Origin of the sequence: Streptomyces auratus (assembly GCF_050433025.1) — a bacterium.
Classification (GTDB): Bacteria; Actinomycetota; Actinomycetes; order Streptomycetales; family Streptomycetaceae; genus Streptomyces; species Streptomyces sioyaensis.
This window is the reverse complement of sequence record NZ_JBNGCB010000001.1, coordinates 2,761,154-2,876,496: the sequence shown is the minus strand read 5'-3', so window position 1 is coordinate 2,876,496 and position 115,343 is coordinate 2,761,154. Positions and strand designations below refer to the sequence as shown.

General features: G+C 71.4%; 97 protein-coding genes, 4 tRNA genes and 1 pseudogene (2 of these 102 running past the window's edge). 75 read left to right on the top strand and 27 right to left on the bottom strand.

Going from position 1 to position 115,343, the window contains the following annotated elements; genetic code table 11:
- A protein-coding gene (locus BKA18_RS12435; RefSeq protein ID WP_366043199.1) for a biotin transporter BioY crosses the window boundary here: on the top strand, nt 1-279 show its 3' portion. The gene continues 321 nt to the left of window position 1, outside the view; only the last 279 of its 600 coding nucleotides appear in the window; the start codon falls outside the window, past its left edge; it ends in the stop codon at nt 277-279.
- A 167-nt stretch (nt 280-446) separates the two neighbouring features.
- On the opposite strand, the gene BKA18_RS12430 is transcribed toward BKA18_RS12435, so the two are convergent.
- The gene (locus BKA18_RS12430; protein ID WP_366043197.1) at nt 447-1,931 is read right to left on the bottom strand and encodes an amino acid permease; all 1,485 of its coding nucleotides are present in this window, start codon (nt 1,929-1,931) and stop codon (nt 447-449) included.
- A gap of 210 nt (nt 1,932-2,141) precedes the next feature.
- On the opposite strand from BKA18_RS12430, the gene BKA18_RS12425 reads away from it, so the two are divergent.
- Nucleotides 2,142-2,627 carry a ribose-5-phosphate isomerase gene (locus BKA18_RS12425; protein ID WP_006605617.1) on the top strand — a complete coding sequence of 162 codons (486 nt, stop codon included), beginning with the start codon at nt 2,142-2,144 and terminating at the stop codon, nt 2,625-2,627.
- Between the two features lie 71 nt (nt 2,628-2,698).
- On the top strand, nt 2,699-3,520 hold the full coding sequence (locus BKA18_RS12420; protein WP_366043196.1) for an Fpg/Nei family DNA glycosylase: 822 nt from the start codon (nt 2,699-2,701) through the stop codon (nt 3,518-3,520).
- A gap of 70 nt (nt 3,521-3,590) precedes the next feature.
- Here BKA18_RS12420 and BKA18_RS12415 read toward each other — a convergent pair whose 3' ends face one another.
- The gene (locus tag BKA18_RS12415; protein WP_366043194.1) at nt 3,591-4,820 is read right to left on the bottom strand and encodes a GNAT family N-acetyltransferase; all 1,230 of its coding nucleotides are present in this window, start codon (nt 4,818-4,820) and stop codon (nt 3,591-3,593) included.
- 127 nt (nt 4,821-4,947) lie between these two features.
- Between BKA18_RS12415 and BKA18_RS12410 the strand changes: the two genes are divergently transcribed.
- On the top strand, nt 4,948-6,093 hold the full coding sequence (locus tag BKA18_RS12410) for a PP2C family protein-serine/threonine phosphatase (protein ID WP_006605620.1): 1,146 nt from the start codon (nt 4,948-4,950) through the stop codon (nt 6,091-6,093).
- 45 nt (nt 6,094-6,138) lie between these two features.
- Here the strand turns inward: BKA18_RS12410 and BKA18_RS12405 are convergent, their stop codons facing one another.
- On the bottom strand, nt 6,139-7,302 hold the full coding sequence (locus BKA18_RS12405) for an acyltransferase family protein (RefSeq protein WP_366043193.1): 1,164 nt from the start codon (nt 7,300-7,302) through the stop codon (nt 6,139-6,141).
- Nucleotides 7,303-7,895: 593 nt separating this feature from the next.
- Here BKA18_RS12405 and BKA18_RS12400 point away from each other — a divergent pair.
- Complete coding sequence (locus tag BKA18_RS12400; protein ID WP_030415520.1) at nt 7,896-8,090, top strand: hypothetical protein; 195 nt, start codon at nt 7,896-7,898, stop codon at nt 8,088-8,090.
- A gap of 37 nt (nt 8,091-8,127) precedes the next feature.
- Here the strand turns inward: BKA18_RS12400 and BKA18_RS12395 are convergent, their stop codons facing one another.
- On the bottom strand, nt 8,128-8,514 hold the full coding sequence (locus BKA18_RS12395; RefSeq protein WP_366043192.1) for an arsenate reductase family protein: 387 nt from the start codon (nt 8,512-8,514) through the stop codon (nt 8,128-8,130).
- Between the two features lie 112 nt (nt 8,515-8,626).
- Nucleotides 8,627-8,697: transfer RNA gene (locus BKA18_RS12390), tRNA-Gly, on the bottom strand.
- A gap of 182 nt (nt 8,698-8,879) precedes the next feature.
- On the opposite strand from BKA18_RS12390, the gene BKA18_RS12385 reads away from it, so the two are divergent.
- From BKA18_RS12385 to clpX, 5 genes are all read left to right on the top strand, one after another.
- A tRNA-Pro gene (locus BKA18_RS12385) sits at nt 8,880-8,956 on the top strand.
- 232 nt (nt 8,957-9,188) lie between these two features.
- The gene (gene tig, locus BKA18_RS12380; RefSeq protein WP_006605624.1) at nt 9,189-10,583 is read left to right on the top strand and encodes a trigger factor; all 1,395 of its coding nucleotides are present in this window, start codon (nt 9,189-9,191) and stop codon (nt 10,581-10,583) included.
- Nucleotides 10,584-10,871: 288 nt separating this feature from the next.
- Nucleotides 10,872-11,474 carry an ATP-dependent Clp protease proteolytic subunit gene (locus tag BKA18_RS12375; RefSeq protein ID WP_030283915.1) on the top strand — a complete coding sequence of 201 codons (603 nt, stop codon included), beginning with the start codon at nt 10,872-10,874 and terminating at the stop codon, nt 11,472-11,474.
- Nucleotides 11,475-11,539: 65 nt separating this feature from the next.
- On the top strand, nt 11,540-12,238 hold the full coding sequence (locus tag BKA18_RS12370) for an ATP-dependent Clp protease proteolytic subunit (RefSeq protein ID WP_429638318.1): 699 nt from the start codon (nt 11,540-11,542) through the stop codon (nt 12,236-12,238).
- Nucleotides 12,239-12,407: 169 nt separating this feature from the next.
- Nucleotides 12,408-13,691 (top strand): ATP-dependent Clp protease ATP-binding subunit ClpX, encoded by a 1,284-nt coding sequence (gene clpX, locus BKA18_RS12365; RefSeq protein WP_006605628.1) that lies wholly within the window; start codon nt 12,408-12,410, stop codon nt 13,689-13,691.
- Between the two features lie 74 nt (nt 13,692-13,765).
- On the opposite strand, the gene BKA18_RS12360 is transcribed toward clpX, so the two are convergent.
- Both BKA18_RS12360 and BKA18_RS12355 read right to left on the bottom strand, forming a co-directional pair.
- Nucleotides 13,766-14,050 carry a hypothetical protein gene (locus BKA18_RS12360; protein ID WP_366043190.1) on the bottom strand — a complete coding sequence of 95 codons (285 nt, stop codon included), beginning with the start codon at nt 14,048-14,050 and terminating at the stop codon, nt 13,766-13,768.
- 204 nt (nt 14,051-14,254) lie between these two features.
- Nucleotides 14,255-15,208 carry a hypothetical protein gene (locus BKA18_RS12355; RefSeq protein ID WP_366043189.1) on the bottom strand — a complete coding sequence of 318 codons (954 nt, stop codon included), beginning with the start codon at nt 15,206-15,208 and terminating at the stop codon, nt 14,255-14,257.
- A gap of 160 nt (nt 15,209-15,368) precedes the next feature.
- Here BKA18_RS12355 and BKA18_RS12350 point away from each other — a divergent pair, with 160 nt between their 5' ends.
- Nucleotides 15,369-17,990 carry a valine--tRNA ligase gene (locus tag BKA18_RS12350; protein WP_366043188.1) on the top strand — a complete coding sequence of 874 codons (2,622 nt, stop codon included), beginning with the start codon at nt 15,369-15,371 and terminating at the stop codon, nt 17,988-17,990.
- Here BKA18_RS12350 and BKA18_RS12345 read toward each other — a convergent pair.
- Nucleotides 17,956-19,173, bottom strand: a complete 1,218-nt coding sequence (locus BKA18_RS12345) for a hypothetical protein (RefSeq protein ID WP_366043473.1) — start codon at nt 19,171-19,173, stop codon at nt 17,956-17,958. The two genes, BKA18_RS12350 and BKA18_RS12345, sit on opposite strands and share 35 nt — an antisense overlap.
- A 243-nt stretch (nt 19,174-19,416) precedes the next feature.
- On the opposite strand from BKA18_RS12345, the gene BKA18_RS12340 reads away from it, so the two are divergent.
- The 9 genes from BKA18_RS12340 (at nt 19,417) to rodA (ending at nt 30,032) form a co-directional block, all read left to right on the top strand.
- Nucleotides 19,417-20,865 carry a peptidoglycan D,D-transpeptidase FtsI family protein gene (locus BKA18_RS12340; RefSeq protein ID WP_366043187.1) on the top strand — a complete coding sequence of 483 codons (1,449 nt, stop codon included), beginning with the start codon at nt 19,417-19,419 and terminating at the stop codon, nt 20,863-20,865.
- A 134-nt stretch (nt 20,866-20,999) separates the two neighbouring features.
- The gene (gene folC, locus BKA18_RS12335; protein ID WP_366043186.1) at nt 21,000-22,514 is read left to right on the top strand and encodes a bifunctional tetrahydrofolate synthase/dihydrofolate synthase; all 1,515 of its coding nucleotides are present in this window, start codon (nt 21,000-21,002) and stop codon (nt 22,512-22,514) included.
- 2 nt (nt 22,515-22,516) lie between these two features.
- Nucleotides 22,517-22,861, top strand: a complete 345-nt coding sequence (locus tag BKA18_RS12330; protein WP_006605634.1) for a DUF4233 domain-containing protein — start codon at nt 22,517-22,519, stop codon at nt 22,859-22,861.
- Nucleotides 22,862-23,004: 143 nt separating this feature from the next.
- Entirely contained in the window at nt 23,005-23,418 is a 414-nt protein-coding gene (ndk, locus tag BKA18_RS12325) for a nucleoside-diphosphate kinase (RefSeq protein ID WP_006605635.1), read from the top strand.
- A 294-nt stretch (nt 23,419-23,712) separates the two neighbouring features.
- The gene (locus BKA18_RS12320; protein WP_003985182.1) at nt 23,713-24,732 is read left to right on the top strand and encodes a rod shape-determining protein; all 1,020 of its coding nucleotides are present in this window, start codon (nt 23,713-23,715) and stop codon (nt 24,730-24,732) included.
- Nucleotides 24,733-24,969: 237 nt separating this feature from the next.
- The gene (mreC, locus tag BKA18_RS12315) at nt 24,970-25,902 is read left to right on the top strand and encodes a rod shape-determining protein MreC (RefSeq protein ID WP_006605636.1); all 933 of its coding nucleotides are present in this window, start codon (nt 24,970-24,972) and stop codon (nt 25,900-25,902) included.
- A gap of 3 nt (nt 25,903-25,905) precedes the next feature.
- A complete protein-coding gene (gene mreD, locus BKA18_RS12310; RefSeq protein WP_366043184.1) occupies nt 25,906-26,619 on the top strand; it encodes a rod shape-determining protein MreD in 714 nt (237 codons plus the stop codon).
- A gap of 51 nt (nt 26,620-26,670) precedes the next feature.
- Nucleotides 26,671-28,821 carry a penicillin-binding protein 2 gene (gene mrdA, locus BKA18_RS12305; RefSeq protein ID WP_366043183.1) on the top strand — a complete coding sequence of 717 codons (2,151 nt, stop codon included), beginning with the start codon at nt 26,671-26,673 and terminating at the stop codon, nt 28,819-28,821.
- Complete coding sequence (gene rodA / locus BKA18_RS12300) at nt 28,818-30,032, top strand: rod shape-determining protein RodA (protein ID WP_093483207.1); 1,215 nt, start codon at nt 28,818-28,820, stop codon at nt 30,030-30,032. Before mrdA ends, rodA begins: the two co-directional genes overlap by 4 nt.
- A 6-nt stretch (nt 30,033-30,038) precedes the next feature.
- Here the strand turns inward: rodA and BKA18_RS12295 are convergent, their stop codons facing one another.
- Nucleotides 30,039-30,461, bottom strand: coding sequence for an ATP-binding protein (locus BKA18_RS12295; RefSeq protein WP_399784651.1), 423 nt, complete (start codon nt 30,459-30,461; stop codon nt 30,039-30,041).
- A gap of 206 nt (nt 30,462-30,667) precedes the next feature.
- Here BKA18_RS12295 and BKA18_RS12290 point away from each other — a divergent pair, with 206 nt between their 5' ends.
- From BKA18_RS12290 to obgE, 9 genes are all read left to right on the top strand, one after another.
- The gene (locus tag BKA18_RS12290) at nt 30,668-32,299 is read left to right on the top strand and encodes a CYTH and CHAD domain-containing protein (RefSeq protein ID WP_366043179.1); all 1,632 of its coding nucleotides are present in this window, start codon (nt 30,668-30,670) and stop codon (nt 32,297-32,299) included.
- Between the two features lie 194 nt (nt 32,300-32,493).
- On the top strand, nt 32,494-34,419 hold the full coding sequence (locus BKA18_RS12285; protein WP_147245254.1) for a TIGR03960 family B12-binding radical SAM protein: 1,926 nt from the start codon (nt 32,494-32,496) through the stop codon (nt 34,417-34,419).
- A gap of 78 nt (nt 34,420-34,497) precedes the next feature.
- A complete protein-coding gene (locus tag BKA18_RS12280) occupies nt 34,498-35,079 on the top strand; it encodes a GNAT family N-acetyltransferase (RefSeq protein ID WP_366043178.1) in 582 nt (193 codons plus the stop codon).
- A 28-nt stretch (nt 35,080-35,107) separates the two neighbouring features.
- The gene (locus tag BKA18_RS12275) at nt 35,108-36,265 is read left to right on the top strand and encodes a hypothetical protein (protein ID WP_366043177.1); all 1,158 of its coding nucleotides are present in this window, start codon (nt 35,108-35,110) and stop codon (nt 36,263-36,265) included.
- A 136-nt stretch (nt 36,266-36,401) separates the two neighbouring features.
- Nucleotides 36,402-37,202, top strand: coding sequence for a TIGR03936 family radical SAM-associated protein (locus BKA18_RS12270; protein WP_366043176.1), 801 nt, complete (start codon nt 36,402-36,404; stop codon nt 37,200-37,202).
- A gap of 220 nt (nt 37,203-37,422) precedes the next feature.
- Nucleotides 37,423-41,133, top strand: coding sequence for an Rne/Rng family ribonuclease (locus BKA18_RS12265; RefSeq protein ID WP_366043175.1), 3,711 nt, complete (start codon nt 37,423-37,425; stop codon nt 41,131-41,133).
- 292 nt (nt 41,134-41,425) lie between these two features.
- Complete coding sequence (rplU, locus tag BKA18_RS12260) at nt 41,426-41,746, top strand: 50S ribosomal protein L21 (RefSeq protein ID WP_006605648.1); 321 nt, start codon at nt 41,426-41,428, stop codon at nt 41,744-41,746.
- 14 nt (nt 41,747-41,760) lie between these two features.
- Complete coding sequence (rpmA, locus tag BKA18_RS12255; RefSeq protein ID WP_006605649.1) at nt 41,761-42,018, top strand: 50S ribosomal protein L27; 258 nt, start codon at nt 41,761-41,763, stop codon at nt 42,016-42,018.
- 173 nt (nt 42,019-42,191) lie between these two features.
- Nucleotides 42,192-43,628, top strand: coding sequence for a GTPase ObgE (gene obgE, locus BKA18_RS12250; protein ID WP_366043174.1), 1,437 nt, complete (start codon nt 42,192-42,194; stop codon nt 43,626-43,628).
- Nucleotides 43,629-43,765: 137 nt separating this feature from the next.
- Here the strand turns inward: obgE and BKA18_RS12245 are convergent, their stop codons facing one another.
- Nucleotides 43,766-45,853, bottom strand: coding sequence for a hypothetical protein (locus BKA18_RS12245; RefSeq protein WP_366043172.1), 2,088 nt, complete (start codon nt 45,851-45,853; stop codon nt 43,766-43,768).
- A 465-nt stretch (nt 45,854-46,318) separates the two neighbouring features.
- On the opposite strand from BKA18_RS12245, the gene proB reads away from it, so the two are divergent.
- The 5 genes from proB to BKA18_RS12220 all read left to right on the top strand — a co-directional run bounded on the left by proB (nt 46,319) and on the right by BKA18_RS12220 (nt 51,451).
- A complete protein-coding gene (gene proB, locus BKA18_RS12240; RefSeq protein WP_086013506.1) occupies nt 46,319-47,437 on the top strand; it encodes a glutamate 5-kinase in 1,119 nt (372 codons plus the stop codon).
- A gap of 237 nt (nt 47,438-47,674) precedes the next feature.
- On the top strand, nt 47,675-48,169 hold the full coding sequence (locus BKA18_RS12235) for a hypothetical protein (protein WP_366043171.1): 495 nt from the start codon (nt 47,675-47,677) through the stop codon (nt 48,167-48,169).
- A 72-nt stretch (nt 48,170-48,241) separates the two neighbouring features.
- The gene (locus BKA18_RS12230) at nt 48,242-49,510 is read left to right on the top strand and encodes a glutamate-5-semialdehyde dehydrogenase (protein WP_366043170.1); all 1,269 of its coding nucleotides are present in this window, start codon (nt 48,242-48,244) and stop codon (nt 49,508-49,510) included.
- Between the two features lie 62 nt (nt 49,511-49,572).
- The gene (locus BKA18_RS12225; protein WP_366043169.1) at nt 49,573-50,217 is read left to right on the top strand and encodes an SCO2584 family spore wall biosynthesis protein; all 645 of its coding nucleotides are present in this window, start codon (nt 49,573-49,575) and stop codon (nt 50,215-50,217) included.
- 109 nt (nt 50,218-50,326) lie between these two features.
- Nucleotides 50,327-51,451, top strand: coding sequence for an SCO2583 family membrane protein (locus BKA18_RS12220; RefSeq protein WP_235449467.1), 1,125 nt, complete (start codon nt 50,327-50,329; stop codon nt 51,449-51,451).
- Here the strand turns inward: BKA18_RS12220 and BKA18_RS12215 are convergent.
- Nucleotides 51,448-52,539: a M48 family metallopeptidase gene (locus BKA18_RS12215; RefSeq protein WP_366043168.1), complete on the bottom strand. Its 1,092-nt coding sequence runs from the start codon at nt 52,537-52,539 to the stop codon at nt 51,448-51,450. The genes BKA18_RS12220 and BKA18_RS12215 overlap by 4 nt on opposite strands.
- Nucleotides 52,540-52,692: 153 nt before the next feature.
- Between BKA18_RS12215 and BKA18_RS12210 the strand changes: the two genes are divergently transcribed.
- The 9 genes from BKA18_RS12210 to BKA18_RS12170 all read left to right on the top strand — a co-directional run bounded on the left by BKA18_RS12210 (nt 52,693) and on the right by BKA18_RS12170 (nt 57,849).
- Nucleotides 52,693-52,842 (top strand): hypothetical protein, encoded by a 150-nt coding sequence (locus tag BKA18_RS12210; protein ID WP_006605658.1) that lies wholly within the window; start codon nt 52,693-52,695, stop codon nt 52,840-52,842.
- Between the two features lie 119 nt (nt 52,843-52,961).
- Complete coding sequence (locus BKA18_RS12205) at nt 52,962-53,123, top strand: hypothetical protein (protein WP_006605659.1); 162 nt, start codon at nt 52,962-52,964, stop codon at nt 53,121-53,123.
- Nucleotides 53,124-53,175: 52 nt separating this feature from the next.
- On the top strand, nt 53,176-53,787 hold the full coding sequence (gene nadD, locus BKA18_RS12200) for a nicotinate-nucleotide adenylyltransferase (protein ID WP_051006918.1): 612 nt from the start codon (nt 53,176-53,178) through the stop codon (nt 53,785-53,787).
- 24 nt (nt 53,788-53,811) lie between these two features.
- Nucleotides 53,812-55,632, top strand: coding sequence for an LCP family protein (locus BKA18_RS12195; RefSeq protein WP_366043166.1), 1,821 nt, complete (start codon nt 53,812-53,814; stop codon nt 55,630-55,632).
- 259 nt (nt 55,633-55,891) lie between these two features.
- Nucleotides 55,892-56,326, top strand: coding sequence for a ribosome silencing factor (gene rsfS, locus BKA18_RS12190; RefSeq protein ID WP_366043165.1), 435 nt, complete (start codon nt 55,892-55,894; stop codon nt 56,324-56,326).
- Nucleotides 56,327-56,331: 5 nt separating this feature from the next.
- Nucleotides 56,332-56,976, top strand: coding sequence for a histidine phosphatase family protein (locus BKA18_RS12185; RefSeq protein WP_006605663.1), 645 nt, complete (start codon nt 56,332-56,334; stop codon nt 56,974-56,976).
- Between the two features lie 110 nt (nt 56,977-57,086).
- Nucleotides 57,087-57,159, top strand: a tRNA-Ala gene (locus BKA18_RS12180).
- 204 nt (nt 57,160-57,363) lie between these two features.
- Nucleotides 57,364-57,612 (top strand): hypothetical protein, encoded by a 249-nt coding sequence (locus BKA18_RS12175; RefSeq protein WP_006605664.1) that lies wholly within the window; start codon nt 57,364-57,366, stop codon nt 57,610-57,612.
- 3 nt (nt 57,613-57,615) lie between these two features.
- Nucleotides 57,616-57,849: a hypothetical protein gene (locus BKA18_RS12170; protein ID WP_006605665.1), complete on the top strand. Its 234-nt coding sequence runs from the start codon at nt 57,616-57,618 to the stop codon at nt 57,847-57,849.
- A 99-nt stretch (nt 57,850-57,948) separates the two neighbouring features.
- Here the strand turns inward: BKA18_RS12170 and BKA18_RS12165 are convergent, their stop codons facing one another.
- On the bottom strand, nt 57,949-59,262 hold the full coding sequence (locus BKA18_RS12165; protein ID WP_366043164.1) for a glycosyltransferase 87 family protein: 1,314 nt from the start codon (nt 59,260-59,262) through the stop codon (nt 57,949-57,951).
- Between the two features lie 152 nt (nt 59,263-59,414).
- On the opposite strand from BKA18_RS12165, the gene BKA18_RS12160 reads away from it, so the two are divergent.
- The 8 genes from BKA18_RS12160 to BKA18_RS12125 all read left to right on the top strand — a co-directional run bounded on the left by BKA18_RS12160 (nt 59,415) and on the right by BKA18_RS12125 (nt 71,922).
- A tRNA-Ala gene (locus BKA18_RS12160) sits at nt 59,415-59,487 on the top strand.
- 361 nt (nt 59,488-59,848) lie between these two features.
- Nucleotides 59,849-61,807 carry a S53 family peptidase gene (locus BKA18_RS12155; RefSeq protein ID WP_366043163.1) on the top strand — a complete coding sequence of 653 codons (1,959 nt, stop codon included), beginning with the start codon at nt 59,849-59,851 and terminating at the stop codon, nt 61,805-61,807.
- Between the two features lie 313 nt (nt 61,808-62,120).
- Nucleotides 62,121-65,018, top strand: coding sequence for a leucine--tRNA ligase (locus BKA18_RS12150; RefSeq protein ID WP_366043162.1), 2,898 nt, complete (start codon nt 62,121-62,123; stop codon nt 65,016-65,018).
- 172 nt (nt 65,019-65,190) lie between these two features.
- Complete coding sequence (locus BKA18_RS12145) at nt 65,191-65,982, top strand: hypothetical protein (RefSeq protein WP_366043160.1); 792 nt, start codon at nt 65,191-65,193, stop codon at nt 65,980-65,982.
- Between the two features lie 137 nt (nt 65,983-66,119).
- A complete protein-coding gene (locus BKA18_RS12140) occupies nt 66,120-66,965 on the top strand; it encodes a DegV family protein (protein WP_096213988.1) in 846 nt (281 codons plus the stop codon).
- Between the two features lie 412 nt (nt 66,966-67,377).
- Nucleotides 67,378-68,130 (top strand): ComEA family DNA-binding protein, encoded by a 753-nt coding sequence (locus tag BKA18_RS12135; RefSeq protein ID WP_366043158.1) that lies wholly within the window; start codon nt 67,378-67,380, stop codon nt 68,128-68,130.
- The gene (locus BKA18_RS12130) at nt 68,127-70,982 is read left to right on the top strand and encodes a ComEC/Rec2 family competence protein (RefSeq protein ID WP_366043156.1); all 2,856 of its coding nucleotides are present in this window, start codon (nt 68,127-68,129) and stop codon (nt 70,980-70,982) included. Before BKA18_RS12135 ends, BKA18_RS12130 begins: the two co-directional genes overlap by 4 nt.
- A 139-nt stretch (nt 70,983-71,121) precedes the next feature.
- The gene (locus BKA18_RS12125) at nt 71,122-71,922 is read left to right on the top strand and encodes an arylamine N-acetyltransferase family protein (RefSeq protein ID WP_366043155.1); all 801 of its coding nucleotides are present in this window, start codon (nt 71,122-71,124) and stop codon (nt 71,920-71,922) included.
- Between the two features lie 69 nt (nt 71,923-71,991).
- Here the strand turns inward: BKA18_RS12125 and BKA18_RS12120 are convergent, their stop codons facing one another.
- Complete coding sequence (locus tag BKA18_RS12120) at nt 71,992-72,258, bottom strand: hypothetical protein (RefSeq protein ID WP_366043154.1); 267 nt, start codon at nt 72,256-72,258, stop codon at nt 71,992-71,994.
- 94 nt (nt 72,259-72,352) lie between these two features.
- On the opposite strand from BKA18_RS12120, the gene holA reads away from it, so the two are divergent.
- Entirely contained in the window at nt 72,353-73,336 is a 984-nt protein-coding gene (holA, locus tag BKA18_RS12115; RefSeq protein ID WP_006605676.1) for a DNA polymerase III subunit delta, read from the top strand.
- A gap of 273 nt (nt 73,337-73,609) precedes the next feature.
- Here holA and BKA18_RS12110 read toward each other — a convergent pair whose 3' ends face one another.
- Complete coding sequence (locus BKA18_RS12110) at nt 73,610-74,308, bottom strand: hypothetical protein (protein ID WP_366043153.1); 699 nt, start codon at nt 74,306-74,308, stop codon at nt 73,610-73,612.
- A gap of 841 nt (nt 74,309-75,149) precedes the next feature.
- Nucleotides 75,150-75,416: a 30S ribosomal protein S20 gene (gene rpsT, locus BKA18_RS12105; protein WP_006605677.1), complete on the bottom strand. Its 267-nt coding sequence runs from the start codon at nt 75,414-75,416 to the stop codon at nt 75,150-75,152.
- 349 nt (nt 75,417-75,765) lie between these two features.
- Here rpsT and lepA point away from each other — a divergent pair, with 349 nt between their 5' ends.
- The 5 genes from lepA to BKA18_RS12080 all read left to right on the top strand — a co-directional run bounded on the left by lepA (nt 75,766) and on the right by BKA18_RS12080 (nt 84,313).
- Nucleotides 75,766-77,640 (top strand): translation elongation factor 4, encoded by a 1,875-nt coding sequence (gene lepA / locus BKA18_RS12100; RefSeq protein WP_366043151.1) that lies wholly within the window; start codon nt 75,766-75,768, stop codon nt 77,638-77,640.
- Nucleotides 77,641-78,029: 389 nt separating this feature from the next.
- Nucleotides 78,030-79,919 (top strand): AMP-dependent synthetase/ligase, encoded by a 1,890-nt coding sequence (locus tag BKA18_RS12095; protein WP_366043149.1) that lies wholly within the window; start codon nt 78,030-78,032, stop codon nt 79,917-79,919.
- Nucleotides 79,920-80,255: 336 nt separating this feature from the next.
- The gene (locus tag BKA18_RS12090; protein ID WP_429638317.1) at nt 80,256-82,358 is read left to right on the top strand and encodes a SpoIIE family protein phosphatase; all 2,103 of its coding nucleotides are present in this window, start codon (nt 80,256-80,258) and stop codon (nt 82,356-82,358) included.
- A gap of 44 nt (nt 82,359-82,402) precedes the next feature.
- Nucleotides 82,403-83,635, top strand: a complete 1,233-nt coding sequence (gene hemW / locus BKA18_RS12085; RefSeq protein ID WP_366043147.1) for a radical SAM family heme chaperone HemW — start codon at nt 82,403-82,405, stop codon at nt 83,633-83,635.
- 99 nt (nt 83,636-83,734) lie between these two features.
- Nucleotides 83,735-84,313, top strand: coding sequence for a Uma2 family endonuclease (locus BKA18_RS12080; protein WP_366043145.1), 579 nt, complete (start codon nt 83,735-83,737; stop codon nt 84,311-84,313).
- On the opposite strand, the gene BKA18_RS12075 is transcribed toward BKA18_RS12080, so the two are convergent.
- A complete protein-coding gene (locus BKA18_RS12075; protein ID WP_366043144.1) occupies nt 84,291-85,124 on the bottom strand; it encodes a DUF3097 domain-containing protein in 834 nt (277 codons plus the stop codon). The two genes, BKA18_RS12080 and BKA18_RS12075, sit on opposite strands and share 23 nt — an antisense overlap.
- A 69-nt stretch (nt 85,125-85,193) precedes the next feature.
- Nucleotides 85,194-85,931, bottom strand: a complete 738-nt coding sequence (locus tag BKA18_RS12070; protein WP_040899284.1) for an MBL fold metallo-hydrolase — start codon at nt 85,929-85,931, stop codon at nt 85,194-85,196.
- 195 nt (nt 85,932-86,126) lie between these two features.
- Here BKA18_RS12070 and hrcA point away from each other — a divergent pair, with 195 nt between their 5' ends.
- The 4 genes from hrcA (at nt 86,127) to BKA18_RS12050 (ending at nt 90,208) form a co-directional block, all read left to right on the top strand.
- Complete coding sequence (gene hrcA / locus BKA18_RS12065; RefSeq protein ID WP_006605685.1) at nt 86,127-87,143, top strand: heat-inducible transcriptional repressor HrcA; 1,017 nt, start codon at nt 86,127-86,129, stop codon at nt 87,141-87,143.
- A complete protein-coding gene (gene dnaJ / locus BKA18_RS12060; RefSeq protein ID WP_006605686.1) occupies nt 87,144-88,280 on the top strand; it encodes a molecular chaperone DnaJ in 1,137 nt (378 codons plus the stop codon). It begins immediately after the preceding gene.
- A gap of 96 nt (nt 88,281-88,376) precedes the next feature.
- A complete protein-coding gene (locus BKA18_RS12055; protein WP_366043143.1) occupies nt 88,377-89,468 on the top strand; it encodes a nitronate monooxygenase in 1,092 nt (363 codons plus the stop codon).
- On the top strand, nt 89,465-90,208 hold the full coding sequence (locus BKA18_RS12050) for a 16S rRNA (uracil(1498)-N(3))-methyltransferase (RefSeq protein WP_366043142.1): 744 nt from the start codon (nt 89,465-89,467) through the stop codon (nt 90,206-90,208). The genes BKA18_RS12055 and BKA18_RS12050 overlap by 4 nt, the downstream gene beginning before the upstream one ends.
- A 186-nt stretch (nt 90,209-90,394) precedes the next feature.
- On the opposite strand, the gene BKA18_RS12045 is transcribed toward BKA18_RS12050, so the two are convergent.
- A complete protein-coding gene (locus tag BKA18_RS12045) occupies nt 90,395-90,823 on the bottom strand; it encodes an OsmC family protein (protein WP_366043141.1) in 429 nt (142 codons plus the stop codon).
- A 232-nt stretch (nt 90,824-91,055) separates the two neighbouring features.
- Here BKA18_RS12045 and BKA18_RS12040 point away from each other — a divergent pair, with 232 nt between their 5' ends.
- Both BKA18_RS12040 and BKA18_RS12035 read left to right on the top strand, forming a co-directional pair.
- Entirely contained in the window at nt 91,056-91,412 is a 357-nt protein-coding gene (locus BKA18_RS12040) for a histidine triad nucleotide-binding protein (RefSeq protein WP_366043140.1), read from the top strand.
- 10 nt (nt 91,413-91,422) lie between these two features.
- Complete coding sequence (locus tag BKA18_RS12035; RefSeq protein WP_366043139.1) at nt 91,423-92,328, top strand: ribonuclease Z; 906 nt, start codon at nt 91,423-91,425, stop codon at nt 92,326-92,328.
- A 153-nt stretch (nt 92,329-92,481) separates the two neighbouring features.
- Here BKA18_RS12035 and BKA18_RS12030 read toward each other — a convergent pair whose 3' ends face one another.
- Nucleotides 92,482-93,297, bottom strand: coding sequence for an HAD family acid phosphatase (locus BKA18_RS12030; RefSeq protein WP_366043138.1), 816 nt, complete (start codon nt 93,295-93,297; stop codon nt 92,482-92,484).
- A 409-nt stretch (nt 93,298-93,706) separates the two neighbouring features.
- Here BKA18_RS12030 and BKA18_RS12025 point away from each other — a divergent pair, with 409 nt between their 5' ends.
- A complete protein-coding gene (locus tag BKA18_RS12025) occupies nt 93,707-94,792 on the top strand; it encodes an S-(hydroxymethyl)mycothiol dehydrogenase (protein WP_366043137.1) in 1,086 nt (361 codons plus the stop codon).
- A complete protein-coding gene (locus BKA18_RS12020) occupies nt 94,792-95,421 on the top strand; it encodes an MBL fold metallo-hydrolase (protein ID WP_006605694.1) in 630 nt (209 codons plus the stop codon). The genes BKA18_RS12025 and BKA18_RS12020 overlap by 1 nt, the downstream gene beginning before the upstream one ends.
- Nucleotides 95,422-95,819: 398 nt before the next feature.
- On the opposite strand, the gene BKA18_RS12015 is transcribed toward BKA18_RS12020, so the two are convergent.
- Entirely contained in the window at nt 95,820-97,160 is a 1,341-nt protein-coding gene (locus BKA18_RS12015) for a family 4 glycosyl hydrolase (protein ID WP_366043136.1), read from the bottom strand.
- Between the two features lie 111 nt (nt 97,161-97,271).
- On the opposite strand from BKA18_RS12015, the gene BKA18_RS12010 reads away from it, so the two are divergent.
- From BKA18_RS12010 to BKA18_RS11995, 4 genes are all read left to right on the top strand, one after another.
- Nucleotides 97,272-98,381: a carbohydrate kinase family protein gene (locus tag BKA18_RS12010; protein ID WP_366043470.1), complete on the top strand. Its 1,110-nt coding sequence runs from the start codon at nt 97,272-97,274 to the stop codon at nt 98,379-98,381.
- A 186-nt stretch (nt 98,382-98,567) separates the two neighbouring features.
- Nucleotides 98,568-99,572 carry a PhoH family protein gene (locus BKA18_RS12005; protein WP_366043135.1) on the top strand — a complete coding sequence of 335 codons (1,005 nt, stop codon included), beginning with the start codon at nt 98,568-98,570 and terminating at the stop codon, nt 99,570-99,572.
- 85 nt (nt 99,573-99,657) lie between these two features.
- Nucleotides 99,658-100,155 carry an rRNA maturation RNase YbeY gene (ybeY, locus tag BKA18_RS12000; RefSeq protein ID WP_006605698.1) on the top strand — a complete coding sequence of 166 codons (498 nt, stop codon included), beginning with the start codon at nt 99,658-99,660 and terminating at the stop codon, nt 100,153-100,155.
- An 11-nt stretch (nt 100,156-100,166) separates the two neighbouring features.
- Nucleotides 100,167-101,510: a hemolysin family protein gene (locus BKA18_RS11995; protein WP_366043134.1), complete on the top strand. Its 1,344-nt coding sequence runs from the start codon at nt 100,167-100,169 to the stop codon at nt 101,508-101,510.
- 256 nt (nt 101,511-101,766) lie between these two features.
- On the opposite strand, the gene BKA18_RS11990 is transcribed toward BKA18_RS11995, so the two are convergent.
- Nucleotides 101,767-103,290 carry an MFS transporter gene (locus BKA18_RS11990; protein WP_429638316.1) on the bottom strand — a complete coding sequence of 508 codons (1,524 nt, stop codon included), beginning with the start codon at nt 103,288-103,290 and terminating at the stop codon, nt 101,767-101,769.
- A gap of 90 nt (nt 103,291-103,380) precedes the next feature.
- Here BKA18_RS11990 and BKA18_RS11985 point away from each other — a divergent pair, with 90 nt between their 5' ends.
- The 3 genes from BKA18_RS11985 to era all read left to right on the top strand — a co-directional run bounded on the left by BKA18_RS11985 (nt 103,381) and on the right by era (nt 105,792).
- Nucleotides 103,381-104,271, top strand: a complete 891-nt coding sequence (locus BKA18_RS11985) for a helix-turn-helix transcriptional regulator (protein WP_366043132.1) — start codon at nt 103,381-103,383, stop codon at nt 104,269-104,271.
- Between the two features lie 59 nt (nt 104,272-104,330).
- Nucleotides 104,331-104,708, top strand: coding sequence for a hypothetical protein (locus tag BKA18_RS11980; protein WP_006605702.1), 378 nt, complete (start codon nt 104,331-104,333; stop codon nt 104,706-104,708).
- Nucleotides 104,709-104,844: 136 nt separating this feature from the next.
- Complete coding sequence (era, locus tag BKA18_RS11975) at nt 104,845-105,792, top strand: GTPase Era (RefSeq protein WP_382974155.1); 948 nt, start codon at nt 104,845-104,847, stop codon at nt 105,790-105,792.
- Between the two features lie 18 nt (nt 105,793-105,810).
- Here the strand turns inward: era and BKA18_RS11970 are convergent.
- From BKA18_RS11970 to BKA18_RS11955, 4 genes and pseudogenes are all read right to left on the bottom strand, one after another.
- Nucleotides 105,811-106,618, bottom strand: a pseudogene (locus BKA18_RS11970) (MFS transporter).
- Nucleotides 106,615-107,991 carry a GH1 family beta-glucosidase gene (locus BKA18_RS11965; RefSeq protein ID WP_366043129.1) on the bottom strand — a complete coding sequence of 459 codons (1,377 nt, stop codon included), beginning with the start codon at nt 107,989-107,991 and terminating at the stop codon, nt 106,615-106,617. The pseudogene BKA18_RS11970 and the gene BKA18_RS11965 overlap by 4 nt, the downstream one beginning before the upstream one ends.
- Before the next feature lie 111 nt (nt 107,992-108,102).
- Nucleotides 108,103-108,369 carry a protealysin inhibitor emfourin gene (locus BKA18_RS11960; protein ID WP_147245215.1) on the bottom strand — a complete coding sequence of 89 codons (267 nt, stop codon included), beginning with the start codon at nt 108,367-108,369 and terminating at the stop codon, nt 108,103-108,105.
- A gap of 158 nt (nt 108,370-108,527) precedes the next feature.
- Entirely contained in the window at nt 108,528-109,613 is a 1,086-nt protein-coding gene (locus BKA18_RS11955; RefSeq protein ID WP_366043128.1) for a M4 family metallopeptidase, read from the bottom strand.
- A gap of 325 nt (nt 109,614-109,938) precedes the next feature.
- Here BKA18_RS11955 and leuA point away from each other — a divergent pair, with 325 nt between their 5' ends.
- The 3 genes from leuA (at nt 109,939) to BKA18_RS11940 (ending at nt 113,966) form a co-directional block, all read left to right on the top strand.
- Nucleotides 109,939-111,717, top strand: a complete 1,779-nt coding sequence (leuA, locus tag BKA18_RS11950; RefSeq protein ID WP_366043127.1) for a 2-isopropylmalate synthase — start codon at nt 109,939-109,941, stop codon at nt 111,715-111,717.
- A gap of 215 nt (nt 111,718-111,932) precedes the next feature.
- Nucleotides 111,933-113,000 carry an SGNH/GDSL hydrolase family protein gene (locus BKA18_RS11945; protein ID WP_366043126.1) on the top strand — a complete coding sequence of 356 codons (1,068 nt, stop codon included), beginning with the start codon at nt 111,933-111,935 and terminating at the stop codon, nt 112,998-113,000.
- 258 nt (nt 113,001-113,258) lie between these two features.
- The gene (locus BKA18_RS11940) at nt 113,259-113,966 is read left to right on the top strand and encodes a TerB family tellurite resistance protein (RefSeq protein WP_366043468.1); all 708 of its coding nucleotides are present in this window, start codon (nt 113,259-113,261) and stop codon (nt 113,964-113,966) included.
- 92 nt (nt 113,967-114,058) lie between these two features.
- Here BKA18_RS11940 and BKA18_RS11935 read toward each other — a convergent pair whose 3' ends face one another.
- Complete coding sequence (locus tag BKA18_RS11935) at nt 114,059-115,294, bottom strand: cytochrome P450 family protein (protein WP_366043125.1); 1,236 nt, start codon at nt 115,292-115,294, stop codon at nt 114,059-114,061.
- Nucleotides 115,210-115,343: the 3' portion of a cytochrome P450 family protein gene (locus BKA18_RS11930; protein ID WP_366043124.1), read on the bottom strand. 1,249 nt of this gene lie beyond the right edge of the window; only the last 134 of its 1,383 coding nucleotides appear in the window; its start codon lies off the right edge, out of view — the gene reads right to left on this strand; its stop codon occupies nt 115,210-115,212. Before BKA18_RS11930 ends, BKA18_RS11935 begins: the two co-directional genes overlap by 85 nt.

The window sequence follows — 115,343 nt, the reverse complement described above, 5'->3', positions numbered from 1 at the left end:
TACGTCATGGGCATGCTGCTCGCCGCCGGCCTCGTGGGCGCGCTGGCCCGCCGCGGCGGCGACCGCGGGGTGCTGCGCACCGCCGCCACCATGGCCGCCGGCACCGCCGTGATCTACGCCGTCGGCGTGCCCTACCTGGCGCTGAGCACCGGCATGCCCTTCGGCCAGGCGGTCGCCGTCGGTCTGGTCCCGTTCCTGATCGGTGACGCGCTCAAGGCCGCCCTGGCGATGGGCGCGCTGCCCACCGCCTGGAAGCTGGCGGGCCCCCATTGCGGCTAAACCGCCGCCCCCCTTGCGGCTAAGCCGCCGCCGCTTTCGCGGAGGGGGTTGCTCGCCATCGGGGTTCCTCAATTGATGGCTGAGGTGCCCGATGGCGAAGAGGGCGGGGACCGCACCATTTCGGTATCTCGGTGCGGGCCCCGCCCTCTTCGTGTCGCCGTAGGGCGTTACGCGCCCTTGGTCCCGGCCGCGTCCCGCTCCCGCGGGCGCCGCCGGTCCAGCAGTAGCCCGACCGCCAGCACGACCACGGCCGCGATCACCGACAGCACCATCTGCTTGCGCCCGTCCGGGTCGTAGAACATGTAGCCCACGACGAACACGATCATCGCGATCGTCGCGTAGGTCAGCCACGGGTACAGCCACATCCGCACCGTCAGCCGCTCCGGGGTCTCCCGCTCGATGGTCCGGCGCATCCGCAGCTGCGAGAAGCAGATGACCAGCCACACGAACAGCGCCACCGCGCCGGACGAGTTGAGTAGGAACTGGAAGACGGTGTCCTTCGAGGTGTAGCTGAAGATCGTCGCGACGAAGCCGAAGGCGACCGACGCATAGATGGCGACCGCCGGCACCCCGCCCTTGTTGACGGTGGCGAAGGACTTCGGCGCATCGCCGCGCTCGCCGAGCGAGAACGCCATCCGGGAGGCGGTGTAGAGCCCGGAGTTCAGACAGGACAGCACCGCGGTCAGCACCACGATGTCCATCACGGTGCCCGCGTACGGGATGTCCAGCGACTCCAGCACGGCCACATATGGGCTCTTGGCCACGGCCTTGTCGTTCCACGGCAGCAGCGTCACGATCACGCCGATCGAGCCGAGGTAGAACAGCGCGATCCGCCAGATGACGCTGTTGACGGCCTTGCGGACGGCCTGCACCGGGTTCGGCGCCTCGCTCGCCGCCAGCGTGACGATCTCGCTGCCCATGAAGGAGAAGACCACCAGCAGCATGCCGGAGAGGATCGCTCCGGGGCCGTGCGGCAGGAATCCGCCGTGCCCGGTCAGGTTCGCGACGCCGACCGGGTCATCGCCCGGCGGCAGCCCGAATATCGCCAGCGCGCCGACCACGATGAAGATCACGATCGCGACGACCTTGATGCCGGCGAACCAGAACTCGAACTCGCCGAACGAGCCCACCGATATCAGGTTCGTACCGGTCAGCACGACCATCACCAGCAGCGCCCAGGCCCACTGCGGGACGGCGGGGACCCAGCCGGTGAGGATCGAGGCGGCCGCGGTCGCCTCGACGGCCAGCACGACCGACCAGAAGAACCAGTACAGCCAGCCGATGGTGAAGCCGGCCCAGCGCCCCAACGCCCGGTCGGCGTAGGCGGAGAACGAACCGGACGTGGGGGAGGCGGCGGCCATCTCGCCCAGCATCCGCATCACCAGCACGACCAGCAGCCCGGTCAGTGCGTAGGAGAGCAGAATGCCCGGACCTGCGGCCGCGATACCGGCCCCGGAACCGACGAACAGGCCGGCGCCGATCACCCCGCCGATGGCGATCATCGACAGATGGCGGTTCTTGAGTCCTGCCTGCAGCCCGTCCGGCGACTGCCCCCCGGTGGCTCCGCCGCCGGGATCGCCGACAGGCGGGACCGCTGTGGTGGTGGGGGTGCCCCCTGCTCCTGCGGAGCGTGGGGGAGGGTGCGCGCCCATGAGCACCGTCCTTTGTGGTTCGCGGAAGGGATCTATCGCATTAGATCTTCGTTCTCCGTTGATTGGAAGGCCTAAGGCTGGATTGTTGTGTGAAACCCTGGGTGGTTACGCGATGCGCTTGCGTACGGAAGGCGGGAGCGGTATTCCGTACGCCCGGGCCCGGGACGACCCCGCGCCGCCTGCCCGGCCCCCTCGTGTCACACTCGTCGCATGCGCGTGTACCTCGGCTCCGACCATGCAGGTTTCGACCTCAAGAACCACCTCGTCGAATGGCTCAAGGCCCATGGCCACGAGCCCGTCGACTGCGGTCCCCACATTTACGACGCCCAGGACGACTACCCCCCGTTCTGCCTGCGCGCCGCGGAGAAGACCGCCGCCGACCCGGACAGCCTCGGCATCGTGATCGGCGGCTCCGGCAACGGCGAGCAGATCGCCGCGAACAAGGTCAAGGGTGTACGGGCCGCGCTGGCCTGGAGCGAGGAGACCGCCAAGCTCGGCCGCGAGCACAACAACGCCAACGTGATCTCCGTCGGCGGCCGGATGCACACCGAGGAAGAGGCGACCGCGTTCATCGAGGTCTTCCTCAACACGCCCTACTCGGGCGAGGAGCGGCACACCCGCCGCATCGAGATGCTCTCGGCCTACGAGACCACCGGCGAACTCCCCGCCATCCCCGCCCACCACCCGCAGGGCTGACCACCGCTCGTCCCGCCGCCCGCCCACCCCGGCCTCCGGGGCGGGCGGGCGCGCCCACTGGAGGAACACCCGTGCCCGAGGGGCATACGATCCACCGCCTCGCCCTGGACCACCGCTCCCGTTTCGAGGGCGAAGCGGTCCGGACGAGCAGCCCGCAGGGCAAGTTCGCCGCCGGCGCCGCCCTCGTCGACGGCCAGGTCATGACGACCGCCGAGGCGCACGGCAAACACCTCTTCCTCGGCTTCGGCCGGGACCGCTGGATCCATGTCCACCTCGGCCTCTTCGGCAAGCTCGGCTTCGGCACCGCGCCCGCCCCGCCGCCCACCGACACCGTCCGGCTGCGCCTGGCCACCGCCCACCACCACGCGGACCTGCGCGGACCCACCACCTGCGCGCTGATCACCGACGCCGAGAAGCAGGCGATACACGACCGGCTCGGCCCCGACCCGCTGCGCCCCGGCGACGACGGCACCCGCGCCTGGCAGCGGATCTCCCGCAGCCGGACGACCATCGCGGCGCTGCTGCTCGACCAGAAGATCATCGCAGGCGTCGGCAACGTCTACCGCGCCGAGGTCCTCTTCCGCCATCACATCGACCCCTACCGCCCCGGCCGGGACCTCACCCGCACCGAATGGGACGCCCTCTGGGATGACTTGGTGTTCCTGATGGCCGAGGGCGTCCGGGACAACCGGATCGACACCGTCCGCCCGGAGCATCTCCCCGAGGCCATGGGCCGCCCGCCGCGGGTCGACGACCACGGCGGCGAGGTCTACGTCTACCGCCGCGCCCTGCAGGGCTGCCACATCTGCGGCAGCGAGATCCGCACCGCCGGCCTCGCCGCCCGCAACCTCTTCTGGTGCCCGGGCTGCCAGCCCTCCACCGGCGGCGGCTGACGGTACCCGGCGGCGGCCGCCCAGGCCGCGGCGCCGCACCCGTACGCCGGGGGCCGGCCCCCGGACACGCTCAGAACCCGTGCGGCAGCCAGGGCGCCAGATCCGACCCGAACGCCCTCGACGCGGGCGCCAGCGCACCGGGCCGCAGCTCTTGCACCCGGCCGGCCGCCGCCAGCGCCGTCAGCGCGAAGCCGCCCAGATACGCCGAGCCCAGCTCGCGTACGGACAGCGCCAGTTCGGCCTCGTCGCGGGTCCGTACGCAGGACGCGCCGCTCGCATCACCGGTCAGCCGCCAGCGCCCCTCGTTCCACGGGCAGAACGGATCTGCGACCTCCAGCACCACATCCACCGGCGTCCGGTACGTCCGGGCCGCCAGCGCCGCGCCCACCTCCACCGGCCGGACGAACAGCGACTCCCGCAGCTCCATCCCGCAGCGCCGCATGTCCGCGACGAGCAGCGGCAGCGCATCGTCCACCGGCCGGGTGCGCAGCGACACCGACGACGTCAGATCGATCCCGAACAGAAAGCGCCACAGCGCCGCGTACACCACCGGGTCCAGCGCATCGAGATGCCGGACGACCACCACACCCGACGGCCCGCCCCGCTCCCAGACCGGTTTGACCGCAAAGCGCGCATAGCCCCGCACCTCGCCGTCCACCTCGGCCACCACGCACTGGAGCACCCCGGCCCCGTCCCGGTCATCGGGCGCGTCCTGCACGGCTATCCGCTCCCAGCCGGGCAGCCGGGCGAGCATCCCGGGGCGGGACGGCACCAGCCGGGCGTAGACCCGCTCGCAGTCGGCGAGCGCGGCCGCCGGATCCACCAGCCGCAGCCGCACGTCGTCCATGCCGGGCAGCTCGGGGGCGGCCAGCCGTGCCGTGTCCACGGTCAGCTGCATGTCCAGGGCCGCCGCCCCGTAGCCGAACCGCCCGTAGATCGCCGGCTCCGACGCCGTCAGCACCGCCAGCGGTTCACCGCGCTCGCGGAAATCCGCGAGCTGGTGCCGCATCATCGACCGCAGCAGCCCGCGGCGGCGATGCGTCGGCTGCACACTGACCATGGTGACCCCGGCCGCCGGCACCCCGGCCGCGCCCGGCACGGTGAGCCGGAACGAGAGCGCCCCCGCCGTGGCGACACAGTCGTCGCCGTCCCAGACCCCGATCGAGCGCTCGATCTCGGTGGCCGCCCGCCGGACGGCCCGCTTCTCCGGGGGCAGCGGCAGCTCGCCGAACGCCAGATCCAGCTTGTCGGACCAGTCGTCCCACTCGGCGTCCCGCACGGCCCGCAATTCCGTCGTCATACCCCATCCCTAGCAGGCCGATCTCCGGCCGCGCGACCGGATTTCGAACGGAGTTTCCCGGCAATTGGCCGGGCCGTCGTGCGGCGAATCGACGCGCCGCCGAACGGGTGGATAGGGTCCCAGAGCAATGACAAGCGGCCGGGGCACGGACACCCTGACGGCCCGGATGCACAAAGGTCTGCACCGGGCCCGCATCGGCGTGCGCAAGGCCGGGGTCGACTACTTCCGTGGTGAGGGCTCCGACCGGTTCGCACTGGCGGTCCTGCTCCTGGCCATACCTGCCATCGCCGCGGGCACGCTCCGGTTCCCCGAGTGGATCGCCCCGACCGCCCTGGTCCTCCCGGTCATCGCCGGCGGACTGGTGCTGCGGCCGGCCAACCTCCTCGTGCTGTACGGCGCCTCCGCGACCGCGCTGGTCGTCGAGTCCGCGCTGTTCGGCGCGTATGACGAAGGACCGGACCGGATCACTCCGGGCACCGTGCTGGTGGTCGCCGCGGTCGGGTTCTTCGGGCTGCTGATCGCGCAGTTCCGCAGCCGGGTCGGGGTGCCCTGGCGGCGCGGCGGCACCATGCTCTTCGACCTGCGCGAGCGGATCCGCGTCCAGAGCGAACTGCCCAAGCTGCCCCAGGGCTGGCACCGCGAGATGGCGCTGCGCCCGGCCGGCGGACAGTCCTTCTCCGGCGACTTCGTGGTGGCCTCCCGCACCCACGGCGGCACCATCCTCGAAGTGGTGCTGACCGACGTCTCCGGCAAGGGCATGGACGCCGCCTCCCGCGCGCTGCTGCTGTCCGGCGCCTTCGGCGGCCTGCTCGGCTCGCTGCCGCCGCACGGCTTCCTGCCCGCCGCCAACGGCTATCTGCTGCGCCAGGACTGGGACGAGGGCTTCGCCACCTCCATCCATCTCGTCCTCGACCTGGAATCCGGCGACTACGAGCTGCTCTCCGCCGGGCATCTGCCGGCCCTGCAGCTCAGCGCGGGCACCGGCCGCTGGGAGGAGAAGTCGGGGGAGGGGCCGCTGCTCGGTGTCTACGACGGCGCCCAGTTCGACCCGGTCAAGGGCACGCTGCGGACCGGCGATGTGCTGATGCTGTTCACCGACGGCCTGGTCGAGGCCGCCGACCGCGACATCGCCGAGGGCATCGACCGGCTGACCGGCGAGGCCGACCGCTATGTCGCCAGCGGCTTCGCCGGCGCGGCCTGGCATCTGATCGAGGCCGTCGCCAAGGACGTCAACGACGACCGGGCGCTGCTGCTGATCTGCCGGGACGCCTGACCGACGGCTGACCGGGCCGGGCAGACGCCTGACCGGGCCGCGCGCTCAGGAGCTGACGCGGGCCCGCGCCGTATCGGCCGGGTCCTTACGGAACGCCCAGGCCATCGTCGGCTCCATCGCGAAGCGGAACACCTTGCGGACCGGCGGGGTGCACAAGGCCGTCACGACGGCCCCTGCGATCAGCGTGACCGCGATCTCACCGAGCGGGGTGTGCAGCCAGGCGTAGTCGTCGAACCAGCCCCAGAACCGCGACCCCTTGGCCAGGAAGCCGTGCAGCAGATAGCCGTACAGCGTCCCCGCGCCCAGCACCGTGAACCACGTCCGCCGCGTCGGCACCCAGGAGAAGAAGCAGGCGGTGAGCACGACCGAGCAGCCGAAGAGCGCCAGCGTCATCACGGCGCCGATCCACCAGGTGGTGCCCAACTCCTGGGCGCTGTCCCGGTGGTAGAACCACGCCGAGGTCATCCGGGGCGCCGCCCAGTAGGCCATCACCAGCGCGGCCGCGAAGAGGGGCACCGAGGCGATCCGCACCGCCCGCCGCTGCACCATCGCGAAGTGCTCCGCGCGCAGCGACAGCCCCAGGACGAAGAACGGCAGGAACTGCAGCACCCGCTGGAGGTCCAGATCGTCACCGATGTCGGGTGAGACGGACGCGAGGACGGCGATGGCCACCGCGAGCGGGATCGGCCAGCGCACGATCTGCCACAGCGGGGTGGTCAGCCGCCAGATGAACAGGGCGATCAGGAACCACGTCAGGAACCACGGGTCGAGCAGGCTGATCGGCTGCCCCGGGTCGTTGTCCGCCCAGCGCTTGAAGAAGGCGTAGGCGGTCTCGAAGAGGACATAGGGGACCGCGACCCCGGTGACCAGCCGCTGCAGCCGGTCCTTGCGCATGTCGAAGCTGCGCGAGAAGTAGCCCGAAATGATGATGAAGGCCGGCATGTGGAACGTGTAGACGGTCATGTACAGGGCCTCGGCGGCCCGGCTGCCGTCGGTCAGCGGTTCCCAGGAGTGCCCCATCGCCACCAGCACGATGGCCAGGTACTTCGCGTTGTCGAAGAACGGATTGCGGCTACCGGCTTTGGGGGAGGGCGGCTCGGCCCCCTCCGGCCCGCCGGACGTCCCGGCCGTCGCCTCCGTCCGGTCCGTCTCCGCCGCCGCCCGGGCAGGGGGGAGTACGCGTCGGGGTGTCGGGGCAGCGGAAAACATTGCAGGCACGATAGCGGCGGTCGGCGAATGCGTAAAACCGCGTCCGGCCCCTTTCCTTATTTCTCCCTGGCGCCGCCGCGGATGCCGAACGGATAAACCCGCAATCACCGGGTAGGAGCAGGCCGGCAGCCGCCCGACTCGTCCCCTATCATCCCTTCAAATCCCCCCGTTTCCCCCGCAAACGACTCCGCGGGAATGTCCGCCTCCTTGCTCTTATGTCCGAATGCTAATAAGCCCTTGCGGCACCCGGTAAAGCAGTGACGGACGCCACGAATTTCCCGCCCCGAGAATCCGGGGGAAGGGGGTGAGCGGCACCGGAGAAAGATCAGAGTGAGGTGCCGGTGCGGCGCCGGGCGGAGAAGAATTCCCGGCCCGGCCGGCCCCTCTCACGAGCGCGCCGCCACCTCATCGCCACCCGCGCACCGTCCGGCCGCAGCCCTGTGGCCACCGACGTCGGGAATCGGGCAAAGCGTTGGCCGATGATTCGTCACCGGTATCCAGTGGGCATGGAGTTGGTGGCACGATGGTGCAGGGGGGTGTGCGAGGCATGCTCCCGGGCCGGTGAGGCGTTCCGACCGAGGGTGTGATCAGTTGTGGCTCTTTCGCTGTCTGTGGTGCTGTTGTTGGGGATCATCCTGATCGTGTTGATCAGAGGGAAATCCATCAAGGCGGGTCCGGCGCTCGTCGCCATACTGTTCGGCTTCTTCCTCGCCTCCACGGGCATGGCGCCGTCGATCAACCGGTTCCTCAACTCCCTGGCGGACACCATCAACCACATCACCTTCTAGGCGGTCCGCCGGCTCCTCCTGGGCGCCGCACGAGGGATCAGCCGTACGAGGTCTCTTCGCCTCCGGTCCGCGCCGCAGCTTCGCGTACGGCTTCCGCACTGCGTCCCACCAGCGCCGACCCGTCGTCCGCGGTGATGATCGGCCGCTGAATCAGCCGGGGGTGCGCCGCCAGCGCCGCGATCCACCGCTCGCGTGTGGCGTCGGTGCGCTCCCATTCCCCGAGCCCCAGCTCCTTCGCCTCGGGCTCCTGGGTCCGGGTGATGTCCCAGGGCTCCAGCCCCAGCCGTTGCAGCACGCCGCGCAGTTCCTCCGCGCCCGGCGGATCCTCCAGGTACCGGCGCACGGTGTACTCGGCGCCCTCCTCGTCGAGGATCTCCACGGCGGAACGGCACTTGGAACACGCGGGATTGAGCCAGATCTCCATGGGGCCACCCTAAGGACCTCCCGCCCCCGGAGCTAAGGGGCGTGCGCCCGCCCGCCACCTCGCCCGTAACAGCGGAAAACCCCAGGCCATCAGGCCTGGGGTCCGTACTCTGAGCGGGCGACGGGAATCGAACCCGCGTAGCTAGTTTGGAAGACTAGGGCTCTACCATTGAGCTACGCCCGCGAGCGCCGACCGGTCGCAGGACCGCGGCACGCAGTGCATCCTAGCGGGTCGCGGCGGTGCGTCGCACATCCCTTCCGCGCACGGTGCGCCCGGCCGCCCGCACCCGCACGCCGACCCCGCCGGGCGACCCGATAACTGGCAGCCGTACGGCCTGCAGCCATGTACCCTACGTGTCGCACCGACGGGGTGTGGCGCAGCTTGGTAGCGCGTCCGCTTTGGGAGCGGAAGGTCGTCGGTTCGAATCCGGCCACCCCGACCAGCAGCAGGTCGGCCCGACGGTTCGCGTCGGGCACTGCTGCGGCCCACCTGGCGATGTCGCAAGATCACCAGTCGTTCAAGATCGCATTGTGGGCGCCATCCTCCTTGCGGTTACTATGCAAACTGCGTGCCCGTGTGTCTGTGTACCGGGCGCGATCGGCCGGACCCGGATCAGCCGGGCGCAGGCAGATCTCACGCAGGACCCCAGAAGTCAGCCCCAAGGAGACCGAACCGTGAAGAGCGCCGTGGAGACCCTGAACCCGACTCGGGTTCGGCTCACTGTCGAGGTGCCCTTCGAGGAGCTCAAGCCCAGCCTCGACGCGGCGTACAAGAAGATCAACCAGCAGGTCACGGTGAAGGGCTTCCGCCAGGGCAAGATCCCGGCCCGCGTCATCGACCAGCGGTTCGGTCGCGGCGCCGTGCTGGAGGAGGCCGTCAACGACGCGCTCCCGAAGTTCTACACCGAGGCGGTCAACGAGGGTGAGCTGAACGTCCTCGGCCAGCCCGAGGTCGACATCACCGAGCTGAAGGACGGCGAGCTGCTGGCCTTCACCGCCGAGGTCGACATCCGTCCCGCCCTCGAGATCCCGGACTACTCCGGCATCGAGGTCGAGGTCGACGCCGTCGAGGTGTCGGACGAGGACATCGACAAGTCCGTCGAGCAGCTGCGGGAGCGCTTCGCGACGACCAGCCCGGTCGAGCGCGGCGCCCAGGACGGCGACGTCCTGACCCTCAACCTCGAAGCCAAGGTGGACGGCGAGGTCCTGGAGGACGGCGTCGCCCAGGGCGTCACCTACACCGTCGGCTCCGGTGAGCTCCTCGACGGCATCGACGAGGCCGTCACCGGCGTCGAGGCCGGCGGCAGCGCCACCTTCACCTCCGAGCTCAAGGGCGGCTCCGCCGAGGGCAAGGAGTCCGAGGTCACCGTCGAGGTGACCGAGGTCAAGTCCCGCGAACTGCCCGCGCTGGACGACGACTTCGCGCAGCTGGCCAGTGAGTTCGACACCCTCGAGGAGCTCCGCGCGGACAGCCGCAAGCGCCTCGAGCAGATGAAGAAGTACGACCAGGCCACCCAGGCTCAGGAGAAGGTCCTGGACGAGCTGCTCAAGCTCGTCGAGGTGCCGATGCCCGAGAAGCTGCTCGAGGACGAGATCCAGACCCGCAAGCACAACCTGGTCAACCACCAGCTCGGCCAGATGGGCCTCGACCTCGCGAAGTACCTGGAGATCCAGGGCAAGAGCGAGGAGGAGTTCGACGCCGAGACCAAGGAGCAGGCCGAGAAGGGCATCAAGACCCAGTTCATCCTCGACGAGCTGGTCAACAAGGAGAAGCTGAACGTCAGCCAGGAGGAGCTCACCGAGCACCTCATGCGCCGCGCGCAGTCCTCCGGCATGTCCCCCGACCAGTTCGCGCAGGCCGTCGTCGAGGGCGGCCAGGTGCCGATGCTCGTCGGTGAGGTCGCCCGCGGCAAGGCCCTCGCGGTCGTCGTCGAGGCCGCCACGGTCAAGGACAGCAACGGCGAGGTCATCGACCTCGACGACGAGGACGAGACCGCCGAGACGGTCGAGGCCGCCGACGCCGACGCCGCCGCCGAGACCGAGGGCAGCGACGAGAAGCCCGAGGCCTGAGCCTTAGGCGCCCAGCGCGCCGACCGGCTGTGACGGGCCCGAACACGCACGTCCGTGTGTTCGGGCCCGTATGTCGTAACCGGCCGGTGAGCCTGCGCTCACAGCGAACAGTTATCGATGCGGGATGGCGTTGTCCGACCTGCGCGTTAGGGTCCGTAGATACGAGGGCAGGGGAGTCCCTGAAACCGCGCCGGACCCACACACGGCGCCGATCCCCGCGCCCCAGAAGACGACGCTGAGACGGCCTGAGCCGTCCGACAACGAGCAGGTGGACACGTGACGATCCCGATGCCTTCCGCCGCCGCTGAGCCGACCTTCGGTGGCCTCGGCGACCAGGTCTACAACCGGCTGCTCGGCGAGCGGATCATCTTCCTCGGCCAGCCGGTCGACGACGACATCGCCAACAAGATCACCGCGCAGCTGCTTCTCCTCGCCGCGGACCCGGACAAGGACATCTTCCTCTACATCAACTCCCCGGGCGGCTCGATCTCGGCCGGCTTGGCGATCTACGACACCATGCAGTACATCAAGAACGACGTGGTGACGATCGCGATGGGCCTCGCCGCCTCCATGGGCCAGTTCCTGCTGAGCGCCGGCACCCCGGGCAAGCGCTTCGCGTTGCCGAACGCCGAGATCCTCATCCACCAGCCCTCCGCGGGCCTGGCGGGTTCCGCGTCGGACATCAAGATCCACGCCGAGCGGCTGCTGCACACCAAGAAGCGGATGGCGGAGCTCACGGCCTTCCACACCGGTCAGACCGTCGAGCGGATCACCCAGGACTCGGACCGCGACCGCTGGTTCTCCGCCGATGAGGCCAAGGAGTACGGCCTGATCGACGACGTGATGACCTCCGCCGCCGGCGTTCCGGGCGGGGGCGGCACCGGGGCCTGAGCCCCGTACCACTCGCCCCACAGCCCCCAGCCCACTTGATCGCCACCAGGACGGTGAACACCACGATGAACAACTTCCCCGGCAGCGGACTCTCCCAGGGCGCGGAGTCCGAGTTTTCCGGCCCGCGCTCGCAGTTCTCCGGCCCACGGGCCGAGGCTCGCTACATCGTCCCGCGCTTCGTCGAGCGCACCTCGCAGGGTGTGCGCGAGTACGACCCGTACGCGAAGCTGTTCGAGGAGCGCGTGATCTTCCTCGGCGTGCAGATCGACGACGCCTCGGCCAACGACGTCATGGCGCAGCTGCTGTGCCTGGAGTCGATGGACCCGGACCGGGACATCTCCATCTACATCAACAGCCCCGGCGGTTCGTTCACGGCGCTCACGGCCATCTACGACACGATGCAGTTTGTGAAGCCGGACATCCAGACGGTCTGCATGGGCCAGGCGGCCTCCGCCGCGGCCGTGCTGCTCGCCGCCGGCACGCCCGGCAAGCGGATGGCGCTGCCGAACGCCCGGGTGCTGATCCACCAGCCCTACAGCGAGACCGGCCGCGGCCAGGTCTCCGACCTGGAGATCGCCGCCAACGAGATCCTGCGGATGCGCTCGCAGCTGGAGGACCTGCTGGCCAAGCACTCCTCCACGCCGGTCGAGAAGATCCGTGATGATATCGAGCGTGACAAGATTCTGACCGCAGAGGAATCCCTGGCGTACGGTCTGGTCGACCAGATCGTCTCGACCCGGAAGTCCTCCGTGTCGATCGGCTGACGATCTTCGCAATGTGAGCCGGAGCGTTGCCCCCTTGGACCGGGTCGGGATCGAGTGAACCGAGTCGGTCCAAGGGGGGCCCGTACGGGGGGCCCGGCAAGGTACCGTCGATAGGCAAGCACCCGGGTCCGTGGAGCAATGCGGATCCCAGGCGAAGGGGAAGCACCTCGTGGCACGCATCGGTGACGGCGGCGACCTGCTCAAGTGCTCATTCTGCGGAAAGAGTCAAAAGCAGGTGAAGAAGCTCATCGCGGGACCTGGTGTGTACATCTGCGACGAGTGCATCGACCTCTGCAACGAAATCATCGAGGAGGAGCTCGCAGAGACCTCCGAGGTGCGGTGGGAGGAGCTCCCCAAGCCGCGGGAGATCTACGAGTTCCTGAACGGCTATGTCGTCGGCCAGGACCCCGCCAAGAAGGCGCTGTCGGTCGCCGTCTACAACCACTACAAGCGGGTGCAGGCGGGCGAGAACGGCCCCGGCCGCGGCGACGAGGGCATCGAGCTCGCCAAGTCCAACATCCTGCTGCTCGGCCCCACCGGCTCCGGCAAGACCCTGCTCGCGCAGACCCTCGCCCGGATGCTCAACGTCCCCTTCGCGTTCGCCGACGCCACGGCGCTGACGGAGGCCGGCTACGTCGGTGAGGACGTCGAGAACATCCTCCTCAAGCTGATCCAGGCCGCGGACTTCGACATCAAGAAGGCCGAGACCGGCATCATCTACATCGACGAGATCGACAAGGTCGCCCGGAAGAGCGAAAACCCGTCGATCACCCGCGATGTCTCCGGCGAGGGCGTCCAGCAGGCCCTGCTGAAGATCCTGGAGGGCACCACCGCCTCGGTCCCGCCCCAGGGCGGCCGCAAGCACCCCCACCAGGAATTCATCCAGATCGACACCACCAACGTCCTCTTCATCGTGGGCGGTGCCTTCGCCGGTCTGGAGAAGATCATCGAGGCCCGGTCCGGCGCCAAGGGCATCGGCTTCGGCGCCACGATCCGCTCCAAGCGCGAGATCGAGTCCAAGGACCAGCTCCAGGACGTCATGCCGGAGGACCTGGTGAAGTTCGGGATGATCCCGGAGTTCATCGGCCGCCTCCCCGTCCTCACCTCGGTCCACAACCTCGACCGCGAGGCCCTGCTGCAGATCCTGGTCGAGCCGCGCAACGCGCTCGTCAAGCAGTACAAGCGCCTCTTCGAACTCGACGGTGTCGAGCTGGACTTCGACCGCCCGGCCCTGGAGGCCATCGCCGACCAGGCCATCCTGCGCGGCACCGGCGCCCGCGGTCTGCGCGCCATCATGGAGGAGGTCCTCCAGGCGGTGATGTACGAGATCCCGTCCCGCAAGGACGTGGCCCGCGTCGTCATCACCGAGGACGTCGTCCACTCGAACGTGAACCCGACCCTGGTCCCGCGCAACCGCGGCGAGTCGGGGGAGCCGCAGGAGAAGAGCGCGTAGCCGCTCCGGCACACCACACGAGAGCCGCCCGGCAGCGGGAACGCTGCCGGGCGGTGGTGTGTCTGCCGCGGCGGTCAGGACTGCGCGCGGTTGCAGGCTTCCTCGGCGTGCGACGCCTTGACGCCGAGACGCTCCAAAGGCTGCATGCACGGAAGGGGCGGGATCGCGCCCCCGATGCTGTGCGCCCAGTCCTCGCAGACGGTGAGCACCTTCTTGCCCACGATGTAGCCCTTGCTGCTCAAGTAGGCCGTGCAGTCCGCGGTGCTGGCCTGGGCCGGAGCGGTGACGACAAGCGGGAGTGCGGCTCCCGCCATCAGCACTCCGGTTGCTGCCGCTAGGCGACGGATGGACTTGCGCATGGCAACTCTCCCCCTGAAGTGAAAAAATCTTGGTCGGTCGGTGATCAAGTTACCAGCGGGGTACGCCCGTTCGCGGCGTCCGTGAGGCTTTGGTCGGTGTTCTGCCGGCTCTTTCGGTGCGATGCCGTGGGGCACGCAGAAGGCGCTCGACGAGCGTTCCTCGTCGAGCGCCTCGGTTCCTCGATGGGCTGCGTAGGCCGGGCGCTACTTCTCCTTGCGGACCTCGTTGCGGACCTTCGCCGTCAGGTCCGACAACTGCTCGGCGCTGGGCGCCTTCGCGCTCTCCCCGCCGGGCGACGGGGTGGGAATCACGGAGACCGTGCCGATCGCGCTGTTGTCGCCCCAGATGCACATGGAGAAGTTCAGCGACACGTTCATACCGCCCTGGGCGGCCGAGAGCTTCTGCTCCTTGCACTTCATGATCGCGCCGTCGAAGTCACTCGGTGAGTAGTCGGTCGGTCCGGAGACCGTCTCGATCTTGAGGCCCTGGTTCCCCGAGTTCTTCTTCTGGTCCTCTTCCAGCTTGGCGAACGCCTGGTCCACGGCCGACTCGGGGTCGGCGACCTTGCCGTAGACACCGCCCACATTCAGCTGCAGCTTGCCGACGTTGGCGTACTTGCCGCTGACGGCCTTGCTCTCGGTGATCCCCATCGCCTTGGCGTCCTTGTCGTTCGAGACGTCCTTGACGACACCGGCGGGGGAACCGGGTGCCTTGCTGTACTCCCCGTTCAGCAGCTTGTTCGGGAGGGAGATCGTGTAGGGGGCCACGTCTCCGCCCGAGCCGAAGACGAAGTACGCGCCGATGCCGATGGCCGCGACCACCGCGACCGCGCCGGCGATCAGGCCGATCTTCTTGCCGTTGCCGCCGGACTCCGGGGCGCCCTGCGGAATCACGCCGTACGGGGTCTGCTGGCCGCCGTACGGGGCCTGCTGGCCGTAGCCGGGCTGGGCGGGCTGCTGGGGGTAGCCGTAACCCTGCTGCGGGGCCTGCGGGGCCTGCGGCGGGTAGCCGTAGCCCTGCTGCCCGGGGACCTGGCCGCCCTGCTGCGGGTAGCCGTAGCCCGGCTGCGGGGCCGGCGGCTGCTGCGGCTGGCCGTACGGGCCCGGCTGCGGGGGCTGCTGGCCGTACGGGCCGGGAGGCGGCTGGTTGAAGCTCATGGAGCGGTTCCCCTCGTGACAACTGAAGACAGTTGAGTGCTGCGTGTGAAGTGGTGATGTTTATGCGCTGCCGACATCCTGTACGACGCCGCCGACAGCCGTGGCGCCGGGGGCGAAACCGATTCGAAGCCGCGACATCCGCGCCCGTACACTGTCCGTCGTGACCGAGAACACTCAGCAGAGCAACCACAGCGCCCCCGAACTGCCGACTCAGTACACGCCGGCCGAGGTAGAGGGGCCGCTGTACGAGCGCTGGGTAGAGCGGGGCTACTTCGAGGCGGACGAGAAGAGCGACAAGCCGCCGTACACGATCGTCATTCCGCCGCCGAACGTCACCGGCTCCCTGCACCTGGGGCACGCCTTCGAGCACACGCTGATCGACGCGCTCACCCGCCGCAAGCGCATGCAGGGCTACGAGACGCTCTGGCAGCCGGGCATGGACCACGCCGGTATCGCCACCCAGAACGTCGTCGAGCGCGAACTCGCCAAGGAAGGCATCTCCCGGCACGACCTGGGCCGCGAGGCGTTCGTCGAGCGGGTCTGGCAGTGGAAGAACGAGTCCGGCGGCCAGATCTCCGGCCAGATGCGCCGGCTCGGCGACGGCGTCGCCTGGTCGCGGGAGCGCTTCACGATGGACGAGGGCCTGACCAAGGCCGTCCAGACGATCTTCAAGCGGCTCTACGACGACGAGCTGATCTACCGCGCCGAGCGCATCATCAACTGGTGCCCGCGCTGTCTGACCGCGATCTCGGACATCGAGGTCGAGTACCAGGACGACGACGGCGAGCTCGTCTCCATCCGGTACGGCGGGGGCGACAACTCCATCGTCGTGGCGACGACCCGCGCCGAGACGATGCTCGGCGACACCGCGGTCGCGGTCCACCCGCAGGACGAGCGCTACGCCCATCTCGTCGGCACCGAGATCGAGTTGCCGCTGACCGGCCGCCGGATCCCGGTCGTCGCCGACGAGCACGTCGACCCGGAGTTCGGCACCGGCGCGGTCAAGGTCACCCCGGCCCACGACCCCAACGACTTCGAGATCGGGCGCCGGCACGACCTGCCCAACCTCGCCGTCCTCGACGAGCGCGGCGTCATCACGGCCCACGGCCCCTTCCAGGGCCTGGACCGCTTCGAGGCCCGTTCCGCGATCGTCGGTGCGCTGCGCGCCGACGGCCGGATCGTCGCCGAGAAGCGCCCGTACACCCACTCCGTCGGGCACTGCTCGCGCTGCAAGACCACCATCGAGCCGCGGCTGTCGATGCAGTGGTGGGTGAAGGTCGGCCCGCTGGCGAAGGCGGCGGGGGACGCGGTCCGTGACGGCAAGGTCGCGATCCACCCCAAGGAGATGGAGTCCCGCTACTTCGGCTGGGTCGACAACCTCCACGACTGGTGCATCTCGCGGCAGTTGTGGTGGGGCCACCGCATCCCCGTCTGGTACGGCCCGAACGGTGAGGTCGTCTGCGTCGGCCCGGACGACGAGGCGCCCACCGGCGAGGGCTGGACCCAGGACACCGACGTCCTGGACACCTGGTTCTCGTCCGGCCTGTGGCCGTTCTCCACCCTCGGCTGGCCCGAGCAGACCCCCAGCGTCGAGAAGTTCTATCCGAACTCCGTCCTGGTCACCGGCTACGACATCCTCTTCTTCTGGGTCGCCCGGATGATGATGTTCGGGCTGTACGCGATGGACGGCACCCCGCCGTTCCACACCATCGCGCTGCACGGCATGGTCCGTGACCAGTTCGGCAAGAAGATGTCCAAGTCCTTCGGGAACGCGGTCAATCCGCTGGACTGGATGGATGCCTACGGCTCGGACGCCGTCCGGTTCACGCTGGCGCGCGGGGCGAACCCGGGCGTCGACGTGCCGATCGGCGAGGACTGGGTCCAGGGCTCGCGCAACTTCGCCAACAAGATCTGGAACGCCACCCGCTTCGCGCTGATGAACGGGGCGACGGTGGAGGGCCAACTCCCGCCCGCCGAGCAGCTGTCGGCGACCGACCGGTGGATCCTCTCCCGGCTGAACTCGGTCGTCGCCGAGGTCGATGCGTACTACGACGACTACCAGTTCGCGAAGCTGTCGGACACCCTCTTCCACTTCGCGTGGGACGAGGTCTTCGACTGGTACGTCGAGCTGTCCAAGACCACGTTCCAGGCGGGCGGACCGGCCGCCGAGGCCTCGCGCCGGGTGCTGGGCGAGGTGCTGGACGTCACGCTGCGGCTGCTGCACCCGATCGTGCCGTTCGTCACCGAGACCCTGTGGACGACGCTGACCGGCCGGGAGTCGGTCGTCATCGCCGACTGGCCCAAGGACTCCGGCTTCCGGGACGCGGCCGCCGAGCGGGAGATCGAGACGGTTCAGCAGGTCGTCACCGAGGTCCGGCGCTTCCGCTCCGACCAGGGGCTGCAGCCCGGCCAGAAGGTCCCGGCGCAGCTGGAGCTCTCCGGTACGGAGCTGGCCGCCCACGAGGCCGCGATGCGCGCGCTGCTGCGGCTGCAGCCGGCGGGTGACGGCTTCAGCGCGACCGCCTCGCTGCCGGTCGCGGGCGCGACGGTGGCCCTGGACCTCTCCGGCGCCATCGACGTCGAGGCGGAGCGCAAGCGGCTGACGAAGGACCTGGCGGCGGCGGAGAAGGAGAAGGCGCAGGCCACCGGCAAGCTCGGCAACGAGGCGTTCCTCGCCAAGGCCCCGGAGAAGGTCGTGGACAAGATCCGCGGCCGGCTGGAGGCCGCGGAGGCGGACATCGTCCGCATCACGGCGCAGCTGGCGGCCCTGCCCACGGAGTAGCCGCCGGACCCGTGGGCGGTCCGGGATCCGGGCGGCCCTCCTGGGGACCGCGGTGCGCAGGCCCCTCGTCCGTACGGGCGGGGGGCCTGCGCCGTCGTCGGCCCCGCCGTCCGCGTTCCCGTACCGGCCAGAGCAGGACGTACGCCGTCGAGACGGCCACGAACGCCAGCCGGATCAGGCCCCGGGCGGCGTCGTCGGGCACGGCGAAGACGCTGCCGTAGAGGAAGAGCAGGCCCAGCCAGCTCCACCAGGGCACCAGCCGGCGCTGGCCGATGACGTCCCAGAGCAGGGTGCCGAGCAGCACGGACGCCGTGTAGTACGTGTAGACGCTCGGGTCGAGCACGATCCGGGCATTGGCCCCCAGCAGCACCACCGCCGCCCAGCGGCCGCGCCAGACGGCGAGGGCGCCCAGCACGAGCCCCAGGGCGGCCTGGGCGGGGCGGTCCCAGCCGGGGGTCGTCGGGTCGTCGACGCCCAGCCAGCGCAGGGCGGACGCCGACTGGTTGGGGATGGCGAACTTCGCCGCGGCGAAGGACTGCGAATCGCCCAGGAAGAACGGCAGCCAGGCGACGGCCACCAGGCCCGCGCACCACAGGCCGGCCCGCAGCCACTTCTCCCGCGGCAGGGCGAGCAGCAGCGGGAGGAAGGCGAGGGCGGTGGGCTTGGAATCCATCGCCAGGGCCAGGCAGACGCCGGTGAGGGCGGCGTCGCCGCGGGTGACGGCGCGGACCGCGAGGGCGGTGAAGAACAGCGCGAGGACGTCGTCGAGATGCCCGAAGCGGACCGCGACCTCGATCCACATGGGGATGAAGGCCAGCCCGGCGATCAGCACGCGCTGCCGCAGCCGCTGGTGGTTGGTGCCGGTGCCCAGGAAGTGGTGGGCGGCGCTGCGGCCGGCCAGCACCACGATGACCAGGCCGAGCAGCGACATCAGGGCCGCGGCGAGAAACTGCCCGAGGACCTCGGGGCACGGGTTGAACAGGCCGGCCGTCAGAAAGCTGAGCGGACCCATCTGGAGTTCGGGGTGGTGCGCGTAGAGATTGAGCCCGCCGGTGCCGTTGCCGGAGGTGCCCTGGTAGATCAGTTGGCCGCCGGTGCGCAGATAGTGCCAGGAGAATCCGCCGTGCGGCTCCACCAGGACGAACCACAGCACGGTCCAGGCGGTGAGCAGGATCAAATGCATCCGCTGACTGATTGCCGGCACTCCTCTTCAGCTCCTGCCTTCCGTCCACTGCCGCGTGGTGATCATCCGGGGCTGCCCACAACCCCCCGTGGAAGAGGGGGAAACGCGGTGGAAAGTTGTCCGGTCGGGCGCTCGACGGCCGTTCTCATGGGGCTCTCATGAAGGCGAGGCACGGTGGACCGGAATGCCGGAATACCGACGTTCCGGCCGCATCGCACGTCCCGTACGGAGGAGCCGCGCCCCATGAACAAACCCCTGCGACGGGCCGCGGTCTTCTGTCTGGCGCTGATCGTCGCGCTGATGGGCTGGGCCACCTGGATTCAGGGCGCAAAGGCCAGTGACTACAAGGAGGACCCGCACAATCCGCGGGTGGCGATCGGCAAGTACTCCGCGCCGCTGGGCAACATCCTCGTCGGCGGGGAGCCGGTCACCGGTTCCGCCGCCACGTCGTCGACGCTCAAATACAAGCGGACCTACAAGGACGGCCCGCTGTATGCGCCGGTGACCGGGTTCAGCTCGCAGATCTACGGCAGCAACCAGCTGGAGAGCCTCTACGGCGACCTCCTCGACGGCTCCGACGGCCGGCTGCAGAGCCCTGCCGACGCGCTGACCCGCAACCGGGCCAAGGGCGGCGATGTGGCCACCACCATCGATCCGAAGGTGCAGCAGGCCGGCTACCAGGCGCTGGGCGGCAAGAAGGGCGCGGCTGTCGCCATGGACCCGGCCACGGGGCGGATCCTCGGCATGGTCAGCACGCCGTCGTACGACCCCGGGAAGTTCGCCGGGTCCTCGGGCGCCGACCAGAAGGCGTGGCAGAAGATGTCCGACGACCCGGACGATCCCCAGGTCAACCGGGCGCTGCGGCAGCCGCTGCCGCCGGGCTCCACCTTCAAGCTGGTGGTCGCCGCGGCCGCGCTGGAGAACGGCCTGTACTCCTCGGTGGACGAGCCCACCGACAGCCCGGACCCGTACACGCTCCCGCACACCCGCACCAAGCTCCCCAACGAGAACGCCTCCGCGCCCTGCAAGAACGCGAACATCCGCACCGCGCTCCAGTACTCCTGCAACACCGTCTTCGCGAAGATGGCCGTCGACCTGGGCAAGGACAAGGTGAAGGCGCAGGCCGAGAAGCTCGGCTTCAACGACGGCAAGGTCGACACCCCGGTCCGGGCCGCCAAGAGCGTCTACCCCAGTGACATGGACGACGCGCAGACCGCGCTGTCCGGGATCGGCCAGTTCGACGACCAGGCGACCCCGCTCCAGATGGCGATGGTCACCGCGGCCATCCAGAACGGTGGCGAGCTGAAGACCCCGCAGCTGGTCGACAAGCTGACCGACGGCGGCGGCAACACCGTCCAGGAGAACGGGCCGAAGACGTACCGCAAGGCCATGTCGGGGCGTACCTCCCAGCAGCTGCGGTCGGCGATGCAGACGGTCGTGGACAAGGGCACGGCGTCCGGCGCGAAGATCGACGGACGGACCGTCGGCGCCAAGACCGGTACCGCCCAGCACGGCGTCGACAACAGCGGTACGCCCTACGCCTGGTTCGTTTCGTACGCCGAGGACGGTAAGGGGCACCAGGTGGCGGTGGCCGTGATGGTCGAGGACGGGCACGCCGCCCGCAACGAGGTCTCCGGCAACGGTCTGGCGGCCCCGATCGCACGGGCCATGATGAAGGCGGCGCTGCCGTAGGCAGGGGGCGGCGCCGGCGTACGCACGCGGGCGCCCGGCCCCGGTCGGGCCGGCCGGCCCCGGGGGTGACGGCTCGGTATCGGCACAGGCAGCGCAGCGCACCGCTGTCAGAGGGGCCTCGTAGACTGGTCGGCGTGAGCGAGCGCCCCGAAAACGACGACCCCGACCCGAACGACGCCTTCGACGAACTGGTCGAGGCGGAGACCGACCGTGACCCCGATCTCGCGGTGATCGAGGCCGGCAGCCGGACCTTGCGTGCCCAGGCCGGGCCGCCGCAGGGGGACGGGATCCCGGTACGGCCGGCCGACCCCGAGGTCGACCGTGCGCTGCGCGCCGTCGAGGAGGAGCTGGCCGGCCGCTGGGGCGAGACCAAGCTCGACCCCTCGGTGCAGCGCATCGCGGCGCTGCTGGACATCCTCGGCTCGCCCCAGCGGGCGTATCCGTCCATCCACATCACCGGGACCAACGGCAAGACCAGCACCGCCCGGATGATCGAGGCCCTGCTGTCCGCCTTCGATCTGCGCACCGGCCGCTACACCAGCCCGCACGTCCAGTCGATCACCGAGCGGATCAGCCTGGACGCCGCGCCGATCTCCGCCGAGCGCTTCATCGATACCTACCGCGACATCGCCCCGTATGTGGAGATGGTCGACAACCAGCAGGAGTACCGCCTGTCGTTCTTCGAGGTGCTGACGGCGATGGCGTACGCCGCCTTCGCGGACACCCCCGTGGACATCGCGGTCGTCGAGGTCGGCATGGGCGGCACCTGGGACGCGACCAACGTCATCGACGGCGATGTCGCCGTCGTCACCCCGATCGCGCTGGACCACACCGACCGCCTGGGGGAGACGCCCGAGCAGATCGCCGGCGAGAAGTCCGGGATCATCAAGAAGGACGCCACGGTCGTGCTGGCCCAGCAGCCGGTGGAGGCGGCGTCGGTGATGCTCAAGCGCGCGGTCGAGGTGGATGCCACGGTCGCCCGGGAGGGCATGGAGTTCGGGGTCACCTCCCGTGAGGTCGCGGTCGGCGGCCAGATGCTGACCCTGCGCGGGCTGGGCGGCGAGTATCCGGAGATCTTCCTTCCGCTGTACGGCGCCCACCAGGCGCACAACGCCGCGGTGGCGCTCGCCGCGGTCGAGGCGTTCTTCGGCGTCGGTTCGGAACACGCCCGCACCCTCGACCTCGACACCATCCGCTCCGCGTTCGCCGCCGTGACCTCGCCGGGCCGGATGGAGGTCGTGCGGCGCAGCCCGACGGTCGTGCTGGACGCGGCGCACAATCCGGCCGGTGCGCGGGCGGCCGCCGAGGCGGTCACCGAGGCCTTCGGGTTCAGCCGGCTGGTGGGCGTCGTCGGTGCCAGTTCGGACAAGGACGTCCGGGGCTTCCTGGAGGCGTTCGAGCCGATCTTCGCCGAGATCGTGGTGACGCGTAATTCCAGCCATCGTGCGATGGATCCGGATGAGCTGGCGGCCGTGGCGGTCGAGGTCTTCGGCGCCGAGCGGGTCCAGGTCGAGCCGCGGCTCGACGACGCCCTGGAGGCGGCGATCACCCTCGCCGAGGAGGAGGGCGAGTTCTCCGGCGCGGGTGTGCTGGTGACCGGCTCGGTGATCACGGTCGGCGAGGCCCGGCTGCTGATGGGGAGGGGCTGACCATGCGCACGCTGTGTGCCAGCACGCTGATCGGTGAATTCTTCGTGATCGGCTTCGCCGGGCTGGTGGCGATGCAGATGTCCGCCCTCCCGACGGCCACGATCTGGACGGTCAGCGGGATCGCGATGCTGCTGAGCCTCCTGCTGTGCGGGATGCTGACCCGTCCGGGTGGTGTCCAGCTCGGCTGGCTGCTGCAGTTCGCCCTGATCGCCAGCGGCTTCGTGGTCCCGACGATGTTCTTCCTCGGGGCGGTCTTCGCGGCCCTGTGGTGGGCGTCGGTCCACTTCGGCCGCAAGATCGATGAGGCGAAGGCCCGTTGGGCGGCCGAGGCGCCGACGGCGGGCTGACCTCCGGACCTGCGGCGAGGTCACGTCCGTACGGGCGTGATCCGCCGCGTGGGCGGGCCCGGTGGGCGGGTGAAGGCCGGTGCCAGCGCCCCTGTAGCCTCAGTGCACCCGCTGACCATTGTTCATATCCAGGGAGTCCCTCCGTGAGCCAGCGCACCCTCGTCCTCCTCAAGCCCGACGCCGTCCAGCGCGGCCTGATCGGCGAGATCCTCGGCCGTATCGAGCGGAAGGCCGGCTGGACGATCAGCGCGCTGGAGATGCGGACCCTCGACCGTGCCCTCCTCGAACAGCACTACGCCGAGCACGTCGGCCGTGAGTTCTACGAGCCGCTGGTCGCGTTCATGTCCTCCGGCCCGGTGGTCTCGCTGGTCGTCGAGGGCGAGCGGGTGATCGAGGGCGTGCGGGCGCTGGCCGGTCCGACTGACCCGATTGCCGCGCCGAGTGGGTCCATTCGTGGGGACTTCGGAACGATCACCCGGGAGAATCTGATCCATGCCTCGGATTCCGAAGAGTCCGCCGAGCGTGAGATCAAGATTTTCTTCCCCGGTATTTCCTGACGTATCGTCAGCTGTATACCCCTCGTGACCAGGGGCGACCGAGGAAAACTTCGGTCGCCCTTTGGTGTATGCGACACGATCGGGGGAACGCATCACCGCGACACGACGTCACCATTGAGGGGGCCGGGAACGTGTACGGCTGACAATGGCGGAACAGCCTCCCGACGTGTTCGAGTGGGCGCACTACGAACTACCATGGAGGCTTCCGCGCCTCGCAGCGCATCACCTCCTGCCGACCTCCAGTAAGCATTCGCTCCAGTTGGGAAGGCCAGACGTATCCTCATGGGGAACAACATGTCGTTCATCGGCCGTGACATGGCTGTCGACCTCGGGACCGCCAACACGCTGGTGTACGTCAGGGGCCGCGGAATCGTTCTCAACGAGCCGTCGGTCGTGGCCATCAACACCAACACCGGCGGCATCCTCGCGGTAGGTGCTGAGGCGAAGAAGATGATCGGGCGCACGCCCGGCAACATCGTCGCCGTACGGCCCCTGAAAGACGGCGTGATCGCCGATTTCGAGATCACCGAGCGGATGCTCCGCTACTTCATCCTCAAGATCCACAAGCGGCGCTATCTGGCCCGCCCGCGGGTCGTGGTGTGTGTGCCCTCCGGCATCACCGGAGTCGAGCGTCGTGCGGTCATCGAGGCCTCGACCCAGGCCGGCGCGCGCCAGGTGCACATCATCGAGGAGCCGATGGCCGCCGCGATCGGATCCGGTCTGCCGGTCCACGAGGCCACCGGCAACATGGTCGTGGACATCGGCGGCGGTACGACCGAGGTCGCGGTCATCTCGCTCGGCGGCATCGTCACCGCGCAGTCCATCCGGGTGGCCGGCGATGAGCTCGACAACGCGATCATCCAGCACATCAAGAAGGAGTACAGCCTTCTGCTGGGCGAGCGCACCGCCGAGAGCATCAAGATCACCATCGGTTCGGCGTACGACCTCGAACAGGACGAGCACACCGAGATCCGCGGCCGTGACCTGGTCTCCGGCCTGCCGAAGACCGTCGTGATCTCGGCCGCCGAGGTCCGCAAGGCCATCGAGGAGCCGGTCAACTCCATCGTCGACGCGGTCAAGACGACGCTCGACAAGTGCCCGCCGGAGCTGTCCGGTGACGTCATGGACCGCGGCATCGTGCTCACCGGAGGCGGCGCCCTGCTCCGCGGCCTCGACGAGCGGCTGCGCCGCGAGACCGGTATGCCCATCCACATCGCCGAGGACCCGCTCGACTCCGTCGCGCTGGGCTCCGGCAAGTGCGTCGAGGAGTTCGAGGCGCTCCAGCAGGTCCTCGACTCCCAGCCGCGCAGGTAACAACCGCCGGACCCGATCCGACCCGCGGCCGTCCCGGCGACCGCGGCGGCCGGGCCGTACGGCGACAGCGGCCGATCCGTCCGCCGATCGCTGATATACAGGCACACATCCCGACAGACACGGCGCCTGACGCTTCACCATCCGGCACCGTCACACAGGCACAACGCTCAACTCCCGAACGAGACCGGCGGGGCCCGCAGCCGGCCGGTCCTACGAGGAAGGACACGGCCGCCGCACGTGAGGGACACACGAGAGAGCCGGCTGCTGCTGGTGCTGCTGGTCGCGATCGCGTTCGCGCTGATCACGGTCGATATCCGCGGCGGCGAACAGTCCCCGCTCGATGGTGCCCGGCACGCCGCCGCCTCCGCCTTCGGGCCGGTCGAGAACGGTGTCGCCCGCGCCGTCGACCCGGTCGGCAACGCCGTCGGCGCCGTACGGGACTCGGGGCGGCGGCACGACCGGATCAGCAGGCTGGAGCACGAGAACGAGGCGCTGAAGGCCAAGCTCGGCTCCTCCGACCGCAATCGCAGCCGCGCCGCCGAGCTCGACAAGATCCTCAAGACCGCCGGCACCGGCCAGTACGCCATCAAGGGCGCCCAGGTCATCGCCATCGGCTCGGCCCAGGGCTTCTCCTGGACCATCACCATCGACGCCGGCAGCCGCGACGGCATCGCCCGCGACATGACCGTGCTCAACGGCGACGGTCTGGTCGGGCGGGTCACCACCGTCGGCCCCAGCACCTCCACCGTCCTGCTGGCCGCCGACCCCGACTTCACCGTCGGCACCCGCATGGAGAAGACCAACGAGATCGGCTTCGCCAACGGGCAGGGCGTCCGCTCACTGCGCGTGCAGCTCCTCAACGGCCGGGCCAACATCAAGAAGGGCGACCGGCTGGTCACCTTCGGGTCCAGCAAGGACAAGCCGTTCGTGCCCGGCGTACCGGTCGGCAAGGTCGTGCGGGTCGAGCCGTTCAACGGCGATCTGACCCGCACCCTCCAGGTCCGGCCCTACGTCGCCTTCTCCCAGCTCGACATCGTCGGCGTCGTGGTCCAGCCGCCCCGCGAGGACCCGCGCGACACCGTGCTGCCGCCCCGGCCCGCCAAGCCCAAGCCGACGCCGACGGTCACCGTCACGGCCTCCCCCTCCGCGAGCGCCTCTCCCAGGAGCTGACCGATGCGCATCAACCGGATCCTGCTCTCGGCCCCGCTGGTGGTCGTCGCCCTCGTCATCCAGGTCACCATCCTGGCCCGGCTCCAACTGCCCGGCGCCGTACCGGACCTGCTGCTGCTCGTCGTGGTCGGCCTGGCGCTGGTCTACGGCCACGTCGGCGGCGCGCTCGTCGGCTTCTTCGCCGGGCTGCTGGCCGACCTCGCCCCGCCGTCCGACCACGCCATCGGCCGCTATGCGCTGGTGCTCTGCGTCATCGGCTACGCCGCGGGCCTGACCAGACCGGACTCCGGCCGGCACCGTTCGGCGACGCTGCCGCTGCTCGTCGTCATCGGGGCCGCCATCGGCTCGACGCTGATGTACGCCGGCGTCGGCGCGCTGGTCGGCGACACCGCAGCGCGGCACGTCGGCATCGTCGGCCTGCTGCTCAGCGCCACCCTCTACGACCTGCTGCTGGCCCCCTTCACCGTCCCGCTGGTGATGGCGCTGGCGCACCGCACGGACAGCGATCTGCTGGCCGGCGACGGCTCCGGCAGTGCGGGCGGCTCCGCCGGCGACCTCGGGTACGGCTGGCTCACCACCGGCACCGGCCTCAAGGCCAGCCGCGGCGCCATGAAGTCCCTGCGGGCCGGGGCCCGCATCGGCAGCCAGCGCGGCAGTCTGCTCGGCAAGTCCGCCCGCGACAAGGTGGGCCGCATCAAGGGGGTCAAGCGACTGTGACGCCCTCCCCTCTCCTTCCGACCACCACCCCTCGTGGAGGCGCCGCGCGCCATGAGTAATCTCCCGGAAACCCGGACCTCCCGGGTCACCGTCCGGCTCATCGCGATCCAGATCCTGGTCTTCTCCCTGCTGGTCACCCTCGGCGGCCGGCTCTGGTATCTGCAGATCCGCAACGGCCAGGAGTACGCCGACGAGGCCAAGAGCAACCACGTCCAGCAGGTCGTCGAGCCCGCCACCCGCGGCTCCATCCTCGACGCCCGCGGGGTGCCGCTGGCCGACAACCAGACCCGTCTGGTCGTCTCCGCGAGCCGCACCGAGCTGCTGAAGATGAAGGACGACGGCAAGGCCGTGCTCGGCCGGCTCGCCAGAGTGCTCGGCATGTCCGAGAAGGAGATCCGCAGCAAGGTCCGGCTGTGCGACTCCAAGACGCCGCAGCCCTGCTGGAACGGCTCGCCGTACCAGCCGATCCCGATCACCGACGAGGCCACCACCCAGCAGGCGCTCCAGATCCGCGAGCGCTCCGAGGACTTCCCCGGCATCAGCGCCGAGCCCACCGCCGTCCGCCGCTACGCCGCCCCCGGCAACGCCAACACCGCCCAGGTGCTGGGCTATCTCTCGCCGGTCACCGACGCCGAGATCAACAAGGCCAAGGACACCCGCTCGCCGCTGCTGCGCTCCGACCAGATCGGCCGGTCCGGCCTGGAGCGCACGTACGACAACGCGCTGCGCGGCAAGGCCGCCGTCACCCGCTACGAGGTCGACAACCTCGGCCGGGTCATCGGCCAGGCCAACAGCGAGAAGGGCCGGGCCGGAGCCAGCGTCGTCACCAGCATCGACGCCCGTGTGCAGGCCATAGCGGAAAAGCAGCTGGACCAGGCCATGAAGGACGCCCGCAAGAACTTCGACAAGAACACCGGCACCAACTACAAGGCCGACTCGGGTGCCGTGGTCGTCATGGAGGCGAAGACCGGCCGGGTGGTGGCGATGGCCTCCAACCCCAGCTATGACCCCAACGCCTGGGTCGGCGGGATCTCCGGCAAGGACTACGCCCACCTCACCGGCAAGGACTCCAACTACCCGCTGCTGAACCGCGCCATCCAGGGGCAGGCCGCCCCCGGCTCGATCTTCAAGGTCATCTCGACCTCGGCCGCGGTCAACGCGGGCTACGACTTCAACGGCCACTACCCCTGCACCAGCTCGTACAGCATCGGCGGCCAGGTCTTCAAGAACTTCGAGGGCGAGGGCCACGGCGACATCAGCCTGGGCCGGGCGCTGGAGGTCTCCTGCGACACCGTCTTCTACCGGCTCTCGCACGAGGAGTGGAAGAAGGACGGCGGCGACAAGCCCAAGAAGGACCCCAACGACTGGTTCTACAAGACCGCCCACCAGTTCGGCCTCGGCAAGGAGACCGGGATCGACCTCCCCAACGAGGTCCGGGGCCGGGTCCCCGACCGCAAGTGGAAGAACGCCTTCTGGAAGGCCAACAAGGCCGGCTGGTGCGAGCAGGCCAAGGCCTGGCCGAAGAAGAAGGACTTCGGCACCAAGCTCGCCCGTGAGGGCTGCCTGGAGGGCATGAAGCTGCACGCCTACGACTCGATCAACTACGCCATCGGCCAGGGCGACACCCTCGTCACCCCGATCCAGATGGCGACCATCTACGGCGCGATCGCCAACGGCGGCACGCTCTACGACCCGACCGTCGGCAAGGCCATCGTCAGCCCCGACGGCAAGCACATCCAGCGGATCCAGCCGCACCCGCACGGCAAGCTGCCGGTGTCGAAGAAGACCCTCGGGCAGATGGACGGCGCCCTCGCCGGCGTCGCCACCCGCGGTACCGCCGCCTGGCGGTTCGGCGGCTGGCCGCAGGACAAGATCCCGATGCACGCCAAGACCGGTACGGCCGAGGTCTACGGCAAGCAGACCACCTCGTGGTTCGCGACGTACACCAAGGACTACACGATCGTCATGACCATCTCCCAGGGTGGTACGGGTTCCGGCGCCTCCGGCCCCGCCGTGCGCAACATCTACAACGCGCTCTACGGCGTCGACGAGAAGGGCGGGATCGACCCGAAGGCCGCTCTGCTCCCGAGGCCGGAGGCCAGGCTGCCCAAGATCGAGGGTGATGGCTCCATCGAGGCGCAGCCCATCAAGCCGTACGTCCCGCCGTCGCCGTCGCCGTCCGCATCGGAGAGCCCACGATGACGACCAGCCACACCTCCCGGGCGTTCTCGATCCGGCGCTACACCCCCGAGCTCGGCACCTGGGGCAAGCTGACGGCGCGTGACTCGGTGGTGCGCAAGCTGGACTGGATACTGCTGCTGTCCTGTCTGGCGCTGTCGCTCATGGGCTCGGTGCTGGTCTTCTCCGCCACCCGCAACCGCACCGCGCTCAACCACGACGACGAGTACTTCTTCTTCCTGCACCACCTCCTCAACACCGGCATCGGCCTGGCGCTGGCCGCCGGCACGATCTGGCTCGGCCACCGCACCCTGCGCGGCGCGATCCCGATCCTGTACGCCCTGTCGGTCGTGCTGGCGCTGCTGGTGCTGACCCCGCTGGGCGCCACCATCAACGGCTCGCGCTCCTGGCTGGCGATCCCCGGCGGATTCTCGCTCCAGCCCGCCGAGTTCGCGAAGATCACCATCACCCTGGGCATGGCGATGATCCTGGCCTCCCGGGTCGATGCGGGTGACCGCCCGCACCCCGACCACCGCACCGTCGTCCAGGCCCTCGGCCTGGCCGCCGTGCCGGTCGCCGTCATCCTGCTGATGCCCGACCTCGGTTCGGTCATGGTGCTCGGCGCCGTCATCCTCGGCGTCCTGCTCGCCTCGGGCGCCTCCAACCGCTGGATCCTGGGGCTGGTCGGCACGGGCGTCGTCGGCTGCGTGGCCATCTGGCAGCTCGGTCTGCTCGACGACTACCAGATCGCCCGCTTCGCCGCGTTCGCCAATCCGAGCCTCGACCCGGCCGGTGTCGGCTACAACACCAACCAGGCCCGGATCGCGATCGGCGGCGGCGGGCTGACCGGCTCCGGCCTGTTCCACGGCAGCCAGACCACCGGCCAGTTCGTCCCCGAGCAGCAGACGGACTTCATCTTCACCGTCGCCGGTGAGGAACTGGGCTTCCTGGGCGCGGGCCTGATCATCGTCCTGCTCGGCATCGTCCTGTGGCGCGCCTGCCGGATCGCCCGCGAGTCCACCGAGCTCTACGGCACCATCGCCGCCGCCGGCATCATCGCGTGGTTCGCCTTCCAGTCCTTCGAGAACATCGGCATGACGCTCGGCATCATGCCCGTCACCGGCCTCCCGCTGCCGTTCGTCTCCTACGGCGGCACCTCCATGTTCGCGGTCTGGATCGCGATAGGGCTGCTGCAGTCGATCCGCGTCCAGCGGCCGCTGTCGGCCTCCCGCTGACCCCCGTCACCGCCCGAGATACAGCTCGAACCACAGCGAAGTGGCACGCGGCCCCTCGCACGGTGTCGTCCCCCAGGCGTCGGCGAGGTGGCCGGTCAGCAGCAGCCCGTGATCGGCGCCCTGTTCACCGTCCGGCGGGGCCGGCCGCGGAATCCGGACCGGCGCCGTGTCATGGACGCTGATCCGCAGGCCGTGCCCGGCGGTCAGCATCCGCAGCAGGATGTCCGCGGACCGCGGCGTGTGCAGATGGCAGCGGGTCACCGCCTCCGAGGTGAGCAGCACCGCGGTGTCGAGGAGCGCGCCGAGGCCGGTGGGGCGCAGCACCGCACGGACGAAGTCACGGGCGGTCTTCGGGGCGGTCGGTTCGCTCGGTGCGGTCAGGAGATACGGGCGGGCGCCCGTCGAGACGTGGATGGGTGCCCGGGTCACGGGTGCGGCTTGGGATGGCACGGGTGTCTCCCTCCCCGAAGGGGTCGAGTGCGCGGTCGGCGCCACTCTGCGTGGCCGACTCGTCACACACCGTAAGTCACCGCCTGCGGTGCGTGCTACCCGCCCGAGCGGATCCCGGCCACCGGGCGACGGCTTCGCCGTCCGACGGGTGGTCCCCGGTGGGGCGGCATGACTACATTCGAGGCATGGCGGACACCGTGCGGGAGATCGAGCGGAAGTACGAGGCCGACAAGACCACGCAGCTGCCCGACCTGGCCGGGGTCGACGCAATTGCCACCGTGGCGGAGGCGGGCACCGAGGACCTGGACGCCGTCTACTACGACACCCCTGACCTGTGCCTGGCTGAGGAGGGCATCACCCTGCGCAGGCGCACCGGCGGCAAGGACGCGGGCTGGCATCTGAAGCTGCCGGTGGCACCCGGCGTGCGGGACGAAGTGCGGGCCCCGCTGTCCGACACTCCGCCCCCGGAGCTCGCCGCGCTCCTGCGCTCCCGGCTGCTGGACCGCGAGCTGGTCCCCGTCGTACGGCTGCACACCCACCGCACCGTCCAGGTGCTGCAGGACGCCCAGGGCGCGCCGCTCGCGGAGATCGCGGTGGACGCGGTGCGCGCGCGGCGGGCCGCGGCGCCCGCGGGGGGCGGGAAGGCGAAACCGGCGCCGGCCAAAGCCCGGTGGCACGAGATCGAGGTCGAGCTCGCCGGTGACGGCGACCCCGGGCTGCTGGACGCGGTCGGCCGGAAGCTGACCGCGGCGGGGGTGCGCCCCGCCTCCGCCGCCTCGAAGCTGGCGCGGGCGCTGGACGAGACCGGGCTGCGGAGCGAGGCATCGGCAGGGCACGAGGCCGGGCCGGACGGACGCCCGTCCGAGGGCGCAACCAAGGGCTCCGGCAAGGGTTCCGGCAAGGGCGGGGCCGCGGGCGCCGGGAAGCGCGGCGACACCGCCGGCGACGTCGTCCTGCGCTATGCCCGCGAGCAGGTGCGGGCGATCATCGAGCTGGACCCGGCGGTACGGCGCGATCTGCCCGACTCGGTCCACCGGATGCGGGTCGCCACCCGCCGGCTGCGCAGCGCCTTCCGCTCGTACACCAAGGTGCTCGACCGCGGCGTCACCCTGCCCATCGGCACCGAACTCAAGTGGCTGGCGGCGGAGTTGGGCGTGGAGCGCGACCGGGAGGTGCTCACCGAGCGGCTGCGGTCCTCGCTCGCCGGGGTACCCCGGGAGCTGCGGCTCGGCCCCGTGGACGCCCGGCTGCGCATCTGGTCCGAGCGGCGCCGGGCCGGCGCGCGGGACCGGCTGCTCGACGTCCTGGACGGGCCGCGCTACCTGTCGCTGCTCAGGACCCTGAACGCTTTCCTGGAGGAGCCGCCGCTGCGCAGGGCCGCCGGCCGCCCGGCGCCCGAGGTCGTGGCCGGGGCCGTGCTCAAGGACTACCGGCGGCTGGCCCGCCGTACGGACGCCGCGCTGGCCGCCCCGGCCGGACGGCAGCGGGACGAGGCGCTGCACGGCGCCCGCAAGGCGGCCAAGCGCACCCGGTACGCGGCGGAAGCGGCCCGCCCGGCGCTCGGCCGGCCGGCGAAGAAGTTCGCCAAGCGGACCAAGCGGGTGCAGCAGGTGCTGGGGGACCACCAGGACAGCGTGGTGGCGCGCGCCACCCTGCGCGAGCTGGCGACCCAGGCCCAGCAGGCCGGCGAGGGCGGCTTCACCTTCGGCCTGCTCCACGGCCGCGAGGAGGCCCTGGCGGCGGACCGGGAGCGGGCGCTGCCGGACGTGTGGCGGAAGGCCTCGCGCCGTAAGCACCGGGCCGCGCTGCGGCCGTGACCATGCCAGGCTCTCGATCGCTTGATCGGTGCACGTAGCTCCGCGGACGCGGAGGTGACCCGCCGTGGGACGAGTGCGACGTGCGCTGACCCCTGTGCTCCCCGCCACCGCGGGGGTGTCCGCTCGCCGTGCTGGGGGGTGGCTCCGAGCGGTTACGCTTGAGAGTCGCCCCTGCCAGCTCACGAAGGTTCCAGATGTCTGCCGAGTCGGTCTTCCCACAGCTAGAGGCCCTGCTCCCGCATGTGCAGAAGCCCATTCAGTATGTCGGCGGTGAGCTGAACTCCACCGTCAAGGACTGGGACTCCTGCGACGTCCGCTGGTCGCTCATGTACCCGGACGCGTACGAGGTCGGTCTGCCCAACCAGGGCGTCATGATCCTCTACGAGGTCCTCAACGAGCGCGAGGGCGTGCTGGCCGAGCGCACCTACAGCGTGTGGCCGGACCTCGAAGCACTGATGCGTGAGCACCACGTCCCGCAGTTCACGGTCGACGCGCACCGCCCCGTCGGCGCCTTCGACGTGCTCGGTGTCTCCTTCTCGACCGAGCTCGGGTACACCAACCTCCTCACCGCCCTGGACCTGGCCGGTATCCCCATGGAGGCCAAGGACCGTACGGAGGACCACCCGATCGTCCTCGCCGGCGGCCACGCGGCCTTCAACCCGGAGCCGATCGCGGACTTCCTGGACTGCGCGGTCGTGGGCGACGGCGAGCAGGCGGTGCTGGAGATCACCGAGATCATCCGCGCCTGGAAGGCCGAGGACCGCCCCGGCGGGCGCGACGAGCTGCTGCTCCGCCTCGCCAAGACGGGCAGCGTCTACGTCCCCAAGTTCTACGACGTCGAGTACCTGGCCGACGGGCGGATCTCCCGCGTCGTGCCGAACCGCTCCGGCGTCCCGTGGCGGGTGTCCAAGCACACCGTCATGGACCTGGACGAGTGGCCCTACCCCAAGCAGCCGCTCGTCCCCCTGGCCGAGACCGTCCATGAGCGGATGTCGGTCGAGATCTTCCGTGGCTGTACCCGCGGTTGCCGTTTCTGCCAGGCCGGCATGATCACGCGCCCTGTACGGGAGCGAAGCATCACCGGCATCGGCGAGATGGTGGACAAGGGCCTGAAGGCCACGGGATTCGAGGAGGTCGGCCTGTTGTCGCTGTCCTCCGCGGACCACACCGAGATCGGCGACATCGCCAAGGGCCTCGCCGACCGGTACGAGGAAGACAAGATCGGTCTGTCGCTGCCGTCGACCCGGGTCGACGCCTTCAACGTCGATCTTGCCAACGAGCTGACGCGCAACGGCCGTCGCTCGGGTCTGACCTTCGCGCCCGAGGGCGGCTCGGAGCGGATGCGCAAGGTCATCAACAAGATGGTCTCCGAAGAGGACCTGATCCGGACCGTCTCGACGGCCTACGGCAACGGCTGGCGGCAGGTGAAGCTGTACTTCATGTGCGGTCTGCCGACCGAGACCGACGAGGACGTCCTGCAGATCGGCGACATGGCGGTCAACGTCATCGCCGAGGGCCGCAAGGTCTCCGGGCAGAACGACATCCGCTGCACGGTCTCCATCGGCGGCTTCGTCCCCAAGCCGCACACGCCCTTCCAGTGGGCGCCGCAGCTGTCGGCGGAGGAGACGGACGCCCGGCTCGAAAAGCTCCGCGACAAGATCCGCGGAGACAAGAAGTACGGCCGCTCCATCGGCTTCCGCTACCACGACGGCAAGCCCGGCATCGTCGAGGGCCTGCTCTCGCGCGGCGACCGCCGCATCGGCTCGGTCATCCGCGCCGTCTACGAGGGCGGCGGCCGCTTCGACGGCTGGCGCGAGCACTTCTCCTACGACCGCTGGATGAAGGCCGCCGAGGAGACGCTGCCCGCGTTCGGCGTGGACGTCGCCTGGTACACCACCCGCGAGCGGGAGTACGAGGAGGTCCTGCCCTGGGACCACCTGGACTCCGGTCTCGACAAGGACTGGCTCTGGGAGGACTGGCAGGACGCGCTCGACGAGACCGAGGTCGAGGACTGCCGCTGGACCCCGTGCTTCGACTGCGGCGTGTGCCCGCAGCTCGACCTCGACATCCAGATCGGCCCCACCGGCAAGAAGCTGCTGCCGCTGACCGTCGTCAAGTAGCCCCTGCCGTACGCCTCTTCGGCCCGGCCCGCGTACCCCGCGTGGCCGGGTCGCGGTGTGCTGCCGCACAATGAGCCGATGGCAGAACCGCAGCTCATCGCCCCCACCGTCGATGTCCACGCCTCCTTCCTCGCCGCGATGGAGGAGTTCCGCGCCGACGGCGCGGAGGCCGTAGCGCACTCCAACCTGGCCGCTGAGCTGCGGACTTGGGCCGCCCGCTGGCGCAGCGCCGAGGGGTTCGCCGCGTACGTGGAGCTGACCGGCGGCGTCGCGAGGGACGAGCGCGCGGACGGCGTGGTCGCGAAGTCCACCCGGTGGTGGGTGGCGGACGGCAGGTACCTCGGCCGGGTCACCTTCCGGCACAGCCTCACCCCCTCGCTCCTCGACTACGGCGGCCACATCGGCTACGCCGTACGTCCCGGTGCCCGTCGCCGCGGTCATGCCACCGCGATGCTGCGCGCCGCGCTGCCGGTCGCCCATCACGAACTGGGCATCGACCCGGTGCTGGTGACCTGCGACGACACCAACACCGGCTCACGTAAGGTCATCGAGGCCTGCGGCGGGGTCCTTGAGGACCAGCGGGCGGAGAAACTGCGCTACTGGATCCACGCCACCGCCACCGCCACTGCCGCCGGGCAGGAGTCGCACCGGCGCGGCTGACGCACCGAAGCGCGAGGGGGAGAGACGGATGGAGCCGACCGGCAGCGAGCGGGGGCCGGCCCGGTACGAGCCGGGCGAAGGCTGTGTGACCACGGTGGTCCGGATGCCGGTGCGGATCGTGGTGCTGGTGCTCGTCGTGCCGGTGCGGCTGGTGTGGGACGCGCTGACCGCGGTGGGCAGGGCTCTCCACCGGACCGCGCTGCGTCCCCTCGGCCGCGGACTGGCCTGGTTCTGGCTGACCCTGATCGTGCGTCCGCTGGTCTGGCTCTGGCGCACCGTCGTCGTGGCCCCGCTCCGGTGGCTCTGGCGCACGCTCGTCGTCGCGCCGGCGGCCTGGCTGTGGCGCCATGTGCTGGCGCCCTCCGGCCGGGGGATCGGCGCGGCCGTGGTGTGGCTGGTCCGGTATCTGGTCGTGGTGCCCGCCCGGTGGGTGCACGCGTATGTGCTGGCGCCGCTCGGGCGGGGGATCGCCTGGCTGGTGCGGGGGCTGGGCGTGGCGCTGGTGTGGCTGGGCAAGGCGCTGTTCGTGTGGCCGTGGGTGGTGTTGTGGCGGTATGTGCTGGCGCCGGTCGGCCGGGGGATCGACGCGGCCGTGAGGTGGCTGGTGCGGTATCTGGTCGTGGTGCCTGCCCAGTGGCTCCGCACGTACGTGCTGGCGCCGCTCGGGCGCGGTCTCGCCCGGCTGGTGCGGAGCCTCGGCGCGGTGCTCGGCGTACTCGTCCGGTGGATCGTGGTCGTGCCGGCGGTCGCCCTGTGGCGGTGGGTGCTGGCGCCGGCCGGGCGGGCGCTGGCCGCCGTGGTGACGGTGCTGGTCCGGGAGACCGGGGCGGCGCTGGGGCACTGCTGGCGGGCCGCCGGGATCGTTTCCCGGGCCCTCGGCCGGTTCCTGGCCGCGGTGCTGCGGTGGACCCTCGTCGAACCGGTGCGCTGGGTCTGTCGCAGTGTGCTCAGGCCGGTCGGGCACGTGATCCGGGACGGCCTGTGGCGGCCGGTGCGGCAGGCGCTGCGGACGGCGCGCGAGACCGTGCGGCAGACCCGCCGGGAGATCCGGCGGGCCCTGTTCGGGGCGCCCCGGGAGCCGGAGCCGGCGAGGGCCGTGGTGCCCCGGCGGGAACCAGGGGGTTCCGGGGCACGTACTCTAGGTAAGACGTCCGGGCGCGACGTTCCCCCGCCCGCGCGGGGGTGATCCGGACCGGGCGACGCTGGACGGCGTCCTCCGGGCCGTCCCCGTGCAGACGGGGGTGGCGTCCAGCAGCGCCCTCACACAAGGAGAAGTAACACTGGGCAAGCGACAGCCCGAAGGCCCGCCGCCCGCACCGGCGGTGCAGCGCATCCGACTGCGCTACACCAAGCGCGGCCGCCTCCGGTTCACCAGCCACCGCGACTTCCAGCGCGCTTTCGAGCGGGCGCTGCGCCGCGCCGAGGTCCCCATGGCCTATTCGGCGGGCTTCACCCCGCATCCCAAGGTGTCGTACGCCAACGCCGCCCCGACCGGCACGGGCAGCGAGGCCGAGTATCTGGAGATCCAGCTCGCCGAGCGCCGCGATCCGGACAAGCTGCGCGAGCTGCTCGATACCTCGCTTCCGGACGGGCTCGATGTGATCGACGCCGTCGAGGCGCACACCTCCGGTCTGGCCGACCGGCTGGAGGCCTCGGTGTGGGAGATCCGGCTCGACGGGGTCGCGCCCGAGGAGGCCGGGAGCGCCGTCCAGGCCTTCCTCGCCGCCGAAGAGGTGCAGGTCGAGCGCCGTACCAAGAACGGCATGCGGACCTTCGACGCACGGGCCGCAGTGACGCGTCTGGAGGCCGTCGGTTCTGTGGACGATAGGCCCGACGGCAAAGCCTGTGCGATACTGCGGCTGGTTGTTCGGCATCTGACACCTGCCGTTCGACCCGACGACGTCCTGTCCGGCCTCCGAGCTACGGCCGACCTGGCGCCGCCGGTCCCCGCTGCGGTGACCAGGCTGGCGCAGGGGCTGCTCGATGAGGAGACCGGCGCGGTGACTGACCCGCTAGCGCCCGACCGCGACGCTGCCACGGCCGCCCCACCCACGGCCGCCGGGCTGAGTGCCGCGAAGGCGACGAGTGGGGTCTCCCCGGCAGCCGGGGAAGGTACTGCGTAGGACCGCCGTCGTCGCGTCGCCGATCAGCCAGGGAGCCACCCCGGTCCGGCAGACGCACTGACCAGGAGACTTTCGCCGGTCCCCGCCCAAAGGGAGCCGGCGAGCGAGACGACAGCTCCCGTGCGGCGCCCACGCCCCGGACAGCGGGACCGCGCTCATCACGCGGACCGCGACCGGAATCAGGCGCGGCGCCCGGGAGCGTGACGGGAGAACCGCCCGCATGCTCGAGCCCATTGAGCCCACCCGTTCCACGAATTCCCGGAACGGTGGCGCCGACGACAATCATTCACCCAGCGACACCCTGCCGCCCCGGCGCCGTGCCGCCTCCCGGCCGGCCGGTCCGCCCACGGGCGCCGGCGCTGCCGAGGCCGCGGTGGTGAGCACCACCGCCTCCGCCGGGCCCGGCGCGGCCCTCGCCGAAGAGACCACCGCCTCCGCGGTGACCAGCGGCGACGAGGCCAAGCCCGCCCGTACCCGCCGCCGGGCGACCCGTAAGGTCACCTCCCCGGCCGGGACCCCGCAGCCCGCATCCGGCGAGCCCGCCGCGGCTCCGGCCGAGCCGGCCGCCGCCGAAGCCCCCGAAGCCCCCGCCGCCGAGACGCCCGCCGAGGCGCCGCAGGCCGAGGAGGCGCCGCGCCGCGGCCGCCGCCGGGCCACCCGTAAGGTCACCGCGCCCGCCGGCACCCCGCAGACCGAGGCCGCCGCGGAGCCGGTGGCCGCCGAGGCGCCCGCGCCCGCCGAGGCCGCCGCGGAGGCCGCCCCGGCCGCCGCCCCGGAGGCCGAGACCAAGCCCGCCCGCACCCGCCGCCGGGCGACCCGTAAGGTCACCGCTCCCGCCGGCACCCCGCAGACCGAGGCCGCCGCGGAGCCGGTAGCCGCCGAGGCGCCCGCCCCCGCCGCCGAGGAGGCGGCCCCCGCGCCCGCCGAGGAGGCCGCGCCGGCCCGTTCCCGCCGCCGGGCGACCCGTAAGGCCACCGCCGCTGCGGGCGCCCCGCAGCCGGCCGAGGAGGCCCCGGAGCCGGCGGCCGAGGAGGCGCCGGCCGCCGCGGCCGAGGCCCCCGAGGCACCCCGCCGCCGGGCCCGCCGTCGCGGCGAGCGTGCCGCGGAGCCGGCCGCTGCCGCGCAGCCCGCCGAGGAGGCCGCGGAGCCCGCGGCCGAGGCGCCCCAGCGCGGCCGCCGCCGGGCCCAGCGCCCGCCGACCGCCGTCTTCCAGGCGCCGGTCTTCACCGAGCCGATGTTCCAGACGCCGGAGAGCGCGGCGGCCGCCCATGCCGCGGCCCGTCAGGAGGAGGCCGCCGGCGAGCAGGCTGTGGAGGAGCAGCCCGCCGGGACGCGCCGCCGTCGCCGCCGGGGCGCCCAGGCCGAGGCCGAGCAGCCCGAGCAGGTGGCCGCGGCCCCGGCCGAGGAGCCGCAGGCCGAGGAAGCGGCCGAGCCGGAGGCCGAGCAGGCCGAGGCCGGTCACGGCGAGGACGAGTCCGCGGACCGTCCCTCGCGCCGCCGCCGCCGTGGTGGCCGTCGCCGCCGTCGCGGGGAGGCCGCCGAGGGCGCCGAGGAGCAGGCCGAGGAGCGGGAGACCGCGGAGGCCGAGTCCGAGGAGGACGAGGAGCGGGCCGCCGAGCGGCCCGAGGCGCAGGAGGACGAGGAGCAGCCGGGCGGCGGCTCCAGCAGCAGCCGCCGTCGCCGTCGCCGGCGCCGTCGCACCGGCGACGCCGCCGAGCCCGAGGCCGGCGGTGCCGACGATCCGGAGCGCACGGTCGTCAAGGTCCGCGAGCCCCGCAAGAAGGACGAGAGCACCAGCGCCGACGAGGTGCAGTCGATCAAGGGGTCGACGCGCCTGGAGGCCAAGAAGCAGCGCCGCCGTGAGGGGCGTGAGCAGGGCCGCCGCCGGGTGCCGATCATCACCGAGGCGGAGTTCCTCGCCCGCCGCGAGGCCGTCGAGCGGGTGATGGTCGTCCGCCAGAGCGGCGAGCGCACCCAGATCGGCGTCCTTGAGGACAACGTGCTCGTGGAGCACTTCGTCAACAAGGAGCAGGCGACCTCGTACGTCGGCAACGTCTACCTCGGCAAGGTGCAGAACGTCCTGCCGTCGATGGAGGCCGCCTTCGTCGACATCGGCAAGGGCCGCAACGCGGTGCTGTACGCCGGTGAGGTCAACTTCGAGGCGCTGGGCATGGCCAACGGCCCGCGCCGTATCGAGTCCGCGCTGAAGTCCGGCCAGTCGGTGCTGGTGCAGGTCACCAAGGACCCGATCGGTCACAAGGGCGCCCGGCTCACCAGCCAGGTCTCGCTGCCCGGCCGCTACCTGGTCTACGTGCCCGAGGGCTCGATGACCGGTATCAGCCGCAAGCTCCCGGACACCGAGCGCTCGCGGCTGAAGCAGATCCTCAAAAAGATCGTCCCCGAGGATGCGGGCGTCATCGTCCGCACCGCCGCGGAGGGCGCGAGCGAGGACGAGCTGGCGCGCGACGTCCAGCGGCTGCAGGCGCAGTGGGAAGAGATCCAGAAGAAGGCCAAGAGCAGCAGCTCCAATGCGCCGACGCTGCTCTACGGCGAGCCGGACATGACCGTCCGGGTCGTCCGCGACATCTTCAACGAGGACTTCTCCAAGGTCATCGTCAGCGGTGACGAGGCCTGGGGGACCATCCACGGCTACGTCGCGCACGTCGCCCCGGACCTCACCGACCGGCTGCAGAAGTGGACGTCGGACGTCGATGTCTTTGCGACGTACCGCATCGACGAGCAGCTGATGAAGGCGCTGGACCGCAAGGTCTGGCTGCCCAGCGGTGGTTCGCTGGTGATCGACCGGACCGAGGCGATGGTCGTGGTCGACGTCAACACCGGCAAGTTCACCGGCCAGGGCGGCAACCTGGAGGAGACGGTCACCAGGAACAACCTGGAGGCGGCCGAGGAGATCGTGCGTCAGCTGCGGCTGCGCGACCTCGGCGGCATCATCGTGATCGACTTCATCGACATGGTGCTGGAGTCCAACCGGGATCTGGTGCTGCGGCGCCTGCTGGAGTGCCTCGGCCGGGACCGCACCAAGCACCAGGTCGCCGAGGTCACCTCGCTCGGCCTGGTCCAGATGACCCGCAAGCGGGTCGGCCAGGGCCTGCTGGAGTCCTTCTCCGAGTCGTGTGTGCACTGCAACGGCCGCGGCGTCATCGTCCACATGGACCAGCCGACGGTGGCCGGCGGCGGTGGCAAGCGCAAGAAGAAGGGCAAGGGCGCCCAGGCCGAGCCGCATGTCCACGAGGTCGCGACGGTCGAGCCGACCCCGGACGGCGGCGAGCCCGAGCTGGAGCCGGTCGCCGTGACGGAGGCCGAACTGCAGCCCGCGGTGGCCGAGGCGGACGAATGGTTCAGCAGCCCCGCGGAGGCCGAGGCGGCCGCCGGGCGCGGCCGTGGCCGTCGCCGGGTGAGCCGGAAGGTGTCCGCTCCGGCGGGCGCCCCCAAGGCTGCCGAGGAGACCGCCGAGATCGTGCTGCCGGCCGAGCCGGTGGCCGTGCCCGAGCCGGAGCAGGCCCCGGAGCCGGTCGCCGAGGCGCCGGCCGCGGAGCCCGCGCCGGCCCGTCCGCGCCGTCGGGCGACCCGTAAGGCGACCGCCCCGGCGGGTTCGCCGGAGGTCTCCGACGACTCCGCGGCGACCGTGGTCATCACCGCACCCGCGGCGGAGCCGGCGCCCACCGAGGCCCCCGCCGAGGCGGAGGCGGCGCCCGCGGCCAAGAAGACCGCGAAGAAGGCGGCGGCGAAGAAGACCACCGCCAAGAAGACCGCGGCGAAGAAGACCACGGCCAAGAAGACGGCGGCGAAGAAGACCACCACCGCCGCCGCCAAGAAGGCCACGGCGAAGAAGACCACCACGAAGAAGACGACGACCAAGAAGGCGGCGGCCAAGAAGACCGCGGCCGCCGAGCAGGCCCCGGTGGCCTAGACAGAGGGCGCCGCGTAAGCCGCTCCAGTGGAGCCGGTGCTTGCACCGGGGGCTTCCGCGGAGGACTGAGCAGGCCGTGCCCCGGACCGTTCGCGGTCCGGGGCCGGTTTGACCCCCAGGTCAAGGCCCCGTAACCTTGACCGTCGGTGTCTGTGACACCAAACCCCTGAGCACACACCTCTCGGTCCGCCGAGGGAGGCCGCTCGTCCACTCGGATTTCACGGGCCCTATCCCGAGCCCGTGTGAGCGGCTGGCATCAGAGGATCCGATTCCTAGCGAGAGAGAGTTCCGCGTGTACGCGATCGTGCGCACCGGCGGACGCCAGCAGAAGGTTGCTGTTGGCGACGTCATCGAGGTTGACCGCATTTCCACCAGCAAGGTCGGCGACACCGTCGAGCTCTCCACGCTGCTGGTCGTCGACGGCGACTCGGTCACCAGCGACCCGTGGGTCCTGGCCGGCGTGAAGGTCCAGGGCGAGGTCGTCGACCATCACAAGGGCGACAAGATCCGGATCCAGAAGTACAAGAACAAGACCGGTTACAAGAAGCGGATCGGCCACCGCCAGCTCCACACGGCGCTGAAGATCACCGGCATCGACGCTCCGGCGAAGTAAGGGACTGAGGAGACATGGCACATAAGAAGGGCGCATCGTCCACTCGGAACGGTCGCGATTCCAATGCTCAGCGGCTCGGCGTGAAGCGCTTCGGCGGTCAGGCCGTCCTCGCCGGTGAGATCCTGGTCCGCCAGCGTGGCACCCACTTCCACCCGGGCACGGGCGTCGGCCGCGGCGGCGACGACACCCTGTTCGCCCTTGCGGACGGCGCGGTGCAGTTCGGCACCCACCGTGGCCGCAAGGTCGTGAACATCGTTCCGGTCGCCGAGTAATTCCGGCCCGGACGCCGTTCCACGCCACAGCAGCACTCCGAGGGCGGACCGCCTTTTCCCGCGAGAGCGGGAAGGCCGGTCCGCCCTTGGCGCGTTGATACAGACACACCCCGCAGGACAGAGTTCTTGGCGCGGATTCCGCGCACCCGTCGTTTTCTGGAGGCACCCCCACCATGACCACCTTCGTGGACCGCGTCGAGCTGCAGGTCGCCGCGGGTAGCGGAGGCCACGGCTGTGCCTCCGTTCACCGTGAGAAGTTCAAGCCGCTCGGCGGACCGGACGGCGGCAACGGCGGCCGTGGCGGCGATGTGATCCTGGTCGTCGACCAGGACGTCACCACCCTCCTCGACTACCACCACCACCCCCACCGCAAGGCCACCAACGGCCAGCCCGGCGCCGGTGACAACCGCGAGGGCAAGAACGGCAAGGACCTGGTCCTGCCGGTGCCCGACGGCACGGTCGTGCTCGACGGCAACGGCGAGGTCCTGGCCGACCTCATCGGCCAGGGCACTACCTTCGTCGCGGGCCAGGGCGGCCGCGGCGGCCTCGGCAACGCCGCGCTGGCCTCCGCCCGCCGCAAGGCCCCCGGTTTCGCGCTGCTCGGCGAGCCCGGCGAGGCCCGCGACATCGTGCTGGAGCTGAAGACCGTCGCGGACGTGGCGCTGGTCGGCTACCCCAGCGCCGGCAAGTCGTCGCTGATCTCGGTGCTCTCGGCGGCCAAGCCGAAGATCGCGGACTACCCGTTCACGACGCTGGTGCCCAACCTCGGCGTGGTGACGGCCGGTTCGACGGTCTACACCATCGCGGACGTCCCGGGCCTGATCCCCGGTGCCAGCCAGGGCAAGGGCCTGGGCCTGGAATTCCTGCGCCATGTCGAGCGCTGCGAGGTGCTGGTGCACATCCTGGACACCGCGGCCCTGGAGTCGGACCGTGACCCGGTCTCCGACCTCGACCGCATCGAGGAGGAGTTGGCCCAGTACGGCGGTCTGGAGAACCGGCCCCGGGTGGTCGTCCTCAACAAGGTCGACGTCCCCGACGGCAAGGACCTCGCAGACATGATCCGCCCCGATCTGGAGGAGCGCGGCTACCGCGTCTTCGAGGTCTCGGCCGTCGCGCACCTGGGCCTGAAGGAGCTGTCCTACGCCCTCGCCGACATCGTGGCGAAGGCCCGTGCCGCCAAGCCCGTCCAGGAAGCCACCCGGATCGTGATCCGCCCCCAGGCCGTGGACGACGCGGGCTTCACGGTCACGGAGGAGGCCGAGCACTTCTACCGCGTCCGCGGCGAGAAGCCCGAACGCTGGGTGCGCCAGACCGACTTCAACAACGACGAGGCCGTCGGCTACCTCGCCGACCGGCTCAGCCGTCTCGGCGTCGAGGACGCCCTGCTCAAGGCCGGCGCGCGGGCCATGGACGGGGTCGCGATCGGCCCCGAGGACAACGCCGTCGTCTTCGACTGGGAGCCGACCATGGCGGCCGGCGCGGAGATGCTGGGCCGTCGTGGCGAGGACCACCGCCTGGAGGCGCCCCGGCCTGCCGCGCAGCGCCGCCGGGACCGCGACGCGGAGCGGGACGAGGCCACCGAGGAGTACGAGCGCTTCCGGCCCTTCTGACGGGCGCGGGAGCGGCCACCCGCGGCAGGCGGGAGCGGCGGCAGGCAGGAACGGGGAAGGCCCCCGGGAGGAGATCCTCCCGGGGGCCTTCCCCGTGCTCGGGCCCGCCGTAGCGGACCTGGGCGGCCGCTGTGGGCTCAGACGGCGGCTGTCGTGTCCGAGGCGCCGCTGGTCTCGTGCCCGGCCGTCCCGGCGCCGTTCACGTCGTCCTGGGAGCGCTGGCCGGGGATGCCGGACAGCCGGCTCTCCATCCGGATGCGCCGCTCGTCGGCCTTGGTGCCCAGGGCCAGCGCGGCCTGGTTGAAGCGGACCGACGAGGGCGGGTCCGACGGGCCCAGCAGATGCTCCTTGAGCTCGGCCCGCTCCGCGGCCAGGGTGTCCTGCTCCGGGTTGCGCACCGCGTCGAGGAGGCCGGCCACGCCGCTCGCGTCGGGCGTGAGGATGGTCGCCGCGCGTACGGTCGGGAAGTTCGCCCGGAAGTCGTCCTCGCTCATGCCCGAGGTGTTGGCGACCGCGTACGGCTTCTCGCTCGTCAGGTAGTCGGACACCACGCTGGAGACATCGCTGATCAGCACGTCCGCCTCGTTGAAGCAGCTGAAGATGCCGGGGCGGGCGGTGGTGATGACGCGGTGCTCCCACTGGGGGAAGGAGTTCCAGTACGCCGCCTCCCAGGCGGTGACAGCCGCGTCCACGGCGGCGGCACGGCCCTCCTGCGGGGTGCCCTGCAGCCGCATCCGCTCCAGCTCGTCCGCGCTCTTGCGGAACGCAGAGGTGGTCAGCGCGTCCAGTTCCTCGGTGCGGCGGGCCAGTTCGGCGGCGGCCTCCGGGCCGGGCCGCGCCCCGCTGCGGCCGGCGTTGGCCTCCGCGATCATCGCCTGGATCCGGGAGTTGGCGGCGCCCGCGCGCGGGTCCACGGAACCGGTCATCGGGTGCGGCTTGTACAGCAGCCGGACGTTCTCGTCGGCGAGCAGCTCGCGGACGATGTTCTCGCCGGCCAGGATCACCGAGGTGTTGCCCGGGTTGCCGTCCCAGCCCTCCCAGGTCGGGGCGTACAGGACGGTGGTCGGGCGGCCGGCCGGGGCGCCCGCGTACGGCTGGATCGGGGCCAGTTGGGGGCGGCCGACCTCGATGACGTCCTTGTCCTCGACGCCGATGTCGGCGAGCTGGTAGCGGTCACGGGCCGCCGGGCCCGCGACCCACACCTCGTCGTACGCCTTCGCGTACGGGTTGCAGGAGGACAGCTTGTCGCTCTCGCCGTGGTTGGTGAAGGCGTGCTTGATGGACGGGATGCGCAGGATCTGCGAGGTCTTGCCGGAGTTCGCCGGGTGCAGCAGCACCTTGAGCGTGGAGTGCTCCAGCCGCATCAGGTTGGCGACCTTGGGGATGCAGACGATCGGTACGTCCGTGGCCTCGATCTTCTGCACCATGAAGCGCTCGCGGAGCACGATGATCGGGTTGCCGTCCAGGGCGGCCAGCGTGCTCAGCCACATGTTGGCCTGGTAGGCGGAGGAGGCGCCGCCGGAGAAGTACATGCCGACCGTCGGCCGGTACTCCGCCAGCCAGTTGTCCAGCCACTCCAGGGCCTGCTTCTCGTTCGCCACCCGCTTCTTGGGCAGCAGCCAGGTGCTCAGGTAGAGCGTGCCGCCGGCGGACAGCGCCAGGGAGACGGCGAGGCCGATGCCGCCCCAGTACGCGTCCGTGGTGATCGAGGTGAGCATCATGCCGGCCGTGGTGGGCACGGAGAAGCGCAGCAGCCGCCGGCCCGTCTGGCGGGAGAGGATGCGCGGCGGGGCGTCGCAGAGCCGCAGCGCGCTCGCGTCGATGTTGCGGGTGACGAACGGCAGGCTGCGGGTCCGGCGGACCAGCACCGCCACCGCCTGGCACACGAAGTGGGTGCCGTAGAAGAGGAGCAGCGTGATGGTGAGCGGCGCCTGCTCCTCCAGCGGGTTGATGCCGTCGATGTGCAGCAGGCCGACCAGTATCAGCATGTCGCGCAGCAGTTGGCGCACGGTGACGTCGAACCGGATCCGGCCGAGCACCGCGAGCAGGCCCGGCTGCTTGTGCTGGAGGACCAGGTCGAGTCCCAGGTTGACCACGGATGCGGCGATGAACAACGGGATGACGGGCAACAGCGCACCGACGAGCTGGGCGGTGAACGCGACCATCATCGCGAAGAGTGCCGCGAGCTGGACGGCTCGGCGGGGGACGATTCCGGCGGAAGGCACGGGGGAGGGCTCCTGGCAGCACGAAGGTCAGGGGGGAGGCCGAGCGGGGCGGCCGGGTCCCGCGCTGCGACACCGCCGGAGCGGCGAAACGGGACCGATGGACACCCGACCGTATGACCTCGTTGGCCCTGGTGACAATCTGCTGTGGCTCTCATCACCGCGAAAGCGGACCAATCGAACGCAACCCCTTGGCCTCGGCTTCCGTCTATAGAAAACCGCATGGGCCAACGGGCGGGGCACCCTGCCCCCGGGGGCGCGGGCCGGATGTCCGGCCCCCATTCTGCCCGCCCGGCCGCGCCGCGCCGCCCGCCGGTCCGGCCGTTCCGCCGCCGCAGGCCGTCCGCCAGGAGATATCGCGCAGCGCGCGCGGGCCGCACTGCCGTAGATTGCGCCCGTAGGGCCGTGGTGCGGATCGGACAGAATTCTCCGTACGGCGGCGGGAACGGCGAGCACAGGGGTACGCAGGTGGCAGGCGCAAGGCAGGACGTGAAGGACGCCCGCCGGATCGTGGTGAAAGTCGGCTCCTCCTCGCTGACGACGGCAGCCGGGGGGCTGGACGCCGATCGTGTGGACGCGCTGGTCGATGTGCTGGCCAAGCACCAGGACAAGGAGATCGTGCTGGTCTCCTCCGGTGCCATCGCGGCCGGTCTGGCGCCGCTGGGGCTCGCCAGGCGGCCCCGTGACCTGGCCCGGCAGCAGGCCGCCGCCAGCGTCGGCCAGGGCCTGCTGGTCGCCCGCTACACCGCTTCCTTCGCCCGCTACGGCCGCCGGGTCGGCCAGGTCCTGCTGACCTCCGACGACACCAGCCGCCGGGCGCACTACCGCAACGCCTACCGGACCCTCGACCAGCTGCTGGCCATGGGCGCCGTACCGATCGTGAACGAGAACGACACCGTCGCCACCGACGAGATCCGGTTCGGCGACAACGACCGGCTGGCGGCCCTGGTCGCCCATCTCGTCCGCGCCGACCTGCTGATCCTGCTCTCCGACGTCGACGGCCTCTATGACGGCGATCCGGCCACCCCCGGCACCTCCCGGATAGGCGTGGTGCGCGGGCCCCACGATCTGGAGGGCATCTCCATCGGCAGCGCGGGCCGGGCCGGCGTCGGCACCGGCGGCATGGTCACCAAGGTCGAGGCGGCCCGGATCGCGGCCGCGGCCGGCATCCCGGTCGTGCTGACCTCCGCCGTGCACGCCGCGGACGCCCTGGCCGGCGGGCTGACCGGCACGCACTTCCTGCGCACCGGCCGCCGCTCCGCCGACCGGCTGCTGTGGCTGGCGCACGCCTCCACACCGCGCGGCGCCCTGGTCCTCGACGACGGGGCCGTGCGGGCCGTGGTCGAACGGGGCTCCTCGCTGCTCCCGGCCGGAATCGCCTCCGTGGAGGGCGAGTTCACCGCCGGGGACCCGGTCGAGCTGCGGGACGGCGAGGGCCGCGCGGTCGCCCGCGGCGTCGTCAATTTCGATGCCCGGGAAATCCCCCGATTGATGGGGCGTTCGACCCGCGATCTGGCCCGCGAGCTGGGCCCGGCCTATGAGCGCGAGGTCGTGCACCGCGACGATCTGGTGCTGATGCACCACTGAGACCGGCCGCCGGCCGACGGCTGCCGCGGCCCTCGAACACCGTCACCGGTGCAGGGGTGCAGACCAGCCTTTCCACCGAGACCTTCGCAAAAATGCCCCCGCGACGGGCCGCGGGCTGGTCAACTTTGTTGCACGGGCGCCTTGGGGAGCGGCGCCCGCAAGCGCACGAGCACACGCCGACGTACGACGGTTCCGTACCCCCGAGGACGGAGCGATTCGCATCACAGGAGGCCGCCGGTGAGACGAGGGCGCCCAGGGGCGCTGCCCCGAGGAACGGCGGAGCGCACACTGACCAGCGTCGGCACCGGCGAGGACGCCGGCCGGCCGGACGACCGCTGCGCCGAGCGCGGCGGGCCGGCGCCGTACCCGGCCGGGGGCGAGCGCCGCGAGGCGTCCCGGCTGTGGCACATCACCCTCAGCGTCTCGGGCGCCGAGTCCCCGCTGAAGGAGGTCCGGCGGGCGCTGGAACAGCTCGCCCACGACCACCCCTTCCTGCTGACCAGCCGCTACGCCAACGACCACGCCGAGATCCGGTACTGGGAGGAGGCGCGCGACCTGCACGATGCCGCGGCGGTCGCGCTGCGGCTGTGGGGCGAGCACCGCGCCACGGCCAAGCTGCCGCCGTGGGAGATCGTCGGCCTGGAGGTCATCGACCGCGAGACCTACCACCAGCGCCTCGCCGAGGGCTACGGACCGCCACCGGCCGCACCGGTCGGTGTCCACCCCTTCTGACGGGCGGGCGCGTGCGTCCCGCGCTGTGAGATACCCGCCGGCCGCAGCCTGCCCGCCCGATAGGCTGCGGCCATGACCAGCAGCGCATCGCAGTCCTCACCCGTCCTCGACACCGCCCGCCGGGCGCGGGAGGCGGCCGCCGTCCTGGCGCCACTGCCGCGGACGGCCCGGGACGCCGCGCTGCTCGCCATCGCCGACGCCCTGGTGGAGCGGACCGACACCATCGTCGCCGCCAACGCCCAGGACATCGCCAAGGCGCGGGAGGCCGGCACCGCCGAGTCGGTCGTCGACCGGCTCACCCTCACCCCCGAGCGGATCGCGGCCATCGCCGCGGACGTCCGCCAGGTCGTGGCGCTGCCCGACCCGGTCGGCGAGGTGGTGCGCGGCTCGACCCTGCCCAACGGCCTCGACCTGCGGCAGGTCCGGGTGCCGCTCGGGGTGATCGGGATCATCTACGAGGCCCGGCCCAATGTGACGGTGGACGCCGCGGCCCTGTGCCTGAAGTCCGGCAACGCCGTGCTGCTGCGCGGCTCGTCCTCGGCGTACGCCTCCAACAGCGCCCTGGTGGACGTGCTGCGGGACGCCGTCCAGCGCGCCGGGCTGCCCGCCGACGCGGTGCAGCTGGTGCCGGGCCAGAGCCGTGAGTCGGTCCGTGAGCTGATGCGCGCCCGCGGCCTGGTGGACGTGCTGATCCCGCGCGGCGGCGCGTCCCTGATCCGGACGGTCGTCGAGGAGTCCATCGTGCCGGTGATCGAGACCGGCACCGGCAACTGCCACGTCTACGTCGACGAGGCCGCCGACCTCGACATGGCCGTCGACATCCTCGTCAACTCCAAGGCCCAGCGCCCCAGCGTCTGCAACGCCGCCGAGACGGTGCTGGTGCATGCCGGGATCGCCGAGAAGTTCCTGCCGCGCGCCCTGGAGGCGCTGACCCAGGCCGGCGTGCTCGTGCACGGCGACGCGGCCTGGCAGCAGGCGGGCCCCGGCCTGGTCGCCCCCGCCACCGACGAGGACTGGGCGACGGAGTACCTCTCGTACGACATCGCGGCCGCCGTGGTGCCCGACCTGGACGCCGCGGTGGCGCACATCCGGCGCTGGACCTCCGGCCATACCGAGGCCATCGTCACGACCTCGCAGGCGGCCGCCCGCCGGTTCACCCAGTTGGTGGATTCCACCACCGTCGCGGTCAATGCCTCGACCCGTTTCACCGACGGCGGCCAATTCGGCTTCGGCGCGGAGATCGGCATTTCCACCCAGAAGCTGCACGCCCGCGGGCCCATGGGACTGCCGGAACTGACCTCGACGAAGTACATCGTCACCGGCGACGGCCACACCCGCTGACGGGTCCCCCGGATTCCCCGTTCTCTCTGCCCAAAAGAGGCCGCCGGGGCTAACCTGGACGGGTGCCGGACGACGTGGGGGGCAAGCCGTTCCCGGACGGTGAGGAGCCCGACGAGCACCACCACGGGAGCCACGGAAAAGCGGACGAAGAATTCGCCTCCGTGGTCTTCGACGAGGAATTCGTCCGTTCCGCACAGATTCATGAGCCCTCGGCGGTCGAGCGGATGCTGGCCGCCGCCGAGGCGCGCGCCGAGGCCGAGGCGGCTCGCTCCGGGCCCGGTTTCGGCCCCGAGGGCGACGACCCGGACGACCCCGCCTTCCGCAGCCGCCGGGCCGATGACTACGAGGGATTCGGCGACTACGCAGAGTACGAGGACGACGGTGAGTACGGCGAGGACGGGCCGTACGGCCCGTACGGCCCCTACGGCGGTGCGCTGCGCCCCTACCGCGGTACCCGCTGGCACCGGCCGGTCGCCTGGGTGCTGGCCGTGGTGATGGGCATCGGGCTGGTCGCGCTGGCCTTCAGCGCCGTCTATCGCGGCTCCTCGGGGCGGACCCAGCGTCCGGCACCGGCGCCGACCTCCAGCGGCGTGGACGCCCCCGCCACGGGCACGGACAGCGTCCGTACGGCCCGCCCGGGCCTGCCGTTGCTGCCGTCGGCCGACTCCCTGCATCCGTCGTTCTCGGAGGCACCCAGGCCGCACTGAGCGCGGCGCGGCAGTGCCCGCGAAGCGGACACCTGAAACGGGAACCCTCCGGTGAAGTTGCCCGGTCTCCCCGCGTTTACGTTCGCCCCGGCAGACCTACTCTTGTTGTATGACCGGGCCTGGTGACCCTCCTGAAGGGACGCCCAACGGCGCCCCGGGTGGTGGTGAGGACGAATACCGATCCGTCGTCTTCGACGAATCGTTCGTTCGTGCTGCGCGACTGCAGGAATTCTCCGCGGACGAGCGGCTGGGCGAACACCATTCGCCGGCTGTGAAAACCCGGCATGCCTGGCGGCGACTGGGCGGCTCCCGGCAGGCGGTCCTGCTGGTGCTGCTGATCGTTCTCGCCTTCGGCACCGCCGTGTACATGGGCATCCGGCACCCCTACAAGAATCCGGACACGCTCCGGGCGCAGCCGCTGCGCTCCACGGTCGTGCCGCTGGCGCCGAGGGGGGTCGTCCCGGGCGCGACACCGCAGGATCTCTTCGCGCACAGCCCGGCGGCGAACTACCGGATCGGCGCCGCGGGCGTGAATCTGCCCGCGGTCACGCGGACCGAGCACTTCTCCGGCGGCCAGGTCGTCTCCGCCCTGACCGTGGCCAAGGACTACCTCGTCCGCTCCTCGCTGGACCCGGCGACCCTCACCGGCGGTTCCGTGCGGCCGGTGCGGCTGCTGCTCGACACCGGGCAACTCGACCAGTTCGACCGCAGCCTGGCGCACCCCGACGACAACGGCCGGGACGCGGCGACCGGTTGGCTGGTCCGCTTCGACCCGAAGCAGACCCGGCTCGCCGATCACGACGTCCGCGTCGACGGCACCCTGAGCGCCTCCGAACTGAGCCCGGACGCGCTCGACGTCACCGCCGACTACACCTTCGTCTACGCGGTACGGCCCGTCTCCGGCGGGCAGCATGCCGCACCGGGCCAGGGCGTCGGCAAGCCCACCCCGGGCGCGGCCTCGCTGGTGACCGTGCGGCGCGAGGTGCACTTCCGGCTGAGCCGCGAGAACCTCAACGACCACCGCCTGGAGGTGCTGCAGAGCAGCCTGCAGGCAGGGCCGCTGGCCTGCTCCTCGCAGCCGGCCGACGCGCTGCACCCGCTCTTCGCGGGCCAGCACGCCGGCAACGACCGGCCCACGGGCACCGATCCCTTTGCCAGGGACCGGGTCAACCCCTCGCTCTGCGGTGAGCTGTCGCCCGCCGCCGAGCCGAGGCCGAGCCATCCGGTCCGTTAGGCGTCGTCCGGCCGGTCCCGGTCCGCTCCACCGGTGCCGTTGGCCCCGCCGGGACGTGAGCCGCCGCGGAAGACCGTGTCGCGCAGCTTGCCGCCCAAGTCGCCCGCGCCGCCCGCGATATCGCGCACCAGACCCATCAGCGGGTCCTTGCTGTTGCGCACCGAATCGGCGTAGTGCGCCGCGGAGTCCCGGAAGGAGTCGGAGACCGAGGTGTCGCCGTCCTCGTCCCGGCGCGGGTAGTGACCGTCCATGATCCGCTGGTAGTCGCGGCTGGCCGCCCACTTCTTCAGCTCGGCCGCCCGCACGGTGGTGAACGGGTGGCTGCGCGGCAGCAGGTTGAGGATCTTCAGCACGGAGTCGCGCAGATCGCCGCCGGACTCGTACTCGTCCGCCTGCTTGAGGAAGGCGTCGACGTTCATCTCGTGCAGATGATTGCCGCCGGCCAGCTTCATCAGACCGCGCATCGAGGCCTGCAGATCCTGCCCGACCAGCAGTCCGGCGCGGTCCGCCGACAGCTCCGACTTGCGGAACCATTCGCGCAGCGCGGTCACGATCGCCATGATCGCGACATTGCCCAGCGGGATCCAGGCGACCTTCATGGCCAGATTGGTCAGGAACAGCAGGATCGTGCGGTAGACGGCGTGCCCGGACAGCGCGTGCCCGACCTCATGGCCGACGACCGCCCGCATCTCCTCCTCGTCCAGCAGCTCGACCAGGCCGGTCGTGACCACGATGATCGGCTCGTCCAGGCCGATGCACATGGCGTTGGGCTGCGGGTCCTGGTTGACGTACATCGGCGGGACCTTCTCCAGGTCCAGGATGTAGCAGGCGTCCCGCAGCATGTCGTTGAGGTGCGTGAACTGCTGCTCGCTCACCCGGACCGAGTCCGACAGGAACAGCAGCCGCAGACTGCGCTCCGGGAGCAGGCCGCTGAGCGTCTTGAAGACGGTGTCGAACCCGCTGAGCTTGCGCAGCGCCACCAGCGCCGAGCGGTCCGCCGGGTGTTCGTACGACCGCGACGAGATGCCGGGGAACCGCCGCCTGTCCCGGCTCGGTACGTTGGCGCTGCCGTCTGGGCTCTCCGTCATTGGGGCCTCCCCCTGTTCGACTGCGTGTGTTCAGCCTAGAGGACGCCGCCGACAGCGGATTGGATGCTCGGGCGTACGCTGGCGATCGCACCAATGACCGCACAGGCCCGTACAAAAGACCGCGCGGGCCGGTATCCGAGGGAGCGCACCGTCATGCCGCATCCGAGCGTGCTGCTCGCCGCAGCCCAGGAGACCGCCAAGGACGTCGGACCCGGCTGGATCCTGCGCACCGTGATCATCGTCGGTGTCGTGGGCGCGGTGCTGCTCGCCTGGCTCCTGCTGCGCGGCTACCGCCAGGACTGACGCCCGGCCGGCCCCCTCGGGCGCCTCCGGGTGGAGTCGCCGTGGGCCCGCAGTGAGCGGCCGCATACGATGTGGTGGAAGTCTCTGCCCGACCCCAGCCCGGATTGGTCCTGCCGACGATGAGCCTGCACACCACCGCACATTCCCTGGCCACCCTCGCCGCTGAACCTGGCCACGAGGGCGGTCACGCCAGCCTCAGCCCTTTCGTGACCGGCGGCGGCGCCCTGTTTGTCCTGCTCCTCCTGCTCTGGATCACCACCCGCTTCAACCGCGACCGCTGAGCCGCGACACCCGGCCCCCGGCATCGCGCATCGCCCAGTAGGGTCTGCACGCATGGGAGAGCACACAGGGCCCGTGAAGCGGCGACTCGGAGTGATGGGCGGCACGTTCGACCCCATCCATCACGGACACCTGGTCGCCGCCAGCGAGGTGGCCAGCCAGTTCCACCTCGACGAGGTCATCTTCGTGCCGACGGGTCAGCCGTGGCAGAAGAGCCACAAGACGGTGTCCCCGGCCGAGGACCGGTATCTGATGACGGTCATCGCGACCGCGTCCAACCCGCAGTTCTCCGTCAGCCGTATCGACATCGACCGCGGCGGCAAGACGTACACGATAGACACGCTGCGTGATCTGCGTGCGGAACACCGCGATGCGGATCTGTTCTTCATCACCGGCGCCGACGCCCTCAGCCAGATTCTGACCTGGCACGATGCGGCGGAGCTGGTGTCACTTGCCCACTTCATCGGGGTGACCAGGCCCGGCCACGTCCTCGCGGACCCCGGGCTGCCCGAGGGGGCGGTGTCCCTGGTCGAGGTGCCGGCGCTGGCCATCTCCTCGACCGACTGCCGGGCGCGCGTCGCCCAGGGGGATCCGGTCTGGTACCTGGTGCCGGACGGTGTGGTGCGCTACATCGACAAAAAACAGCTGTACCGCAACGACCGCTGACGGGGCTGACGGAAAGGGGCACCGGTGAGCGACCGACAGGATCCTTACGGGCCGCAGGACCCGTACGCCCACGACCCGTATGCCCAGGGGCAGCAAGGGCAGCAGGGCTACACCTACGACGCTTACGGACGGCCGGTGTACCCCGATGCCGCGGCGGCGCCGTACGAGCAGCACTACGACGCGTACGGACAGCCGGCCGCCCCGTCCGCCTATGAGGGCTACGACCCCTACGGCGGCGGGCAGGCCGGCGGCCAGGCCCCGCACGGGCAGCAGGGGCACCAGGCGTACCAGGAGCAGACCGGGTACGGCTACGACCCCTACGGCGGCCGGCAGGTCCAGGCCCCGCCCGGCGCTCCGCAGCAGTACGACCCCTACGCCGCTCCCCAGCAGCCGGCGCACCAGCAGGAGTGGATCCCGCAGCAGGCCCAGCAGTCCCCGTACGACCAGCTTTCCTACCTGGAGCAGCCTCACCACGGCGGGCCCGCCGAGCCCGCCGCGCCGCGCCAGGACGGGCCGCACCGGCCGCCGGCCCAGCGCCGCGCCCCGGACGACGCCGCGGAGCCGGGTGGCCCGCAGGGCTCCGCCGACGGGCCGGGGTACCAGACCGAGCAGTTCTCCTTCATCGAGGAGCCGGACGAGGACTCCGAAGACGTCATCGACTGGCTGAAGTTCACCGAGAGCCGCACCGAGCGGCGCGAGGAGGCCAAGCGGCGCGGCCGCAGCCGGATCGTCGCGCTGTCCGTCGTCCTGGCCCTGCTGGTGGCCGGCGGCGTGGGCTATCTGTGGTGGGCGGGCAAGCTGCCGGGACTGGACGGTCCGGGCGCCGGGAAGGCGGCTGCGGCCGCCGGGCAGAAGCGCGACGTCCTCGTCGTCCATCTGCGGGACACCAAGAGCGGGAACAGCTCGACGGCGCTGCTGGTGGACAACGAGACCACCCACAAGGGCACCACCGTCCTCCTGCCCAACAACCTCGTCGTCACCAAGGACGACGGCACCGCCACCACGCTCGGCAAGTCCGTCAAGGACGAGGGCACCGAGCCGACCCGGGACTCCCTCAACGGCCTTCTGGGCGCCGACCTCAAGGCCAGCTGGCGGCTGGACACCCCGTATCTGGAGAACCTCGTCGAGACGGTCGGCGGCATCACCCTCGACACCGACGCCACCGTGCCCGGCGCCAAGAAGGGCGCCTCCCCGGTCGTCAAACAGGGCAGCGCCCAGGACCTCAACGGCCAGGCTGCCGTCGCCTACGCCACCTACCAGGCGCCGGGCGAGCCCCAGGCCAAGCAACTGCAGCGCTTCGGCCAGGTCATGCAGGCGACCTTGAAGAAGGTCTCCAGCGACTCCGACGGCGCCACCGCGACCGTGAAGGCGCTGCTCCAGGTGCTCGATCCGCCGCTCACCGAGGCGCAGCTGGGCAGCTCGCTGGCGCAGCGGGCGGAGCTGGTGAAGACCGGTGCCTACCGCACGACCGTGCTGCCCGTACTGGCCAACGGCACGCTCAGCCCGACCACGGCGGCGAGCGTGGTCAAGGACGTGCTCGGCGGCACGGTCAAGAAGGCCGCGCCCGACTCCGCCCGGGTCGCGGTCAAGAACGCCACCGGCACCCGGGCCGCCACCGGAAAGGCGCAGGTCGCCCTGGTCAACGGCGGCTACAGCTTCGTCGACGGCGGCACCGACACCGCGGCCCGGGCCACCTCCCAGGTCACCTACGCGGACGCCGCCCAGAAGGCCAAGGCCGCGGAGGTCGCCAAGACGCTGGGCCTGCCGGCCGGCGAGGTCCGGCAGGGCAAGGGCGCCTCGAACGCCGACATCACCGTGGTCCTGGGGCGGGACTTCAAGGGCTGACGGACGGGGGCGCCCGCCCCGGCGCTGCCAGCCCGGCAGCGGTGGCGGGCGCCCCCACCCCGGCGCTGACCAGCACGGACACCGCAAGCAGCACGCGAGACCGGATTCCCGGCCGGGAGTGTCGGTGGTCCGTGAGACCCTTGTGGGGTACTTGACCGCCGATCCGGCCGCCCATGGGACCGGGCGCGCGCCGCGCTCAGCAGCCGGCCCCGCCGCCCGGCCCGGCCGGAGACGCCGCCCTCAACCCGGAAAGCCGCTTGTGACCGTCACGGACCGCTCCATCGAGCTCATCAACGCCGCAGCCCAGGCCGCGGCCGACAAGCTTGCGCACGACATCATCGCGTACGACGTCAGTGACGTCCTCTCGATCACCGATGCCTTCCTGCTGGCCTCGGCGCCCAGCGACCGCCAGGTCAAGTCGATCGTCGACGAGATCGAGGAACGGCTCAGCAAGGACCTCGGCGCCAAGCCGGTCCGCCGCGAGGGCGACCGCGAGGCCCGCTGGGTGCTGCTCGACTACGTCGACATCGTGGTGCACGTCCAGCACAGCGAGGAGCGCGTCTTCTACGCGCTCGAGCGCCTGTGGAAGGACTGCCCCGAGATCGACCTCCCCGAGGAGGCCAAGGCCACCCGGGGCAAGGCCGCGGCGCACGCCGATGCCGCGGCGGGTGACCAGGACGGAGAGCTGCTCTGAACGGCATGAAGACCGGCCGCGGCCGCCGCATCGTCCTGTGGCGCCACGGCCAGACGGCCTGGAATCTGGAGCGCCGCTTCCAGGGGTCGACGGACATCGAACTGACGGAGGAGGGCCGGTCCCAGGCACGCCGCGCCGCCCGGCTGCTCGCCGCCCTGGGGCCGGACGTGATCATCGCCTCCGACCTCCAGCGGGCCTCGACGACGGCGAGCGAGCTGGCCGCGCTGGCCCGGCTCGACGTGACCCATGACGCGGCCCTGCGCGAGACCTACGCGGGCTCCTGGCAGGGGCTGACGCACGAGGAGATCCTCGCGCGCTACGGCGAGCAGTACACCGCCTGGAAGCGCGGTGAGCCGGTGCGGCGAGGCGGCGGTGAGCTGGAGACCGAGGTCGCCGACCGCGCCGCGCCCGTCGTGCTCAACCACGCCGACAAGCTGCCCGAGAACGGCACCCTGGTCGTCGTCAGCCACGGCGGCACCATCCGCACCACCATCGGGCGGCTGCTCGGCCTGGATCCCCACCACTGGGAGGGCCTGGGCGGTCTGTCGAACTGCTGCTGGTCCGTGCTGGGCGAGGGCGCGCGCGGCTGGCGCCTGTTGGAGCACAACGCCGGCACCCTGCCGGAGCCGGTGCTCGGCGACGACGACTGAGCCCGCCGCTGCCCCGGCCGACCCGGATTTCACATCCGGGCAGGTCGCAGGCTAAAGTTCTTCTTGTTCGCGCCGCCGCCGGGGAAATCCGGGGGAGCGGAACAAGACCCGGGGCTATAGCTCAGTTGGTAGAGCGCCTGCATGGCATGCAGGAGGTCAGGAGTTCAATTCTCCTTAGCTCCACAGCCCGGATGATCCCGCCTCCGACCGGAGGCGGGATCTCTGCGTTATCCGGGCTGTGCGCCGACCGTCCGAGGTGGCGCGGGGCTCCGCCGTCCCTTGCGGTGGCGGCCGGTGGGACTCGCCGGGTGGCGCAAAAGATGGGCCTGACCCGGTCGGCGGTCCGTGGCAGAATCGGACGGCGCCGGCAGGGGAGGAGAGATCGCGATGCCCACGAGCATCCTCGAGGAGGTCAATGACCTGCTCGACATCGCCGAGGCGCAGGGGTACGACTGGCTTCCGGAGTATGTGCTCCGTTTCACCTGCCCCGTTGACGGGACGGTCTCCCCGTGCCGCGGCCGCGACGGTACCGCTCTGCAGTGCCCCTCGTGCGGTTCCTCCCATGTCGCGCAGGTGCTGGGCGACAACGGCGGCATTTCCTTCGTTTGTACGGCCTGCGGCCACAGTTGGAGCTGATGGATGGGCGCCCACAGCAGGAAATGTGACTGGTGCGGCAGCGGTACGCCCATCGTCCGCGACATGGAACCCGTCAACACCGACTACCAGTACTGGTGCGAGGAATGCGCCCGCGCCCTCGTCATAAAGGGCGACCCCATCGAGACCTACCGGGAGCTCGACGGGGAACCGATCTACGGGCGGCTGCTCGAAGAGCACTGCACCCTGAAGCGCTTCTACTCCTTCGCCACGGCCTGAGCGGAGCCGGCCGCCCCTCTTGGCTGACGCCCCGTCAGATAGTCCGCATCCTGCCGTTCTTGCCATGAACGGCGGAGCCGGCGACCGTTTCAGTCGCGTTCAGCCGCGCAGCGCGGGCCCGCGCCGCGCCGTCCGCCACAGCCGGAGCCCGGCCAGGGTCAGCACGGCCAGGCCGGCGACCGGATAGACGCCGGAGAGCAGCATCTGGGCCCCGTTCTGGTGCAGTTCCTGGTGGTGGTGCCAGCGGTGCGGTACCCACCACAGCGCGAACGAGCAGAACATCAGGCCCAGTGCGGCGGTCGCCGCCCACCGGCGGCGGGCCGCGGTGCCGGTCCGGTGCAGCGCCTCGGAGCCGAGCAGCACCAGCATCGGTACGCACCACACCCAGTGGTGGGACCAGGAGATCGGGCTGATCAGGAGGGCGGTCGCGGCGCAGGCCACGGCCGCCCAGGCGCGCTCCCCGCGCAGCAGCGCCCCGGCCGCCAGCGCCAGGCCGCCGGCCGCGGTCAGACCGGCGGCCACCACCCAGGCGGTGCCGGGGTCGTGGGTGTGCAGCAGCCGGGCGAGCACGCCGCGCAGCGACTGGTTCGCGGTGATCTCCGCCTCACCGACCCGGTCGGTGGCGAAAACGATCTCGGTCCAGAAGCGGTGCGCGTCGCGTGGCAGCACGAGCGCGGAGAGCAGCACCGTGGCCAGGAAGGTGGCGGTGGCGACGGCGGCCTGCCGCAGCCAGGGGTTCCCTGCGGCGCGCGCCCCCGCCCCGGAGCGGAGCCGCTGCCCGGCACGGACGGCACCGGCCAGCGCGAGGAACACGGCGAACAGCGCCGGGGTCAGCTTGAGCCCGGCCGCGAGCCCGATGCCGACGCCCGCGAGACGGTGGGTGTCCTTGCGGGTCAGATCCCACAGCACCAGCGCGGTGAGCAGGAGGTTGATCTGGCCGTAGCGCAGCGTCGTCCACACCGGCTCGCACCACACCAGCAGGGCGGAGACCGCGAGCGCCGCGGCGGGCCGGGGCAGCTGCCGCGGCCCGCCGGCGAGCCGCAGCGAGAGGTGCACGACGGCGACGAGCAGCAGGAGGTTGCCGGCGGTGGCCAGGGCGCGCATCGCCGGCACGTCCAGGACGGTGAGCGGGGTGAACAGCAGCGCCGCGAACGGCGGGTAGGTGTTGGGCAGATGCGCCGAGGTCGCGGCCATGTCGTAGAGGGACCCGCCGTTGCGGACGGTGAAGCCCTCGGCGCGGTAGACCATGAGGTCGATCATCGTCACGTGCGCGAGGCGCTGTGCGGTCCACAAGGCCGTGAACGAGGCCAGGCAGGCGGCGGTCGCCACCAGGGTCGGGTGCCGACGGAGGAGGCCCGTGCCGGGGTGTGTGCCGCCGGGGTCGGTGGGCTGTTGCAGCTCCAGCGCGGTCACGGCGTACGGCCCCCCAGGACGAATCGGACACTGCCTGCTGAGAGTACCGCGCGCCGCCCCCGAGGCCCCGGTCGGAACGATTTGGCAGAAGGCGGGGAGGTCCGTGTAATGTAGGCGATGCCGCTGCGGGGAACCGGGCGGGAACAGAATACGGGGCTATAGCTCAGTTGGTAGAGCGCCTGCATGGCATGCAGGAGGTCAGGAGTTCAATTCTCCTTAGCTCCACAGAGAGCGAAGCAGGTCATCCGATGTGGATGGCCTGCTTCGTCGTGCGGGTCCGTTCCGGGTGGCCTGGAGGCCCGCACCCGGGCGCCGTTCCCCCGGGGGTGCGCTGACATCCGGTCAAGCCCCCGTCCGTTATGGCGAGTTGATCGTTCGCTCTGTGCTCATTCCTGACCAGAACTTGCCATTCCTTGGTCTCTTCTTGGTGTTCGCATGCCCCTGACATGAACGGTTCACCGAAAGAGTGGCGAATCGCGTGAGCGTCACATCCGACGCATTCATCGCGCATGCGGTGCCGCGCCTCTGGCGCCCCGGCGCAGCGCGGCACCCCGCAGCGCACCGCATCGCCACAGCAGGGGGTTACATGAGATCAAGCCGCACCAGATCACTGCGCGCCCGCGCCGGTCTGGCCTGGGCAGCGACGCTGCCGCTGGTCGCCGGCGCGCTCGCGCTCGGCGCGCCGGCCGCCGATGCCGCGGGCCACGACGGCGGTCGGCACGCACTGCAGGGCACCAAGCCGCTGTGGGCCACCGCGCAGGCCGACCAAGGTGCCACCGCCGCGTCCGCGGCCGTCACCGCCCGCGTCTACCTGGCCGGCCGCGACGCGAAGGGGCTCGCCGACTACGCCCGGGCCGTGTCCGACCCGCACTCCGCCGCGTACGGGAAGTACCTGAGCCCCGCCCAGGTCCGCTCCCGTTACGGCGCCACGCACGACCAGATAGCCAAGGTGACCGACTGGCTGAAAAAGTCCGGCCTGGCGGTCACCGGCACCACGCAGCGCTATCTGACGGTCAAGGGCGACGCCGCCGCGGCGGAGCGCGCCTTCGCCACCGACCTGCACAACTACCGCAAGAGCGGCCACACTTACCACGCGCCGTCCACCACCGCCTCCGCGCCCGCCTCGCTCGCCGACGCGGTCCTGACGGTCACCGGTCTGGACAACGCGCCGCGGCTCGCCAAGCACCACTCCAGCGAACTGCCGCCGCCGGAAGGTGTGTTCCGCAATTCCGGCCCGTTCTCCTCGTACTACGGCTCCAAGACGGACAAGAAGCTGCCGTCCGCCTACGGGAGCAAGGCGCCGTACGCGATCAAGGGCTACACCGGTACCCAGCTGCGCGCCGCCTACGGTGCGAAGAAGTGGACCGGCAAGGGCGTCACCGTCGCGATCACCGACGCCTACGCCGCGCCGACCATCGCCCAGGACGCGGACAAGTACGCCGCCCGCAACGGCGACCCCCGTTACCGCCGCGGCCAGCTCTCCCAGGTGCTGCCCAAGGACTACTCGCACATCGAGGAGTGCGGCGCGGCCGGCTGGTACGGCGAGGAGACCCTCGACGTCGAGGCCGTCCACGCGGTCGCCCCCGACGCCGACATCGTCTACGTCGGCGGCGCCTCCTGCATGGACGACGACCTGATCGACTCGCTCGGCAAGGTCGTCGACGGTCACCTCGCCGACATGGTCTCCAACTCCTGGGGCGACCTCGAGGCGAACGAGACCCCGGATGCGGCGGCCGCCTACGACCAGCTCTTCCAGCAGGGCGCGGTGCAGGGCATCGGCTTCTACTTCTCCTCCGGCGACGACGGTGACGAGGTCGCCAAGACCGGCGTCAAGCAGGTCGACAGCCCGGCGAACTCCCCCTGGGTGACCGCGGTCGGCGGTACCTCCCTGGCCGTCGGCAAGCACGACGCGTACCAGTGGGAGACCGGCTGGGGCACCCAGAAGGCGCTGCTGTCCAAGGACGGCAACGACTGGACCGGCTTCCCCGGCACGTTCAACGGCGGCGCCGGCGGCGGCACCAGCAAGAGCGTGGCGCAGCCCTTCTACCAGCGCGGAGTCGTCCCGGACGGGCTCGCGAAGGCGAACGGCGGCGGCGCGATGCGCACCGTCCCGGACATCGCCGCGGTCGCCGACCCCAACACCGGCTTCCTGGTCGGCCAGACCCAGACGCTGCCCGACGGGAAGCTCGGCTACGACGAGTACCGCATCGGCGGCACCTCGCTGGCCGCGCCGGTGATCGCCGGTGTCCAGGCGCTGGCCCAGCAGGCCCGGCACGGCGTCGCCATCGGCTTCGCCAACCCCGCCATCTACCAGCGCTACGGCACCCCCGCGTACCACGACGTCACCGACCACCCGCTGGGTGCCGGCCGTGACCTGGCCGTCGTCCGCGTCGACTACGTCAACGGCGTCGACGGCAGCAAGGGCACCACGACCTCGCTGCGCAGCCTGGGCAAGGACAGCTCCCTGCGCGCGGGCGTCGGCTACGACGACGTCACCGGCGTGGGCTCGCCGGGTGCCGGCTATGTGAGCTCCTACCGCCCCTGACGCCGGGGCGCGGCACCGCCTCCCCGCACCGCGCGTGCCCCGGTGCCACGGCGGTAGGAGTACGGGGTACCGGGGGCGGGGCCCGCGCTGGGGACAACCTCAGCGCGGGCCCCGTACGCCCTGCGGTACCCTGACGCCATGCGTGCCGTACGCCTTCTGCTTAGCGGGCCGCGCTGATCAGTACCGACGGATCGCAGATCCCGTCGGAATCGGCGCGGCGTCCCCTCCTGTGCGAGGGGTCTTTTTGTTTCCGGCGTGCCGGAGAACTGGCGCGTTTCCGCAGGCAGAGACGATCGATGGAGCTTTGAGGACGATGAGCGAGACGACCACCGCTGCCGAGGTGGCAGCGCCGCACCGCTATACGGCCCAGCTGGCCGCCGACATCGAGGCACGCTGGCAGGCCTACTGGGAGGAGCACGGGACCTACGAGGCCCCGAACCCCAGTGGCGAGCTGGCCGGCGACGCCGAGGTGGTGGGCCGCCCCAAGCGATTCATCATGGACATGTTCCCCTACCCGTCGGGTGCCGGCCTGCACGTCGGCCACCCCCTGGGGTTCATCGCCACCGACGTCTACGCCCGCCACCAGCGCATGACGGGCCACAACGTCCTGCACACCCTGGGCTTCGATGCCTTCGGGCTGCCCGCCGAGCAGTACGCGGTGCAGACCGGCACCCACCCGCGGGTCTCCACCGAGGCCAACATCGTGAACATGCGGCGCCAGCTGCGCCGCCTGGGCCTGGGCCACGACCAGCGCCGTTCGGTCGAGACGATCGACCCGGGGTACTACAAGTGGACCCAGTGGATCTTCCTGCAGATCTTCAACTCCTGGTACGACCCGGAGGCGGACGCCGCCCGTCCGATCGACACCCTGGTCGCCCAGTTCGAGGCCGGCACGCGCCGAGCCCCCGACGGCCGGGCCTGGAGCGAGCTGAGCGCCCTTGAGCGCGCCAACGTCCTGGGCGAGTACCGCCTGGCGTACGCCTCGGACGCGCCGGTCAACTGGTGCCCCGGCCTGGGCACGGTGCTGGCCAATGAGGAGGTCACCGCCGAGGGCCGCTCCGAACGCGGCAACTACCCCGTCTTCAAGGCCAAGCTGCGCCAGTGGAACATGCGCATCACCGCCTACGCGGACCGGCTGCTGAACGACCTGGACGCGCTGGACTGGCCGGATGCCATCAAGCTGCAGCAGCGCAACTGGATCGGCCGCTCCGAGGGCGCCCGGGTCGACTTCCCGGTGGGCGAGGAGACGATCACCGTCTTCACCACCCGCCAGGACACCCTGTTCGGGGCGACGTACATGGTGCTGGCGCCCGAGCACCCGCTGATCGCGGGCGCCGGGAACGGCAACGGCGCGGGCTCGATCGTCCCCGACGCCTGGCCCGAGGGCACCCACGACGTATGGACCGGCGGCCACGCCACCCCGGTCGACGCCGTCGCCGCCTACCGCAAGCAGGCCGCCGCCAAGTCGGACATCGAGCGGCAGGCCGAGGCCAAGGACAAGACCGGCGTCTTCACCGGCGCCTTCGCGACCAACCCGGTCAGCGGCGAGCAGGTCCCGGTCTTCATCGCCGACTACGTCCTGATGGGCTACGGCACCGGCGCGATCATGGCCGTGCCCGCGCACGACAGCCGTGACTTCGCCTTCGCCCGCGCCTTCGAGCTGCCGATGCGCTGCGTCGTCGAGCCGTCGGACGACCGCGGCACCGACCCCTCGACCTGGGACGACGCCTTCGCCTCGTACGCGGCGAAGATCATCAACTCGACCGGCGCGGACATCTCGCTGGACGGTCTGGGCGTGACCGAGGCCAAGGCGAAGATCACCGAGTGGCTGGCCGCCCGGGGAATCGGTGAGGGCACGGTCAACTTCCGGCTGCGCGACTGGCTGTTCAGCCGCCAGCGCTACTGGGGCGAGCCCTTCCCGATCGTCTACGACGAGGACGGCGTCGCACACGCCCTGCCCGCGTCGATGCTGCCGCTGGAGCTGCCCGAGGTCGAGGACTACTCCCCGCGCACCTTCGACCCGGACGACGCCGACACCCAGCCGGAGACCCCGCTGTCCCGCAACGAGGACTGGGTCCATGTCGACCTGGACCTGGGCGACGGCAACGGCATCAAGCGCTACCGCCGCGAGACCAACACCATGCCCAACTGGGCGGGTTCGTGCTGGTACGAGATGCGCTACCTGGACCCCCGCAACACCGAAGCGCTGGTCGCCCCGGACATCGAGCAGTACTGGATGGGACCGCGCGAGGGCCAGCCGGCCGGCGGCGTCGACCTGTACGTGGGCGGCGCGGAGCACGCCGTACTGCACCTGCTGTACGCCCGCTTCTGGTCCAAGGTGCTGCACGACCTGGGCCATGTGTCGTCCTCGGAGCCCTTCCACAAGCTGTACAACCAGGGCATGATCCAGGCCTTCGTCTACCGGGACAGCCGCGGTATCGCCGTCCCGGCCGCCGAGGTCGAGGAGCGCGACGGCGGCTACTACTACCAGGGCGAGAAGGTCAGCCGCGTCCTGGGCAAGATGGGCAAGTCCCTGAAGAACGCCGTCACCCCCGACGAGATCTGCGTCGAGTACGGCGCGGACACCCTGCGCCTGTACGAGATGGCGATGGGCCCGCTGGACGTCTCGCGGCCGTGGGACACCCGGGCCGTCGTCGGCCAGTACCGCTTGCTGCAGCGCCTGTGGCGCAATGTCGTCGACGAGGCGACCGGTGAGGTCACCGTCGTCGACGCCGAGCCGGACGAGGCCACGCTGCGTGCCCTGCACAAGGCGATCGACGGCGTCACCCAGGACATGGCGAACCTGCGCTTCAACACCGCCATCGCCAAGGTGACCGAGCTGAACAACCACCTGACCAAGACGGGCGGACCGATCCCGCGCACGGTCGCGGAGCAGCTGGTGCTGCTGATCGCCCCGCTGGCGCCGCACATCGCCGAGGAGCTGTGGCGCAAGCTGGGCCACACCGACACCGTGGTGCACGCGGACTTCCCGGTGGCCGACCCGGCGTACGTCGTCGACGAGACCGTGACCTGCGTCGTCCAGATCAAGGGCAAGGTCAAGGCCCGCCTGGAGGTCGCACCGTCGATCTCCGACGCGGACCTGGAGGCGACGGCCCTGGCGGAGCCGGCCGTCGTCGCGGCGCTGAACGGCGCGGGTATCCGGAAGGTCATCGTCCGGGCACCCAAGCTGGTGAACATCGTCCCGGCGTAGTCGCCGGCGGGTGCCCGGGGCCGCTCCGGACGCCCGACAGCGGCGACCATAGGGGTTTCCCCTACGGGCAGGTTGGGGGTTCGTCAGGAACCCGTGACCTGCCCGAGCCGTTTACCGTGGAGGTAGAGGACGCGGGCACGGCCGGCGTCGCCGATACGTCTGGGGAGAGCCCATGGAAGCTGTCGCCGCCATCCTGGGGCTGCTCTTTGTGCTGTTCGTCGTGGCCGGGGTGTTCGTGGCGGTCAAGGCCGTGCAGGCGGCCAAGCGCGGCGTGGACCGTACGGTCGCCCAGGCCCGCCGAACCGTCGAGGACACCGGCCTCCGTGCCCGGCAACTCGCCCAGCCCGGCGTGGTCGGGGAGCTCGCCCAGCTGCGGCTCTCGCTGCGCACCTCCATGCGCGCCACCCAGGACGTACTGCACTCCGGCTCGGCGGACGATGCCTCGCTCAGCGAGGCGATCGGCCTCTTCGAGCGGCTGAGCGCCCATGGCCATGAGCTCGACGACGAACTCAAGCGGCTCGAACGTGAGCCCGACCGGACCACCATTGCCGCCCGCCTCCCGGAGCTCCGCGAGCGCACGGAGCGGATCACGCACTCCGCGGAATCGCTGCGCTGGGCCGCGCGGGACCGTGCACGCAAATTCGCCGACGACGACCTGGCGTCGCTCAGCGATCAGATCGATGTCGAATCCGGAGCGCTGCGGCACTGGACCCGGGCCGAGGAGACCGGCGCCGCGGACCCGCTGCGGGAACCCGTACGCGGACGCCCCGGGCCGGCAGGACGGCCGCAGGGAGCCGGGCGCGGGCCGTCGGCGGACGGACCCGCGGGGGCGGGCGCGGCCGGCAGCGGCGACTCCCGGCGCCCGACCCCCGAGGACCCGCAGGCTCTCACCACCCGGGACCCCCGCACCCAGCCGACCTACCCGTGGCAGAAGGCCCCCCGGACGGAGGGCACACCGACATGAGGCTTCCGACAGGCATGTGACAAGCGGTGGAGGGGGAGGGGGCGGGGGGCTCTTGGCAGAGCTTTGGGGAAACCTGGAAGATCTTGGGGAGGGGCCCGCACTGTGCGCCGTCCGGATCCCCGGATAACCTCCCATTCATGTCCCGCCATGTCGCGATCGTCACCGATTCCACGGCCTACTTGCCGCGGACGGCTCTCGAACGCCACCACATCACGGCCGTGCCGCTGACCGTCGTCCTGGGGGACCAGGCCCTGGAAGAGGGCACCGAGATCTCCGCGAGATCCGTCGCGGAGGCGCTCCAGAAGCGCCGGCCCGTGACGACGTCCCGGCCCAGCCCCACGATGTTCGCGGAGACCTACCGTACGGTCGCGGCCGCCGGCGCGGACGCCATCGTCTCGCTCCACCTCTCCTCCGAGTTCTCCGGCACCTATGACGCGGCGGTGCTCGCGGCCAAGGAGGCGCCGGTACCGGTCCACGTCGTGGACACCGGGATGGTCGCGATGGCCCTCGGCTTCTGCGCCCTCGCCGCCGCGGAGACGGCGGAGGCCGGCGGGGACGCGGACGACGCGGTGGCCGCCGCGCAGAAGCGCGCCGCCGGCACCTCCGCCTACTTCTACGTCGACACCCTCGACTATCTGCGCCGCGGCGGCCGGATCGGCGCGACCCAGGCACTGCTCGGCTCCGCACTCGCCGTCAAACCGCTCCTTCAACTGGCCGACGGGCGGATCGAACTGCTGGAAAAGGTCCGTACGGCCTCCAAGGCCATCGCCCGGCTGGAGGAGATCGCCGCGGAGCGGGCGGGCGAGGGCCAGGTCGATATCGCGGTGCACCATCTCGCCGCGGCGGAGCGCGCGGACGCGCTGGCCCAGCGGCTGCGGGAGCGGGTGCCCGGGCTCCATGAGCTGCATGTGAGCGAGGTCGGCGCGGTGATCGGCGCGCATACGGGACCGGGGCTGCTGGGGGCCGTGGTGTCGCCGCGCTGAGAGGGGCGGCGGAGTGCCCCGTGGGTGACGGAGTTATCCACAACTGGGGCGCTGTCCACCGGATGTGAGGCAGCTCGGCGAGATCCGCGCGGGCTGCTTAGCGTCGGTCGGTATGAACTCGTCTCATTCCATGTGGCCTGCGGATTCGTCGGCACGTTCGTCCTCGTCGTCCCCGTCGGCGTCGCTGGCCTCTTCGGTCTCTTCGGCTTCGTTCCCTGCGGCGGTTCTTCCGGAGGGCTCCGGTGCTTCGAGGGCATCAGGTGCGGCGGACCGGCGTGCGGGGGAACGCGAGCGGGTGCGGGCTCGGGCTGCGGCGATCTTCGGTGACGCGGGGGCGGGCTCCGGGGCCGGACCGCCGCCCCCGGCGCACGGCCCGCCGGATGCTCGCCGCCGTGAGCGGGTGTGGCTTGCCGTGCGCGAACGGCTCCCGCTCTGGGTGCAGTTACGGTGCGGCACCGACCCGAAGGCGCTCGCCGCCCTGGTCCTGGTGCTGGTGGTGGCCGTGGGATTCGCCGTGCAGCACTTCTGGACCGGACGCCCCGAGCCGGTCCGGGCCCCGGCGGCCGACCGGTCCGCGGGGGCATCCGGCCCCGCCCCGCGCTCGTCGTCGCTGCCGTCGTCGTCCTCGTCCGCCGCTGCGGTGGCGAATGGCCCGCCGGGAGAGGCGGGGCGGCAGTTGGTCGTCGATGTGACGGGCAAGGTCCGGCATCCCGGAATTCGCCGGATGCCGCCGGGGTCGCGGGTGATGGACGCGCTGCAGGCCGCGGGAGGCGTGCTGCGCGGGGCGAGCATCCGTGGGCTCAACCGGGCCCGTCGGCTGACCGACGGCGAGCAGATCGTGGTGGGCGCGCCTGGTGGCGGGGCCGGTGCCGGTGGCGGGTCCGGCCCCGCCGACGCGGGGGCCGGGGGCTCGAGCAGCGGGTTACCGAGTGCCGGAGGCGGTGCAGGCGGTGCAGGCGGAGGCGGTCCAGGCGGTCCGGTCAGTCTGGGCTCGGCGACCGAGCAGCAGCTCGATTCCCTCCCCGGAGTGGGGCCCGTACTGGCTCGCCACATCATCGAATTCCGCACGCAGCACGGCGGATTCACCTCGGTGGAACAGCTCCGTCAGGTGACCGGCATCGGTGATCGCCGGTTCGCCGATCTGCGCCCCCTGGTGGAGCCGTGACCGGTTCGCGCGCCACCGTGCATGCCCGGGCGGTATCGCGGCACGGCTCCTCGGACCCGCATCAGGAAGGCCCGGTCGATCTGCGGCTTGTCGCGCCCGCGCTGGCGGCCTGGGCGGCTGCGGCGATCAGCCTGGGCGTTCCCGGCGGGGGAGCGGCGGTGGCCGTCGGTGTGGCCGTGCTGCTCGGGGTGGGCGTGTGGTGGGTGGCCGTGGTGCGGTACGGGGCGGGGCGTGGCCCAGGGGCGGAGGAGGGGGACGGCATTACGCCGCGGGCCGACACGGGCGGGCGAGGAACGACGGCGCCCCGTGCCCGCTCGTGCGGCGTTCGATCTGCGGGGACGCTGGTCGCCCTGGCGGCGGTGCTGTTGTGCGCCGGGGCGGGGGCCGCCTCTGCGGCGTTGCACGCATCGGATGTGCGGCGCGGGCCGTTGCCGGCCCTGGCGGAGAAGTTTGCGCAGGTCACGGTCGAGCTGGAGGTGACCGACGATCCTCGGCTGACCCGTCCCAAGGTGCGGGGCTCCCAACGGACGCCCCCGGTACTGGTGTTCACGGCCGAGGCCGTGCGCGTCACGGCGCCGGACGGCAAGGTCACCGCGGTCCGCACGCCGGCCCTGGTGGTCGTACAGCAGCGTGGAGGGGGCTCGGACGCCACCCCAGGGCCGGCAGCGGCCCGCGTCGTACACGAGCCGGGCCCGGCACACCGCGAGGCAGCCCGCGAGGGCCTCTGGTCGGCATGGCGTGGGCTGCTGCCCTCGACCCGTATCCGGGTGGTGGCACGCGTCGCGCCGCCGCTGTCCCCGGCCGATCAGGTTGCGGCCGTGCTGCGGATCACCGCTGATGCTCCGCCGGTCAAGGTCGGTGCGCCGACTGTCCTGGGGAGGCTGGCGGGAAGCCTGCGGGCGGGCTTGCGCGAGGCCACCGATGGGCTGCGCCCCGATGCCCGTGCGCTGTTGCCCGGGCTCGTCGTGGGGGACACCTCGCGGGTGCCGCCGGATCTCGACGACGCCTTCCGCGCCACCGATCTGACGCATCTGCTCGCCGTTTCGGGCAGCAATCTGACGATTGTGCTCGCCCTGCTGATCGGGCCGCCCCACCTCGCGTCGCGCGTCGAGCGCCGCGGGCTGGCGCCGCGCCTGGGGCTGTCGTTGCGCGGCACGGCAGTTGTCGGAGGCGCGCTCGCCCTGGCCTTCGTCGTGGTGTGCCGTCCGGATCCGAGCGTGCTGCGGGCCGCCGCCTGCGGGCTGATCACACTGCTCGCGATCGGCACCGGCCGCCGCCGGTCACTCCTGCCCGCGCTCGCCGCCGCGGTTCTCCTGCTGGTGCTCTATGACCCGTGGCTCGCCCGCAGCTACGGCTTTCTGCTGTCCGTTCTGGCGACCGGCGCGCTGCTGCTGCTCGCACCGCGCTGGAGCACCGCACTGCAACGGCGCCGGGTGCCGCCCCGGATCGCCGAGGTGATCGCCGCCGCGGCCGCCGCCCAGGCGGTCTGCGCACCTGTTGTCGCCGTGCTGGCGGCCCGGGTGGGGCTGGTGGCCGTGCCCTGCAATCTGCTGGCCGAACTGGCCGTGGGCCCTGCGACGGTGCTGGGTTTCGCCGCGCTCGCTGCCGCCCCCGTCGCGTTGCCGGTCGCCCGGGCGCTGGCGTGGTGCGCGGGCTGGCCCGCCGGGTGGATCGCCGGGGTGGCCCGTACGGGCGCGGCCTTGCCGGGAGCCGAGTTCGAGTGGCCGGGTGGCTGGACCGGCGGGCTGATGCTGGCGGTCGTGCTGGTGGTCCTGGTACCGGTGGGCCGCCGATTGCTGCGCCGTCCCTGGCTGTGTGCGCTGTGTGCGTTGGCGGTGCTCCTGGGGGTCTGCCGCCCGGCTCCGTTCACCCGCGTCATCACCGGCTGGCCGCCGCCCGGCTGGCGGGCGGTGGTCTGTGATGTGGGGCAGGGCGACGGCCTCGTGTTGGCGGCCGGGGACGGAACGGCGCTGGTGGTGGACACCGGACCGGAGCCCCGTGCCATCGACCGCTGTCTCACCGACCTGGGTGTCCGCCGCATCCCGCTGCTCGTCCTGACGCACTTTCACGCAGACCATGTGGACGGGCTCCCGGGGGCGCTCCGCGGCCGCTCGGTCGGTGCGATCGAGACCACGACTCTGGAAGATCCGCCCGGCCAGGCGCAGTTCGTGCGCACCACGGCTGCTGCGGCCGGGGTCCCGATCGTCCGCGCCGCAGCGGGGGAGCGGCGCCACCTGGGGCCGCTCAGCTGGGAGGTCCTGTGGCCACCCGTTCCCCCTGACCTCCCCGGCCCCAGCAACCCGGGTGCCCCCGACAGCCAGGCGGCCGCCCTCGATGGCCGCAACGGTTCCGCAGTCCTCGACGGCCCGAACGACGCCAGCGTCACCCTGCTCGTCCATACGCGAGGGCTGACGATCCTGCTCCTCGGCGACCTCGAACCACCTGCACAACGAGCACTGTGGGCGGCTCATCCGGAGCTGGGCGCGGTCGATGTCCTGAAGGTGGCGCACCACGGCTCCGCCTATCAGGACCCGCTGTTGATACGCCGGTTGGCGCCCCGACTGGCACTGATCTCCTGCGGCGCCGGCAACCCGTACGGCCATCCGGCCGTCGGCACCCTCGCGGCGTTCCGCGCCCAGGGCGTACGGGTGCTGCGTACGGACACCGACGGAGCCCTCGCGATCCTGGGCACCACTGCCAGGCTGTCGGCGATGGTGAGCGGCCACCGGTCCCTGGGGCCGCAGGCCATCGGCGGGAGAAGCCGCGCGAGCCCAGCGGGAGACCCCGGGCGGGCCCGGCTCATGCCCGGAGACCCCGTGCGAGCCCGGTCGCCGCCCGGACACCCCGCGTGAGCTCGGCCAACGCCCGGAGACCCCGTGCCCGTCCGGCCGGTCGGCGACAGCCCAGGCCGCGTAGGCTCGGACAGTCAGGGAAGTCCGCCGCAACAGGACGGGCCCGCCGCTGGTTCGCTCCGGAGAGGACAGACACCTGATGGATGCCGCTGCTGCCGATGCCTACCTCGACCGGATGGGCGCCGCCCGCCCCGCATCCCCCGATGCCGACGCGCTGCGTGCACTGCACCTCCGTCATCTGCGCACCGTCCCCTTCGAGAACCTCTCCCTCCACCTCGGTGAGGAGATCGTGCTCGCGGAACAGCCGCTGCTGGACAAGATCGTCGGAGCCCGGCGGGGCGGCTTCTGTTACGAGCTCAACGGCGCTTTCGCCATGCTGCTGCGCGCACTCGGCTACGAGGTCGAGATGCTGTCCGCCCGCGTGTTCGGCCCCGACGGACCCGGGATCCCGTATGACCACCTCGTCCTGTGCGTCTCGACGCCGGACGGGCCGTGGCTCGCCGACGTCGGCTTCGGCAGGCACAGTCACTTCCCGCTCCGCTGGGAGAGCCGTGCCGAGCAGAGCGACCCGGGCGGGGTGTTCCGGATCGAGGAGACGGCGGAGGGGGATCTCGATGTGCTCAGGGACGGCTCCCCGCAGTACCGCATCGAGCAACGCCCGCGTGCCTTGGAGGACTTCGAGGTGGGCTGCTGGTGGAACCGGACCTCGCCCCGGTCGCACTTCACCCAGTCCCTGGTGTGCTCCCGGCTGACGGAGACCGGGCGGGTCACGCTCTCCGGTCGTACGCTCGTGATCACCGGGGCGGACGGCGTACGCGAGGAGCGTCAGGTGGGTGCGGGCGAGGTTCTCGCCGCCTACCGCGAGCATTTCGGGATGGTGCTGGAGCGAGAGCCCGTGGTCGGTGGGGTGCGGGCGTCCGGGCCTGGTACCGAAGCCTGAGGCTCGTGGTCAGGCGACCTCACGCGCTACCGGGCACCCGCCCGCCGCCCCCGCACCCGGCTCCGGATGTCACTCCGCCTCGCGCCAGCCCTCGTGCGCCGCCGCGAGGTCGTGCAGCTGCTCCGGGTCGTGGACGGCGTCCGGGTCTTCGACCACCACCAGCCACTGCGCGTCCTCGGCGTCGTCCTCACCGGCCAGGGCGTCCCGTACGAGCTGAGGCTCCTCGGCGAGACCGAACCGCTCCGTCAGGGCTTCGGCCACCTCCTCCGCTGCGTCGCGGTCGGGCAGTACCAGCACATGCCGTACGTGTCGTGGGTGTGGGGAAGCATCGTTCACCTGGCCATTGTCCGACAGGGGAGGGCGGTTCGAAGCGGCAGGGGGCGGGCGGTCCGGGGCCGGTTGTCAGTGGGGCGTGGGATGCTGGACCGCGATGGCCAGGAAGACAGCTCACGACGACCCGCTCGCCCCCGTCACGATCGCGGTGGGCCAGGAAGACCTGCTGCTCGACCGCGCGGTGCAGCAGGTGGTGGCGGCTGCCCGGGCGGCCGACGCGGACACCGATGTGCGTGACCTCACCCCCGATCAGCTGCAGCCCGGCACCCTCGCCGAGCTGACCAGCCCCTCCCTGTTCGCCGAGCGCAAGGTCGTGGTGGTGCGGGCCGCCCAGGATCTGTCCGCGGACACGATCAAGGACGTCAAGGCGTATCTCGGCTCGCCCGCCGAGGAGATCACGCTGGTGCTGCTGCATGCCGGCGCCGCCAAGGGGAAGGGCCTGCTGGATGCTGCCCGTAAGGCCGGCGCGCGTGAGATCGCCTGCCCCAAGATGACCAAGCCGGCCGACCGGCTGGCCTTCGTCCGGGGCGAGTTCCGTGCGGTCGGACGTTCGGCGACGCCCGAGGCCTGCCAGTCGCTGGTCGAGGCGATCGGCAGCGATCTCCGGGAGCTGGCGTCGGCCTGTTCGCAGCTGGTCGCCGATATCGAGGGCATGATCGACGAGGCCGTCGTCGCGCGCTATTACACGGGCCGGGCGGAGGCGTCGAGCTTCACCGTCGCGGACCGCGCCGTCGAGGGCCGGGCCGCCGAGGCGCTGGAGGCGTTGCGCTGGGCGATCTCCACCGGTGTCGCCCCCGTCATGATCACCAGCGCGCTCGCCCAGGGCGTCCGCGCCATCGGCAAGCTGGCCTCCGCCCCGCGTGGTGCTCGGCCCGGCGACCTCGCCCGCGAACTGGGCATGCCGCCCTGGAAGATCGACCGGGTGCGCCAGCAGATGCGCGGCTGGTCGGCGGACGGCGTGGCCACGGCGCTGCGCGCGGTGGCGGCGGCCGATGCGGGCGTCAAGGGCGGCGGGGACGATCCGGCGTACGCCCTGGAGAAGGCCGTTGTGGTGATCGCCCGGGCGGCCCGTTCGCGCTGAAGGAGCGGCGGCGCGTGGCGCGTTGCGGTCGGCGGTACGGCCACGCACCGTGGGCCGGGGCGGCACGGGCGCCATGGACGGCAGGGGGCGCGGCACGGCGGCACCCGACGAGCCGCGGGCCGCCGCTGGCCCGCCGGGTTCTCTTCTCGCGACTGCCTATCGCGACCCCTTACCGCGCCCCCTTCTCACGGCCGCTCATCGCGACCCCTTACCGCGCCCCCTTCTCACGGCCGCTCATCGCGACCCCTTACCGCGCCCCCTTCTCACGGCCGCTCATCGCGACCGCGTGCTCTGCAGCCGCTTGAGCGTCTCCGTTGCGCTGGTCTTCAGCATCGTCGCCACCTCGGTGGAGGTCGGCTGCCTGGCCGTGCTGCTGCTCGACGCATAGCTCGACCACGTCGACTGGTATGTCACCCAGCCGTCCCGGATAGCGAGGATCACATACGAGCTGTTGCTTGAGCTGCCGTCGTCGCTCCGGGTCACGAGGTAGGCCTCGTCACCGATGCCCGGCAGGTTCTCGACCGTGTAGCGGGTCGAGGTCTCCTGCTTCTCGTACGAGCGGTAGCTGTCGGCGAACTCCGGTGCCGGGTCGGTCTTCTTGTGCAGCGTGACGGTGTTGTACATCCAGGTCGAGGAGTAGTCGGCGCTGCCGCCGTTCGCCGGTTCCAGCGAGACGTTGCACGACATGGTGTCCATGGTGTTCAGCTGGGCGCCGCTGTGCTGCGGGTTGGCGTCCTTGGAGGACGTGCTCGTCTTGGTCTTGAAGTGGGCGTTCTCAAACGGGGTCAGCGAGGTGTCCGCACACAGATCGCCGGTGTAGCCGTACCCGGCCAGGTCGGGGCTGGGCTCGTCCGAGAAGCTGCCGGTGGCGAACAGCACGGAGGCCCAGATCGCGGAGGCGGCGACGGCGCCGCCGATCGCCCAGAGCCAGCCGGCCTTGGTGCGGCCCGCATCTGCAGGAGCGCCGGGCACGGGTGTGCCGGGTGGCCCCGGAGGAGGCGAGGGTATGCCGGCTGCCGGATAGCCGTATCCGCCGCCCGGCCCTTGTGGCGGGGGCTGCTGTGCGTACGGATTCTGTGGCGGGGGCACCGGATTCTGTGGCGCGGGCACCTGACCGTAGGGAAGGGGCTGTGGCTGGGAGTATGGATTGTTTTGTTCCCCCGATATGGACATGGCCGAAGATTAGCGGACATCGCCGAAAACAGAACCGGCTCTGCGAAGCAGATTTTTCCGACGGCCGCCGAGCCGGCGAGTACCGGCCGCGCCCCGCATGCAAGAGCGCATCCCGCGGAGCTCCCTTACCTCATGGCCATCACGCGCATCCCGCGCACAATTGCCCACGCAGGAAACCCCCGTATCGAATCCGCCGCGACAAATCCCGCACAGAATGCCCCGCACAGCAAAAGCCGCACGCAACAGATGCTCGCAAAACCAACCCCCGACTCAAACCCCGTAACGACGGCCATAACGCAAACCCCGTAAGGCAATCCCCGCAACCCAAACCCCACAACAACCCCCACAACCCAGATCCCACAACTTCAACCCCACGACAAAGGCCCCGCCTCATCCCTGGGGAAGGGGAGGCGGGGCCTTCGTCTCGAGCGAGAGTGGCTTCGTCGGCGGTGTACGCCGGGCGAGCCGGGTGCGCCGCACCCGCGTGGCGAACGCAGGCCGTGTGCGGCGCGGTGGTGCACCGGTCAGGGAGCGGAGAGAGGGGCCGCTGGGTCCCTGTCGGCAGGGTTACTGCTCTGGTATTGCGGTGGGACGAAGATCAGGCCTGGACAGGCCGAGGACCTTCTTCCGAGGGAGAAGGTCAGCCCTTGAGGGTCGCGACCTTCTTCGCCAGCGCCGACTTCTTGTTGGCGGCGGCGTTCTTGTGGATGACACCCTTGCTGACGGCCTTGTCGAGCTTCTTGGCCGCCTCGGCCTGGGCGGTGGCTGCCTTCTGCAGGTCACCGGCCTCCACGGCCTCGCGGGTGCGACGGATCGCGGTCTTCAGAGTGGACTTGACAGCCTTGTTGCGCTGACGAGCCTTCTCGTTGGTCTTGATCCGCTTCATCTGGGACTTGATGTTCGCCACGAAAGAGCCTTTTCAGGTTCGTTGGAGTTTCGAGTTGCGCCTCGTACGAGAGAGGGCACGAAGCGCAGTGGACCAGGCTACCAGCAGGGTCCACGGCCTCCCAAACCGGACCGGACCTGCCGTCCGGCCTGCCCCTCGCCAGGGCGGCCCCTCCGGACGCTGAAGCAGCCAGCCCCCTAACGGCCCCAGCCCGCAGAAGCCCCCGAGACGCCCTCCCGCACGTTCCCCGGAAGCCCTCGCCCCCTCCCCGCCCCGCCCAAACCGGACCGAGGCCGTCGCGCATGGGACCATGGGGGGAGACGTCATATACCCGAGTCCCGCCTACCCGCGTTCACTGAATGGACCCTGCGTGCCCGCGACCCCTACGAACGTGCCGGAGCCGAGCCGTACCGATCCGGCCCTCCTCCGTAACTTCTGCATCATCGCGCACATCGACCACGGCAAGTCGACGCTCGCCGACCGGATGCTCCAGCTCACCGGTGTCGTCGACCAGCGGCAGATGCGCGCGCAGTACCTCGACCGCATGGACATCGAGCGCGAGCGCGGCATCACGATCAAGTCCCAAGCGGTCCGGCTGCCCTGGGCCCCCTCCGAGGGGGAAGAGGGCAGTGGCACGACCCACATCCTCAACATGATCGACACCCCGGGCCACGTCGACTTCACGTATGAGGTGTCCCGCTCGCTCGCCGCGTGCGAGGGCTGCCTCCTCCTCGTCGACGCCGCTCAGGGCATCGAGGCCCAGACGCTCGCCAACCTCTACCTGGCGATGGAGCACGACCTCACGATCATCCCCGTCCTCAACAAGATCGACCTGCCGGCCGCGCAGCCCGAGAAGTTCGCCGCCGAGCTGGCCAATCTGGTCGGCTGCGACCCCGAGGACGTGCTGAGGGTCTCCGCGAAGACCGGCGTCGGCGTGGCCGAGCTGCTGGACAAGGTCGTCCGCGAGGTGCCGGCCCCGGTCGGCGTCAAGGACGCCCCCGCCCGCGCGATGATCTTCGACTCGGTCTACGACGCCTACCGCGGTGTCGTGACGTACGTGAAGGTCGTCGACGGCACGCTCGGCAAGCGCGAGCGCATCAAGATGATGTCGACCGGCGCCGCTCATGAGCTGCTGGAGATCGGCACGAACTCGCCGGAGATGAAGGCCGCCGACGGCCTGTCCGTCGGTGAGGTCGGCTATCTGATCACCGGTGTGAAGGACGTCCGGCAGTCCAAGGTGGGCGACACGATCACCCAGCTCGCCAAGGGGGCCGAGGAGGCGCTGGGCGGCTACAAGGACCCCAAGCCGATGGTGTTCTCGGGGCTGTATCCGCTGGACGGCTCGGACTACCCCGAGCTGCGCGACGCGCTGGACAAGCTGCTGCTCAACGACGCCGCGCTGGTCTACGAACCGGAGACCTCCGCGGCCCTCGGCTTCGGCTTCCGCGTCGGCTTCCTGGGCCTGCTGCATCTGGAGGTCATCCGCGAGCGCCTGGAGCGCGAGTTCGGCCTCGATCTGATCGCCACCGCCCCCAACGTGGTCTACCGCGTGGACATGGAGGACGGCGCCGAGCACGAGGTCACCAACCCGAGCGAGTTCCCGACGGGCAAGATCGACAAGGTGCACGAGCCGGTCGTCCGGGCCACGATCCTGGCGCCCAGCGAGTTCATCGGTGCGATCATGGAGCTGTGCCAGACCCGCCGCGGCAACCTCCTCGGCATGGACTACCTCTCCGAGGACCGGGTCGAGATCCGCTACACCCTCCCGCTCGCCGAGGTGGTCTTCGACTTCTTCGACCAGCTCAAGTCCAAGACCCGTGGCTATGCCTCGCTGGACTACGAGCCCACCGGCGAGCAGGTCGCCGACCTGGTGAAGGTCGACATCCTGCTGCACGGCGACAAGGTCGACGCGTTCTCCGCGATCTGCCACAAGGACAAGGCCTACGCCTACGGTGTCCGGCTGGTCGCCAAGCTGCGGGAGCTGATCCCGCGGCAGAGCTTCGAGGTGCCGATCCAGGCCGCCATCGGCAGCCGGGTCATCGCCCGTGAGACGGTCCGCGCCATCCGCAAGGACGTCCTCGCCAAGTGCTACGGCGGTGACATCTCCCGTAAGCGGAAGCTGCTGGAGAAGCAGAAGGAAGGCAAGAAGCGGATGAAGATGGTCGGCAGCGTGGAGGTCCCGCAGGAGGCCTTCATCGCGGTGCTGTCCTCGGACTCCGACGGCGACGCGAAGGCGAAGAAGTAGGAAGAAGCACGCAGTAGTGAGGCGTGGCGCCCGGCCGGGAGCGGCCGCGCGGCAGTGCGGCAGGGCGTCGGTCTCCTCGGAGGCCGGCGCCCTGCCGTCTTTCCGGACGCACGACGGAAGGGATCCAGGGAGGAATCCTGGAGGGAATGTGGAAGGAGTGTGGAGCCCGCTGTCGGGGCGGTGTGATCCGTTCTGCCAGGTAGGCGCGGTGTGGGGGCCGGGGTGGCGCACTATCGGGCATTGCGGGTGCTACGTACACCTATCGTGCCGGTCACATCGTGAACGAGTCGTCCACAGCCCCTTACGCGGCGGCGTCTCGCGCCTTACTCTGATCTCTGCTCAAGGTTACTCGCGAGTCACCAGCAACGAAGCGGGCCCCGGAGGACGCCGTGACGGACACCCACACGCTGATCGAAAACCGGCCGCCCTCGGTGGCACACCTCTTCCTGGAGCGGGTCGCGGCCACGCCCGATATCGAGGCCTATCGCTATCCGGTCCCGCCGGCCTCGGGACAGGGACCGGACGACTGGAAGGTGATCAGCTGGGCCCAGGCCGCTGACCGCGTCTACGCCGTCGCCGCCGGGCTCATCGCCCTGGGGGTGCGACCCGAGGAGCGGGTGGCGCTCGCCGCCAACACCCGCGTCGAATGGATCCTCGCCGACCTCGGCGTGCTGTGCTCCGGCGCCGCCACCACCACGGTCTACCCCAGCACCAACACCGAGGAGACCGCCTACATCCTGTCCGACTCCGGCAGCCGGGTGCTGATCGCGGAGGACGCCGGACAGCTGGCCAAGGCCCGCGAGCGGCGTGCGGAGCTGCCCGAGCTGGCGCATGTGGTCGTCATAGACGACACCGGCGTCCAGCCCGCGGCCGAGGACCCCGAGGGCTGGGTGCTCACCCTCGCCGAGCTGGAGAAGCGGGGCACCGCCCATCTGGAGAGCCACCCGGAGTGCGTCAAGGAGCGGGTCGCCGCGCTGCGCGCCGACCAGCTGGCGACGCTGATCTACACCTCCGGCACCACCGGCCGCCCCAAGGGTGTACGGCTGCCGCACGACTGCTGGTCGTACATGGCCCGCGCGATCCAGGCGACCGGGCTGGTCGCCGAGGACGATGTGCAGTACCTCTGGCTGCCGTTGGCGCACGTCTTCGGCAAGGTGCTGACCGCCGGGCAGATCGCCACCGGCCAGGTGATCGCCGTCGACGGCCGGGTCGACAAGATCATCGAGAATCTGCCGGTGGTCCGTCCCACGTACATGGCGGCCGTCCCGCGGATCTTCGAGAAGGTCTACAACGGTGTGGCGGCCAAGGCCCGGGCGGGCGGCGGCGCCAAGTACAAGATCTTCCAGTGGGCGGCCGAGGTGGCCCGCGAGTACGCCAAGGTCTCGCAGGACAACTTCCGCCGCACCGGCACCGCCTCCGTGCCCTTCACCCTCGGCGCCAAGCACAAGATCGCCGATGCGCTCGTCTACGCCAAGCTGCGGGAGGCGTTCGGCGGCCGGCTGCGCGCCGCGGTCTCCGGCTCGGCCGCGCTCTCCCCGGAGATCGGCTACTTCTTCTCCGGCGCCGGCATCCACATCCTGGAGGGCTACGGCCTGACGGAGTCCAGCGCCGCCAGCTTCGTCAACCCCGGCGAGGCCTACCGCACCGGCACGGTCGGCAAGCCGCTGCCCGGCACCGAGGTGCGGATCGCCGAGGACGGCGAGATCCTGCTGCGCGGCCCCGGCATCATGCAGGGCTACCACGGCCTGCCGGACAAGACCGCCGAAGTCCTGGAGGAGGACGGCTGGTTCCACACCGGAGACATCGGCGAGCTCTCCCCGGACGGCTATCTGCGGATCACCGACCGCAAGAAGGACCTGATCAAGACCTCGGGCGGGAAGTACATCGCGCCGGCCGAGGTGGAGGGTCAGTTCAAGGCGGTCTGTCCGTTCGTCTCCAATGTCCTGGTGCACGGCGCCAACCGGAATTTCTGCACCGCGCTGATCGCCCTGGACGAGCCGACGATCATGACCTGGGCCGCGGAACACGGTCTGGCGGGCAAGAGCTACGCCGAGGTCGTCGCCACCGACCAGGCCCGCGAGCTGGTCGACGGCTATGTCGAGCGGGTCAACGAAGGGCTCCAGCGCTGGCAGCAGATCCGCAAGTTCCGGCTGCTGCCGCGTGACCTGGACATCGAGCACGGTGAGGTGACCCCCAGCCTCAAGATCAAGCGGCCGGTGGTGGAGCGGGCGTTCAAGGACCTGCTCGACGAGATGTACGCCGGCTCGCGCGAATCGTAGCCGCGGTGCGGCGGGCCGGGGGCCGTGGTGCGGCGGGCCCGGCCAGTCGCGGGGTGCGGCGGCCTGGCCTGTCCCGTACCGCCGCACCCCGCCCGCCCCGTGCCGCCGCACCCGTATGGGTGAAGTCGGCCGTGGCGGGAACCGTGGTCCCCGCTGCCCTCGTCCAGATGGGTTTCCGGGCGCCGCTGCGCGCGTCGGCCAACTCCCTCGGTGCGTCAGCCGAATTGGACGCCATGACCACCCACTTGTGTGACTCAGTGCTTATGACTGCGCTCGTTCTGTCACTCTGTTGTTGGCGCATCCGGCGCTGTAGCGGAGCTGCTCGGGAGTTGCTCAATGAGGACGACAACTTCGTCTCCACGGGACGACGACGTCACAGCGGCGCGCACGACGATGACCGGCCAGCCCGGCGGCGGTCCGGCAACCCGTTTCCTGCGGGCCAGCCTGCCCGGTGATCCGCGGGCCGCTGCCGCCGCCCGGCGGTTGGTCCGGTCCGCCTTCGCCGACTGGGCCGCTCAGGAACTTCCCGGTGCCCAGTGGCTGACCAGCCGGCTCGCGGACGAGGCGGAGCTGCTGGTCAGCGAGCTGGTGACCAACGCGGTGGTGCATGCGGGCACCACCGTCGAGCTGCGCTGCCGGCTGGACCCGCAGGGCGCGCAGTGGCCGGGCCCGGAGCCGTACGGGGGCCGCAACGGCGAGCGGTCCGCTCCGGGGGTGCCGTACACGGAAGCCGCCCCCGGCGCGGGCCTCGACGGCGTCCCCGGCCCCGGCATCCTCATCGAGGTCTCCGACCACCACCCCACCCAGCCGATCCGCGCCCGCCACGACAGCGCCGCCTCCGAAACCGGCGGCCACGGCCTCCAGTTGATCAGCGCGGTCGCCGAATCCTGGGGCATCACCTACCGCCGGGCCATGAAGACCGTCTGGTTCCGGCTTCCCCTGGGTGCCGCGGACGACGCCGGGCGGCTGGAGCCGGAGCTCGCCTTCGACGACCGGCTGTTGCAGCGTGAGCTGCGGGCGGCGGAGCTGCTCGCCCCGGCGCCGCGCCGGGCCGTCCGGCCGGATCACGATTCCGGCCGGGTCGACAACGGCGCCCTCTCCTTCCTCGCCGAGGCCTCCGACCTGCTCTCCGGCCAGCTCGACGCGGACCAGGTCGCCGCCCTCGCGGCCCAGTTGATCGTGCCGCGGCTCGCCGAATGGTATGCCGTGTGGCTCTACGACGGCGACGGCGGGGCGCCCGGCCGGGGCATCGCACCGGCCGGCGAGGAGCAGCGGCTCGCCGGTGTCTGGCACACCTCCGAGTGCCGTATCGACCCGCTGCGTGCGGCGCTGGAGAAGCAGCCGCCGGATCTTGCGGGCAGCGGCCCGTCCGGCAGCGCACCCGTCCCGGTCCGCTGGCCCTGGGCGCACGGAGCGGGGGAGGACGACGGACCCGGCGCCGTGCTGGCCTGCCCCCTGGTCGCCGGCGGTCGGCGGCTGGGCACCCTGCTGCTCGGCCGGGGCGGACTGCCGGCCTTCCCCGACGCGCTGGTCGCGCTGATCGAGGACCTGGGCCGCCGGGTCGCCCGCGCCGTCGCCACCGCCCGCGCCTACAGCCGTCAGGAGCGCATCAGCCAGGTCCTGCAGCGCCGGCTGCTGCCCTGCGGGCGGGCGCAGGTGCCCGGTGTGGAGTCCGCGGTGGTCTACGAGCCGCGGGAGGGCGCCTGGGCGGGCGGCGACTTCTGGGACCTCTTCGACGCCGGGGACGGCCGCTGGTGCTTCGCCCTCGGCGATGTCTGCGGCAGCGGCCCCGAGGCGGCCGCGGTGACCGGGCTGGCCCGGCCGGTGCTGCGGCTGCTGGCCCGCGACGGCTTCGGGGTCGCGGCGGTGCTCGACCGGCTCAACAAGACCATGGCGCGGGAGGCTGCGGACTCGGTCGCGGCGGTCGCGGCCGCGGTGGCGGCGGCCGGTGCCGGGGCCGAGGCGCCCGTCGAGATCCGCGTGGAGGGCGAACAGGCCCGCTTCCTGTCCCTGCTCTACGGCGAGATCGTCCCCTACCCCGGCGACTCCCGCGGGTCCCGCGGCGCCCGCTGCACCCTCGCCAGCGCCGGCCATCCGCTGCCGCTGGTGCTGGGCACGGACGGCGTGGTCCGCTGTGTCGCGGCGCCGCAGATGCTGCTGGGGGTGGTCGAGGACGCGTCGTACGTCAGCGAATCGTTCGACCTCCGCCCCGGTGAGACCCTGCTGTGTGTCACCGACGGGGTGACCGAGCGGCGCTCCGGCCGGCGGCTCTTCGACGACGAGGACGGCCTGGCCACCGCCCTCGCGGCCGGTGTGGGCCTGGACGCCACCGCCCTCGCCGAGCACCTCCGCACCACCGTCCACGCCTTCGGCCCGACCCCGCCCGACGACGATCTGGCCCTGCTGGTGCTCCAAGCGGCGGGGAGCGGGGCCCCGTAACCGGGGGAACGGTGCCGGTCGCGGCATGACGGACAATGGATGTCATGCCTTCCGCACTGCCTGATGGTGAGCCCATGCCCGAGGACGGGGCGCTGCCCGGTCATGCGCGGGCGGGGGCGGCCGGGCGGCCCCTCGGCTTCTACCTGCATGTGCCGTACTGCGCGACCCGCTGCGGCTACTGCGACTTCAACACCTACACCGCGAGCGAGCTGCGCGGCTCCGGCGGCGCCCTGGCCTCCCGGGACAACTACGCCGACACCGTCGTGGACGAGATCCGGCTGGCCCGCAAGGTGCTGGGCGACGACCCGCGCCCGGTCGAGACGGTCTTCGTCGGCGGCGGCACCCCGACCCTGCTGCCCGCCGCCGACCTCGCCCGGATGCTGGCCGCGATCCGCGAGGAATTCGGCCTGGCGCCCGGCGCCGAGATCACCACCGAGGCCAACCCGGAGTCCGTCGACCCCCGCTACCTCGCCGAACTGCGCGCGGGCGGCTTCAACCGCGTCTCCTTCGGCATGCAGAGCGCCCGGCAGCACGTCCTCAAGATCCTCGACCGTACGCACACGCCCGGGCGTCCCGAAGCCTGCGTCGCCGAGGCCCGCGCCGCCGGGTTCGAGCACGTCAACCTCGACCTGATCTACGGCACCCCGGGCGAGACCGACGACGACTGGCGCGCATCCCTCGACGCCGCCCTCGGCGCCGGCCCCGACCACGTCTCCGCCTACGCCCTGATCGTCGAGGAGGGCACCCAGCTGGCCCGCCGGATCCGCCGCGGCGAGGTCCCGATGACCGACGACGACGTCCACGCCGACCGCTATCTCCTCGCGGAAGAGGCCCTGACCGCCGCCGGGTTCCACTGGTACGAGGTCTCCAACTGGGCCACCACCCACGCCGCCCGCTGCCGCCACAACGAGCTGTACTGGACCGGCGCCGACTGGTGGGGCGCGGGCCCGGGCGCCCACAGCCACGTCGGCGGCGTCCGCTGGTGGAACGTGAAGCACCCCGGCGCGTACGCCCAGGCCCTCACCGAAGGCCGCTCCCCGGGCGCCGGCCGTGAGGTGCTGACCGGTGAGGACCGCCGCGTCGAACGCATCCTCCTGGAGCTGCGGCTCTCGGCCGGCTGCCCGCTGGACCTGCTCGCCCCGGCGGGGGCGCGGGCGGCGGCCCGCGCCCTGGAGGACGGGCTGCTGGAGCCGGCGCCGTACGAGGCCGGCCGGGCCGTGCTGACACTCCGGGGGCGGCTGCTGGCTGACGCGGTGGTGCGGGATCTGGTGGACTGATCCTCGAACGAGTGAACCGATGCGGCGGGCCTGCGGGGCCGCCTAGGCTGTTCCTAGCCTGTGCCGTATACACGGCGACAGGAAACGGAGGCCACGGAGATGACCGCTGTGGATGAACGCCGGATGACGGAGCTCTTCGAGAATCTTGAGGTTCCCGAAGGGATCAAGATCGAGCTCCTCCGGGGGAATATCGTGATGATGGCGGGGCCGGACGTGGTCCATAACGACATCGTGGAAGCTGTCGTGGACCAATTTCCGAGGAAGATGTGGCGGCGCCTGCAAACCCAGGATGTCGCGCTTCCCCAAGAGTCCAGTGAGCCCCAGCCAGACCTCGTGCTGGTGGAACGCGGAACCGGACCGGGCTCCGGTCGGCTGATGCCGCCAGAGGTGATCAGGATGGTCGTCGAGGTCGTGTCCAAGACCAGTGTTGATCATGACTATGTCATCAAGCGCTCGATTTACGCGGCGGGCAGACTGCCCATCTACCTGATCATCGACCCCATCGTGGGCCACTGCGTTTTGCTCACTGAGCCCACTGGTACCGGTGAGACAGCCGACTACCAGTTGCAGTCGATCTTCAAGTTCGGCGACCCCGTGCCGTTGGACCAGCTCGATGCCGTACTGGACACCCACGAGTTCGGGACTCTCGCCAACGTCAGACGGCACCGCCGGCCGTAACGAAATCGATCAACTCCTCCACCCGGCCCAGGAGTTGTGGCTCCAGGTCCTTGTAGGAGTGCACGCACGACAGGATCCGCTGCCACGCCGCCCCGGTGTTTTCCGGCCAGCCCAGCGCCCGGCACACCCCCGTCTTCCAGTCCTGCCCCCGCGGGACGGACGGCCAGGCCGGGATGCCGACGGACGACGGCTTCACCGCCTCCCACACGTCGATGTACGGGTGGCCGACGACGAGCGCATGACCACCGGTGACCTCGGCCGCGATCCGTGACTCCTTGGAGCCGGGAACGAGGTGGTCCACGAGCACGCCCAGCCGCGCATCGGGGCCGGGGGAGAAGCCGCGGACGATCGCCGGGAGGTCGTCGATGCCCTCCAGGTACTCCACGACGACGCCCTCGATGCGCAGATCATCGCCCCATACCCGCTCGACCAGTTCGGCGTCGTGCCGGCCCTCCACATAAATGCGCCCGGCGCGCGCGACCCGGGCCCGTGCGCCGGGGACGGCGAGTGAGCCGGACGCCGTACGCACCGGAGCGCTCGGCGCCGGGCGGCCCTGGGGGCGTACGAGCGTGACGACCTTGCCCTCCAGGAGGAAGCCGCGTGGGGTCATCGGAAAGACGCGGTGCTTGCCGAAGCGGTCCTCCAGGGTGACCGTCGGGCCCTCGGCCGTCTTCTCGCAGCGGATCACCGCGCCGCAGAAGCCCGTGGCCACCTCCTCGACGACCAGATCGGGGTCGGCCGGTACCTCGGGAGCCGGCCGCTGCTTCTTCCAGGACGGGGTCAGGTCGGGGCTGTAGCGCTTGCTCTGCATGGGGCCTGTTCTGTTCGCAGGAGAGGAACGGCCGGTCGGGCGGACGGGCCGACGGGCAGGGGTCAGGAGTCAGGGGGCGGGGGCGACGCCGAAGCGGGCCGCCAGCGCGTCCCGTTGGGCGTGGACGAAGGCGGCGTCCACCACGGCGCCGTGGCCGGGGACGTAGACCGCGTCCTCGCCGCCGAGGGCCAGCAGCCGGTCCAGCGCGCCGGGCCACTGCTGCGGCAGCGCGTCCGGGCCCGCCTGGGGCTCACCGGACTCCTCGACCAGATCGCCGCAGAAGACGATCTCGGGGGCGCCCTGCCGGCCCGGGACCAGGACCGCGAGATCGTGGGCGGTGTGCCCGGGGCCGACGTTGGCGAGCAGCACCTGACGCTCGCCGAGTTCGACGGTCAGCTGGCCGTGGACGTGGTGGTGCGGGGCGACCACCAGGTCGGCGGCCTCCGCGGCGGCGTTCCGGTCGACGCCGTGCCGCACCGCGCTGTGCCGCAGCTCGTCCTTGCCGCGCCGCAGGAGGTCGCCGAGGCCGGCCGCGCCGAACACCTCGACGCCCGCGAAGGCGGCGGTGCCCAGCACATGATCGAAATGGGGGTGGGTGAGCGCGACATGCGTCACGTCCCGGCCCAGCACACCGCGGATCGTCCGGCGCAGCTCCGCGCCGTCGCGAAGGGTCGCACCGGTGTCGACGATCATGACGCCGGTGGTCCCCGCGATCACCCCGATCGTCTCGTCCCACCCCGGCATCCGGCGCCTGGCGACACCGTCACCAAGCCGTTCCCAGCCGGCCTCTTCCCAAGCAGTGTGCATACCGAGACGCTAGCGCCCTCGCGATAGCGTTGCCCGGCAGATCGCCCGAACACGGTCATCGGGCGGGTGCTCCGCACGGCCGCCCTTGCCGTGGCCGTGCTACTCGGCCGTACACTGGCTCAGGGCCTGGCACTCTGCCCGTGTGAGTGCCAGGAGGAACGAGACGCCGGGACGGCCGGACTGGAGGTGCGCGGAATGCTCAGTGAACGCAGGCTCGAAGTGCTGCGCGCCATCGTCCAGGACTATGTCGGGACGGAGGAGCCGGTCGGCTCCAAGGCACTCACCGAGCGGCATCAGCTGGGCGTCTCCCCGGCGACGATCCGCAACGACATGGCAGCCCTGGAGGACGAGGGATTCATCGCCCAGCCGCACACCAGTGCCGGGCGGATCCCGACCGACAAGGGCTACCGGCTGTTCGTCGACAAGCTGGCCGGCGTCAAGCCGCTGTCCAGCCCGGAGCGGCGGGCGATCCAGAATTTCCTGGACGGCGCTGTCGACCTCGATGACGTGGTCGGCCGCACGGTCCGGCTGCTGGCGCAGCTGACCCGGCAGGTCGCGGTCGTCCAGTACCCCTCCCTGACCCGCTCGACGGTCCGGCACGTCGAGCTGCTGGCGCTGGCCCCGGCCCGCCTGATGCTCGTACTGATCACGGACACCGGGCGGGTCGAGCAGCGACTGATCGACTGCCAGGCGCCGTTCGGCGAGATGTCCCTGGCGGATCTGCGGGCCCGGCTCAACAGCCGGGTCGTGGGCCGCAGGTTCGCGGATGTGCCCCAGTTGGTGCAGGATCTCCCGGAGTCCTTCGAGCAGGACGACCGCGGCACGGTCTCGACAGTGCTGTCGGTGTTGCTGGAGACTTTGGTGGAGGAGACCGAAGAGCGACTGGTGATCGGCGGTACCGCCAATCTCACGCGCTTCGGGCACGACTTTCCACTGACCATCCGGCCGGTGCTGGAGGCTCTTGAGGAGCATGTGGTGCTGCTCAAGCTGCTCGGGGAGGCCAAGGACTCGGGCATGACCGTACGTATCGGGCATGAGAATGCCCATGAAGGCCTGACGTCCACATCGGTCGTCGCGGTCGGCTACGGTTCGGGCGACGAGGCAGTCGCCAAACTCGGCGTGGTCGGACCGACCCGCATGGACTACCCCGGAACGATGGGAGCGGTACGCGCAGTGGCACGTTACGTCGGACAAATCCTCGCGGAGTCGTAAGTGGCCACGGACTACTACTCGGTCCTCGGCGTCGGCCGCGACGCCTCGCAGGACCAGATCAAGAAGGCCTTCCGTCGGCTGGCGCGCGAGCTGCACCCGGACGTGAACCCGGACCCCAAGACCCAAGAGCGGTTCAAGGAGATCAACGCCGCTTACGAGGTCCTGTCGGATCCGCAGAAGAAGCAGGTCTACGACCTCGGCGGCGACCCGCTCTCGCAGGCCGGTGGCGGCCAGGGCGCGGGCGGATTCGGCGCGGGCTTCGGCAACTTCTCCGACATCATGGACGCCTTCTTCGGCACCGCGTCGCAGCGCGGCCCGCGCTCGCGCACCCGCCGGGGCCAGGACGCCATGATCCGCCTCGACGTCGAGCTGAACGAAGCGGCCTTCGGCACGACCAAGGACATCCAGGTCGACACCGCCATCGTCTGTACGACGTGCACCGGCGAGGGCGCGGCGCCCGGCACCTCGGCGCAGACCTGTGACATGTGCCGCGGCCGCGGTGAGGTCTCGCAGGTCACCCGGTCCTTCCTCGGCCAGGTCATGACGTCCCGGCCGTGCCCGCAGTGCCAGGGCTTCGGCACGGTCGTACCGACGCCGTGCCCCGAGTGTGCCGGCGACGGCCGGATCCGCTCGCGCCGCACCCTGACCGTCAAGATCCCGGCGGGTGTCGACAACGGCACCCGCATCCAGCTCGCGGGCGAGGGCGAGGTCGGCCCCGGCGGCGGCCCCGCCGGCGACCTCTATGTGGAGATCCACGAGCTGCCGCACGCGGTCTTCCAGCGGCGCGGCGACGATCTGCACTGCACGGTCACCATCCCGATGACGGCGGCGGCGCTGGGCACCAAGTGCCCCCTGGAGACGCTGGACGGGGTCGAGGAGATCGATGTCCGGCCCGGCACCCAGTCCGGCCAGTCCATTCCGCTGCACCAGCGCGGGGTGACGCATCTGCGCGGTGGCGGCCGCGGCGACCTCATCGTCCATGTCGAGGTGCAGACGCCGTCCAAGCTCGACCCCGAGCAGGAAGAGGTGCTGCGGCGGCTGGCCAAGCTCCGCGGTGAGGAGCGGCCCACGGGGCAGTTCCAGCCCGGGCAGCAGGGGTTGTTCTCGCGCCTGAAGGACGCCTTCAACGGGCGATAGCCCCAGGTGGGCCGGGGTCCGACAGCGGGCCCCGGGCAAGCCGCCACAGCGTGGCCCCGATGCGGGGCGAGGCGGTGGGCGTGACACGATGTGGTCATGCCCACCGCGCTCACCGATCTCTGCCGCTACCCGATCGTGCAGGCCCCCATGGCGGGCGGCGGATCCGGGCCCGAGCTGGCCGCCGCCGTCTGCGGCGCCGGCGGTCTCGGCTTCCTCGCCGCCGGCTACAAAACCGCCGACGGGATGTATCAGGAGATCAAACAGCTGCGGTCGCTGACCGACCGGCCCTTCGGCGTCAACCTCTTCATGCCGCAGCCGTCCCTGGCCGACGGCTCCGTCGTCGACGTCTACCGCGAGCAACTCGCGGGCGAGGCCACCTGGTACGAGACCGAGCTCGGCGACACCGACGGGCCCGTCGACGACGGCTACGAGGCCAAGCTCGCGATCCTGCGGGAGGACCCGGTGCCGGTGGTGTCCTTCACCTTCGGCTGCCCCTCGCGCGCCGTCCTCGACTCGTTCGCGCAGGTCGGTACGTACACGGTCGTCACGGTCACCACCGCCGCCGAGGCGCAGGCCGCACAGTGGTCGGGCGCGGACGCGGTGTGCGCGCAGGGCGTGGAGGCCGGCGGTCACCAGGGCACCCACCGGGACGATCCGCATGCCGACGGGACCGGGGCGGGGCTGGGGCTGCTGGCGCTGCTCGGCCAGGTCCGCGAGGCCGTACAGATCCCGGTGATCGCCGCGGGCGGGCTGATGCGCGGCTCGCAGATCGCGGCGGTGCTCGCCGCCGGGGCGTGCATGGCGCAGCTGGGCACCGCCTTCCTCGCCACCCCCGAGTCGGGCGCCAACCCGTTGCACAAGCAGGCGCTGACCAACCCCCTGTTCACCCATACGGAGTTGACCCGGGCGTTCTCCGGGCGGCCGGCCCGCGGGCTGGTGAACCGCTTCATGCGGGAGCACGGCCCGTACGCACCGGCCGCCTACCCGGCCGTCCACTACCTGACCTCCACCGTCCGCAAGGCCGCGGCCAAGGCGGGCGATGCCCAAGGTATGAATCTGTGGGCGGGGCAGGGGCACCGGCTGGCCCGGGAGCTGCCCGCCGGGCGGCTCGTGGAGGTGCTGTCGGCCGAACTGGACGCGGCGCGCGCCGCATTGACCCTGCCCCGCAGCGGCGGCGGCGCGTCATGACCGCGCCCGTTTTCCTCATCGATTCGCTCGCGGACGTACGGGCCGGGGGCACGCTGACCCTGGACGGTCCCGAGGGCCGGCATGCGGTGTCGGTGCGCCGGCTGCGGACCGGCGAGGAGGTCGTGCTGACGGACGGCCGGGGCACCGGTGCGCACGGCACGGTCGCCGCCGTCGAGGGCAAGGACCGGCTCACCGTCGCGGTCACCGCGCTGCGCACCGAGGAGCCGCCGCAGCCCACGATCACCGTGGTCCAGGCGCTCCCCAAGGGCGACCGCGGCGAGCTGGCCGTCGAGACGATGACCGAGACCGGTGTGGACGCCATCGTGCCCTGGCCGGCGGCGCGTTGCGTCACCCAGTGGAAGGGCGAGCGGGCCGCCAAAGCGCTGGGCAAATGGCGCGCCACGGCCCGCGAGGCGGGCAAGCAGTCGCGCCGGCTGACCTTTCCCCAGGTCGCCGACCCGCTGACGACCAAGCAGGTGGCCGCCCTGCTCGCCGACGCGGACTTCGCGGCCGTGCTCCACGAAGAGGGCAGCTCCCCGCTGGCCACCGCCGAACTCCCCGCCCAGGGCTCGATCGTGCTGGTCGTCGGCCCGGAGGGCGGCGTCTCCCCGGAGGAGCTCGCCACCTTCGCCGAGGCCGGCGCCCGGCCCTACCGCCTGGGCACGACCGTGCTGCGTACGTCCACGGCGGGCACCGCGGCGACGGCACTGCTGCTGGGGCGCACGGGGCGCTGGAGCTAGAGCCCGTCCGACGGGCCAGGGGCGGCCAGGCCCTGGGACCCGGCGGGTGTCCGGCTGTTCCTCACTCTCCACACAAGGATCGTGGCACGGCCCACTGACAACGCAGCGGTGCGCCGGCCGGGCCTCAGGAGCCCGCCGGCGCACCGCCGTTCACATGAAGGCGGCCGGCCCGGGCCGGCCGCCCGGTCAGACCAGCTCGGCCGAGAGCGTGATGTTCTTGACGCCCGCCAGCGCCTGGCTCACCGGGCAGTTGGCCTTGGCGTCCTGCGCCGCCGCCTGGAACTCCTCCTCCGACAGGCCGGGGACGCTGGCCTTGACGGTCAGGGCGATGGCGGTGATGCCCTCACCGGGCTGGAAGGTGACGTCGGCCTTGGTGTCGAGGGCCGCGACGGTGTACCCCTTGCCCGCCAGGCCGTGCGAGAAGGCCATGGAGTAGCAGGAGGAGTGGGCCGCCGCGATGAGCTCCTCGGGGCTGGTGACGCCGCCCGGCTGCTCCGCGCGGGCGGGCCAGTTCACGTCGTACGTACCGACCTTGGAGGACTCCAGGGCGACGGTGCCCTTGCCCTCCAGGAGGTTGCCTTCCCAATGGGTCGTGGCGGTGCGCGTGGTTGCCATGGTGCAAAACTCCCGGTTGTGGACGAAAGCGTTTCCGGCCACAGCTTAGTGAGCCGCGGACCGGACGCCGCGGACGGTCCGCCGTGCCCCGCCCGCCCGGTGCCCGTACGGACCGCCGCCGCCCCCGCGCGGCCTGCACCCCGGGCCTTGCCGCGCCCCATGGGGTGCCGCCCGGTAGCATCCGAGGGCCGTATGCACCGTGCGTACGGGGACGAGCTGGGAGGAGCCACCGGTGGCGGGAGAACCGCAGGCCGATTGCCTGTTCTGCAAGATCGCGGCGGGGGAGGTGCCGGCGACCATCGTCCGGGAGACCGAGACCACCGTGGCGTTCCGCGACATCAACCCCCAGGCCCCGACCCACATCCTGGTGATCCCCAAGGTGCACTACGCGAACGCCCTGGAGCTGTCCGCCGCGGAACCGGCCATCGCCGGCGACGTGCTGCACGAGGCGGGCCTGCTGGCCGCGGAGGAGAAGGTCGACGCGACCGGCTACCGCATCGTGTTCAACACCGGCCCCGGCGCCGGGCAGACCATCTTCCACGCCCATGCGCATCTGCTGGGCGGCCGCGACCTGCAGCGTCTGGTCTGACGGGGCCGACTTGTCCGTACGCGAACTGGTCGTCCTCGGGACCGCCAGCCAGGTCCCCACCCGGCACCGCAACCACAACGGCTATCTGCTGCGGTGGGACGGTCACGGGCTGCTCTTCGACCCCGGAGAGGGCACCCAGCGGCAGATGCTGCGCGCCGGGGTCGCCGCCCATGACCTGAACCGGATCTGTGTCACGCACTTCCACGGCGACCACTCGCTGGGCCTGGCCGGGGTGATCCAGCGGATCAACCTCGACCGGGTGCCGCACCCGGTCACCGCCCACTATCCGGCCAGTGGGGAGCACTTCTTCGAACGGCTGCGGTACGCCACCGCCTACCGGGAGACGGTCCGGCTGATCCAGCGGCCGGTGACCGCCGACGGCGAGCTGGACCGCTCGCCGTCGTACGTCCTGGAGGCGCACCGCCTGTCGCACCCCGTCGAGTCGTACGGCTACCGCCTCGTGGAGCCGGACGCCCGCCGGATGCTGCCGGAGCGGCTGGCGGCCCACGGGATCAGCGGGCCGGACGTCGGACGGCTGCTGCGGCTCGGCGAGCTGAACGGGGTCACCCTCGACGAGGTGAGCGAGCGGCGCCGCGGCCAGCGGTTCGCCTTCGTCATGGACACCCGGCTGTGCGAGGGCGTCCATACGCTCGCCGAGGGGGCCGACATGCTGGTCATCGAGTCGACCTTCCTCGACGAGGACACCGAACTCGCCGTGGAACACGGTCACCTCACCGCCGGACAGGCCGCCGGGGTGGCCGCGCGGGCCGGGGTGCGGCATCTGGTGCTGACGCACTTCTCGCAGCGCTACGCCGACCCCACGGAGTTCGAGCGGCAGGCCCGTGCGGCGGGGTTCACCGGGGAACTGACCATCGCCCAGGACCTTTTGCGGGTGCCGCTGCCCAAGCGGCGCTGAGCGCGTACGGCGCTGACCGCGAGCGGGGCCGGCCTGCGGACGGCGCTGACCGCGAGCGGCTCCGGCCTGCGAGCGGGGCGCCGGACGCCGCGGCCGCGTTCCGTCAGGGCAGCGCTGTCCGGCCCGCCCCGCCCGGGCGGGCCGGAGGCGGGGTCACGGCAGGAAGTACATCGGGTTCGGCAGCTTGAAGGTGCGGTCCCCGGCACCGCCGTTCAGATCGCTGTACTGGTCCCCGAAATTGGCGACGATGTGGTAGCCGAGGGACTCGATGTGCTTACGGGTGCCGGACTTGTACTCGACGGTCGTGCAGGTGGCGCCGCACGGCAGGTAGGGCGGCGGGTGCTCGGTGTTCTTCAGGTAGACGTGCCGGCTGTCCAGCGACACCCCGTAGCCGACGTTTTTGAGGTTGCGCACGCTCCAGGTGCGCTGCGCCTCCTTGCGGCCGGTGAGGAAGAAGACCTCGGCGCCCTTGTCGTGTGCCCAGTTGACCAGCCGGTTCATCCCGAAGACCGGGTCCATGTCGGTGCTTTCGAGGTACTTGTCCTGGCTCTGTGGGGTGAAGTGGAAGCCGACCTGGAGCTCGTAGTTGTAGGTGAGCAGGGTCGTGTCGTCGATGTCGAGCACGATGGCCGGCTTCGCCGTGCCGCGGGCCCGCCCGTGCCGGTCGAGGGCCTTGGTCAGATAGGCGCGGGCCCTGGTCTCGATGCCGCGGACCTGACGTGCGTAGTTGCTGTGCGGGGAGGCGTAGTGCTGACCGTCCGCCGTCACCGTGTCGCCGTAGTACGCCTTGATCTTGTCCTGCACCTGCGTGAGGTTGGGGATCTCCTTGTCGGTGCGCGGTACGGAGTGTTCGGCGGTGGCCTGGCCGATGCCGAACACGGCGGTGCCGGTGACCAGGGCGGCGACCGTCGCGGCACCGAGGCGGGCCCTGCGGGAGAGGGCGGTGCGGAAACGGGTGAGGCGGGGCATGCGCGGCTCCTTGAGTTGTCATGAGCGGACCCACAGGTCGGCTCCAGTAGATCTAACAGAGCCTCACATCGGTATCTACGCGCGAAGATTCAACGGTTGGTAAAGACTGGGCGCCTGGCGGGAGTTGACGGCCGTGGGGTGCCCCGGCCGGGCCGCAGCAGAGCGTGCGGACCACGTGGACCACGCAGGAGCCGTCGACGGCCGGCCGAGTCCGGCCCGTCGCGTGCCCGCGTACGCCCGCTCCGGCCGTTCCCCGCTGGTGAAGCGGGCGGCCGCCCGCCCACGGCGGCTGATCACGGACCCGGCCGAGGTCCTGTGCGCGAGGGCCTGCCGCGCGTACGGTGAGGCTCGGCTCAGTGGCGGTGCGCCACAGTGGTCCCGTACGTGATCTTTGAAAGGGGCTGTCCCGATGGCACAGGAAGTGCGCGGTGTGATTGCGCCGGGGAAGAACGAACCGGTCCGGCTGGAGACGATCCTGGTGCCGGATCCGGGGCCCGGCGAGGCCGTGGTGCAGGTCCAGGCGTGCGGGGTGTGCCACACCGATCTGCACTACAAGCAGGGCGGCATCAACGACGACTTCCCGTTCCTGCTCGGGCACGAGGCGTCCGGCGTGGTGGAGTCGGTCGGCGACGGGGTCACCGAAGTGGCGCCGGGCGACTTCGTCATCCTCAACTGGCGGGCGGTGTGCGGCCAGTGCCGGGCCTGCCGGCGGGGCCGCCCCCAGTACTGCTTCGACACCCACAACGCCCGGCAGAAGATGACGCTCAAGGACGGCACGGAGCTGAGCCCGGCGCTGGGCATCGGCGCCTTCGCCGACAAGACCCTGGTCGCCGCCGGGCAGTGCACCAAGGTCGACCCCGAGGTGTCGCCTGCGGTGGCGGGGCTGCTGGGCTGCGGAGTGATGGCGGGCATCGGCGCGGCGATCAACACCGGCAACGTCGGGCGCGGCGACTCGGTCGCGGTCATCGGCTGCGGCGGCGTCGGCGACGCGGCCGTGGTGGGCGCGCGGCTGGCCGGCGCCTCCCGGATCATCGCGGTGGACATCGACGACCGCAAGCTGGAGACGGCGCGCTCCATGGGCGCCACCGACACCGTCAACTCCCGTACCACCGACCCCGTCGAGGCGGTCCGCGGGCTCACCGGCGGCTTCGGCGCGGACGTCGTCATCGAGGCGGTGGGCCGCCCCGAGACCTACCAGCAGGCCTTCTACGCCCGCGACCTGGCCGGAACCGTCGTCCTGGTGGGCGTCCCCACCCCGGACATGACCCTGGAGCTCCCCCTGCTGGACGTCTTCGGCCGCGGCGGCGCCCTGAAATCGTCCTGGTACGGCGACTGTCTGCCCTCCCGCGACTTCCCGATGCTGATCGACCTCCACCAGCAGGGCCGGATCGACCTCGGTGCCTTCGTCACCGAGACCATCGGCATCGAGGACGTCGAGCAGGCCTTCGCACGGATGCAGGCGGGCGACGTCCTGCGTTCGGTGGTGACGCTCTGATGGCGGTCCGCATCGACCACCTGGTCACCTCCGGAACCTTCTCGCTCGACGGCGGCACCTGGGACGTCGACAACAACGTCTGGATCGTCGGCGATGACGACGAGGCGATCGTCATCGACGCGGCGCACGACGCCGACGCCATCCTCCGGGCCCTCGGCGGCCGGACGCTGCGCGCGATCATCTGCACCCATGGGCACAACGACCACATCGACGCCGCCCCGGCGCTGGCCTCCCGCACCGGCGCCAGGATCCATCTGCACCCCGCCGACCTGCCGCTGTGGAAGATGACCCACCCGGACAGCTCGCCGGACGCGGAGCTGGCGGACGGCCAGGTGCTGACCATCGCCGGTACGGATCTGAGGGTGCTGCACACGCCGGGCCATGCGCCCGGCGCGGTCTGCCTCCATGCGCCCGAGCTGGGCACCGTCTTCACCGGCGACACCCTGTTCCAGGGCGGCCCCGGTGCCACCGGCCGGTCCTTCTCGGACTTCCCGACGATCGTCGCCTCGATCCGGGACCGACTGCTGACCCTGCCCCCGCAGACGCAGGTGCGCACCGGGCACGGCGACCCGACGACGATCGGGGACGAGGCGCCGCACCTGGAGGAATGGATCAAGCGGGGGCACTAGGGGAGGCGGAGTTACTTGGGCAGGCGGGGCCACTGGTGGGGCAAGCGGGGCCAGTAGGGGAGGGGCGAACAGATCCCGTAGGGGAGGCGAGCGCCCCCTTCGGGGCCTCAACGCGGTGCGGCCGGGGCGGTATTCCCGGTTTCTGGTTCCGGGGGTCACGGCGAGGCCGCGCCGGTGGCGACTCCGCCCGGTGGGAGACCCCCGGTGGCGGCACCGCTCCGCTGGTCGGGCCCCGGTGGCGGCACCGCCCCGCTGGTCAGGCCCACTGGCGCCAACGCCCCCGTGGTCACGCCTCCGTGGTCATGCCCTCGTGGTCATGCCCTCGTGGTCATGCCCTCGTGGTCACGCCTCCGTGGTCATGCCCTCGTGGTCACGCCTCCGTGGTCACGCCCTCGTGGTCACGCCTCCGTGGCCGCCCGTTCCAAGATCCGGGCGGCCACCGCGGCGGAGTCCACCAGCGGATGCAGCGCCAACGCCCGCAGCGCGGCGCCCCGGTCCTTGAAGGTGGCCGCCTCCACGGTCGCCCGTTCCACCGCCTTGAGCTGGAGCATCAGCCCCAGTTGGTCCGCCCGCAGTGGCGCGGTGGGGAGCGGCCGGGCACCCTTGGCGGTCACCTCGCACACCGTCTCCACGATCGCGTCCGGTGGCAGCTGCGGCACCGTCGTCCCATTGCGGACGTTGAGGATCAGCCGGGTGCCGCTGTCGCCGGTGATCGCGCGCATCAGCGCCAGCGCCACCCGGTCGTAGCCGCCGCCCTCCAGGTCGTGGCTGTCGCGCTGCCAGCCGCCGGTCGCCTCCCGGCTGTGCGCCATGTACGTCTCCTCGCGCTCCAGCCGGGTCCGTTCCCACAGCCGGTAGGCCTCGTCCGGGCCGCCGGCCGCCGCGGCCCGCGCGAAGAAGCCGCCCTGCTGCTGGTCGAGGAACTCGCCACGGGTCTCCCGGGTGTGCCGTACGGAGTCGAGGGTCTCGCGGCGGAAGTAGTAGTAGTGGAGGTACTCGTTCGGCAGCGCCCCCAGGGCCCGCAGCCAGTCCCCGCCGAACAGCCGGCCCTCCTCGAAGGACTCCAGCGCGGCGTCGTCGGCCAGCAGCCCCGGCAGCAGCTCGGTGCCGTCCACCGTCAACGACCGCAGCCAGCCGAGGTGGTTGAGGCCCACGTAGTCGTAGCCGGCCCGGGCCGGGTCCGCGAGGGCCGCCGGGTCCGCGCCGGCCGCCCGCGCCGCCCGGCGCACCAGCCCGACCGGCGAATCGCAGATCCCGATGACGCGGTCGCCGAGCACCCGGGACATCGCCTCGGTGACCGTGCCCGCGGGGTTGGTGAAGTTGATGACCCAGGCCCCCGGGGCGAGCGCGGCCACCCGCTCGGCGATGTGCAGCGCCACCGGGACCGTGCGCAGCCCGTAGAGGACACCGCCCGCGCCCACCGTCTCCTGGCCGAGCACCCCCTCGGACAACGGGATCCGCTCGTCCCGGATGCGCCCGGCCGTACCGCCCACCCGGATCGCCGAGAAGACGAAGCCGGCGCCGGCCAGCGCCTCGTCCAGACCCTTCGCGACGCGTACGGGCACCGGCGCCGGATGCCCCTGTGCCAGCCGCGCCAGCACCTCGGCGATCACCGCCACCCGTTGCGGATCGGTGTCGTGCAGCACCACCTCGGAGACGGCGGGCGCCGGGTCGTCCAGCAGCGCGCGGTAGACCAGCGGCACCCGGAAGCCGCCCCCGCCGAGAATCGTCAGCCTCATGGGGCGGAACGTACCGCAGCATCAGGCACACTGGCGGCACGTGCAGATACGAGAGGGGAGAGCACGGTGAGCAGCCGACGCGATGACCTTCCGCCCGCGGGCCCGGTAGCGATGCCACCGAGCCTCGATCCGCTGGCCGCGGTGCGCGCCGACGGCGATCCGCGCACCGACGTCTACCTCACCGGCACGGTCTTCCTGGACATCATCTTCACCGGCCTGGATTCCGCCCCCGTCCGCGGCACCGAGTCCTGGGCCCGCGGTATGGGCTCCAGCCCCGGGGGCGTCGCCAACATGGCCACCGCGCTGGCCCGGCTCGGCCTGCGCACCTCACTGGCCGCGGCCTTCGGCGACGACCACTACGGCGAATACTGCTGGGAGGCGCTCGAACAGGGCGAGGGCATCGACCTGGCGCTGTCCCGCACGGTCCCCGGCTGGCACTCCCCGGTCACCGTCTCCATGGCGTACGAGGGCGAGCGCACGATGGTCTCGCACGGCCACGAGGCGCCGCCGCCCGACTTCGCCTTCGACGGCAAGCACGCCCCGGGCTGCCCGCCGCCGTCCCGCGCCTGCGTCGCCTCGCTGGTGCCGGGCCGTCGGGAGGGCTGGCTGGGCTGCGCGGCGAGCCGCGGCAGCCGCATCTTCGCGGACGTGGGCTGGGACGACAGCGGGCGCTGGGACCCTGCCGACCTCGCCGACCTCGAACACTGCGAGGCGTTCCTGCCCAACGCCGAGGAGGCGATGCGCTACACCCGCACGGACTGCCCGCGCGCCGCCGCCCGCAAGCTCGCCGACCGGGTGCCGCTCGCGGTGGTCACGCTCGGCGCGGAGGGCGCCTGCGCGGTGGACGGGCGGACCGGCGAGAGCGCCGAGGTGCCCGCCATCGCCGTGGAGGAGCTGGATCCCACCGGCGCCGGGGACGTCTTCGTCGCCGGTTTCGTCACCGGCACGCTCGCCGACTGGCCGCTCACCGACCGGCTCGCCTTCGCGGGGCTGAGCGCCGCGCTGTCCGTGCAGGAATTCGGCGGCTCGCTGTCCGCGCCGGGCTGGGCCGAGATCGCCGCCTGGTGGCAGCAGCTGCGGGGGTACGAGGCGAGCGCGACGGGCACGGCGGGCGTGCTGCGCCGCCAGTACGCCTTCCTGGACGAGGTGCTGCCGGCGGCCTACCGGCCCGCCCCGCTGGCCCGCGCGCTGCCGACCCTCGGCTTCCGCCGCCCGGCCTGAGCTGCACCGGAGCCGGTTTCCGGGCGCCCCCGGGCCGTCTGGAGGCGGGCCCGACTGCTCCGTCCGGCGGGAAAAGCCCTCGGGGCTGTCGGTGCCCCGTCGTACTCTTGTATCCCAAGGAGTCGAGTGCAGGCAGGCACCTCTTACGAGCAAAGGATGGGGTTGAGCAGGCCACCGAGCCGCCCTATGACTCAGACACCCACGCAACCGCAGGCACGCGCCCAGTTCACCGTCCCGGCCAAGCACCCCATGGTCACGGTCCTGGGATCCGGAGACTCTCTTCTGCGCGTGATCGAAAAAGCCTTCCCGGCGACCGACATCCACGTCCGGGGCAACGAAGTCAGCGCGGTCGGCGACGCCCGGGAGGTCGATCTCGTCCAGCGCCTTTTCGACGAGATGATGCTGGTGCTCCGCACCGGACAACCGATGACGGAGGACGCAGTGGAACGCTCCATCGCCATGCTGCGGGCGGCGGAGGACGGCGAAGGCGCGGTCAGTGAGACCCCCGCCGAGGTGCTCACCCAGAACATCCTCTCCAACCGGGGCCGCACGATCCGCCCCAAGACCCTCAACCAGAAGCGCTATGTCGACGCCATCGACGAGCACACCGTCGTCTTCGGGATCGGCCCGGCCGGCACCGGAAAGACCTACCTCGCCATGGCCAAGGCCGTGCAGGCGCTGCAGGCCAAGCAGGTCAACCGGATCATCCTGACCCGGCCCGCGGTCGAGGCAGGGGAGCGGCTCGGCTTCCTGCCGGGCACCCTCTACGAGAAGATCGACCCGTATCTGCGCCCGCTCTACGACGCGCTGCACGACATGCTCGACCCCGACTCCATCCCGCGCCTGATGGCCGCGGGCACGATCGAGGTCGCCCCGCTGGCATACATGCGCGGCAGGACGCTCAACGACGCCTTCATCATCCTCGACGAGGCGCAGAACACGAACCCCGAGCAGATGAAGATGTTCCTCACCCGCCTCGGCTTCGAGTCGAAGATCGTCATCACCGGCGATGTCACCCAGGTCGACCTCCCGGGCGGCACGAAGAGCGGTCTGCGTCAGGTCCGGGAGATCCTGGACGGCGTGGACGATGTGCACTTCTCCCTGCTCACCAGCCAGGACGTGGTCCGGCACAAGCTGGTCGGCCGTATCGTCGACGCCTACGAGAAGTACGACAGCCGCAACGGCCAGTGAGCCGCCGGCCGGTCGACCCGGCCGGCGCCGGAGCCCCACCGACCCACCATCGGGCACGTACCGAGAAGCGAGAAGCACCACCCTCATGTCCATCGACGTCAACAACGAGTCCGGCACGGACATCGACGAGCAGGCCATCCTGGACGTCGCCCGCTACGCCGTCGCCAGGATGCGCATCCACCCGCTCTCCGAGCTGTCCGTCATCGTCGTGGACGCCGAGGCCATGGAGCAGCTCCATCTCCAGTGGATGGACCTGCCCGGCCCCACCGATGTGATGTCCTTCCCGATGGACGAGCTGCGTCCGCCGGCCAAGGACGACGAGGAGCCCCCGCAGGGGCTCCTCGGTGACATCGTGCTGTGCCCGGAGGTCGCCAAGAAGCAGGGCGAGGAGGCCCCCACCGGGCACAGCATGAACGAGGAGCTCCAGCTGCTCACCGTCCACGGCGTGCTCCACCTCCTCGGCTACGACCATGAAGAGCCGGACGAGAAGGCCGAGATGTTCGGCCTGCAGGCGGCGATCATCGACGGCTGGCGTGCCGAGCAGGGCCTGACCGGTCCCTCGCCGGCCCCCACCGTGACCTGACGGGACACCCGATGACCACCCAGCTGATCGCGGTCGCGGTCCTGCTCGTCGTGATCGCCTGGCTCGCCGCCTGTGCGGAGGCCGGCCTGGCCCGGACGACCAGCTTCCGCGCCGAGGAGGCCGTTCGCTCCGGCCGCCGTGGCAGCGCCAAGCTCGCCGCCGTCGCCGCCGACCCCACCCGCTACCTCAATGTCGCGCTGCTGGTGCGGGTCGGCTGCGAGATGGCCGCCGGTGTCCTGGTCACCTACGCCTGCCTGCGCTCCTTCGAGGAGACCTGGCAGGCGCTGGCCGTCGCCATCGGGGTGATGGTGCTGGTCTCCTATGTCGCCGTCGGGGTCTCCCCGCGGACGATCGGCCGCCAGCACCCGCTGAACACCGCCACCGCCGCCGCCTACGTCCTGCTGCCGCTGGCCCGCATCATGGGCCCCGTCCCGCAGCTGCTGATCCTCCTCGGCAACGCCCTCACCCCCGGCAAGGGCTTCCGCAAGGGTCCGTTCGCCTCCGAGGCCGAGCTGCGCTCCCTGGTCGACCTCGCCGAGAAGGAGTCGCTGATCGAGGACGAGGAGCGCCGGATGGTGCACTCGGTCTTCCAGCTCGGCGACACCCTCGTCCGTGAGGTGATGGTGCCGCGGACGGATCTGATCGCCGTCGAGCGCTTCAAGACCATCCGCCAGGCGCTGACCCTCGCGCTGCGCTCCGGCTTCTCCCGGATCCCGGTGACCGGCGAGAACGAGGACGACATCGTCGGCGTCGTCTACCTCAAGGACCTCGCCCGCAAGGTCCACATCAGCCGCGACGCCGAGAACGAACTGGTCTCCACGGCCATGCGACCCGCCGTTTTCGTCCCCGACACCAAGAACGCCGGTGATCTGCTGCGGGAAATGCAGCAGGACCGCAATCACGTCGCGGTGGTCATCGATGAATACGGCGGCACGGCCGGCATCGTCACCATCGAGGACATTCTCGAGGAGATCGTCGGCGAGATCACCGACGAATACGACCGTGAGCTGCCGCCCGTCGAGGATCTCGGTGACGGCCGCTATCGCGTCACCTCCCGGCTGGACATCGGCGACCTCGGCGAGCTGTACGGCCTGGCCGAGCTGGACGACGAGGATGTCGAAACGGTCGGCGGGCTGCTCGCCAAGCTTCTCGGCCGGGTCCCGATCGCCGGCGCCACCGCCGAGGTCGACCTCTCCTACGACGCCTCCGACCCCGGTCTGAAGGCGCTCCGGCTGACCGCCGAGGCACCGGCCGGACGCCGCAACAAGATCATCACGGTGTTGTGCGAGCCGGTGCGCCCGGACGGGACGAGCGCCTCCCGGGAGCCGTCGACGGGCGGCCGGTCCGCCGGCTGAACGGACGCGGAACGCGCCACGTAACTCCCGGTGACGGCGGGAGCATTTCCGCCGTCACCAAAACGCCGGTTACTTATCTCCGGTGCACCGCAGATGTTCTGCAAGCCATTTCCTGAGGCACTGGATTCTGTGTGCTGCGCCATGGAAGGATCTTCAGGCGGTTGCGCCCCATGCGGCCGCCACGGGTATTGCGGAAGAGAAATCTTGCAATGCGGGCTGCCCCGGCCACGGGGGTCCGGGGCAACCACCTGTTGCCTCAGCCGCGGGGCGTCGCACGGATCGTCCGCAGCCCGACGGCCACCAGCAGTGCGACCACCGCGACCACCGCCGCGTCCAGGCCCAGGCCCAGCTTGATGCCACCGAGCGTGGCCTCGGCGAAGCCGCTGCCGTCCGCCCGCAGTGCGCCGATGTGCGCCGAGGCGACCGCGCTCAGCAGCGGAATGCCGAGGGTGAGGCCCATCTGCTGGGAGCTGGTGACCAGACCGGTGGCCAGGCCCTGCTGGTCGTTAGGGAGGCCGGAGGTGGCGGTCACCCCGTACGCGATGATCGCCCACAGGTGACCGAGGCTGCCGCAGGACACCGCGACCAGAGCCAGCCAGCCGCCCGTCTCGGTACCCAGGCCCAGCAGCGCGGCCGTGCAGCCGGCCTGCAGCAGCAGCCCGGTCACCAGGGTGCGGCGGGCGCCGAACCGGCCGATGACCTTCGGGGCGACCAGACCGGCGAGCGCGGAGACCGCGCCCTGCACCCCGAAGACCAGACCCGTGAGGAAGGCGGACAGCCCCAGCACTTCCTGGAGGTAGAGCGTCAGCAGGAAGACGACGGTGCTCATCATCGCGAACGTCGTCAGGCCCGCCAGATTGCCCCAGGCGACGCTGCGGCGGCGCAGCATCGGCAGCGACACCAGCGGCTGCTCGGCCCGCGACTCCACCCGGACGAACGCGGCCAGCAGCACGGCGCCGACGACCAGCGTGACCAGCACGTCCGGGCGGCCGAAGCCCCGCTGCGCGGCGGTCGACAGGGCGTAGATCAGCGCCAGCAGCCCGCCGGTGACGGTGACCGCGCCGGGCAGATCGAGCCGCGGGCGCTCCGGGTGCCGCGACTCGGTCAGTACCACCGGCGCGGTGGCCAGGACGGCCACCCCGGCCACGGACAGCAGGCCCATGGTCGAGCGCCAGCCCAGCGCATCGGTCATCACCCCGCCCAGCACCATGCCGATCGTGAAGCCCAGCGAGAGCAGGGTGCCGCTGATGCCCAGGGCACGCTCGCGTTGCGGGCCCTCGGCGAAGGTGGTGGTCAGCAGCGACATCCCGGTCGGCACGATGATCGCCGCGCCCAGCCCCTGGAGCGCCCGCCCGGCCAGGAAGACGGCCGGCGACCAGGCCAGCGCGGCCAGGACGGAGGCCGCGGTGAACAGTGCGAGCCCGATGAGGAACAGCCTGCGCCGCCCGAAGAGATCGGCGACCCGGCCGGACAGCAGCAGAAAGCCGCCCGACGGCAGCGCGAACGCGGTGACCGCCCACTGCAGATCGGCCTGGCCCATGCCCAGGTCCCGGCCGAGCACCGGCAGCGCCACATTCAGGATGGAGAAGTCCAGCGCGATGATGAACTGCGCCGCGCACAGCAGCAGCAGGATGAGCTTGGCGCGCGGGGTCATCCGTGCGCCCGCGGACGCGTCGGCGGGAGCCGGGGCGGCGGACGAGGTGGCGGCCGGAGCCGCGGAGGCGTCCGCCCGGCCACCGGGGCGGTGCGGAGCGGGAGATGAGATGTCGGTAACTGGCATGCTCCGAGCCTGCCGCCGCGGAATACGCAGTGGGGAGCGGCAACTTATCGTGGTGTACGCACCACCAGCCACGCACACAGGGGGAGATACGTGGTCTCGAACGCCGCCACTCAGGACGCCGCGCGCCGCCGCCAGGAACTCCGCGACTTCCTGATGACCCGCCGCGCCCGGGTCACCCCGGCCGAGGCGGGCCTGCCCGACGGCGGCCGCCGCCGCACTCCGGGACTGCGCCGTGAGGAGGTCGCCGTCCTCGCCGGGGTCGGCGCGTCCTGGTACCAGTGGCTGGAGCAGGGCCGCGACATCACCGTCTCGCCGCAGGTGCTGGACGCGGTCGCCCGGGTGCTGCGGCTCAACGGCGCCGAACGGCGGCATCTGTACGTCCTGGCCGGGCTGAACCCTCCCCCGCGCCAGGACGCCGAGGAGCTGGGCCGCACCGACGTGTGCGCGGGCCTGCAGCGGCTGATCGACGCCTGGATGCCGTTCCCGGCGCACATCATGGACCCGTACTGGAACACCATCGCCTACAACGAAGCGGCGCAGCTGGTACTGGGCCACGGCCGCCCCGGCGTCTCGCGCAACTGCCTGATCGCGTTCTTCACCGACCCCGTCTACCGTGCGCGGGCCGCCAGTTGGGAGACCATTGCGCCCCTGGTCGTGGCACAGTTCCGGGCCGCGTGTTCGGTCCGGCCCGGCGACGAGGGCTTCGACGCGGTCGTCCGGGAGGCCTCCGCACTCAGTGCGGAGTTCGCCGAGCTGTGGGCGCGCGCCGACGTCCAGGACGGCGGCACGCTCCACAAGGAGATGGTCCATCCGCACGTCGGCGCCCTGCTCTTCGAGACCACCCTGCTGCAGATCCCGGTCCGCCCCGACCTGAGCATCGTGCTGCACAATCCGCGCCCGGAGTCGGACACCGCGGCGAAGCTGGAGTGGCTCACCTCCCCCGAGGGCCGGCGCGGGGGGATGTCCTCGGTCGCGGGCTGACGCACCCCGGGGCGGCCCGGGGCGAAGGGCCCGCGCCGCCCGCCGACCACCGCCCGCATATGCTCGCCGGTATGAGCGATGCCGCACCCCTGGACCCCGAAGACCGCAAGATCATCACGCTCGCGCGCTCGGCGCGGGCCCGCAACGGCGTGCCCGAGGGCGCGGCCGTCCGCGACGAGACCGGCCGTACCTACGTCGCCGGCACCGTCGCCCTGGATTCGCTCCGGCTCAGCGCGCTGCAGACGGCCGTCGCGATGGCCGTCGCCAGCGGGGCCACCTCGCTGGAGGCCGCGGCCGTGGTCACCGACGCCGAGGCCGCCAGCGACGCGGACCGCGCGGCCGTACGGGACCTCGGCGGCCCCGGGACGCCCGTCCTCGTCGCCGGTCCGGACGGCGCCCTGCGCAGCACCGTCCCGGCGGGCGAGACGCAGGCCTGAGCCGCCGGAGCGTACGGGACGGCAGCACGGGCGGCCCGCCGGCACCGGAGGGCCGCCCCCGCCGGGCACTCCGGTGCCGCCGGGCCGCCGGGCACTGTGCGCCCGGTGGTCGGAGCCGCGCCCGGGATCGGGGAGAATGGGCGCCATGAGCGTTCGTACAGAGTCCTCCGCCGCGCACCGCGCCGGCTTCGCCTGCTTCGTCGGCCGCCCCAACGCGGGCAAGTCCACCCTCACGAACGCTCTCGTCGGCACGAAGGTGGCGATCACCTCCACCCGCCCGCAGACCACCCGGCACACGGTGCGCGGCATCGTGCACCGCCCGGAGGCCCAGCTGGTCCTCGTCGACACCCCGGGGCTGCACAAGCCGCGCACCCTGCTCGGCGAGCGGCTGAACGACGTGGTCCGCACCACCTGGTCCGAGGTCGACGTCATCGGCTTCTGCCTGCCCGCCGACCAGAAGATCGGCCCCGGTGACCGCTACATCGCGGCCGAGCTGGCCGACATCAAGAAGACCCCCAAGGTCGCCATCGTCACCAAGACCGACCTGGTCGACTCCAAGGCGCTGGCCACCCAGCTGATCGCCATCGACCAGCTCGGCAAGGAGCTGGGCATCGACTGGGCCGAGATCATCCCGGTCTCGGCGGTGGGCGCCACCCAGGTGTCGCTCCTCGCGGACCTGCTCGTCCCGATGCTCCCCGAGAGCCCGCCGCTCTACCCCGAGGGCGACCTCACCGACGAGCCCGAGCAGGTCATGGTCGCCGAGCTGATCCGCGAGGCCGCGCTGGAGGGCGTGCGCGACGAGCTGCCGCACTCGATCGCGGTGGTCGTCGAGGAGATGCTGCCGCGCGAGGACCGCCCCGCCGACAAGCCGCTCCTCGACATCCACGCCAACGTCTACATCGAGCGCCCCAGCCAGAAGGGCATCATCATCGGCCCCAAGGGCAAGCGCCTGAAGGAGGTCGGCACCAAGTCCCGCAAGCACATCGAGGCACTGCTGGGCACGCCGGTCTTCCTCGATCTGCACGTCAAGGTCGCCAAGGACTGGCAACGCGACCCCAAGCAGCTGCGCAAGCTGGGCTTCTGAGCCCCGCCCGGGGGACCCCTACGGCACGCCCCGGATCCGGCGCACCAGCAGCGCCCCCAGCAGCCCGACCGCCGCGGCGGTGAAGTACAGCGTCCGGTAGCCGCCGAGGTCATGCACGAGCGGCCCGGCCAGCGCCGGGGCGGCCACCTGCGGCAGCGAGTTGGCGATGTTGAGGACGCCCATGTCCTTGCCGCGGTGGGCGGCGGCCGGCAGCACGTCCGTCATCAGCGCGAAACGGGAGGGTGCCCAGCAGTGTGCAGCCGGCACAGGCGGCATAGCCCGCGCGCACCCCGCCCGCGGCCGTCGCCAGGCCCGTACCGGCCACCACCCCGAGGATCTGCGCGGCCCCCAGCCAGCCGCCCACCGCTCCCCGCTGCCGGTGCGGCACCCGGTCGGGCACCGCCGCCGTGATCGCCGCGAACGCCGCGTTGAGGGTGAGCTGCACCAGACACCACCCCAGCGCCATCCCCGCCACCGTGCCCGCCCCGGCCAGCAGCACCAGCGCACCGGCCCCGCCCAGCACGCCCGCGAGGATCCACGGCCTGCGCCGCCCGAACCGCGAGGCCGTACGGTCCGACAGCGCCCCGGCCAGCGGGTTGCACACCATCGAGACGGCGGCCCCCAGCCCCGTCACCCAGGCCAGCACCGACTCCTTCGGCATCCCGGGCGGCGCCAGCTCCGCGGCCTGGAGGGCGAGCAGGATCTGCAGCGGCCCGTACCACCCGGCCCAGATCGCCCCGTTGGCCAGCGACAGCGCGGCGGTCCAGCCCCGCCCGACCGGCTCCGACGGCTCCGACGGCGCCGTGGGGGCCGCCGGAGCGCTCACCCCCGGGCCTGCTCCCGCAGGGCGTCCCGCAGCCAGCGGTACGAGGCCTTGGGCGTCCGCCGCAGCGTCGCGTAGTCCACGTGCACCAGCCCGAACCGCCGCGCGTACCCCTCCGCCCACTCGAAGTTGTCCAGCAGCGACCAGACGAAGTACCCGCGGACATCCACCCCGGCGTCCATGGCGGCATGCAGCGCCCGCAGATGCCCGTCCAGGAACGCGATCCGCTCCCCGTCCTCGATGCCCTCGTACGCGCACCCGTTCTCGGTGATCACGACGGGCGGCAGCCGGTCCCCGTACCGCTCCCGGAACGACACCAGCAGCTCGGTCAGCGCCTCGGGCACCACCGGCCACCCGAAGTCGGTCCGCGGGTACCCCGGGATCTCGCGGGGCGCGAAGGGCAGCTCGGGCGGCAGCCGGATCCCGCCGAAGGCGGTCGGCCCGGAACCCTCGGCCGCCGGGGCACCCACCAGCGTCGGCTGGTAGTAGTTGATCCCGTACCAGTCCAGCGGCTGCGAGATGATCTCCAGATCCTCGGCCACCGGCCCCGGCAGCAGCCCCGCCAGATCCTCGTCCGGATACCTCCCGAGCAGTACGGGCTCCGCGAACAGCCGGTTGAGCAGCAGGTCGTAGAGGTCGGCCGCCGCGGTGTCCGCCTCCGCCGCACTCGCCGGCCAGGTCGGCCCGTGGGAGTTGGCGATCCCGATGTCCCGCGCCCCCTGGGCCCGCAGCGCCTGAACCGCCAGTCCGTGCCCCAGCAGCTGGTGATGCGCCGCCGGCAGCGCCTCGAACAGCAGCTGCCGTCCCGGCGCATGCTGCCCCAACCCGTAACCCAGCAGGGTCAGTTCGGCCGGCTCGTTGAGCGTGATCCACCGCACCACCCGGTCCCCGAGCCGCCCCGCCACCACCTCCGCATACGCCGCGAAGCGCTCGGCCGTCTCCCGGACGAGCCAGCCGCCGCCCTCCTCCAGCGCCTGCGGCGTATCCCAGTGGAACAGCGTCGGTACGGGGGCGACCCCCGCCGCCAGCAGCTCGTCCACCAGCCGGTCGTAGAAGTCCAGCCCGGCCCCGTTGACCGCCCCGCTCCCGTCCGGCACCACCCGCGGCCAGGCCACCGAGAACCGGTAGGCCCCGACCCCGAGCTCCCCCAGCAGCGCCACGTCCTCCCGGTACCGGTGGTAGTGATCGGTCGCCACCCGCGGATCGGACCCGTCCTTGATCCTCCCGCCCTCCGCCGCGAACACATCCCACGCGGACCGCCCCCGCCCGTCCTCGCCCACCGCGCCCTCGATCTGCGCGGCGGACGTCGACACCCCCCACACGAAGTCACGGGGGAAGCGGGGCAGGGGCAGCGAGGGGTCCGGCACCGTCGTCATGGACGAGATCCTTGTAACCGGCGGTAACGGTGTCAAGGGTGCGGTGCTACACGGGAGTTGGGCTCAGGGCAGGCCGGTCGGCGGCCGGCGTTCCGGAGCCGGCCGTGCCGCCTACGAGCCTTCCTTCAGCACCTTGGTGATCAGCGTCCGCTGTTCCTGGGTGAGCCGCGGGTCGGAGCAGTACACCGTCCGGCCGTCGACCGTGATCTGGTAGCTGAAGCCGTCCGGGACCCCGACGGGGGGTTCGGTGCGGGCGGTGGCGACGGCCTTGTCGGCCAGGGTCCGCCAGTCCGCTGCGTCGTCGCGGCCCGAGGTGTCGATCTCGGCGCGGCGGTCGACGCCGCTGAAACCGCCGGTGCGATGGACGTGGATGCGCATAACGGGCTCCTTGGGCGTCAGACGTCTTACACGGACTTCTACCCCTCGGGGACACGGTATGCGTGGACGGGGCGGGGCGCGCGGCGGCTCTGCATGCGTGCGCGGGGCGGGGACCCGCTGCTGAGCCCCCGCCCCGCGGACCTCGTACCCGCGCCGTACTACTTGGGGGTCACGCCGACCTGGGTCCAGGCCTTGACCACGGCGTCGTGTTCGGCGGCGGCGCCGAAGCGAGCCTGGGCGGCCTTGATGGTGAGGCCGGCGAAGTCGGCGAACTGTGCGTTCTTGGCCAGCTTGCCGCCGGTCAGGACGTCGTACCAGACCTGGCCGGCCCGCTCCCAGGCCTTGCCGCCGAGCGCGGTGGCCACCAGGTAGAAGGCGTGGTTGGGGATGCCGGAGTTGATGTGCACACCGCCGTTGTCGCCGGTCGTGTGGACATAGCCCTTCATCGTGGCGGGCTGCGGGTCCTTGCCGAGGACATCGTCGTCGTACGCGGTGCCGGGGGCCTTCATCGAGCGAAGGGCCTTGCCGGTGACGTTCGGGCCGAGCAGCTCGGCGCCGACCAGCCAGTCGGCCTGGTCGGCGGTCTGGCCGAGGGCGTACTGCTTGATCAGTACGCCGAAGACATCGGAGACGGACTCGTTGAGGGCGCCGGGCTGGCCCTCGTAGTCGAGGTTGGCGGTGTACTGCGTGACGCCGTGGGTCAGCTCGTGGCCGATGACGTCGACGGGGATGGTGAAGTCCTTGAACAGGTCGTTGTCGCCGTCGCCGAAGACCATCCGCTCGCCGTCCCAGAAGGCGTTGTCGTAGCGCTGGCCGTAGTGGACGGTGGCGTTGAGCGGCAGGCCGGCGCCGTCGATGGACTTGCGGCCGTAGACCTTGAGGTAGAGCTCGAAGGTGGCGCCGAGGCCGGCGTGCGCGCGGTTGACGGAGGCGTCCTTGACGGGGCCGTCCGACTCCGAGTGCACCTTGTGGCCGGGCAGGGTCGCCTGGTGGCGGGCGTCGTAGATGGTGCGGTTCGGCTTGGCGGCGGCGGCTTCGGGATCGCCGGGGGTGAGGTCGCGGGCGGCGATCTCGCGGCGCTGGGCACGCCGTGCGTGGTCGTGCTCCAGGGTGCGGCGGGCGGGCTCGTGCCGGGCCGGGTCGTCGGACTGGGCGAGGTTGTCGAGGATGTGCGGCGGGATGATCGTGCAGAAGACGGGCGAGCCGCAGTCGGCCGGTTCTGACGTCGCGTTGTTGAGGTCCATGAACAAACGGTGGCACTGTGTAATGCAACTGTCACTGCCCGCGGCTGAAATTCCCGGAAAAGTGTGGTTAGTCGCATTTATGCCCTAAGGGTCGTCCCGTCCCGCATACTGATACGCCACCGCCATGCAGGGCGGACCTCGGCTAGGGTGCTGTGCATTATGCGTTTCGGGCTGCTTCTCCTTAGCTGCCGCGGCGAGGGCCTGTAGTCGTAGGCCGACCCCCTCCCCGCGGAGTTCGGTGTTGCGATCTTGTCGCCCCGTCGGCCCCCTCCTGACTCCCCGCGAGCAGAGGGACCCCAGCGGAATACGAGGAGCCCCACGCACCATGTCGAATCCGTCGAACCCCGCAGATCATGCCGTCGGCCGCCGCACCCCGGTGACGAACGCGACGCAGCTGCAGCGGGACTCCGGCATGCCGGTCCACAAGTACAGCCGCTACGAAGCGGTGGACATCCCGGACCGCACCTGGCCGGACAACCGCATCACCGTCGCGCCCCGCTGGCTGTCGACCGACCTGCGGGACGGCAACCAGGCGCTGATCGACCCGATGTCGCCGGCCCGCAAGCGCGAGATGTTCGATCTGCTGGTGCGCATGGGCTACAAGGAGATCGAGGTCGGCTTCCCCTCCTCCGGTGAGACCGACTTCGCCTTCGTACGCTCCATCATCGAAGAGGGCGCGATCCCCGAGGACGTGACGATCTCCGTCCTGACGCAGGCCCGCGAGGAGCTGATCGAGCGGACCGTCGAGTCGCTGCGCGGCGCCCACCGCGCCACGGTGCACCTCTACAACGCCACCGCCCCGGTCTTCCGCCGGGTCGTCTTCCGTGGTTCGAAGGACCAGGTCAAGCAGATCGCCGTGGACGGCACCCGGCTGGTCATGGAGTACGCCGACAAGATCCTCGGCGACGAGACGATCTTCGGCTACCAGTACAGCCCGGAGATCTTCACCGACACCGAGCTGGACTTCGCGCTGGAGGTCTGCGAGGCGGTGATGGACGTCTGGCAGCCCGAGGAGGGCCGCGAGATCATCCTGAACCTGCCCGCCACCGTGGAGCGTTCGACGCCGTCCACGCACGCCGACCGCTTCGAGTGGATGTCGCGCCACCTGTCCCGGCGCGAGCACGTATGCCTGTCGGTGCACCCGCACAACGACCGGGGCACCGCGGTCGCCGCCGCCGAGCTGGCGGTCATGGCGGGCGCGGACCGGATCGAGGGCTGCCTGTTCGGGCAGGGCGAGCGCACCGGCAACGTCGACCTGGTGACGCTGGGCATGAACCTGTTCTCCCAGGGCGTCGACCCGCAGATCGACTTCTCGCAGATCGACGAGATCCGTCGCACCAGCGAGTACTGCAATCAGATGGAGATCCACCCGCGCCACCCCTACGCGGGCGATCTGGTCTACACCGCCTTCTCCGGCTCCCACCAGGACGCCATCAAGAAGGGCTTCGACGCCATGGAGGCCGAGGCCACCGCCGCCGGCAAGACCGTGGACGACATCGAGTGGGCGGTTCCGTACCTGCCCATCGACCCGAAGGACGTCGGCCGCTCCTACGAGGCGGTCATCCGCGTCAACTCGCAGTCCGGCAAGGGCGGTATCGCCTACGTCCTGAAGAACGACCACAAGCTGGACCTGCCGCGCCGGATGCAGATCGAGTTCTCCCGGATCATTCAGGAGAAGACCGACAGCGAGGGCGGCGAGGTCACGCCCGCGGCCATCTGGTCCACCTTCCAGGACGAGTACCTGCCCACGCCGGACAACGCCTGGGGCCGGATCGCGCTGCGCTCCGCCCAGTCCTCGACCACGACCGAGGGCTCGGACGCGCTCACCGTCGAGGCGGTCGTCAACGGCGCGGACACCGTGCTGACCGGTACCGGCAACGGTCCGCTGGCTGCGTTCATCGACTCGCTGGCCGCGATCGACACGGACGTGCGCGTCCTGGACTACGTCGAGCACACCATGAGCGAGGGCGCCGGCGCCCAGGCCGCCGCGTATGTCGAGTGCGCGATCGGCGACAAGGTGCTGTGGGGCGTCGGTATCGACGCCAACATCGTCCGCGCCTCGATCAAGGCGGTCGCCTCGGCGGTCAACCGCGCCTCGCGCTGACCCGACGGGACGGTCCCAACTCACGGATCCGAGCACGGAGTTGCTCGCCGCGCCCCCGCAGCTCTCACCGGGCTGCGGGGGTGCGCCGTTGTGCGGCGCCGCCACCTGAAGGTGGGGTTTGAAACCTCCTGTTGTAACTCTGCGTAATTGAGTTGGTACTTTTGGTGATGAGCGCCGGTCGGACAGGCCGCGGCGCGCACACCAAGGACGTGCAGATGACCAGATTTCGCATGCCCGCACTCTCCCGGCTGGCGCTGGCGGGAGCCGCCGCTCTCGCCGTGGTGGCCTCGGCCCTCGCACCAGCGGTGACCGGAGCCCCGGCCGGGGCGGCCGACCGCCCGGAATACGTGGCGCTCGGCGACTCCTACAGCGCCGGTGTGTTCGTCCGCCCCTGGGACGCCGGCGACGGCTGCGGCCGCTCGTACCGCAACTACCCGCACCAGGTGGCAGAGCGGTTCGGTTACCGGCTCAGGGACGTGACCTGCGGGGCGGCCGAGGTCGTCGACGGGATTCTGGAGCCCCAGCCGTCCGACAAGATCCTCGGCCCGCCCACGATCCCGCCCGAGGGGGGCTGGCCCGAGCTGCCCCCGCAGCTGGAGGCGCTGTCCTCGGATACCGACTTCGTCACCGTCGGCATCGGTGGCAACTCCCTCGGATTCGGGCCCGTGTTGGCCAAGTGCCTCGAACTCGGGCTCACCCAGCCCCTGAAGACCAAGCCCTGTACCGACTACTACACCGGCAGCGGGGCGGGGGCGGGCTGGCTCCAGGACCGCTTCGTCCAGCTCGATGCCGACTTCGGCCGCATGATGACGGCGATCCACGCCGCCGCGCCGCACGCCAAGGTCGTCGTCGTCGGCTATCCGGCCATCGTTCCGGACACCTCCGGCTGCACCTTCCTGCACTGGAACCAGCTCGGCAGCATCAAGAAGGGCGATATGCCCTGGCTGGACGGGCTCGAGGTGCGTATGAACGACCTGCTGCACCGACACGCCGACCACCAGGACGCGACCTATGCCGACACCTACGGGCCGAGCGTGGGGCACGGGGTCTGCCAGAGCGGGGACGCGAAGTGGATGTACGGGATCAGGGACAACCTCACCGGTGACGGCGACCAGACCGACCCGCCGACCGAGCTGTGCAACAACATCCCCGGCACCGGCGAGGCCTGCACCCTGGTCCACCCCAACGCCCGCGGACTGGACAATCAGGCCCGGGAAGTGGCCAAGGTCCTCCACCACAGCGGGGGGACGCCGGCCGGGCTGTTGACGGCCCCGCAAGGCTGACGCCGCCGGAGCGCTGCTGACCCCCTACGGCCGGCGACCTCGGCCGATGAGCCGCGGCCGGGTCTCTCCAGGACGCCGCCGGGCCCCGCCCCGCCCCTACGGAGCGGGGCCGGGCCCTTCGCCATCCGGCCAGTTGTCCGATACGAGGTGCTGACGCCACATCACACATGTGGCTAACATCACGTCCCATACGGCGACGGGGCCATGGGTGCCTCCCGTGCTGTGAGGGCTACGGGGCAGTTACGGAGGGCTGACGTGATGCTCAAGATGTGTGTGATGGGCGTGCGCACGTCCTGGCGTACCGTCGCCGACGGCGAGTTCTTCTGTCCGGACTGCGGCGGGGACCGCAACTACCTCCGCCGGACCGGCCGCCGCCGGCTCACCGTCCTCGGCGTCCCGCTGCTCTCCCGCGGCGCCGCCGGACCCGTCCTGGAGTGCTCCGCCTGCCGCGGCCACTTCGGCCCGGACGCCCTCGACCACCCCACCACCATCCGGTTCTCCGCGATGCTCAGGGACGCCGTCCACACCCTCACCCTGGCGCTGCTGGCGGCCGGCGGCACCTCCTCGCGCGCGGTCCGCGAGACCGCCGTCGCCACGGTCCGCGCGGCCGGCTTCGCCGACTGCTCCGAGGACCAGCTGCTGACCCTGCTCGCCGCGCTCGCCGCCGACACCGGCCGGGTGACCGGGAGTTACGACGGGGCGACCACCGGCCTCTGTGCCCACCAGGGCATGGACCCGTGCGGCACCGCGCTGGCCATAGAGCTCCACGAGACGCTGGAGCCGCTGGCCCCGCACCTTGCCCCGGCGGGCCGCGAGGCGCTGCTCCTCCAGGGCGCCCGTATCGCGCTCGCCGACGGCGCCTACACGCCCGCGGAGCGCGAGGTGCTCAGCACCGTCGGCAGTGCGCTGATGCTCCGCCCCGCCGATACCCACCGCTTGCTGGCGGCGGCGCGTACGCCGTCCTGAGCCTGCCCACACAAGCGCCCCGGCGACGGAATGCCGGCGAAGGCGACGACCCCGCCACCCGAAGCGGGTGACGGGGTCGGGTACCGGCCGGTTCAGGCAGCGGTCAGCCGTACCGGCAGACTGCGCAGCCCGCCCGAGATGAAGCCGAACGTCGCCTCCAACTCCTCGGCCGGGACGGCCAGTTGGATCTCGGGGAAGCGGGTGAACAGGGCCGGGAGGGCGATCCGGGCCTCCATCCGGGCCAGGGGGGCGCCCAGGCAGTGGTGGACGCCGTGGCCGAAGGCGAGGTGCTCCGGGTCGGTGCGCCGGATGTCGAAGTCGGCGGCGGTGTCCCCGTGGAAGACGGGGTCGCGGCCGGCCGCGGCGTATCCCGGCAGGATCGCCTCGCCCTTGCGGATGGTGGGGCCGCCCGGGATGTCGATGTCCTCGACGGCGAAGCGCAGCGGCAGGCTGGCGATGCTGGGGGCCCAGCGGAGGGTCTCCTCGATGACGTCCTTCCAGGAGACCTGGCCCGAGCGCACCAGCTGGAGCTGGTCGGGGTGGGTGAGCAGGGCATGGACGGCATTGCCCAGCAGGTCGACGGTGGTCTCATGGCCGGCACCGATGACCAGCAGCAGGGTGTCGAGCAGCTCCTGCTCGGTCATCCGCTGGCCCTCGTCGTCCCGGGCGGAGACCAGCAGGCTCGTCAGGTCCTCGCCCGGGTTCGCGCGCTTGTCCGCGACCAGTTCGCTGAGCAGGGCGAACACGCCCGCGGCCGTGGCAGCGGTCTGTTCCGGGGTGGCCGTGGTGTCCATGATGGCCGCGACGTGACGGGCGAGTTCGGCGCGCGGTGCGCCGTCCGGGAAGCCGAACAGCTCGCAGATGACCTGCATGGGCAGCGGGTGGTTGAAGCGCTCCCGCAGATCCAGGGGCTCGCCCGCCGGGTGGGCGGCGAGGTCGGCCAGTAAGGCCTGCGTGATGCTCTCCACCCGCGGGAGGATGGCCTCGGTGCGGCGGGCGGTGAACGCCGGGGCGATCAGCTTGCGCAGCCGCCGGTGGTCGGCACCGTACGCGGTGAACATGTTGGTGACGCCGATCCAGGACTGCAGCCAGCTGGTGCGGACCTCCTCGCGCTGCCAGGCCGGCCAGTGGTCCCGGGGGTTCTTGGAGACCCGGTCGTCGGTCAGCAGCTGCTTGAGCAGGGTGTGGCTGGTCACCGTCCAGGCCTCGATGCCGCCCGGCAGCTCGATCCGGGCCACCGGGCCTAGCGCGCGGAGGCGGGCTGCCTCTCCGTGGATGTCGCTTCCGACCGCGTCGATGACGTAGGGCCGCTGTCCCTGTTGTGCCATGGAGTTGCTCCTGCCTGGTCGGGGGTGATGGGCGTGAAGCGGGCCGGCA

Coding starts and splice junctions, on each gene's coding strand:
- BKA18_RS12430 (WP_366043197.1), bottom strand. CDS start 1,931: ATGGGCGCGCACCCTCCCCCACGCTCCGCAGGAGCAGGGGGCACCCCC.
- BKA18_RS12425 (WP_006605617.1), top strand. CDS start 2,142: ATGCGCGTGTACCTCGGCTCCGACCATGCAGGTTTCGACCTCAAGAAC.
- BKA18_RS12415 (WP_366043194.1), bottom strand. CDS start 4,820: ATGACGACGGAATTGCGGGCCGTGCGGGACGCCGAGTGGGACGACTGG.
- BKA18_RS12410 (WP_006605620.1), top strand. CDS start 4,948: ATGACAAGCGGCCGGGGCACGGACACCCTGACGGCCCGGATGCACAAA.
- BKA18_RS12405 (WP_366043193.1), bottom strand. CDS start 7,302: ATGTTTTCCGCTGCCCCGACACCCCGACGCGTACTCCCCCCTGCCCGG.
- BKA18_RS12395 (WP_366043192.1), bottom strand. CDS start 8,514: ATGGAGATCTGGCTCAATCCCGCGTGTTCCAAGTGCCGTTCCGCCGTG.
- BKA18_RS12375 (WP_030283915.1), top strand. CDS start 10,872: ATGCCTTCCGCCGCCGCTGAGCCGACCTTCGGTGGCCTCGGCGACCAG.
- BKA18_RS12370 (WP_429638318.1), top strand. CDS start 11,540: ATGAACAACTTCCCCGGCAGCGGACTCTCCCAGGGCGCGGAGTCCGAG.
- BKA18_RS12360 (WP_366043190.1), bottom strand. CDS start 14,050: ATGCGCAAGTCCATCCGTCGCCTAGCGGCAGCAACCGGAGTGCTGATG.
- BKA18_RS12355 (WP_366043189.1), bottom strand. CDS start 15,208: ATGAGCTTCAACCAGCCGCCTCCCGGCCCGTACGGCCAGCAGCCCCCG.
- BKA18_RS12345 (WP_366043473.1), bottom strand. CDS start 19,173: ATGCATTTGATCCTGCTCACCGCCTGGACCGTGCTGTGGTTCGTCCTG.
- BKA18_RS12340 (WP_366043187.1), top strand. CDS start 19,417: ATGAACAAACCCCTGCGACGGGCCGCGGTCTTCTGTCTGGCGCTGATC.
- BKA18_RS12330 (WP_006605634.1), top strand. CDS start 22,517: ATGCGCACGCTGTGTGCCAGCACGCTGATCGGTGAATTCTTCGTGATC.
- BKA18_RS12320 (WP_003985182.1), top strand. CDS start 23,713: ATGTCGTTCATCGGCCGTGACATGGCTGTCGACCTCGGGACCGCCAAC.
- mreD (WP_366043184.1), top strand. CDS start 25,906: ATGCGCATCAACCGGATCCTGCTCTCGGCCCCGCTGGTGGTCGTCGCC.
- mrdA (WP_366043183.1), top strand. CDS start 26,671: ATGAGTAATCTCCCGGAAACCCGGACCTCCCGGGTCACCGTCCGGCTC.
- rodA (WP_093483207.1), top strand. CDS start 28,818: ATGACGACCAGCCACACCTCCCGGGCGTTCTCGATCCGGCGCTACACC.
- BKA18_RS12290 (WP_366043179.1), top strand. CDS start 30,668: ATGGCGGACACCGTGCGGGAGATCGAGCGGAAGTACGAGGCCGACAAG.
- BKA18_RS12285 (WP_147245254.1), top strand. CDS start 32,494: ATGTCTGCCGAGTCGGTCTTCCCACAGCTAGAGGCCCTGCTCCCGCAT.
- BKA18_RS12280 (WP_366043178.1), top strand. CDS start 34,498: ATGGCAGAACCGCAGCTCATCGCCCCCACCGTCGATGTCCACGCCTCC.
- BKA18_RS12275 (WP_366043177.1), top strand. CDS start 35,108: ATGGAGCCGACCGGCAGCGAGCGGGGGCCGGCCCGGTACGAGCCGGGC.
- BKA18_RS12265 (WP_366043175.1), top strand. CDS start 37,423: ATGCTCGAGCCCATTGAGCCCACCCGTTCCACGAATTCCCGGAACGGT.
- rpmA (WP_006605649.1), top strand. CDS start 41,761: ATGGCACATAAGAAGGGCGCATCGTCCACTCGGAACGGTCGCGATTCC.
- obgE (WP_366043174.1), top strand. CDS start 42,192: ATGACCACCTTCGTGGACCGCGTCGAGCTGCAGGTCGCCGCGGGTAGC.
- BKA18_RS12230 (WP_366043170.1), top strand. CDS start 48,242: ATGACCAGCAGCGCATCGCAGTCCTCACCCGTCCTCGACACCGCCCGC.
- BKA18_RS12220 (WP_235449467.1), top strand. CDS start 50,327: ATGACCGGGCCTGGTGACCCTCCTGAAGGGACGCCCAACGGCGCCCCG.
- BKA18_RS12215 (WP_366043168.1), bottom strand. CDS start 52,539: ATGACGGAGAGCCCAGACGGCAGCGCCAACGTACCGAGCCGGGACAGG.
- BKA18_RS12210 (WP_006605658.1), top strand. CDS start 52,693: ATGCCGCATCCGAGCGTGCTGCTCGCCGCAGCCCAGGAGACCGCCAAG.
- BKA18_RS12205 (WP_006605659.1), top strand. CDS start 52,962: ATGAGCCTGCACACCACCGCACATTCCCTGGCCACCCTCGCCGCTGAA.
- nadD (WP_051006918.1), top strand. CDS start 53,176: ATGGGAGAGCACACAGGGCCCGTGAAGCGGCGACTCGGAGTGATGGGC.
- BKA18_RS12185 (WP_006605663.1), top strand. CDS start 56,332: ATGAAGACCGGCCGCGGCCGCCGCATCGTCCTGTGGCGCCACGGCCAG.
- BKA18_RS12175 (WP_006605664.1), top strand. CDS start 57,364: ATGCCCACGAGCATCCTCGAGGAGGTCAATGACCTGCTCGACATCGCC.
- BKA18_RS12170 (WP_006605665.1), top strand. CDS start 57,616: ATGGGCGCCCACAGCAGGAAATGTGACTGGTGCGGCAGCGGTACGCCC.
- BKA18_RS12155 (WP_366043163.1), top strand. CDS start 59,849: ATGAGATCAAGCCGCACCAGATCACTGCGCGCCCGCGCCGGTCTGGCC.
- BKA18_RS12150 (WP_366043162.1), top strand. CDS start 62,121: ATGAGCGAGACGACCACCGCTGCCGAGGTGGCAGCGCCGCACCGCTAT.
- BKA18_RS12145 (WP_366043160.1), top strand. CDS start 65,191: ATGGAAGCTGTCGCCGCCATCCTGGGGCTGCTCTTTGTGCTGTTCGTC.
- BKA18_RS12140 (WP_096213988.1), top strand. CDS start 66,120: ATGTCCCGCCATGTCGCGATCGTCACCGATTCCACGGCCTACTTGCCG.
- BKA18_RS12125 (WP_366043155.1), top strand. CDS start 71,122: ATGGATGCCGCTGCTGCCGATGCCTACCTCGACCGGATGGGCGCCGCC.
- holA (WP_006605676.1), top strand. CDS start 72,353: ATGGCCAGGAAGACAGCTCACGACGACCCGCTCGCCCCCGTCACGATC.
- BKA18_RS12090 (WP_429638317.1), top strand. CDS start 80,256: ATGAGGACGACAACTTCGTCTCCACGGGACGACGACGTCACAGCGGCG.
- hemW (WP_366043147.1), top strand. CDS start 82,403: ATGCCTTCCGCACTGCCTGATGGTGAGCCCATGCCCGAGGACGGGGCG.
- BKA18_RS12080 (WP_366043145.1), top strand. CDS start 83,735: ATGACCGCTGTGGATGAACGCCGGATGACGGAGCTCTTCGAGAATCTT.
- BKA18_RS12075 (WP_366043144.1), bottom strand. CDS start 85,124: ATGCAGAGCAAGCGCTACAGCCCCGACCTGACCCCGTCCTGGAAGAAG.
- BKA18_RS12070 (WP_040899284.1), bottom strand. CDS start 85,931: ATGCACACTGCTTGGGAAGAGGCCGGCTGGGAACGGCTTGGTGACGGT.
- hrcA (WP_006605685.1), top strand. CDS start 86,127: ATGCTCAGTGAACGCAGGCTCGAAGTGCTGCGCGCCATCGTCCAGGAC.
- BKA18_RS12055 (WP_366043143.1), top strand. CDS start 88,377: ATGCCCACCGCGCTCACCGATCTCTGCCGCTACCCGATCGTGCAGGCC.
- BKA18_RS12050 (WP_366043142.1), top strand. CDS start 89,465: ATGACCGCGCCCGTTTTCCTCATCGATTCGCTCGCGGACGTACGGGCC.
- BKA18_RS12045 (WP_366043141.1), bottom strand. CDS start 90,823: ATGGCAACCACGCGCACCGCCACGACCCATTGGGAAGGCAACCTCCTG.
- BKA18_RS12030 (WP_366043138.1), bottom strand. CDS start 93,297: ATGCCCCGCCTCACCCGTTTCCGCACCGCCCTCTCCCGCAGGGCCCGC.
- BKA18_RS12025 (WP_366043137.1), top strand. CDS start 93,707: ATGGCACAGGAAGTGCGCGGTGTGATTGCGCCGGGGAAGAACGAACCG.
- BKA18_RS12020 (WP_006605694.1), top strand. CDS start 94,792: ATGGCGGTCCGCATCGACCACCTGGTCACCTCCGGAACCTTCTCGCTC.
- BKA18_RS12015 (WP_366043136.1), bottom strand. CDS start 97,160: ATGAGGCTGACGATTCTCGGCGGGGGCGGCTTCCGGGTGCCGCTGGTC.
- BKA18_RS12010 (WP_366043470.1), top strand. CDS start 97,272: ATGCCACCGAGCCTCGATCCGCTGGCCGCGGTGCGCGCCGACGGCGAT.
- BKA18_RS12005 (WP_366043135.1), top strand. CDS start 98,568: ATGACTCAGACACCCACGCAACCGCAGGCACGCGCCCAGTTCACCGTC.
- ybeY (WP_006605698.1), top strand. CDS start 99,658: ATGTCCATCGACGTCAACAACGAGTCCGGCACGGACATCGACGAGCAG.
- BKA18_RS11995 (WP_366043134.1), top strand. CDS start 100,167: ATGACCACCCAGCTGATCGCGGTCGCGGTCCTGCTCGTCGTGATCGCC.
- BKA18_RS11990 (WP_429638316.1), bottom strand. CDS start 103,290: ATGCCAGTTACCGACATCTCATCTCCCGCTCCGCACCGCCCCGGTGGC.
- BKA18_RS11980 (WP_006605702.1), top strand. CDS start 104,331: ATGCTCGCCGGTATGAGCGATGCCGCACCCCTGGACCCCGAAGACCGC.
- era (WP_382974155.1), top strand. CDS start 104,845: ATGGGCGCCATGAGCGTTCGTACAGAGTCCTCCGCCGCGCACCGCGCC.
- BKA18_RS11965 (WP_366043129.1), bottom strand. CDS start 107,991: ATGACGACGGTGCCGGACCCCTCGCTGCCCCTGCCCCGCTTCCCCCGT.
- BKA18_RS11960 (WP_147245215.1), bottom strand. CDS start 108,369: ATGCGCATCCACGTCCATCGCACCGGCGGTTTCAGCGGCGTCGACCGC.
- BKA18_RS11955 (WP_366043128.1), bottom strand. CDS start 109,613: ATGGACCTCAACAACGCGACGTCAGAACCGGCCGACTGCGGCTCGCCC.
- leuA (WP_366043127.1), top strand. CDS start 109,939: ATGTCGAATCCGTCGAACCCCGCAGATCATGCCGTCGGCCGCCGCACC.
- BKA18_RS11945 (WP_366043126.1), top strand. CDS start 111,933: ATGACCAGATTTCGCATGCCCGCACTCTCCCGGCTGGCGCTGGCGGGA.
- BKA18_RS11940 (WP_366043468.1), top strand. CDS start 113,259: ATGCTCAAGATGTGTGTGATGGGCGTGCGCACGTCCTGGCGTACCGTC.
- BKA18_RS11935 (WP_366043125.1), bottom strand. CDS start 115,294: ATGGCACAACAGGGACAGCGGCCCTACGTCATCGACGCGGTCGGAAGC.